Source organism: Pyxidicoccus sp. M6, from assembly GCF_055568925.1.
In genome coordinates, this window is the sequence record NZ_CM145714.1 from 12,857,000 (window position 1) to 12,972,342 (window position 115,343).

91 protein-coding genes (2 of these 91 running past the window's edge) are annotated in these 115,343 nt (G+C 69.5%); 47 read left to right on the forward strand and 44 right to left on the reverse strand.

The features are described 5' to 3' along the window. The 3 genes from ACVTJA_RS50800 to ACVTJA_RS50810 form a co-directional block, all read left to right on the forward strand. Window positions 1-51, forward strand: the 3' end of a protein-coding gene (locus ACVTJA_RS50800; protein ID WP_465831943.1) for a hypothetical protein. 561 nt of this gene lie to the left of the window's left edge; only the last 51 of its 612 coding nucleotides appear in the window; the start codon falls outside the window, past its left edge; its stop codon occupies window positions 49-51. Window positions 52-950: 899 nt separating this feature from the next. Continuing rightward, window positions 951-2,099, forward strand: a complete 1,149-nt coding sequence (locus ACVTJA_RS50805) for a sensor histidine kinase (protein WP_465831945.1) — start codon at window positions 951-953, stop codon at window positions 2,097-2,099. 290 nt (window positions 2,100-2,389) lie between these two features. Then, complete coding sequence (locus tag ACVTJA_RS50810) at window positions 2,390-3,505, forward strand: Fic family protein (RefSeq protein WP_465831947.1); 1,116 nt, start codon at window positions 2,390-2,392, stop codon at window positions 3,503-3,505. A 99-nt stretch (window positions 3,506-3,604) separates the two neighbouring features. On the opposite strand, the gene ACVTJA_RS50815 is transcribed toward ACVTJA_RS50810, so the two are convergent. Together ACVTJA_RS50815 and ACVTJA_RS50820 are read right to left on the reverse strand one after the other, a co-directional pair. Beyond that, window positions 3,605-4,213 carry a tudor domain-containing protein gene (locus ACVTJA_RS50815; protein ID WP_465831949.1) on the reverse strand — a complete coding sequence of 203 codons (609 nt, stop codon included), beginning with the start codon at window positions 4,211-4,213 and terminating at the stop codon, window positions 3,605-3,607. Window positions 4,214-4,331: 118 nt separating this feature from the next. Next, window positions 4,332-5,810, reverse strand: coding sequence for a sensor histidine kinase (locus tag ACVTJA_RS50820; protein WP_465831951.1), 1,479 nt, complete (start codon window positions 5,808-5,810; stop codon window positions 4,332-4,334). A gap of 267 nt (window positions 5,811-6,077) precedes the next feature. On the opposite strand from ACVTJA_RS50820, the gene ACVTJA_RS50825 reads away from it, so the two are divergent. Then, on the forward strand, window positions 6,078-6,461 hold the full coding sequence (locus ACVTJA_RS50825) for a serine/threonine protein kinase (RefSeq protein WP_465831952.1): 384 nt from the start codon (window positions 6,078-6,080) through the stop codon (window positions 6,459-6,461). Here ACVTJA_RS50825 and ACVTJA_RS50830 read toward each other — a convergent pair. The 4 genes from ACVTJA_RS50830 to ACVTJA_RS50845 are packed head-to-tail and all read right to left on the reverse strand — an operon-like array spanning window position 6,458 to window position 9,403. Then, a complete protein-coding gene (locus ACVTJA_RS50830) occupies window positions 6,458-7,459 on the reverse strand; it encodes a hypothetical protein (protein ID WP_465831954.1) in 1,002 nt (333 codons plus the stop codon). The two genes, ACVTJA_RS50825 and ACVTJA_RS50830, sit on opposite strands and share 4 nt — an antisense overlap. Then, window positions 7,459-7,836: a hypothetical protein gene (locus tag ACVTJA_RS50835; protein ID WP_465831956.1), complete on the reverse strand. Its 378-nt coding sequence runs from the start codon at window positions 7,834-7,836 to the stop codon at window positions 7,459-7,461. The genes ACVTJA_RS50830 and ACVTJA_RS50835 overlap by 1 nt, the downstream gene beginning before the upstream one ends. Then, window positions 7,833-8,495: a hypothetical protein gene (locus tag ACVTJA_RS50840; protein ID WP_465831958.1), complete on the reverse strand. Its 663-nt coding sequence runs from the start codon at window positions 8,493-8,495 to the stop codon at window positions 7,833-7,835. Before ACVTJA_RS50840 ends, ACVTJA_RS50835 begins: the two co-directional genes overlap by 4 nt. Then, on the reverse strand, window positions 8,492-9,403 hold the full coding sequence (locus tag ACVTJA_RS50845) for a hypothetical protein (RefSeq protein ID WP_465831959.1): 912 nt from the start codon (window positions 9,401-9,403) through the stop codon (window positions 8,492-8,494). The genes ACVTJA_RS50840 and ACVTJA_RS50845 overlap by 4 nt, the downstream gene beginning before the upstream one ends. A 114-nt stretch (window positions 9,404-9,517) precedes the next feature. Between ACVTJA_RS50845 and ACVTJA_RS50850 the strand changes: the two genes are divergently transcribed. Beyond that, the gene (locus ACVTJA_RS50850; protein ID WP_465831961.1) at window positions 9,518-10,762 is read left to right on the forward strand and encodes a glycosyltransferase family 4 protein; all 1,245 of its coding nucleotides are present in this window, start codon (window positions 9,518-9,520) and stop codon (window positions 10,760-10,762) included. On the opposite strand, the gene ACVTJA_RS50855 is transcribed toward ACVTJA_RS50850, so the two are convergent. Beyond that, window positions 10,693-11,790: a glycosyltransferase gene (locus tag ACVTJA_RS50855; protein WP_465840720.1), complete on the reverse strand. Its 1,098-nt coding sequence runs from the start codon at window positions 11,788-11,790 to the stop codon at window positions 10,693-10,695. The genes ACVTJA_RS50850 and ACVTJA_RS50855 overlap by 70 nt on opposite strands. A 284-nt stretch (window positions 11,791-12,074) precedes the next feature. Here ACVTJA_RS50855 and ACVTJA_RS50860 point away from each other — a divergent pair, with 284 nt between their 5' ends. Continuing rightward, entirely contained in the window at window positions 12,075-14,777 is a 2,703-nt protein-coding gene (locus ACVTJA_RS50860; protein WP_465831962.1) for a CARDB domain-containing protein, read from the forward strand. A gap of 87 nt (window positions 14,778-14,864) precedes the next feature. On the opposite strand, the gene ACVTJA_RS50865 is transcribed toward ACVTJA_RS50860, so the two are convergent. From ACVTJA_RS50865 to ACVTJA_RS50890, 6 genes are all read right to left on the reverse strand, one after another. Beyond that, entirely contained in the window at window positions 14,865-15,530 is a 666-nt protein-coding gene (locus tag ACVTJA_RS50865; protein ID WP_465831964.1) for an alpha/beta hydrolase, read from the reverse strand. A 139-nt stretch (window positions 15,531-15,669) separates the two neighbouring features. Then, the gene (locus ACVTJA_RS50870; RefSeq protein WP_465831965.1) at window positions 15,670-15,933 is read right to left on the reverse strand and encodes a hypothetical protein; all 264 of its coding nucleotides are present in this window, start codon (window positions 15,931-15,933) and stop codon (window positions 15,670-15,672) included. Window positions 15,934-16,220: 287 nt separating this feature from the next. Continuing rightward, entirely contained in the window at window positions 16,221-17,027 is an 807-nt protein-coding gene (locus tag ACVTJA_RS50875; protein ID WP_465831967.1) for a hypothetical protein, read from the reverse strand. Between the two features lie 102 nt (window positions 17,028-17,129). Beyond that, complete coding sequence (locus ACVTJA_RS50880) at window positions 17,130-18,194, reverse strand: cysteine hydrolase family protein (RefSeq protein ID WP_465831969.1); 1,065 nt, start codon at window positions 18,192-18,194, stop codon at window positions 17,130-17,132. 56 nt (window positions 18,195-18,250) lie between these two features. Beyond that, window positions 18,251-20,122 (reverse strand): hypothetical protein, encoded by a 1,872-nt coding sequence (locus ACVTJA_RS50885; RefSeq protein ID WP_465831971.1) that lies wholly within the window; start codon window positions 20,120-20,122, stop codon window positions 18,251-18,253. Between the two features lie 4 nt (window positions 20,123-20,126). Further along, window positions 20,127-20,933 (reverse strand): protein phosphatase 2C domain-containing protein, encoded by an 807-nt coding sequence (locus ACVTJA_RS50890; RefSeq protein WP_465831973.1) that lies wholly within the window; start codon window positions 20,931-20,933, stop codon window positions 20,127-20,129. A 463-nt stretch (window positions 20,934-21,396) separates the two neighbouring features. On the opposite strand from ACVTJA_RS50890, the gene ACVTJA_RS50895 reads away from it, so the two are divergent. Further along, window positions 21,397-22,236, forward strand: a complete 840-nt coding sequence (locus ACVTJA_RS50895; RefSeq protein ID WP_465831975.1) for a hypothetical protein — start codon at window positions 21,397-21,399, stop codon at window positions 22,234-22,236. 12 nt (window positions 22,237-22,248) lie between these two features. Here the strand turns inward: ACVTJA_RS50895 and ACVTJA_RS50900 are convergent, their stop codons facing one another. From ACVTJA_RS50900 to ACVTJA_RS50910, 3 genes are all read right to left on the reverse strand, one after another. Continuing rightward, the gene (locus ACVTJA_RS50900; protein ID WP_465831977.1) at window positions 22,249-22,938 is read right to left on the reverse strand and encodes an NUDIX hydrolase; all 690 of its coding nucleotides are present in this window, start codon (window positions 22,936-22,938) and stop codon (window positions 22,249-22,251) included. A gap of 80 nt (window positions 22,939-23,018) precedes the next feature. Continuing rightward, entirely contained in the window at window positions 23,019-24,026 is a 1,008-nt protein-coding gene (locus ACVTJA_RS50905) for a diacylglycerol/lipid kinase family protein (protein WP_465831979.1), read from the reverse strand. Window positions 24,027-24,111: 85 nt separating this feature from the next. Then, a complete protein-coding gene (locus ACVTJA_RS50910; RefSeq protein ID WP_465831980.1) occupies window positions 24,112-25,116 on the reverse strand; it encodes an SDR family NAD(P)-dependent oxidoreductase in 1,005 nt (334 codons plus the stop codon). A gap of 323 nt (window positions 25,117-25,439) precedes the next feature. Here ACVTJA_RS50910 and ACVTJA_RS50915 point away from each other — a divergent pair, with 323 nt between their 5' ends. The 5 genes from ACVTJA_RS50915 (at window position 25,440) to ACVTJA_RS50935 (ending at window position 37,044) form a co-directional block, all read left to right on the forward strand. Then, entirely contained in the window at window positions 25,440-27,215 is a 1,776-nt protein-coding gene (locus ACVTJA_RS50915) for an Ig-like domain-containing protein (RefSeq protein WP_465831981.1), read from the forward strand. A gap of 96 nt (window positions 27,216-27,311) precedes the next feature. Further along, entirely contained in the window at window positions 27,312-28,835 is a 1,524-nt protein-coding gene (locus tag ACVTJA_RS50920) for a PEGA domain-containing protein (protein WP_465831983.1), read from the forward strand. 105 nt (window positions 28,836-28,940) lie between these two features. Beyond that, window positions 28,941-30,359, forward strand: coding sequence for an IgA Peptidase M64 (locus tag ACVTJA_RS50925; RefSeq protein ID WP_465831984.1), 1,419 nt, complete (start codon window positions 28,941-28,943; stop codon window positions 30,357-30,359). 120 nt (window positions 30,360-30,479) lie between these two features. Continuing rightward, a complete protein-coding gene (locus ACVTJA_RS50930; RefSeq protein ID WP_465831986.1) occupies window positions 30,480-33,308 on the forward strand; it encodes a lamin tail domain-containing protein in 2,829 nt (942 codons plus the stop codon). Window positions 33,309-33,489: 181 nt separating this feature from the next. After that, a complete protein-coding gene (locus ACVTJA_RS50935; protein WP_465831987.1) occupies window positions 33,490-37,044 on the forward strand; it encodes a putative Ig domain-containing protein in 3,555 nt (1,184 codons plus the stop codon). Between the two features lie 11 nt (window positions 37,045-37,055). Here ACVTJA_RS50935 and ACVTJA_RS50940 read toward each other — a convergent pair whose 3' ends face one another. The 3 genes from ACVTJA_RS50940 to ACVTJA_RS50950 all read right to left on the reverse strand — a co-directional run bounded on the left by ACVTJA_RS50940 (window position 37,056) and on the right by ACVTJA_RS50950 (window position 39,587). Beyond that, window positions 37,056-37,631 carry a hypothetical protein gene (locus ACVTJA_RS50940; protein WP_465831989.1) on the reverse strand — a complete coding sequence of 192 codons (576 nt, stop codon included), beginning with the start codon at window positions 37,629-37,631 and terminating at the stop codon, window positions 37,056-37,058. Between the two features lie 187 nt (window positions 37,632-37,818). Next, window positions 37,819-38,580 (reverse strand): SIMPL domain-containing protein, encoded by a 762-nt coding sequence (locus ACVTJA_RS50945; RefSeq protein ID WP_465831990.1) that lies wholly within the window; start codon window positions 38,578-38,580, stop codon window positions 37,819-37,821. 359 nt (window positions 38,581-38,939) lie between these two features. Then, on the reverse strand, window positions 38,940-39,587 hold the full coding sequence (locus tag ACVTJA_RS50950) for a hemerythrin domain-containing protein (RefSeq protein ID WP_465831992.1): 648 nt from the start codon (window positions 39,585-39,587) through the stop codon (window positions 38,940-38,942). Window positions 39,588-40,026: 439 nt separating this feature from the next. Here ACVTJA_RS50950 and ACVTJA_RS50955 point away from each other — a divergent pair, with 439 nt between their 5' ends. Next, window positions 40,027-41,001 (forward strand): PDR/VanB family oxidoreductase, encoded by a 975-nt coding sequence (locus ACVTJA_RS50955; RefSeq protein ID WP_465831994.1) that lies wholly within the window; start codon window positions 40,027-40,029, stop codon window positions 40,999-41,001. A 12-nt stretch (window positions 41,002-41,013) separates the two neighbouring features. Here the strand turns inward: ACVTJA_RS50955 and ACVTJA_RS50960 are convergent, their stop codons facing one another. Together ACVTJA_RS50960 and ACVTJA_RS50965 are read right to left on the reverse strand one after the other, a co-directional pair. Then, on the reverse strand, window positions 41,014-42,342 hold the full coding sequence (locus ACVTJA_RS50960) for a S41 family peptidase (protein ID WP_465831995.1): 1,329 nt from the start codon (window positions 42,340-42,342) through the stop codon (window positions 41,014-41,016). A gap of 78 nt (window positions 42,343-42,420) precedes the next feature. Then, a complete protein-coding gene (locus ACVTJA_RS50965) occupies window positions 42,421-46,674 on the reverse strand; it encodes a two-component regulator propeller domain-containing protein (protein WP_465831996.1) in 4,254 nt (1,417 codons plus the stop codon). Between the two features lie 449 nt (window positions 46,675-47,123). Here ACVTJA_RS50965 and ACVTJA_RS50970 point away from each other — a divergent pair, with 449 nt between their 5' ends. Beyond that, window positions 47,124-47,918: a hypothetical protein gene (locus ACVTJA_RS50970; RefSeq protein WP_465831998.1), complete on the forward strand. Its 795-nt coding sequence runs from the start codon at window positions 47,124-47,126 to the stop codon at window positions 47,916-47,918. A 51-nt stretch (window positions 47,919-47,969) separates the two neighbouring features. Here ACVTJA_RS50970 and ACVTJA_RS50975 read toward each other — a convergent pair whose 3' ends face one another. After that, window positions 47,970-50,453 (reverse strand): serine/threonine protein kinase, encoded by a 2,484-nt coding sequence (locus ACVTJA_RS50975; protein ID WP_465832000.1) that lies wholly within the window; start codon window positions 50,451-50,453, stop codon window positions 47,970-47,972. 470 nt (window positions 50,454-50,923) lie between these two features. On the opposite strand from ACVTJA_RS50975, the gene ACVTJA_RS50980 reads away from it, so the two are divergent. Together ACVTJA_RS50980 and ACVTJA_RS50985 are read left to right on the forward strand one after the other, a co-directional pair. Further along, complete coding sequence (locus ACVTJA_RS50980) at window positions 50,924-52,660, forward strand: S8 family serine peptidase (RefSeq protein ID WP_465832002.1); 1,737 nt, start codon at window positions 50,924-50,926, stop codon at window positions 52,658-52,660. A 152-nt stretch (window positions 52,661-52,812) separates the two neighbouring features. Further along, window positions 52,813-53,478, forward strand: coding sequence for a hypothetical protein (locus ACVTJA_RS50985; RefSeq protein WP_465832003.1), 666 nt, complete (start codon window positions 52,813-52,815; stop codon window positions 53,476-53,478). Between the two features lie 147 nt (window positions 53,479-53,625). Here ACVTJA_RS50985 and ACVTJA_RS50990 read toward each other — a convergent pair whose 3' ends face one another. Continuing rightward, window positions 53,626-54,084: a DUF2267 domain-containing protein gene (locus ACVTJA_RS50990; RefSeq protein ID WP_465832004.1), complete on the reverse strand. Its 459-nt coding sequence runs from the start codon at window positions 54,082-54,084 to the stop codon at window positions 53,626-53,628. A gap of 433 nt (window positions 54,085-54,517) precedes the next feature. Between ACVTJA_RS50990 and ACVTJA_RS50995 the strand changes: the two genes are divergently transcribed. Beyond that, window positions 54,518-54,925: a hypothetical protein gene (locus ACVTJA_RS50995; protein ID WP_465832005.1), complete on the forward strand. Its 408-nt coding sequence runs from the start codon at window positions 54,518-54,520 to the stop codon at window positions 54,923-54,925. Between the two features lie 141 nt (window positions 54,926-55,066). Next, a complete protein-coding gene (locus ACVTJA_RS51000) occupies window positions 55,067-56,224 on the forward strand; it encodes a cytochrome-c peroxidase (protein WP_465840722.1) in 1,158 nt (385 codons plus the stop codon). Between the two features lie 60 nt (window positions 56,225-56,284). On the opposite strand, the gene ACVTJA_RS51005 is transcribed toward ACVTJA_RS51000, so the two are convergent. From ACVTJA_RS51005 to ACVTJA_RS51020, 4 genes are all read right to left on the reverse strand, one after another. Then, a complete protein-coding gene (locus ACVTJA_RS51005) occupies window positions 56,285-57,691 on the reverse strand; it encodes a M24 family metallopeptidase (RefSeq protein WP_465832006.1) in 1,407 nt (468 codons plus the stop codon). A gap of 48 nt (window positions 57,692-57,739) precedes the next feature. After that, window positions 57,740-58,105, reverse strand: a complete 366-nt coding sequence (locus tag ACVTJA_RS51010) for a hypothetical protein (RefSeq protein ID WP_465832007.1) — start codon at window positions 58,103-58,105, stop codon at window positions 57,740-57,742. A 48-nt stretch (window positions 58,106-58,153) separates the two neighbouring features. Next, the gene (locus ACVTJA_RS51015) at window positions 58,154-59,404 is read right to left on the reverse strand and encodes a Kelch repeat-containing protein (RefSeq protein ID WP_465832009.1); all 1,251 of its coding nucleotides are present in this window, start codon (window positions 59,402-59,404) and stop codon (window positions 58,154-58,156) included. Between the two features lie 161 nt (window positions 59,405-59,565). Then, complete coding sequence (locus ACVTJA_RS51020; RefSeq protein WP_465832010.1) at window positions 59,566-59,895, reverse strand: DUF2171 domain-containing protein; 330 nt, start codon at window positions 59,893-59,895, stop codon at window positions 59,566-59,568. 294 nt (window positions 59,896-60,189) lie between these two features. Between ACVTJA_RS51020 and ACVTJA_RS51025 the strand changes: the two genes are divergently transcribed. Together ACVTJA_RS51025 and ACVTJA_RS51030 are read left to right on the forward strand one after the other, a co-directional pair. Continuing rightward, entirely contained in the window at window positions 60,190-60,387 is a 198-nt protein-coding gene (locus tag ACVTJA_RS51025; RefSeq protein ID WP_465832012.1) for a hypothetical protein, read from the forward strand. Between the two features lie 18 nt (window positions 60,388-60,405). After that, window positions 60,406-60,912, forward strand: a complete 507-nt coding sequence (locus tag ACVTJA_RS51030) for an aminoacyl-tRNA deacylase (RefSeq protein WP_465832014.1) — start codon at window positions 60,406-60,408, stop codon at window positions 60,910-60,912. 8 nt (window positions 60,913-60,920) lie between these two features. Here the strand turns inward: ACVTJA_RS51030 and ACVTJA_RS51035 are convergent, their stop codons facing one another. After that, window positions 60,921-61,934 carry an ABC transporter ATP-binding protein gene (locus tag ACVTJA_RS51035; RefSeq protein ID WP_465832016.1) on the reverse strand — a complete coding sequence of 338 codons (1,014 nt, stop codon included), beginning with the start codon at window positions 61,932-61,934 and terminating at the stop codon, window positions 60,921-60,923. A 241-nt stretch (window positions 61,935-62,175) separates the two neighbouring features. Between ACVTJA_RS51035 and ACVTJA_RS51040 the strand changes: the two genes are divergently transcribed. The 3 genes from ACVTJA_RS51040 to ACVTJA_RS51050 all read left to right on the forward strand — a co-directional run bounded on the left by ACVTJA_RS51040 (window position 62,176) and on the right by ACVTJA_RS51050 (window position 64,190). Continuing rightward, the gene (locus ACVTJA_RS51040; RefSeq protein ID WP_465832018.1) at window positions 62,176-62,973 is read left to right on the forward strand and encodes an ABC transporter ATP-binding protein; all 798 of its coding nucleotides are present in this window, start codon (window positions 62,176-62,178) and stop codon (window positions 62,971-62,973) included. Window positions 62,974-63,089: 116 nt separating this feature from the next. Further along, a complete protein-coding gene (locus ACVTJA_RS51045; RefSeq protein WP_465832020.1) occupies window positions 63,090-63,602 on the forward strand; it encodes a carboxymuconolactone decarboxylase family protein in 513 nt (170 codons plus the stop codon). 36 nt (window positions 63,603-63,638) lie between these two features. Beyond that, window positions 63,639-64,190, forward strand: a complete 552-nt coding sequence (locus ACVTJA_RS51050) for an RNA polymerase sigma factor (RefSeq protein ID WP_465832022.1) — start codon at window positions 63,639-63,641, stop codon at window positions 64,188-64,190. A gap of 6 nt (window positions 64,191-64,196) precedes the next feature. Here ACVTJA_RS51050 and ACVTJA_RS51055 read toward each other — a convergent pair whose 3' ends face one another. Then, window positions 64,197-64,748: a carboxymuconolactone decarboxylase family protein gene (locus tag ACVTJA_RS51055; protein WP_465832024.1), complete on the reverse strand. Its 552-nt coding sequence runs from the start codon at window positions 64,746-64,748 to the stop codon at window positions 64,197-64,199. Between the two features lie 86 nt (window positions 64,749-64,834). Here ACVTJA_RS51055 and ACVTJA_RS51060 point away from each other — a divergent pair, with 86 nt between their 5' ends. The 3 genes from ACVTJA_RS51060 (at window position 64,835) to ACVTJA_RS51070 (ending at window position 68,311) form a co-directional block, all read left to right on the forward strand. After that, entirely contained in the window at window positions 64,835-65,164 is a 330-nt protein-coding gene (locus ACVTJA_RS51060) for a winged helix-turn-helix transcriptional regulator (RefSeq protein ID WP_465832025.1), read from the forward strand. Between the two features lie 148 nt (window positions 65,165-65,312). Then, entirely contained in the window at window positions 65,313-66,083 is a 771-nt protein-coding gene (locus ACVTJA_RS51065; RefSeq protein WP_465832027.1) for a hypothetical protein, read from the forward strand. After that, a complete protein-coding gene (locus ACVTJA_RS51070) occupies window positions 66,080-68,311 on the forward strand; it encodes a hypothetical protein (protein ID WP_465832029.1) in 2,232 nt (743 codons plus the stop codon). The genes ACVTJA_RS51065 and ACVTJA_RS51070 overlap by 4 nt, the downstream gene beginning before the upstream one ends. Window positions 68,312-68,371: 60 nt before the next feature. Here ACVTJA_RS51070 and ACVTJA_RS51075 read toward each other — a convergent pair whose 3' ends face one another. From ACVTJA_RS51075 to ACVTJA_RS51100, 6 genes are all read right to left on the reverse strand, one after another. Further along, window positions 68,372-68,842: an NUDIX hydrolase gene (locus ACVTJA_RS51075; RefSeq protein WP_465832031.1), complete on the reverse strand. Its 471-nt coding sequence runs from the start codon at window positions 68,840-68,842 to the stop codon at window positions 68,372-68,374. Then, entirely contained in the window at window positions 68,839-70,377 is a 1,539-nt protein-coding gene (locus tag ACVTJA_RS51080) for a DUF2380 domain-containing protein (protein WP_465832033.1), read from the reverse strand. The genes ACVTJA_RS51075 and ACVTJA_RS51080 overlap by 4 nt, the downstream gene beginning before the upstream one ends. Next, window positions 70,367-71,770 carry a hypothetical protein gene (locus ACVTJA_RS51085; protein ID WP_465832035.1) on the reverse strand — a complete coding sequence of 468 codons (1,404 nt, stop codon included), beginning with the start codon at window positions 71,768-71,770 and terminating at the stop codon, window positions 70,367-70,369. Before ACVTJA_RS51085 ends, ACVTJA_RS51080 begins: the two co-directional genes overlap by 11 nt. A 291-nt stretch (window positions 71,771-72,061) precedes the next feature. Continuing rightward, complete coding sequence (locus tag ACVTJA_RS51090; RefSeq protein ID WP_465832037.1) at window positions 72,062-72,871, reverse strand: HNH endonuclease family protein; 810 nt, start codon at window positions 72,869-72,871, stop codon at window positions 72,062-72,064. Continuing rightward, on the reverse strand, window positions 72,868-74,265 hold the full coding sequence (locus tag ACVTJA_RS51095) for an AAA family ATPase (RefSeq protein ID WP_465832039.1): 1,398 nt from the start codon (window positions 74,263-74,265) through the stop codon (window positions 72,868-72,870). Before ACVTJA_RS51095 ends, ACVTJA_RS51090 begins: the two co-directional genes overlap by 4 nt. A 63-nt stretch (window positions 74,266-74,328) precedes the next feature. Further along, window positions 74,329-74,592, reverse strand: a complete 264-nt coding sequence (locus ACVTJA_RS51100; RefSeq protein WP_465832040.1) for a hypothetical protein — start codon at window positions 74,590-74,592, stop codon at window positions 74,329-74,331. Between the two features lie 135 nt (window positions 74,593-74,727). Here ACVTJA_RS51100 and ACVTJA_RS51105 point away from each other — a divergent pair, with 135 nt between their 5' ends. After that, complete coding sequence (locus tag ACVTJA_RS51105; RefSeq protein ID WP_465832042.1) at window positions 74,728-75,675, forward strand: DUF2381 family protein; 948 nt, start codon at window positions 74,728-74,730, stop codon at window positions 75,673-75,675. A gap of 11 nt (window positions 75,676-75,686) precedes the next feature. Continuing rightward, a complete protein-coding gene (locus tag ACVTJA_RS51110; RefSeq protein ID WP_465832044.1) occupies window positions 75,687-76,178 on the forward strand; it encodes a serine/threonine protein kinase in 492 nt (163 codons plus the stop codon). Between the two features lie 206 nt (window positions 76,179-76,384). Here ACVTJA_RS51110 and ACVTJA_RS51115 read toward each other — a convergent pair whose 3' ends face one another. Next, window positions 76,385-78,352, reverse strand: a complete 1,968-nt coding sequence (locus tag ACVTJA_RS51115; RefSeq protein WP_465832046.1) for a DUF4185 domain-containing protein — start codon at window positions 78,350-78,352, stop codon at window positions 76,385-76,387. 210 nt (window positions 78,353-78,562) lie between these two features. Next, window positions 78,563-79,873 carry a carboxypeptidase-like regulatory domain-containing protein gene (locus ACVTJA_RS51120; RefSeq protein ID WP_465832048.1) on the reverse strand — a complete coding sequence of 437 codons (1,311 nt, stop codon included), beginning with the start codon at window positions 79,871-79,873 and terminating at the stop codon, window positions 78,563-78,565. Between the two features lie 261 nt (window positions 79,874-80,134). On the opposite strand from ACVTJA_RS51120, the gene ACVTJA_RS51125 reads away from it, so the two are divergent. Together ACVTJA_RS51125 and ACVTJA_RS51130 are read left to right on the forward strand one after the other, a co-directional pair. After that, complete coding sequence (locus tag ACVTJA_RS51125; protein WP_465832050.1) at window positions 80,135-80,827, forward strand: alpha/beta fold hydrolase; 693 nt, start codon at window positions 80,135-80,137, stop codon at window positions 80,825-80,827. Between the two features lie 60 nt (window positions 80,828-80,887). Continuing rightward, window positions 80,888-81,238, forward strand: a complete 351-nt coding sequence (locus tag ACVTJA_RS51130) for a DUF3088 domain-containing protein (protein WP_465832052.1) — start codon at window positions 80,888-80,890, stop codon at window positions 81,236-81,238. A gap of 13 nt (window positions 81,239-81,251) precedes the next feature. Here ACVTJA_RS51130 and ACVTJA_RS51135 read toward each other — a convergent pair whose 3' ends face one another. Both ACVTJA_RS51135 and ACVTJA_RS51140 read right to left on the reverse strand, forming a co-directional pair. After that, a complete protein-coding gene (locus ACVTJA_RS51135; protein ID WP_465832054.1) occupies window positions 81,252-81,770 on the reverse strand; it encodes a GNAT family N-acetyltransferase in 519 nt (172 codons plus the stop codon). 47 nt (window positions 81,771-81,817) lie between these two features. Continuing rightward, window positions 81,818-82,672 carry a hypothetical protein gene (locus ACVTJA_RS51140; RefSeq protein WP_465840723.1) on the reverse strand — a complete coding sequence of 285 codons (855 nt, stop codon included), beginning with the start codon at window positions 82,670-82,672 and terminating at the stop codon, window positions 81,818-81,820. A gap of 191 nt (window positions 82,673-82,863) precedes the next feature. Between ACVTJA_RS51140 and ACVTJA_RS51145 the strand changes: the two genes are divergently transcribed. The 4 genes from ACVTJA_RS51145 to ACVTJA_RS51160 are packed head-to-tail and all read left to right on the forward strand — an operon-like array spanning window position 82,864 to window position 90,353. Then, window positions 82,864-83,949: an ATP-binding protein gene (locus ACVTJA_RS51145; RefSeq protein WP_465832056.1), complete on the forward strand. Its 1,086-nt coding sequence runs from the start codon at window positions 82,864-82,866 to the stop codon at window positions 83,947-83,949. Then, the gene (locus tag ACVTJA_RS51150) at window positions 83,949-86,261 is read left to right on the forward strand and encodes a DUF5682 family protein (RefSeq protein ID WP_465832058.1); all 2,313 of its coding nucleotides are present in this window, start codon (window positions 83,949-83,951) and stop codon (window positions 86,259-86,261) included. Before ACVTJA_RS51145 ends, ACVTJA_RS51150 begins: the two co-directional genes overlap by 1 nt. Beyond that, entirely contained in the window at window positions 86,258-87,469 is a 1,212-nt protein-coding gene (locus tag ACVTJA_RS51155; RefSeq protein WP_465832060.1) for a VWA domain-containing protein, read from the forward strand. The genes ACVTJA_RS51150 and ACVTJA_RS51155 overlap by 4 nt, the downstream gene beginning before the upstream one ends. Further along, window positions 87,462-90,353 carry a HEAT repeat domain-containing protein gene (locus ACVTJA_RS51160; protein WP_465832061.1) on the forward strand — a complete coding sequence of 964 codons (2,892 nt, stop codon included), beginning with the start codon at window positions 87,462-87,464 and terminating at the stop codon, window positions 90,351-90,353. Before ACVTJA_RS51155 ends, ACVTJA_RS51160 begins: the two co-directional genes overlap by 8 nt. 4 nt (window positions 90,354-90,357) lie before the next feature. On the opposite strand, the gene ACVTJA_RS51165 is transcribed toward ACVTJA_RS51160, so the two are convergent. From ACVTJA_RS51165 to ACVTJA_RS51175, 3 genes are all read right to left on the reverse strand, one after another. Then, complete coding sequence (locus ACVTJA_RS51165; protein ID WP_465832062.1) at window positions 90,358-90,642, reverse strand: DUF427 domain-containing protein; 285 nt, start codon at window positions 90,640-90,642, stop codon at window positions 90,358-90,360. A 134-nt stretch (window positions 90,643-90,776) separates the two neighbouring features. After that, entirely contained in the window at window positions 90,777-91,604 is an 828-nt protein-coding gene (locus ACVTJA_RS51170; RefSeq protein ID WP_465832063.1) for an alpha/beta fold hydrolase, read from the reverse strand. A gap of 150 nt (window positions 91,605-91,754) precedes the next feature. Beyond that, complete coding sequence (locus ACVTJA_RS51175) at window positions 91,755-92,990, reverse strand: AAA family ATPase (protein WP_465832065.1); 1,236 nt, start codon at window positions 92,988-92,990, stop codon at window positions 91,755-91,757. A 373-nt stretch (window positions 92,991-93,363) separates the two neighbouring features. On the opposite strand from ACVTJA_RS51175, the gene ACVTJA_RS51180 reads away from it, so the two are divergent. The 13 genes from ACVTJA_RS51180 (at window position 93,364) to ACVTJA_RS51240 (ending at window position 114,167) form a co-directional block, all read left to right on the forward strand. Further along, entirely contained in the window at window positions 93,364-95,040 is a 1,677-nt protein-coding gene (locus ACVTJA_RS51180) for a M4 family metallopeptidase (RefSeq protein WP_465832066.1), read from the forward strand. Between the two features lie 326 nt (window positions 95,041-95,366). Beyond that, window positions 95,367-96,704 (forward strand): Kelch repeat-containing protein, encoded by a 1,338-nt coding sequence (locus ACVTJA_RS51185; RefSeq protein ID WP_465832067.1) that lies wholly within the window; start codon window positions 95,367-95,369, stop codon window positions 96,702-96,704. 82 nt (window positions 96,705-96,786) lie between these two features. Next, window positions 96,787-98,121 (forward strand): carboxypeptidase-like regulatory domain-containing protein, encoded by a 1,335-nt coding sequence (locus tag ACVTJA_RS51190; RefSeq protein ID WP_465832069.1) that lies wholly within the window; start codon window positions 96,787-96,789, stop codon window positions 98,119-98,121. A gap of 225 nt (window positions 98,122-98,346) precedes the next feature. After that, window positions 98,347-99,267, forward strand: a complete 921-nt coding sequence (locus tag ACVTJA_RS51195) for a fibrinogen-like YCDxxxxGGGW domain-containing protein (RefSeq protein ID WP_465832071.1) — start codon at window positions 98,347-98,349, stop codon at window positions 99,265-99,267. A 184-nt stretch (window positions 99,268-99,451) separates the two neighbouring features. Beyond that, complete coding sequence (locus tag ACVTJA_RS51200; RefSeq protein WP_465832072.1) at window positions 99,452-101,527, forward strand: HEAT repeat domain-containing protein; 2,076 nt, start codon at window positions 99,452-99,454, stop codon at window positions 101,525-101,527. 304 nt (window positions 101,528-101,831) lie between these two features. After that, window positions 101,832-103,358 (forward strand): TolC family protein, encoded by a 1,527-nt coding sequence (locus ACVTJA_RS51205; protein ID WP_465832074.1) that lies wholly within the window; start codon window positions 101,832-101,834, stop codon window positions 103,356-103,358. After that, window positions 103,346-104,539: an efflux RND transporter periplasmic adaptor subunit gene (locus ACVTJA_RS51210; RefSeq protein ID WP_465832076.1), complete on the forward strand. Its 1,194-nt coding sequence runs from the start codon at window positions 103,346-103,348 to the stop codon at window positions 104,537-104,539. The genes ACVTJA_RS51205 and ACVTJA_RS51210 overlap by 13 nt, the downstream gene beginning before the upstream one ends. A gap of 9 nt (window positions 104,540-104,548) precedes the next feature. Then, a complete protein-coding gene (locus ACVTJA_RS51215; RefSeq protein ID WP_465832078.1) occupies window positions 104,549-107,710 on the forward strand; it encodes an efflux RND transporter permease subunit in 3,162 nt (1,053 codons plus the stop codon). Window positions 107,711-108,026: 316 nt separating this feature from the next. Then, window positions 108,027-109,913: a patatin-like phospholipase family protein gene (locus tag ACVTJA_RS51220; protein ID WP_465832080.1), complete on the forward strand. Its 1,887-nt coding sequence runs from the start codon at window positions 108,027-108,029 to the stop codon at window positions 109,911-109,913. Beyond that, complete coding sequence (locus ACVTJA_RS51225) at window positions 109,910-110,878, forward strand: 3-oxoacyl-ACP synthase III family protein (protein WP_465832082.1); 969 nt, start codon at window positions 109,910-109,912, stop codon at window positions 110,876-110,878. The genes ACVTJA_RS51220 and ACVTJA_RS51225 overlap by 4 nt, the downstream gene beginning before the upstream one ends. Then, window positions 110,875-111,621: a lysophospholipid acyltransferase family protein gene (locus ACVTJA_RS51230; RefSeq protein ID WP_465832084.1), complete on the forward strand. Its 747-nt coding sequence runs from the start codon at window positions 110,875-110,877 to the stop codon at window positions 111,619-111,621. The genes ACVTJA_RS51225 and ACVTJA_RS51230 overlap by 4 nt, the downstream gene beginning before the upstream one ends. Before the next feature lie 32 nt (window positions 111,622-111,653). Next, window positions 111,654-112,490, forward strand: coding sequence for an SDR family NAD(P)-dependent oxidoreductase (locus ACVTJA_RS51235; RefSeq protein WP_465832086.1), 837 nt, complete (start codon window positions 111,654-111,656; stop codon window positions 112,488-112,490). A gap of 147 nt (window positions 112,491-112,637) precedes the next feature. Then, window positions 112,638-114,167, forward strand: coding sequence for a hypothetical protein (locus ACVTJA_RS51240; RefSeq protein WP_465832088.1), 1,530 nt, complete (start codon window positions 112,638-112,640; stop codon window positions 114,165-114,167). 1 nt (window position 114,168) lies between these two features. Here ACVTJA_RS51240 and ACVTJA_RS51245 read toward each other — a convergent pair whose 3' ends face one another. Next, window positions 114,169-115,080: a glutaminase gene (locus tag ACVTJA_RS51245; RefSeq protein ID WP_465832090.1), complete on the reverse strand. Its 912-nt coding sequence runs from the start codon at window positions 115,078-115,080 to the stop codon at window positions 114,169-114,171. Window positions 115,081-115,122: 42 nt separating this feature from the next. Then, window positions 115,123-115,343, reverse strand: partial view of an EH signature domain-containing protein gene (locus tag ACVTJA_RS51250; RefSeq protein WP_465832092.1) — the final stretch only. The gene runs 1,060 nt beyond the window's last position; only the last 221 of its 1,281 coding nucleotides appear in the window; the start codon falls outside the window, past its right edge; it ends in the stop codon at window positions 115,123-115,125.

The window sequence follows — 115,343 nt, forward strand, 5'->3', positions numbered from 1 at the left end:
CTCGTCGTCGCCCGCCTGCGCGCGGGCCAACCGCTGCTGCGCGCGGACTGAGCACCGCGCCGTCGCGCTACCAGTCCGGACGGCAGACCCACGGCTTGTCGGGCTTGAGCTGCTCGCAGCGAAAGCCCTCTGCGCAGGTACCGGGCACCCGCGGGTCGCACGAGGGCTGGCAGCGCCACATGTAACAGACGCTTCCAGAAGGACAGGCGGGGCGGCCCGCTCCGCACTTCCGCACGCAGTCCATCCACACGTCTCGCAGCTCGGCAGGCAGATGGGCTCTGGCGTGACGTCCGCGCAGGAGAAGCCTTCCGGGCATGTGCCCGGCTCGCCTCGGCGGCAGGGACGGCCGCACCAGCCCTGGCGACCTCCGCAGAGCAACCCTTCGGCACAGGCTTCCTCCCGGGTGCTCGGAAGAGGCTCGCAGCGCTCGCCCTCGTGACGCGTGCCCACCGGGATGCAGTAGCGAACCAGGGGCCTTCCTTCCGTCGAGGCCACGCTCCGGCAGACCTGTCCCTCAGGGCATTGCATGTCCGAGAGGCATTGGCTGTCGGTGCAGTAGTCCACCCAGACCCGCTGGTCCGAGACACAGGCCAGTGGTGCCTCGCAGTCGGAAGGCTCCTGCGCGCCTCGTGGTTGAGAACCGGAACGACCGCGCCGGACTCCACGCTCCCATGGCGCGAGCCCATCCATCCCCTGCTTCCCAGGAGCAGCAGCACGAGCGGCACCGGCAGGAGGACCGCCAGGACGGTGCCGAGCACCGCGCGCTTCGAGCTCATCCGCACTTCTCGCGGCACTGGGGGCTTTCCTCATCTTTGCAGAAGCGTTCGAGTGCGAGAGACACGTCGAACCGCGACACCGGCTGAGCTCCGCCCATGAAACAATGAGCCATTGAGCAGGAATTGACTGCTGGCTCACGGACGAAGCGTCTGGATTCGGACGCCCGGAGGCCGTTGCAAGCAACGGACTTGCGGCCGTGCTACGGCCGGTATGTGTTGCGCCCTCCCTTCTCACCGCAGCCCGCCGAAGACGTGGACACCTTCGCGCAGCGGCTGCGCGTGGTGGCGGACGCGGCGCCGGTGATGCTGGCGTACGTCGACGCGACGGAGCGCTACCTCTTCGCCAACACCAGCTACGCCGCCTGGTTCAATCACCCTCGTGAAGCCATGCTCGGCCGCACCGTGCGCGAGGTCGTCGGAGACGCGGCCTACGAATTACTCCGCCCCGCCGTCCGCGTGGCCCTCGCCGGCCAGCGCGTCCACTTCGAGCGGCCCGTCCCCTACAGCGGCGGCACCCGCTGCATCAACGCCACCTACGTCCCCCACCTCCAACCCGACGGCACCGTCGCCGGCTACGTCAGCACCGTGCTCGACGTCACCGAGCGCTACCGCGCCGAGGAGGAACGCGAGCGCACCTCCCGCTTCCGCGAGCACTTCCTCGGCGTGGTGAGCCACGACTTGCGCAACCCGCTGAGCGCCATCCTCGCCGGAGCCAATGCCCTCCTCCACGCGGGCACGCTCGACGAGCGCCAGGGCCGCGTGGTGGCCCGCATCGCCCGCAGCGCCGCCGGCATGGAGCGCATGATTGGCGACCTGCTCGACTTCACCCGCGTGCGGCTGGGTGACGGCTTCCCGCTGGAGCCCGTGCCCATGCACCTGGACGTCCTCTGCCAGGAGGTGCTGGAGGAACTGGAGGTGGCCTGGCCCGCGCGCGAATTGCGTAGCCTGCTCGCGCCGCTGCCCGAGGGACGATGGGACCGCAACCGCCTCACCCAGGTGGTCTCCAACCTCGTCGGCAACGCGCTCCAGCACAGCCCGGAGGGCACGCCCGTCACCGTCACCACGCGCGCCGACGGCACCATCGCCGTGCTCGAGGTGCACAACCACGGCGCCGCCATTCCGCCCGCTTTGCGCGCCCACCTCTTCGAGCCCTTCCGCCGCGGCCCCCACGCACCGGGCCGGCGAGGCCTGGGCCTCGGCCTCTACATCGCGCACGAAATCGTCCGCGCGCACGGCGGCGGGCTCGCCGTCCGCTCCGAGGAGGACGAAGGCACCACCTTCACCGTGCGGCTGCCGCTGCAGCAGCGCACAGGGCATGTCTGAGGGATGAAAGTGGCCTTTCCTCGGGCACATCCTCTGCGCTCCGGGGAGAGGCGGACCCGCCCATTCTGACGAGGCGCGGTGTCTCTCCGGACAGCAAGGAGCGCACCCAGCCCATTGAAATCATTACGAAATCAGCCCTATTAAAGGCTGCTTTCCTTGGGTGGATCTTATTTAAGCAAAGGCTGCTTGATTTAAATAAGCCCCATTCGAATGCTGGGCGCGTGACTGACACCGCATCTGCGCCTTCGAGGCTGGGCCGGTTCGTGGAGACCACTGTCGCTGGGGAGCGAGTGCGGTCGTTCGTCCCGCCGCCCTTGCCGCCAGCCCCGCCCATCGACGTCCTGGGGCTGCTGGACCGGCTCACCCGCGCCGAGCGGGCGCTGGGCCGCCTCGATGGAATCACGATGCTCCTGCCACGCCAGGAGCTGTTCCTCTACATGTACGTGCGCAAGGAGGCGGTGCTCTCCTCGCAGATCGAGGGGACGCAGTCGACGCTCTCCGACCTGCTCCGGTTCGAGACCGAGGCCCAGGAGGGCCAGCCCATCGACGACGTACGAGAGGTCTCCAACTACGTCGACGCGATGATGTACGGGCTCGAGCGGCTCGAGGAGTTGCCACTCTCGCTCCGGCTCATCCGCGAAATGCATGCGCGGCTGCTGCAGAGCGGACGCGGTGGCACGAAGGATCCGGGTGAGTTCCGTCGGTCGCAGAACTGGATAGGAGGGACTCGACCCGGAAACGCCCTGTACGTGCCGCCTCCAGTCGCGGAGCTCGACAGGTGCCTCGGTGCTCTCGAGAGCTTCATGCACGAGGAGCAGTCCCGGCTGCCGGCCCTCATCAAGGCGGGGCTCCTGCACGTGCAGTTCGAGAGCATCCACCCCTTCCTCGATGGCAATGGACGCATCGGCCGCCTCCTCGTGACGCTCTATCTGTGCGTCCAGGGCGAGCTCCGCAAACCGCTGCTCTACTTGAGCCTCTACCTGAAGACGCACCGGGCTGATTACTACCGGCTGCTCCAGGAGGTCCGCGAGCGAGGCGCATGGGAAGCCTGGCTCGAATTCTTCCTCGAAGGCGTCGAGGAGACGGCGAACCAGGCGTTCGAAGCGGCAACAAGAATCGTCGAGCTCTTCAAACGCGACCGGGAGCGCATCACGACTGAGAGCGAGCGCGCCGGTTCTGCGCTCCGCGTACACGAGCTGTTGCAGACGCAACCGTACTTCACGTCGAACCAACTCGTCGCTCGGACCGGACTGACTGCCCCCACGGTGAACGCGGCGCTTGCGGACCTGGAGCGTCTGGGCATCGTGCAGGAGGTCACCGGACGCAAGCGAGGCCGCGTCTTCGCGTACAGCGGCTACCTCGCCATCTTGAACGAGGGGACGACTCCGTTGCAGGAGACGTCGTAGGGGGCGATGTCTTGGCCCCACGGCCAGACCGGATGACCGTATGACATCAGGCGGCACGCCTGAGGTCGGCTCGCCGCGGGAATGGACTGGCGCAGCGCCTCACGAACGCCGCGAGCCGGTGAGCATCGCCGTCACCTGCGGGTCCAGCTTGAAGGACTCGAAGAAGCGGTCCGCGTCGTGGGGCGGCTTGCCGTCCGGGTGCAGCAGGAGCTGCTGGTACAGGCGCGGGCCCACGAGGAAGAAGCGGCCCCGCAGGTGACGCGGGCCGGACACGCCCTCCACCTCCCAGCCGGGGAAGCCATCCATCATCAGCGGACGCGACGCGACTCCGGTGGCCCCCAACGCCTCCAACGCCCCATGGCTGGCGCGGGCCACCACGTCGCGAGGGTCCGCCTGCGCCACGGCCGCGGCCGGGAAGTCCGTGTAGGACACGTAGTAGGCGGTGTCCGCCTCGGGCCTCACGGCGATGAAGGTGTGGAGTGTCACCTCGCCGACCTCGGTGGTCTGCGAGCGGCGCTCCTCGCTCACCGGGCCGGGGATGGCGACGGAGAAGCCGCCCTCCGTGGACTGGACGACAGACGCCGCGTCCTGCTGCGAGGACGCGGGCGGAGTGGAGGCGGCCGGCCCCTGCTTCTGGGAGGCACACGCCCCCAGGCCTCCCAGGGCCAGCAGGGCGGCGAGCGGCGCGACTCGGCGCAGGGTCTTCATATTCCGTGAAACTCCCATGGTGTGGACCGCAAGGTACGTCCGGGTCCGCCAGGGTGCATCCTGCATCCTCGGGCCGACGCGCGGCAGGCAACGCTTCGCGAGCCGCCTGCCCTCCCCTTCAGTGCAGCGTCCCCTGAGGAGGCAGCGGGCGGTCCGGCCCGGACACGGCCTCGGAGAGCCCGGCCGCCAGGGAGGCGGCGAGCGGCAGCCACACGCTGAAGACGGAGCCCATGCCGGGCTGGCTCTCCACCTCGATTCGCCCCCCATGCGCCTCGACGATGCGGCGGGCCACCGACAGGCCCAGTCCCACGCCGGGCGCCCGCTGGCGCGCATTGCCCGCGCGCTGGAAGGGCGCGAAGAGCAGGCGCTTCTCGTCCTCGGAGATGCCGATGCCCTGGTCCCTCACGGACAGCACGGCCTCCTCCTCCACCCGGCGCACCTCCACCTCCACGCGGCTGCCGGCGGGCGAGTACTTCAGCGCGTTGCTCACCAGGTTCTGCACCACCTGCTCCAGCCGGGCCGGGTCCACCCGCACCAGCACGGACATCTCCGGCAGCGACAGCTGGAGCACATGCCCGCTGTCCCCGGAGCGGTAGAGTTCCACCACCTCGCGCGCCAGCTCCCGCGCGTCGCGCACCTCGGGCCGCAACTCGAGCTTGCCCGCCTCGATTCGCGTCGAGTCGAGAAGGTCGCCCACCATCCGGTCCAACCGCTCCACCTGCCGGCCCACCAGGGCCAGCGTGCGCTCCATGCGCTCGGGGGTGAGCGGCGCGCCGCCCCGGCCCGACAGCGCGGTGGACAGCTTGAGGGCCGACAGCGGGTTGCGCAGCTCGTGCGCCACGCCCGCGAGGAAGGCGAGCTGTTGCTGCTGCTGGTGGGAGAGGCTGTTGGCCATCTCGTTGAAGGTGCGCGCCATGTCGCGCAGCTCCGCGGGCCCGTACTCCGGCGCGCGGGTGCGCTTGCGGCCCGAGCCGAAGCGGCGCATGGCCTGGCTGATGTCCCGCAGCGGCTGCAGGGCGATGCGCTGCAACATGAGCGTCACCGCAATCACGCCAGCCGCCAGCAGCGCGGCCAGCACCAGCCCCACCTTGTCGGCGAGGCTGTTCCACTTCGCCGACTCCTCGCGCGCGTCGCGGGCGCGAATCACGTTGAGCTCGATGACCTGCTCCAGCCCGTTCAGCGCCGAGTCGAGTGGGGGCCCGGCCTGCTCCACCCGGGTCTGGAGCTGCTGCTGCCGCTGCTGGGAGAGGTAGAGGTCCACGTCCCGGCGCACGCCCTTGAGCAGCGCCCGCCCCTTGTCGTTGGTGGCGAGGCGCTCGAGCTCGTCGAGCTGCGGGCGCAGCATGGCCTCCAGTTGCTCGCGCGAGGCCCGGCCGGCGTCGACGGGCACCGAGGCCATCCGCTCCCGAACCAGTCGCTCATGGGAGAGCAGGCCCACCTCCAGCTCCTCGGCGAGCCGGATGCCCTCGACGGATTCGCCCAGCGTGCTGGCGGAGCGGTCCAGGATGCTCGTCAGGACGACGAGCGAGGCGGCGGCCGCCAGCGTCAGCAGGGCCAGCACGCCCATCGTCGCCGCGAGCCAGGTGCGCAGGCTCATACCGCCTCCCAGGCGGACATGGAGGTCTCGCGAGACACCTGACCGACGGACGGGAATCCCACGTGTGCCCTCCCCGAAGCCGGGGCTTCGCGAGAGCGCGCCCCCTTCCTGACTGGAGGAACAAGCCCGCTACGGGAGGGATTCACGGACCGGACGGCGAGCAGGCACGGAGTGAGGTTCCCTGCACGGCACAAGAGCCGAGCAGCCCGGGCCGTGCTAGGGAGGACGGACGTGGCAGGCGAGCGCCGGGCCACGTGCGAGGTCTCCATGGACATACTCTCCCAGCCGGTACGCACCCTCAAATTCGATGGCTTCTGGCGCTGGCTCCAGGAACACACGCACTGCATCCTGCGCTGTGGCTCCGTCGACGCGATGCTCTACGACCACGACGACTTCCACTGGGGAGTGCTGGAGGAGGACCGCCAGCACATCGTCCAGGTGCTCAAGGGCAAGGTGCTCGTGGGCGAGCTGGTGATGGCGGGCCGCGAAGTCACCGAGGTGAATTTGGCGCCGGACCCGGACACGGGCGCCCAGGGCCACTTCCTGGTGGAGCTCATGGGCGGGCCGAAGGAGGACCCGCAGGTGCTCTACCACTTCGTCATGGCGCACGGCATCGACCCGGCGCCGGGGCACAAGGACCTCAAGCACTAGAGGAGGCACGTGCGCTCGATGAGCGCCACGGCGTCCCCGGTGCCGCTCGCGTACGGCCCGGGGCCTCGCGCCGGACGCGAGCGCGCGAGCAGGACGGCGCGCTCCACCAGCGCCTCCACGGAGGGAGCGAGCTCCTCCGCCTGGAGCCGGAGCGCCTGCCTGTCATAGAGGCGCGGCCGGGCCAGGGCCACGAAGGGCGTCCCCGTCGCCCGCGCCTCGTGGACGGTGTTGTACCCGCCCGCCCCCACCAGCACGTCCACGCCCTGGAGCACCGCCAGCGCGGGCCACACGGGCACGCTCCCCCGAGGCGCGTCCGTCGGCCCCGGCGGCACCAGCCAGCGCACCCGGGCCGCGTCGCCCAGCCGAGAGCGCAGCCTCGCGGCGAGCGTCCCCGCCTCATCCACCTCCGAGGCCGTGCCACAGCCCATCACCGCCACCACCGGCCGCGTTTCCCCGGCCTCCACGCCCAGCCGCGCCCGCGCCGCCTCGCGTGGCAGGAGCTCCTCCGCGTCCAGCAGCAGCCACGGCGAGGTGCGCACGGCGCGCGAGTGGCGGGCGAAGGGCGCGTCCTCGCCGGGCACGAGCACCAGGTCGAAGGCGTCCACCGCGCGCGCCACGTCGAAGCGCTCCACGTACGCCGGGTTCAGGTCCCTGTGGACGAGCACCTTCCGCGCCCGTACCTCCGGCAGCAGCGACACCAGCTCACCGCCCAGCCCGCGAGGAAAGGTGTCCACCACGAACAGGTCCGGGCGCAAGTCGTGAAGGCAGACCGCCACCACCTCGCGCACGGCGTGCTTGTCCAGCGCCCCGTCCAGCCGCAGCACCGTCACGCCGGGCCCCAGCAACTCCTCCAGCGGCAGGCCCGAGGAGAAGGGGCTGTTGGTGAGGATGGTGACGGCATGGCCGTGACGCGCGCCCGCTCGAGCGAGCGCGCTGGCGCGGGTGAGATGTCCCATCCCACCGCCGAGCGCATAGATGAGCCAACGTGACGCAGCCATCAGCTCCCGCCCAGGTCCTCCTCGAAGGAGGCGTCCTCTTCGTGGCGGAGGCTCTCACCGTCGGCCTCGGTGAAGTCGTTCGGGTCGTTGCCGCCCCGCCCCCAAATCGAGCCGGGCCCGTAGTAGCCGTAGCCCTCGTAGTAGTAGCTCGGGTCGTCCTCGTCGTCGGAGCCGAAGTCCGAATCCGAGTCTCCTTCCGAGTCCTCGTCGTCCTCGTCATCCTCCGCGCACGCGGGGCAGAGCATCTCCGCGGTGAGGTGCATGTCACAGACGCGCTTGCCGCACTTCGTGCACGTGGCCCCGGCGAGCTGGCCGCAGTCGCGCGCGAAGAGGAACCCGGTGCGGTACTGGCACGGGCCCTCGGTGAAGGGACTCATGGGCGACGGGCCTCCTGCGCCGACTGGAGGTGGAAGAGCAGCCCCATGCGCAGCGGCAGGTCCAGCCGCTCGAAGGCGAGGCACGCGGCGGCCTCGGGGCGCACGCCGGACTTCGTGGCCAGCAATGTGCGCCCGCCCGCGTCACGCAGGGACACCTTTCCCTCGCGCGCCTTCACGCGGGACACCTCGGCGCCGGTGGCGTCCTGGATGGTGAAGCCCTCGTCGTCCGGCGACACGGTGTAGAGGAGCGCGCCCTTCACGTCGTTGAGCCGCCAGCCCGGCCCCTGCCGCGCGAGGGTGAAGAGAATCTGCTGCTGGGCCGCATCGCGCACGGTGAGCGCGCCGCCCGCCGAGCCGACGACGTAGCCGAGCACGGCATCATCCGGGCCGGACACCTTGAGCGAGTTGCCCTTCCACTTGTACCGGGCCAGCTCGCGGTCCTCGCCATCCACCAGCTTGGCGCCGTCGTCCTTCGGCTTGAGGGAGTAGCGCTCGCGGTCGTCGGCGTCCTTGAACTTGAGCTTGCCCGGAGCGGCGGCCTCGTCGCTTCCAATGGCGCCCTGCGCCTGGGCCTGCGGGGCCCGCGCATCGGCGCCGTCCTGGCGCGAGCAGCCCGCGAGCACCAGCAGGGAGAGGAGGAGGATGCGGCCCGTCTTCATGGAGCGACCTTCGCTGCGGCCTGCTTGCGCAGGGAGCTGGAGTAGTTGAGCACCTGGTAGAGACTGAGCAGCATCATCAGGAACGCCCTCTGCGCGTCCAGCGAAGGATTCGACACCTTGTCAGCGTCTCTCGCCTCCCAGGCGAGTCCCATGCCGGTGCGCATGTAGAGGCGGTCGCCGGTGATGTCCAGCCGGGTGAGTCGCACGGTCTTCGGGAGCTGCACGGCCTCCCGGGCCTTGGAGGCGAGCCGCGCCAGCTCCGGGTACTTCTCCGGCTTCACGCGGAGCTGGACGGAGAGGAGCGCGGCGCTCTTCTGCTTTCGCTTCGTCTTGTATTTGCCCCGGGGATTGCGCGTCGTGCGGCGGCGTTGCTGAAGCCGCTCCTCCATGCCGAGCCGCAGGTGCGTGCCGTCCGACAGCCGCGCCTGGAGGGTGAGCCACGACAGGGCGAAGGACTCCGCCAGCCACTGGCCCACGCTGCCCCGGTCCTTGCAGTTCTCCGGGTCGGTGGTGGAGCGGAAGTCAATCTCCACCGTCACGGGCTCATCCGGGGCGATGTCCTTGCGCAGCCGCTTGAGGAGGCGGCCCACCAGCTCATAGCGCCGCTCATGGAGCTCCAGCGTGGAGAACCGGGAGGCGATGCGCTTGCAGACGAACATCGCCACGAACAGCACCAGCGCCAGGCCCATCCCCACGACACCGACCACGGGAATGAGCACGAACCCCGCGATGAAGGCCACGAGCGCGAAGATTCCGCACAGGCGCGCGCGCTGGCTCCACATCAACTGCCGGGCTTGCGTCACCGTGTCGAAGCCCTGCAGCCTCATCATATCGGCCATCACCTCGGACACCGGGGCGGTGGTGCGATAGACCCGCTCGGCGCGGAGACGTTCGAAGTCGATGGCCACGGTGGGAGGCTCCCCCTCGGAGCGACGGAAGTGGGGCGAGCGTACGGGCCCGCCGCCGCGAGGGTCAAACGCCCTCATTTGCGGGCCACATGGGGAGCGCGGTAGCAACGCGGCGTGGCCTCCGTCACCCCGTCCGGCACCGGCATCATCTACGCGTCGTTCGACCGCTTCCCCGCGCCCAAGGGAGCAGCCGTGCACATCCGGGCCTTCGTGGAGGCGCTGGGCGCGGCGTTCGGCGGGGTGGACCTGCTGGCGCTCCGGGACGGGAGCACCCCGAGCGCGGGACCGGTCGCACTCGCGGAGGGCGTCACGTATCACCCGCTGGAGGCGCGGGGACGGGATTTGGTGGCACAGGCGCTGTCATTCCGCGCGCACCTGGCCGGGTGGTGGCGGGACAGGCCGAGGGCGGCGGTGGTGCACGTGCGCTCCATCTTCGAGGGCTACCCGGTGGCCCGGAGGAAGGAGGCGCTGACGGACGCGCTGGTGTTCGAGGTGAACGGGCTGCCGTCCATCGAGCTGAAGTACCACCACCCGGACGTGGCTGAGGACGCGGAGCTCCTGCGCAAGCTGGTGGCGCAGGAGGACCTGTGTATCTCACGAGCGGACCTGCTGGTGACGCCGAGCGAGGTGACGGCGGCGTACCTGGTGAAGCGGGGCGCGGACGCGGGCCGGGTGAAGGTGATTCCGAACGGCGTGGACCTGGACGTGTTCCGCTACGCGCCGCCGCGAGCGTGGGACGCGGACCGGCCGGTGCGGCTGCTGTACAGCGGGACGATGACGTCGTGGCAGGGCGTGCACCACGCCATCGAGGCGTGCCGGCTGCTGCGGCGGGACCTGCCCGCGGTGCTGACACTGGTGGGGCCCCTGCGGAGGAACGGGCGGCGGGCGCTGATGGACCGGTGCGGAGACTTGCTGCTGGAGGGTGCGGTCGAAATCCTGGAGCCGCTGCCGCAAGCGGAGCTGGCGCGGCTGCATCATGCGTGTGACGTGGTGCTGGTGCCGCTGCCGGTGAACGACCGCAACTGCGTGCAGGGCTGCTGCCCGCTGAAGCTGCTGGAAGCGATGGCCACGGGAACGCCGGTGGTGGCGAGCAACCTCCCCGTGGTGCGCACGCTGGCCGGGCCTGATGAGGTCATGCTCATCCGCCCGGGCTCCCCGAAAGCGATTGCGGAGGCGGTGAAGGCACTGCGCGAGGATGCGACGCTGGGGCCTGCGTTGAGTGCGAAGGCCCGTGCGCGAGTGGAGCGAGATTTCCCGTGGGGCCGTGCGCAGGCGTCGCTGGTGAGCGCCTATGAAGAGGCCTTCGGAATGGCACGAGCCAGCACGCGCCGCAGTACCGCCGCCTCCGCCTCGGACTGAAAGCCCTGCTCGATGCGCTGGCGCGCGGCAGTGCCCAGTGCGGCCCTGTGCTCGGGAGGCAGTGACAGCACATCGAGACACGCCTGCCCCAGATGGTTGAGCAGCGCCTTGGGCACGATGAACCCATTGCGCCCATGGTCCACGGCTTCCGGAATCCCTCCCGCATCACTGGCAATCACCGGCCGAGCACACGCCATGGCCTCCAGCAACGCATTGGGCATCCCCTCCCAGAGCGACGGCTGCAAGTACAAATCACAGACACGCAGGTGCGCCGCAATCGCCTCGGGCGTGTCGAGCGGCCCGGAGATGAGCAACCGCGCCGCGTCCTCGGGATGCTCCGCGCGGAACGCAACGAGGTGCTCCGCGTCCCGAGGCCGCACCTCGCCGATGATGAGCAGACACGCGGGCCGGGAGCGCCGCACCTCCGTGAGCGCGGACAGCAGGAACGGCAGCCCCTTCTTGTGGCGCAGCTCCCCGGAGAACCCCAGCACCACCTCCTCCGGAGCAATCCCCAGCCGAGTCCGCAGCGCCGGGTCCGCGGGCCCCGGGGAGAACACCTCCAGGTCCACCGCGTTGGGGATGACCTCCACGCCCGGGTCCTTCCCCAGCAGCATGCTCATCTTCCGCCCGAGGTCCGCCGAGGCCGCGGTGAGCACATCCGCGCGCTGCAACGTCCACAAGAGCCGCGCGAAGTCCCCGGGCGGGAACATGAGCTGGTCCACGTCATTGCCCCGAGCACTCACCGTGGAGGCAATCCCCGCGGACTCCGCGAAGACGACGGCGAGGAACCCGGGCGGCGACAGGTAATGTCCCCACACCAGATCGAACCGCCGCTTCGCATGCAGGTAGCCGAGCACATCCAACGTGTGCTGCATGGACAGGTCCGTGCTCCCGAACAGCCCCAGCCGATGCAGCGTGACGCCCTTGGCGAACGGCGTGACGCTGCCCGCATCGTCCACTGTCTGAAGGGAACCCGGCGCCGCGGTACGAGTCCACGCCAGCACGTCCACCTGCGCGCCCAGCTTCACCAGCGAGCCCGCCGTGCGAGCACCACTGCGAGCCAGCCCCCCGATATCCGGAGGGAAGCGTTCAGCGAGGAGGAGGACACGAGGGTGGGTGGCCATGCGCCGCGAAACCTACCCCGGCCCGAGCCATTTCAATTCCGTGAATAAACCGCACCACCGCCCGTCCAGGCACTCGGCGGAGCCATTGATTCATCCCAAGGCCGGACCTCCCCTGGCTCCCCAAGGCAACTGTCATGCACGCAAGGCGCTGGTGGGCGCTCGCCCTGGCGGGAACGCTCGTAGGCTGTGTGATTGAGCCTCCCTCCGACGACTCCTCGGACTGGGATGACGACCCCTCCACCGACGAGCCCGACACCTCGGACCCGGGGACGGGCTCCGGCAGGCCGGACTTCCGCATCACCTCCCTGACAGGCCCCTCGGCCCTGGGGGCGGGCTCCCAGAAGGTGGAGGCGACCGTCTGCAACAACGGCACCGAGTTCGCCATGACGGAGGTGTCCTTCTACCTCTCCGCCAACGGCTCCACCGTGGACCCGACGGACAAGCTGCTCGCGACGAGCCCCAAGGGCGGCCCCCTGGCCGGCGAGTGCGCCACCGTCTGGGCCTGGGTCACCGCGCCGGCCATGCCCGAGGGGCGCTACACGCTCCTCGCCGAGGTGGACCCGTCCTTCAGCGTGCGCGAGAGCAACGAGGACAACAACGAGCGCGCGGGCTTCTTCGTCGTCGTGGACCGCACCGCGCCGGCGACGCCGGTGCCGGCCTGGGCCGCGAGTGGCACCACGGAAGGCCGGACGCTCACCGTCGAGGCGGAGCCCGGCGCCACGGTGCGCGTCTACAGCGGCCCGGGCTGCACGGGCAGTCAGGTGGCGCTCACCGCGGCGAACATGGGCGCGTACTGCGAAGTCGTCATCAATGAGCCGGCGAGCACGTCGAGCGGGACGTATTCGGTGCGCGCGGAAGATGAAGCCGGCAACCCGTCGAGCTGCAGCCCGACGATGGAGTACCCGTACGGCGGCGGCACGGGCAACACGCTGGCGGCGCCGGTGCTGCTGGCCACGCGGCCTGGCTCGCCGGGGCTCAGCCTCCAGCCCATCTTCGACGGGCGCGCCACCCCGCGCGTCACCGTCGAGGTCTTCAAGCGCGCCAACTGCGAGGGCTCGGCGGACGCGGTGCTGACGGCGGACGCCACCGGCGCCTTCTCCTTCCAGGGGGCCGTGGCGAAGAACGCGAAGCTGACGGTGTCCGCTCGGGCGAAGCGCACGGATGGCTACAACGAGCAGACGTCCGCCTGCTCCAACAACCTGGAGTACCAGAACGACAGCACGCCGCCCCCGGCGCCGGTCATCATCGACACGAAGTGGCAGTACACGAGCAACGGGCGCCAGCTCACGGTGACGGGCACGGCCGAGCCGCGCTCCGAGGTGGGCATCTTCATCGACATCGCGTGCACGGGGACGCCAGCCAAGACGGTATTCGCGGACGCGGAGGGGCGCTTCACCGCGACGATGCCGTTCGCCAATGGCAACAGCCACCGCGTCTTCGTGGCGGCGCGGGACGCACTGGGCAACGAGTCCACTTGCACGGAGGGCCCCGCGTACGAGGTGCGCTGCCCCGCGGGCACGGCGGACTGCGACGGCAATCCCAACAACGGCTGCGAGGTGAACCTGACGACGGATGAAGGCAACTGCGGCGCCTGCGGCACCACGTGCCAGGACAATGCGTACGCGCAGGGCGTGTGCGTGGCGGCGACGTGCGGCAACACGTGCGCGCCGGGCTACTACGACTGCGACGGCAACGTGGCCAACGGCTGCGAGTCCACGTACGCATGCCAGTCGACGGCGTGCACCATCGACCGCCCGAGCGAGCTGATGGTGACGGCGCTGTCGGTGGTGGAGGACCCGGTGCGCACGGCGCCCGGCGGCGCGTGGAACTTCGGCACGCTGATGAAGGAGATGTCGGGCGGGCAGGACCCGTCGCCCCTGGTGCGCGCGTGGCTGAAGACGTGGCTGACGAAGCAGATGGTGAACGGGCTGGAGCTGCCTGCGCGGCCGGAGCTGCAGACGAAGGTGCTGGGCCCGTGGGAGCAGCGCAGCGGTGGTGCCTCGAAGCCGCTGGACTTCAGCAAGGCGCCGTTCCGGCTGCTGGCCATCGTCAACCGCATGGACCTGCGTCATCCGGGTCAGCAGGCGGGAGAGGGCCGCTTCGTCTTCGGCGTGCTGGACGCGAATGGAGCGCCGCTCGAGTTCACCATCATCCTGGAGTACGCGCTGCCGGGCGGCACGGCGGCGGACATCCAGGCCTGGGCCAATGACTGGCACGAGCTGGGCAAAATCAAGGTGGGCAGCGCGGGCTACAACGCGAAGCTCCAGGCGCTGACGGACCGGTTCTCGAAGGCGGGGGTGATGACGGGCCGCACGGCGGGCAGCGCGCTGAACCAGATTCGGACCAACGAGATTTCGCTGGCCGAGCCCTGGGAGATGCGCGAGTTCAACCTCACGTCACAGGGGCTGATGCCGGTGACGGTGAAGCTGACGCCCGCGATGCACTTCGAGAACACGGCGATGCTGGCGAGCTACATCCAGCAGAACCAGTCGGACATCATCGCGGAGCGGCACTCGGTGCCGGACCAGATGAGCGGGATTCCGTTCCTGGGCGCCATGGCGCGCACGCCGCTGGACTTCTTCTGGAGGGCGCCGAGTGTGAACACGGAGGCGCGGCACAAGTTCTCCATCAACACGTGCAGCGGGTGTCACTCGGGTGAGACGCAGACGGAGTTCACCCACGTGTCGCCGCGAGTGGCGGGCAAGGCGTCGGTGCTGTCGCCGTACCTGAAGGGGACGACGGTGACGGACCCGGTGACGCACGCGACGCGCGTGTTCGACGACCTGGGCCGCCGCGCGGAGGACCTGAAGGCGCTGGTCTGCCCGTCGGCCACGCAGCTCAAGTCGGGCGGCATCGCGGAGTCCAACCTGCCGCCGGCCCGCGTGCACTGAAGCAGGGTGTCTGGCGGCCCGGGGAGCGCAGGTCGGCTCCCCGGGCCGTTGTTTTTTCGGGTACCTGCCTCCGCCGGAGGGAGATGCTCAGTGGCAGAAGACGAGCTCGGGGTACCACGGCGAGGGCCTGTTCAGCAGTGGCTGCGGGATGCCGCGCAGGTGCTGGTCGAGGAACGCGTTGACGTAGGCCCGGGTGATGTCCTGGGTACGCTCCGCGGTGGTGCTCGCGCCGATGTCGATGCCGAACTGCTCCGCGAGTAAACCGACGTCGGTGAACGACGGGTGCACCGTGCCCGCCACCTCGACCCAGCGCTTCCACCCGGTCATCTGCAGCCAGTCCCGTTCCCAGCTCGTGTTCACGCCGGGCTGGCACAGGGTGGGCGTGAGCTGGTGGCTGATGAACATGAACGGCCGGGACAGCCCGGGGACGAGGAGCGGGATGTCCGTGTCGCCGTCGATGTCGACTCCGGCTCGGATGCGGGAGTCGCTGACCATGGTGGGCATGGTGCTCGAGCCCCCCACGGAGTGGCCGGCCACCGCGATGCGGGACGGGTCGATGAGGTATGCGCCACGCCACTTCGGGGGCGGCCCGGTCAGCTCGTCGAGCACGAACGACACGTCGGCCGCCCGGCCCTGCTCCAGCTTCTGCCAGAACGACAGGTCGTGCGGCACCTCACACGAGGCACACCCGGTGACGCGCCCGTCGGGGAAGTGGGTGGCGACGCTCTCGTAGGTGTGGTCGACCACCGCCACGACGTAGCCGTGGCTCGCCAGGTCTTCCTCGACCTGTCACTGGCCCTTCGTTTTGCGGCAGCCGGAACCGGTTCGAGAGGGAAGCCGTCGCGCGATACGCCGCACAACGCTCCCTAACCATGGCCTTCGCCGTCGACCGTCAAGGGCTGGCGGATTCCGAGCGCCAGCGTGCGAGAAGGCGTTGCCGCTGCGCAGGCGAAATCTCCGAACCATAGGTCCGGTCCAGCAAGCGGAGCTTCCACTCGACCGAGCCGGGCACCAGTCCCTCCTCCCGCAGGGACGCGGCGATGAGCGCACGCGAGGCAGAGAACATGTTTGCCCCCATCTTGAGGCGCTCTTCCCCGGACCGCCGAAGCAGCAGGGTCCGAACGAGTGCTTCGGCACGAGGAAGAGTGTCGTTCATCGCTTCACCTCGCCAGCATCGATTCGGTCGATTGGCCGGCTCGACTCAATCGAACGCGAGACGGCCATCGGCGTTCTCCCGAGGTACCTTACCCGGGGGGACGGCAACCATTCTCCCATCACGACCTTGCAGGCCGAGGTGTCCCGGAGGAACCGCCACCATCCGCCCGTCACTCCCCTGCAGGCCGAGGTGCCCCGGAGGGATTTCAACTTCTACACCGTCATTGCCCTTCATCTTACCCATCTCACTTCTCCATCCGTTAGTTACTCACGCCCTCAAACGCAACTTCACCGCCCGAACCCACCCAGCGCCGTGCGGCTGAAGCTCGCCGCGCCCTGGCTCACCTTCACGGCGCTCTGGCTGAACACCTGGAACGCGGCGCGAATCTCCTGGGCCTTCTGCCCCGGCGTCAGAATCCACTTGTCCTCGATGCCCATGTCCCGGAACACGCGGCGGAAGTCGGTGCTCCCGTCATCGATGCCCATCGCCGCGACGATGTGGTTCTCCGCGCGCTGAAGGTCCTTCACCAGCGCCGCCACGTCCTTCGGCCTCGCCTTCTGCGAGTGCATGTCCGCGCCGTCCGTAATCAACAGCGTCACCGTCCGCACCGGCACGCCGTTGCCGCTGAACTCCTGCGACTTCGCCAGCACCGTGCCCAGCAGCACCACCGCCTGGTCGTACAGCGGAGTCCCCTGGTCCGCGCTGTAGTTCCCCGAGTGCATCCGCACCACGTCCTCCAGCGGGCGGAACGGGTTCAGCACATTCCCGTTCAGGTAGCGCGTGTGGAACAGCACGCCGTCCTTCTGCTTGCTCGCCAGCAGCGCGTCGAGCACCAGGTTGTGCCCGTCGCACACCAGCTTCTCGTGCCCCGCGTTGGAGATGCTCCCCGAGTCATCCGGCATCACAGTCACCAGCACCACCTCGCTGGCCTGCACGTCCTCCACGCACACGCCGAGCCCCGCCTGAATCTGCGCGCCCAGGTCCACCACCGTCAGCGCCTGCAACCCCGCCGGGCTCAGCACGCCCTCCGCGTGCGCAGTGCTGAAGAGCTGCTGGATGCCACTGCCGTTCCCACCGCTCGCCTTGCTGCTCATGTCCCCAACTCCTTCGCCCTCTCCCCGAGGGCATGACTCCGCCGTTCCCGCTCCTCCAAGAGGAGCAGGCACCTCACTCACTCGACTCACGTCACGCGCTGCTCAGCCGATGCGCAGGTCCGGCCAGCTCGCCAGCGGGTCCGTGGACTTCACCAGGTGCATGCCCGCGTCCGCGAAGCGCTTCAGCGCCGCATCCGCCTGCGGAGTGAAGTCCGCCGCGAAGCCACCCTTCCCGTCCGGCACCGTCACCGCCGACATGCAGTCCGTGAGCAGATACACCTTGCGAGCCAGCGCCGCGTCCTGCGCGACAATCTCTCCCAGGAGGTCGTCGATGGAGCTCTTCACGCAATGGCTCGCGGCCTGGCCGGCAATCACCACCGCGTCCGCCGTGAGCAGCGTCTTGAGGAACTGCGTGTTCCGCTGCGCCAGCGGCTGCCCGTCATGCCGAGCCAGCACCTCCGGCCGCATCACCGAGTAGTTCTCCGTCAGCGGGTTGCCGCCCTTCACCTCCGCCCACGACTGCATGCCGCGCACGTACGAGTGGAACAGCCGTGCCTCCTGCACCACGCCCGCCAGCGCGTGCCCATCGCTACCGAGCAGGCAGTGCGGCGGCCACAGGTACAGCGTGTACTTCCCCGCCCGCTCCAATTCCTCGCAGTAGTACTTCACCTGCTTGAGCAGCCACGGGTAGTTGCCGCCGCACAGCCACTTCGCCATCGCGGGGTTCGGCCGAGCCTGCCCGCGCTCAATCTGCTCGCGCGTCACCTCGCGGAACGCGGTGAGCGGCTTGTCATCCTGGTCCACCCAGAAGGACGGGAAGAAAATCTGGTACGCGAAGTGGGTATCCAGCGTCGCCGTCACGTTCGTCAGCGTGCCGAGGTTCCGGTAGATGAACTCGGCGATGCGGCGGCTGTCGTCCACCGCGCCGCGCCCGCTGCGCCCCGCCACGTAGAGCGAGCCCTCCGGGAAGCAGAAGTCCTTCTGCACGTCGATGAGCAGCAGGTGCAGGTTGAACCTGTCCGTCGAGGCGACGGAGATGTCATTCGCCGCCCGCCACGTGGCCGCGGCCTCCTGGAGCTTCCCCGCGTTGGGCCCGTAGCTGAACTCGCCCGCGTTGGTCGCACGGTAGAAAACCGGCAGCGGCAACTCCTTCACTTGCGTCTTCATCGTCCTACCCCCTCTGTGTCGCGCGAGGCCCTGGCCCCACGCGCGTTGAAATCCAATCAAGCCATCCGCAGCGCGGAGATTTCCTGCCGCCCCACCACCGCCAGCCCCTGCTTCACGAGGAAGAGCTGGCTGCCCGAGTCCACGAAGGGCTCGGTGTCCGGAAAGTCGCGCACCGCTTCGAGGCGCCCCTGCCGCAACTCCACGCGGACGAGCCCCGAGTCCGTCGCGCAGAACAGCGCGTCCCCCGCGGCGCACCGGCCTCGCGCTCCGCTGCCCAGCCACGAGCCGTCACCCGCCTCGGCCACCGCCGCCGCTCGCAGCGTCCCGTCCGAGCCCACCACCATGCAGTGGTGCAACGTGCGCCCGCCCGATTCCTCCGTGAGGAACAGCCACGCATTGGGCCCGTCGAAGACGCACTCCGCATCCACCAACTGTCCCGACGGCCACGGCAGCGAGAGCCCGTCCTTCAACCCCGAGCGCCCCGCGTCGAACACGAACGCTCCACGCAGCCCGCCGGCCCGGTGGAAGCCCAGCCCGAAGCGAGGCCCCACGAAGAGGCGCGTCTGTCCTTCGAGCACGTCGCCAATGCGCTCGGCGCTGTACGCCCCGTCCCGCCACAGGCCGCCCCCCGCGGCCCAGTAGCGGTGACGCGCGTTGGCGGCGAAGGCAGGCCGTCCCCCTGGAGCATCCACCCCCATGCGCTCCACGGCCCGCCCCGGCGCCAACACCGCCACCTCTCCTCCCCGCCCCACCAGCGTCACGTCCCCCTGCAACTCCCACCGCAGCGACGGGTCCAGCGGCCCCCTCATCACGACGCGCCCGTCCTCGCGCCGGTATGCCCCTTCCGCGTGGTACAGCCAGCGCAGCACTCCGTCCTCCGCGCTCGCGTGTACGAGCCCCCCGCGCGTGCGGAACAGCCGCGTCGACGTCACCTGTCCGCGCGCCGACGTCACCGGCGTCACCGTGGCCGTGGCGTTCGGCTGGCACGTGGGGCACGCGCCGCGCGCATGCTCCACGCCGCACGAGCCGCACGTGCTGAAGCGCAGTCCCTCCAGCAGCGGCAGCGGGAAGGCGCCGCGCAGGTCCTCCACGAAGACGCGGTGCAGGTGGTGCAGCACGTCGTCCGGCAGCGTGGACAGCGGAAGCGCGGGCTTCGGGTACTGCACCTCCGGATGGAACACGGTGACGCGCTGGAGCACGCGGCTCGCGGGCGTCGTGCGCATCCCCGGCGTCTTCGGCCGGTGCACGCCGCCATGCGGGCCCACGCACAACAGGCCCTGCATCACCGTCACCGCGAAGGCGTACCAGTCGCTCTCCGTCGACGCGGGCTTCGTGGGCAGCAGGCCGCCGCTGTTCCCCACGCGCAGCGGGTCGAGGAAGCGCTCCGTGAAGACGGGGCAGAGGAACGCGCCGAACTGGAAGCTGTCCGCGTCGATGAAGTACGCATCCGTCGCGCCGGCGACGAGCACATTGAGGTCGTTGAAGTCCCCCACCACCACACCCGACGCGTGCACGGCGTCGAGCGTGCGGTGCAGCCCGCGCAGCACCTCCACCACGCGCGCGGACGTGGCACCGGCGCGGCGGAACGACGGCTCGCCGAAGCGACGTAGCGGCTCCACGGCGTCGAGCTTGCGCATCGCATAGCCCAGCACCGTCTGCCCCTTCTTGTCCGTGGCGAGCGCCTGCGGCGTCACCACGCGCCCGGGCAGTCCGGCCGGGAAGGCGCGCAGCTTGCGCTGGTGCTCGTCCAGCCGGGCGCGCGCGGCGGCCTGCTCCGCGGGCAGCCCCGTGTAGTCGGGGTGCTCGGGCGGCTTGAACAGCTTGAGGGCGCGGCCGTCTCCGAGGTCGAACACGTCCGCCTCGCCGCCCTTGCCCAGCGCGCTCGCCGGACTCACCCGTACCTTCTTCCCCTCCAGCCAGACGTCCATGGCGTCACGCCCTCCCCAGGATGCGGCGGCGCAGCACCACCACCGTCGTGTCATCCGCCAGCAGCCCCGGCGTGCGCACCACGCGGCGAGCGTCGAAGTCCGCGCGCACCGACTCGCGGTTGAGCAGCGCGAGCCGGCGCCGCAGCGCATCCGGGTTCGCGAAGTACCGGTCGTCCGTCCAGAGCTGCGACAGCGGGCCCACGGGCTCGTCCTTCTCGGGGACTCGCGCCGAGGCGAGCCGCGCCAGGTCCGCCACACCGTCCGTTCCCAGCAGCAGCGCGTGCACGTCCTCGGTGGGCACCAGCGCCTGCGTGGACAGCGGCACGTCGTCACCGCTCACCAGCGCATAGGCGAGGTACGGCGGCGCGTTCCCCGGAAAGGGCCCGAGCGGATGCACCTCGCCGTTGAGCGCCCACACCCCGTCCCCCGCGGAGAAGATGAGCGTCTTCGAGGGCGTCACCACCGCGCCCACCACGGTGAAGAGGAAGTCCGCGAGCACGTCGCGGCCCAGCTCGCCACGGAGCTCGCCGAGGAGGCACAGCACGTCCTCGCGCAGGCCGGGGAGGAAGGAGGCCGAGTCCACGCGCTCGCCCTCCTCGAGCCGCTGCTGCGCCGCCTGCACCAACCTGCGGACGCCGAGCTGCGCGCCCAGCTCGCTACACGGCTGGCTGCCACACCCGTCCGCGACGACGGCCACCAGCCCGTGCTCGCTGGCGCGGATGCACAGCGCGTCCTGGTTGTTGCGCCCCGCCCGGGCGTGCTCCCGGCCCTGAACCGAGGCGGCGGCGATGTCGAAGGGCAGCGCGGACATGACTCTCCCGTGGCCCTCTTCGGGCACGGACAGCGGGACGACACTCAGGGCGGTCGCACCTCGCCCGTGGCCTCCCCACGGACGGCGGCCTCCTCACGTCCCTGGAAGCGGGCGCCGCCGGGCGCGCCTCTCCTCTCGTGGCGCGGCGGGCGGTGCCCCGTTCCAGGTTCGTGTTTCTACGACACTAACATAGTGTCCACACGACACCATGTCAAATCAATCGGGCCCGCTCGCACCTGGGGACAGGGCCGCCGTTGGCTCCGTGGCACTGCCCAATCGGAATTTCCCGCCGAGGATGACCAGATACTCACGAAAGGCATGGGTTGAACCACGCGTTGTCACCACGGTGGCTCCTGCGCTCGAGACGTGCTCGCGTAGAATGAGGGGAGCTCATCGAGAGGAGCCCGCCATCCGTCCCTTCCGTCTTGCCGAAAACCGCCTCGCCGTGCCGGGAGTCATCGGCGTGCGTTCTCCGAGCAGCCTGTCCTTCGGCGGCACGGTGCACGTGCTCACCGGCCCCGACGCGGGGTTCCCCGAAGCCCAGCCCCTGGTGGAGTGGAAGAACGACGTGGCCCTGGTCGACGCTCGCGAGCTTCCAACCGAGCTGCGGAAGCAGGCCGACCTCCGGCTCCCCGAGGAAGAGCGCTCGGAGTTCGAAGTCTATCTCTGGGAGATGGCGGAGCAGGACGCCGAGTTCTCGCCCGACACGCGCGAGCTCAAGGCCCTGGCGCTCGACCAGCTCGCGAGGTTGACGTCCCTGGATGCACAGACGCGCCACTTCCTGGAGAGCCATGGCCAGGCGTACTGGCTGGCGGGCTACACGCGGCACTCGGACACGCTCTGGGTCCACCGCGTGGGAGGCACCGCGCCGTTCCAGTCCTGGGTCCACCGGCGGGAAGCGGTGCGCGAGGACGAGACTCCGAGCGCGCCGGGCTGGCTGTCACAGGAGACCTGGTCCGAGCTCCAGCGCGCCCGCTGGGCGGACCGCGTGCTCCGAGCCCTGAGCGGCGGTGTGGTGACGGAGGCCTCGCTCCTGCTCGCCCACTCCTACAAGGGCAGGCAGAACCTCCTCGAGGACGACATCACCCAGGCCGGCATCGAGGCCGCCGCGCGCATGGCCGAGGGCGCGGACGAGGTGGAGCTTCCCCTCCACGGGCCCGCGCGGCGCGTGCGGCTGCCCGGCTTCACGGTGAAGGTCTGGGAAAGCGACCCGCTCGACGCAAAGACAGGCACGCCGGCGCCCTCGCACGAGACGTACGTCCCCGCCGAGGACGCGTGGGTGGTCGTGAATGCGCCCGCCTGAAGCGTCAAAGCCTCACAGCTCGAAGTTGAAGCCCGCCTTCTCCAGTTGTTTGTATTTCTTGTGGTCGAACCGGTAGAGGCGCGCGGCGCGGTGGGAGACGTCCTGCTCCACCTCGTCCAGTTCCTCCAGCAGGTCCATGGCGAGAATCTTCTTGCGGAAGTTCCGCTTGTCGAGCGGCCGCTCCAGGATGATTTCGTACAGCCGCTGGAGCTGCGTCAGGGTGAACTTGGGCGGCAGCAACTCGAAGCCGATGGGCTGGTAGCGGACCTTGCCCTTCAGCCGCTGCAGCGCGGTGGCCAGGATGTCCGCATGGTCGAAGGCCAGCTTCGGCGTGTCCCAGACGGAGAACCACGCCGCCTCGCGAGCGTCCGTGGCCGCGTGAGGCCGGTGGTCCGTGAGCTTCACCAGCGCGAAGTACGCCACCGTGACGACGCGCCCGCGTGGGTCCCTGTCCGGAGCGCCGAAGGTGTAGAGCTGCTCCATGTGCGCGGGGCGGACGCCGGACTCCTCCTCCAGCTCGCGGCGCGCGGCATCGTCGAGCGCCTCGTCCATGCGCACGAAGCCGCCGGGCAGCGCCCAGCGTCCCGCGAAGGGCTCCACGCCCCGGCGGATGAGGAGCACCTTCAGGTCCTCCTCGTCCTGGCCGAAGACGACGCAGTCCACCGTCAATGCGGGCCTGGGATACTCGTAGGTGTGGCTCACGGCTCTCCGTTCAGGGGGCGCTGGAGGCACCATCGTGTCCAGCGCACACACCCGAGTCAATTCGGAGGCCGGCGATTCGATTACACCCGTACCATGCGCGACAGCTGGCGCCAGTCGACGAGCTGGACGCTCTCCTCGGCCAGGTCGAACTCCAATGACTTGCGCATGCCGATGACGTCGCCGCCCATCTGGAAGGGCACCTCGCGGTCGAAGTCCATGCGCAGGCGCTGGACGAACCAGTCGTGCATGTGGGGGATGGGGTGCTCGCCGCGCCAGAGGCGGAACATGTTGCGCGTGGCCTCCAGCACCGAGCCGCCGTACACGCGCACGGACAGCCGGTGCGGCACGGCCTGCGCGAAGGGGAAGGCCTTGAAGCCGAAGCCCCACTCGGGCGTGGTGGCCGCGCCCGCGACGCCCGCCGGCCCGCGGTACAGCAGCGCGCCCTTCTCCCCATGCGACACCGGCTGCACCGCGCCGCGCGCGTCCACGGTGAGCGCGGTGTCTCCGAGGTTGTAGACGGACACCTGCGGGTTGCCGTCGCCGAAGACGTGGCGCGGAATGGTCCGGGTGAACATGGCCCCGAGGTACCCGCGCAGGCCCGCCTGCTGGCTCTTCAGCGGCCCGGCCATGGTGAGCTGGTTCTTGAAGTCCTGAATCATCTCCGCGTCCCAGCCGGTGCCGGCGAAGGGGGCGACCTTGCCCTCCACGCGCACCAGGGCGAAGGGGCGCAGGGGCGGCAGGCGCTCGCCCACCGCGGCAATCTGCTTCAGCGCCAGCGCGGGCCGGGGCGCGCCGGTGACGCGGGCCCAGGCGTTGCCCGTGCCCAGGGGCAGCACGCCGATGGCCGGCAGCGCGACGCCCGCCGTGCGGAGCTCATTGAGGAGTCCGGTAATCGTGCCGTCCCCTCCTCCCGCGAGCAGGAGCTTCGGAGGGTTGGGGCGGAGCGTGTCGGAAATCCAGCTCCGCGCCTCCTCCAGGGAGCGGGTGAGCGCCACGCGCGCCCGGGGGAGGAAGCGCTCCACGAGGCCTCCGACTCCTTCGGTGCCCCGGCGGGCGCGCAGGTTGACGAGAACGGCGATGTCGGTCATGGCGGCCGGACTCTCCCCAGGCTGTGTCATGGCCCGGTCACGGCACCGCAACCCGGGGCAGCCCGTGACGCAAAGGTGACCCTTCTCAGCTCGCGAGCGCGTGGGCCACACGCACTCCGAGTCTTCGTCCGGCCCCTCCCCGGCGGAAGGAGACAGCGGCCGCGGCCAGTCCACCCGCCAACAGCAGGCGGCGCAGCCACTGCTTGCCGGCCGAGCGGTACCCACCGGACGTCCCGGTGCCCTCGGACATGGGACGGAAGAGGCTGCCGGAGGTGTGCCCCTGGCGCACCTGCTCGAAGTGGTGGCGGTCGGTGATGCCGCGCATGGTGCGCTCGAAGGTGGCGGGCATGAGGCCGTGCATGGCGGCGAAGCTGCGGGCGGCGGGGCCCACCATGACCTCGGGCCTGGGCGCGCGCAGGACGCCGAGGATGGCGCGGGCGACACGCTCGGGCGTGTAGACGGGCTCCACGGGGCGGATGCGCCAGCCGGTGTAGTTGGCGGTGTGTTGCCACAGCGGCGTGTCGATGGCGGCGGGGAGCACGGTGCACACGTCGATGCCGGTGTTGAGCAACTCCTGGCGGACGGATGAGGAGAAGCCGCGCACGGCGTGCTTGGAGGCGACGTAGGCGCTGACGTACGGCGCGGCGACGGTGCCGAAGGTGGAGGCGACGTTGACGAGGGTGCCGTAGCCCTGGCGGCGGAACTGCGTCACGGCGACGCGGGTGCCGGTGACGGTGCCGAAGAAGTTGGTCTCCAGGAGCTGGCGGAAGGCGTCGTCGGGCGTCTCCTCGAGGCTGCCCATGAGGTAGACGCCGGCGTTGTTGATCCACGCGTCGAAGCGGCCGAAGGCGCTGATGGCCTCGTCGGCGAGGTGGCGCACGGCGGAGGGGTTGGAGACGTCGGTGGGGACGACGAGGGCGCGCACGCCGTGGGACTCGCACTCGCGAGCGAGGTCATCCAGCGGCTCCTCGCGGCGGGCGGCGAGGACGACGTGGGCGCGCTTCTTCGCCAGCGCGAGCGCCGTGGCGCGGCCGATGCCACTGGACGCGCCGGTGATGATGACGACCCGGTTCTTCCAAGCACGCTTCATTGGGTTCCCCTTTCTTGCCGGGCCGAGCCCCTGCCCCAATCCCCTCGCGAAGATGGGGATGGCACGTTGCGGCGCACCCGGCCGTCGCCAGCCCACCCGGGGGGCAGGCGGCGGAGCGGACGGGGGTCCACGGGCGGGACGGGGCACGGTGGGCCCTGGCGGGGTTCCAGTGGGGACGGAAGGCCAGGGAAGTGTGGACAAGGGGTTGGAAGGACTGGGCTTTCTGGGAGGGGCGGCCGGTTTGAAGGAGGGCGGGGAGGCTTGGTATGTGCGCTCGACTGTCGGGTAGCCGACGGAACGCTCCCTGCACCGGGGCTCGCGCCATGAACTCCCCAAGACCCTTCTTCCTGCTGCCCTGGGTGGCTGTCGTCCTGCTGTCTTCACCGGCGTGCATCAGCGTGCCGGACATCGAGCCCGCGAAGGCGGAGGTGCGCATCACCTCGCCGGACGGGACTGCGTACACGAATGGAGTCCTGGAGGTCCGGCTGGAGGTGACGGGCCACACGCCGGAGCGTGTGGAGTTCTTGAGTGACGGCGAGGTGGTGGCGCAGGTGGAGGCGCCGTACGTGTACGCGTGGGACACGACGGGGGTGGCGGAGGGGACGCACGAGTTGGTGGCGCGGGCGGTGTTCGGGGATGTGACGTTCCCGAGCGAGGCACGCGAAGTGGTGGTGGACCGGACGGCGCCGACGGTGGTGTCGAGGACGCCGGAGCCGGGGGCGCAGGATGTCTGGGTGAAGGCACCCATCCAGGCCGTGTTCTCCGAGCCATTGAAGGCGGCGTCGCTGACGAGTGATTCCCTGCGCCTGACCGTGGGTGGGGTGGAGGTGGCGCGGACGGTGACGGTGTCCGCGGATGGGCGGACGGTGACGGTGGTTCCGGGGGCGGGGTATGAGCCGTCGAATCTGGTCAGCCTGATGTTCTTGGCGCAGGTGGTGGACCTCGCGGGCAATCGCGCGGTACCGCCTGGAGAAGCGTGGACGTGGCTGGTGCCCTACTGGGTTCCGTGGGGGAGCGCTGACAACGCCATTGTCGGCACCGCGTCCGAACACATCGAGCAATACACCTTCGACAACTCAGGCAGCCTGACAGCCCTCTGGAAGGTCATGAATGGCAGCGGATTCTCCATATACGCCAGGAGATTCGAATCGGGCGACTGGAAGACACTCGGTCAAAGCCTGGCAACCGCACAGGACGACTGGGACATCCCGTCTAGAGAAATAACATTTGATGGCAATGGCGTTCCCATCGTCGCCTGGAGCAAGCGGACCGCCTCGAATAGCCTCAAGAAATCGATCAGGAAATGGGTCGACAATCAATGGCTAAGCCTTGGAGATGGACCAAACTCTCCTGATGGATTTCCCTTGGAGCCATTCCTCAGTCTACAGACGAGCCCTCAAGGCAACCCCAGTATTACGTGGAGCGCAGTGGACGCAGGTGGAACAACGGCCAAACTGTGCACGAGCGAATGGCATTCTCCCAATTGGATTCCATTTGGCACTTGTTTCGACATCCAGTACAACACTGTCTACTACACAAATCCGATACTGAGATTCTCCCCCTATGGGAACCCTACTATTTCATGGTTCGAAGAGCACAGCGGATACAACACGGTAGTTTCCGGCCAGTACATAAATGGGACATGGACACGGCTGGAGGGTGATTGGGGCGACCACGGCACCGATCTCCAAATCGCCAGTGTTTCGATGACTTTCAACAGCAGCGGATTACCGGTAATCGCTTGGAATACAAATCTTGGGGACGGGAACTACGCTCTTGCCACGGAGCACTGGAGTAGCGAGGAATGGCTCACTCTGGGCACCTTCCTCCCAGTTCGTCCGATAGGTGCCTGGGCCAGCCATTCGCTCCAAGCCGACTCGAGCGGCACTCCATTCCTCGCCTGGGCAGACAACGGACGTCTTCACGTGCAACGCTGGACTGGAGCAACTTGGCAGTTCCTTGATGATGCCTCCAACTCCGAGAGCAGCTACATCTCCCCCAAGGCGTTACAAGTCACTCAATCAGGACTCCTCGTGCTGACATGGTTTCACTCGGACGGGGATGAATCCCGCATACGGATGCGTCGCTTCAACCACTAACACTCAGGCTCACTCGCTCGCCTCAGAAGACCTGGATAGGTTACAGGTCCTCTGCCGCGCGCCAGATCATATTAATCGCATCCCAAGGTTGGTTCGATGCAAGCTCGTGTAATCGCCATTCTCGTCGTTGCATTCCCTCTTCTGACATATGCGGCACCGCGCCGCATGGTGGTGGCCAGCGGCGACTGTACCGACGCGGAGCTGGGCGGCCAGACCAAGGCCTTCCTGGACACACTCGCGTCCCGCCCCGAGCAGAACGTGCTGACCGCCACCGAGTTCGGCGAGCGTCTCTTTCCGCAATCCACCCGGAGCTTCGAAGACCTCCAGCGCCAGCTCGAAGCCGCCCAGGACCACTTCTACGAGGGCCGCAACGGCAAGGCCGACCAGGCTCTCAACGAAGCCCTCCAGCAAATCAACCGCCTCCCCGTGGGCGAGCCGCGCTGGAAGCTCTTCGTGGATGCCCAGCTCCTCCAGGCCCTGAACTACCGAGCCCTGGGCAAGGCCAAGGAGAGTGACAACGCCTTCCGCAACGTCCTCCGCCTCCAGCCCGACTACGAGCTCGACCCGGACATGTTCGCCCCGTCCGTCCGCCAGAGCTTCGACAAGCTCCGCCGTGAGCTGGCCAAGGCGCGCAAGGTGAAGCTGTCCGTGAAGTCCTCGCAGCCCGCCTCGGAGGTGTATCTGGATGGCCTCAAGATGGGTCAGACGCCTCTGACATTGGAGGTGACCGCTGGCACCTATGACATCACCCTCGTGAAGGGCACCACCACCAGCTTCCCGCGCCAGGTCCAGGTGCAGGGCACGGAAATGCCGCTGCTCATCGACGTGGCCTATGAGGGCTCCGTCTCCGCCAGCCCCTTCCCCTGCCTCGCGTCCCGGGATGGCAACGACGAGCGGACACTGAGCCACTCCGTCCGCCTGGGCGGAACGCTCGGCGTGGAGGAGGTCATCGTCGTCCGCCTGGAGCGCCCGAGCAGCGGACCGAAGTGGTTCGCCGCCACCGTGCTCAACGTCGAGGGGGGCCAGAAGCTGCGCGAGGGTGGCTTCAAGACGCAGGGCCTGGACGCTCCCGCCGAGGCCCTCTCCGCCCTGGTGGACTTCGTCACCACCGGCCGCTCCCCGTCCAACCTCGTGGTGATGAACGCCAACGGCAAGGCGCCGTGGGAGCAGCCCGGCAACGTGGACAAGTCGGGCGGCGCGCAGGGAGGCATGGACCTCAGCGCACCCAATCGGCTGGCGGACGGCAGCGAGGGTGCGGCGGCTCCGAGCTCGACCTCGGGGCTGCGCACTGCGTCTTATGTGGCGCTCGGCGTGGGCGCAGTAGCGCTGGGTGGCGCGGGCGCGGTGCGACTCATGGCGCAGAAGGACCTGGATGCGCTGGAGAAGCGGCTCAACAACGGCCGCATCCTCTCCACGGACAAGGAGTCCCTGACGCTGCGGGACTCGCTGGCCCAGAAGGGCAATGTCATCACAGGGCTGCTCGTCGGTGGCGGGGCCGCGGTGGCCACGGGTGCCGTCCTGTTCCTGCTGTCGCCCTCCTCGGCGACGCCGCCTCCAGTGTCCGTGGGCGTCTCCATGGATGGAGAGGGCGCGTCGGCCATGCTGTCCGGCTCGTTCTGAGATTCACGACGCGGCGTGTCCTGGTCCTCCACCAGGACACCGCCGTGAGCCGGGACCGCGCACGGAAAACAGCGTGGGCTCCAACGGGCGCGTAGAGTGCGCCGCATGATGCGTGCCCTCCTTGTCCTGCTGTTGGCCACGAGCGCCTCCGCCGCGGCCCCTCGCACCTTCCGCGTCGACTACTTCCACACCGGCAACGCCGCCGAAGAGCGCTTCAGCTTCGACCGGGCCGTCGTCGAGCCACTGCCCTGGCCCGGCCACGCGGCGCGCGCCATCGACGAGACGAACCTCGGCAAGTACCTCTTCGAGGTGCGGGACAGGGACACCAACCGCCTCCTGTTCTCCCGCGGCTTCGCCTCCATCTACGGCGAGTGGGAAGTCACCACCGAGGCGAAGAACCTGCACCGCACCTTCCACGAGTCCCTGCGCTTCCCCGCGCCGGAGAAGCCCGTGCAGGTGCTCCTCAAGAAGCGCGACACGCAGAACGCCTTCCGCGAGGTGTGGTCGCTCGTGGTGGACCCGAAGGACATGCTCGTGGACGCGTCCTCGCCGCCCGCGCCGGGGCCGCTGCTGAAGCTGGTGGAGAACGGCCCGCCGGAGGACAAGGTGGACCTGCTCATCCTCGGTGACGGCTACACCGAGGCCGAGCGCCCCAAGTTCGAGAAGGACGCCCGTCGCATGGCGGACATCCTCTTCACCTTCTCGCCCTTCAAGGAGCGCAAGGCGGACTTCAACGTCTGGGGGCTCATGCCCGCCGCCACGCAGTCCGGCATCTCCCGGCCGTCCACGGGCATCCACCGGCGCTCGCCCCTGGGCACCACGTATGACGCCTTCCGCAGCGAGCGCTACGTCCTCACCTTCGACAACAAGGCCTTCCGTGAGGCGGCCGCCTTCGCGCCCTACGAGTTCGTGGAAATCCTGGCCAACGGCAACACCTACGGCGGCGGAGGCATCTTCGGCCTCTACGGCACCGTGGCTTCCGACAGCTTGTGGGCGCCGTATGTCTTCGTCCACGAGTTCGGCCACCACTTCGCCGGCCTGGCCGACGAGTACTACACCTCCGAGTCCGTCTACGCGCCCGCCGACGAGCGGCTGGAGCCCTGGGAGAAGAACGTCACCGCGCTCCATGACCCGGAGCAGCTCAAGTGGAAGCACCTGGTGACGCCGGCCACGCCGCTGCCCACGCCGTGGAACAAGGATGGCTATGAGAGCCACTCCAACACCGTGCAGAAGCAGCGGCGGCAGATTCGTGCCCAGCGCAAGCCGGAGTCGGAGATGGATGCCCTCTTCGTGGCCCAGCGGGACTGGGAGGAGAAGTTCCTGTCGACCCAGAAGTACTCGGGCAAGGTGGGCGCCTTCGAGGGCGCCATGTACGAGGCACGTGGGTATTATCGACCCCAGCTCGACTGCGTGATGTTCACCCGCGACAGGGTGCCGTTCTGTGCGGTGTGTCAGAGCGCGATTTCCGAGGTCATCGACCTGTACGCGGGGCCGGCGAAGTCCTCTCGCGGCGGCAGTCCTTGAACACCCGCCAATTCGTGCATTTCTCAAAGTGACATGGTGATGACGGGGGGGCCGCCGGATGGACCCCCCGTGGGTTCGGGTGTAAGGGGGGCCAGAACCTGTTTCCATGGAGGGGAACGCATGCTGAGGCGGAACTGGCTTCCGGCTCTACTGACTGCCGTGTTGGTCACGGTGGGCACGGGCTGTGGCGATGAGTGCGTAGACCAATTCGACTGTCGCAACGACAACGGTCAGCCCGACCAGGGCAACGAGTGGACCTGCAATGATGGCAAGTGCGAGCAGCGCGCCATCAACCAGCCAGGGACGGATGCCGGTACTGACGCGGGCACGGATGCCGGTACGGATGCGGGTACCGACGCGGGCACGGATGCCGGTACGGATGCGGGCACCGACGCGGGCACGGATGCCGGTACGGATGCGGGCACCGACGCGGGCGTGAAGGCGTGCACCGACACCGCCACGGGCTCGGGCCAGGACCAGGGCTGCACCGCCGCGGCCCCGGTCTGCGACACGGCGAATGACAAGTGCGTGGTGTGCCTCGCGGGTACGGGCACGGGCCCGGCAACGGGCTGCGAGGCCACGGCCCCCATCTGCGACACCGCCGCGAGCGGTGGCGCCGGCCAGTGCAAGGCGTGCCTCGACACGGCGCAGGGCTCTGGCCAGGACCAGGGCTGCGCTTCCCCCACCAACATCTGCGACACCGCCGCGAACGGTGGCGCCGGCCAGTGCAAGGCGTGCCTCGATTCGGCACAGGGCTCGGGCCAGGACCAGGGCTGCAGCTCTCCCACGAACATCTGCGACACCGCCGCGAACGGTGGCGCCGGCCAGTGCAAGGTGTGCCTCGATTCGGCCCAGGGCTCGGGCCAGGACCAGGGCTGCAGCTCTCCCACGAACATCTGCGACACCGCCGCAGCCAATGGCGTAGGTGAGTGCAAGGTCTGCACGTCCACTGTCGGCTGCCAGGGCAGCCAGACCTGCAACGCGACGGGCACCGCTTGCGAGGGATGCGCGGACAACACCTCGTGCGCCCCTGAGACCCCGGTCTGCCGCACGGACACCCAGCCGACCGTCTGTGTCGAGTGCACCACCGGCAGCGCGGACCTCTGCGACGCGACCAAGCCGTCCTGCAACAACAACTTCTGCGGCTGCTCTTCAGACACGCAGTGTAAGGACGAGCCGAACAGCGACCGCGACTTCTGCGACACCACGGCCAACAACGGCCGCGGCGTGTGCGAGGTGTGCGTGACGGATGCCAACTGCGCTTCCGTCGATGCGACCAAGCCGATCTGCAACAACCGCACGGCCTGCGTGCAGTGCCTCAGCAACGCGAACTGCTCGCTGACCCAGGTGTGCAACGCCTCGAACACCTGTGAGAACTCGGGCGTTCCCACGACCCCTGCGCAGACCAGCACTCAGATTCAGGCGGTTCTGGATGCCGCTGCGGGCACTGTCAACCTGCCCATCACCGGCGCGTTCGTCACCTTCATCAAGCCCACGGTCGCAGGCAGCACCGAGCCTGCTGGCTACTTCGTCCAGGCCGAGTCCGCTGGCCCCGCGCTCTTCGTGATTGATAACAATGCGGTCGCCGTGGGTGACCGGGTGAGCTTCACCGTCACCAGCAAGGCTGACCCCGCGACGAACAACCAGCAGCGGATTGCAAGCGCCATCACGGGCTTCACCCCTATCAGCAAGGGCCATCCGGTCCAGGCGCTCGATCCGGCGGGCTTGAAGGTCGACATCTCGGGTCTGGATTTCGCCACCAGCCGGTCTGTTGATCTCGAAAACGAGCTTGTCGCCGTCAGCGGCACGGTCAGCGCCATGGGGAGTGGTGGCGCCGGCTTTACGGCCTATCAGCTCAAGACCACGGGCACGCAGACGCCCAGCAACAACCTGCGGCTCCGCGTGCCGACGGCCCTTGCTACGGATCGCGACCTCGTCGATACGTGCACCGTCGCGGTGCAGGTGGGTGCGGTCTGGCGCTTCACGACCCAGACTCAGGTGTCCGTCTTCGACCCGGCTCAGTTCACCGTTCCGAACTGCCCTGCTCCGAAGCTCACGCAGGCCCGTGCGCTGAGCACCACGCAGGTCCGGCTCACCTTCGACCGCAAGATTGCCGCTGCGTCGGTGCAGGCGTCCGACTTCACCATCAATACGCTCACCATCACTGAAGCCACGGTGAGCGGCTATCAGGTGACGCTCACCACCTCCGAGCAGACCGCGAGTACCGAGTACACCGTGACGGTTTCGGGAGAGGTAACGGATCTCGCTGGCAAGCCCATCAGCAGTACGGCCAACAGCGCGAAGTTCTTCGGCGTGACGCCTCCGCCTTCTGGCGCCGCGCTCGTCATCAATGAGGTGGATTACGACACGGTGGGCACGGATACAGCTGAGTTCATCGAGATCTATAACCGGGGCGGTGCAGCGGCCGACCTCTCCGACGTCATTCTGCTGCTCGTGAATGGCGGTGAGACAGCCAATCCGCGTCGTGAGTACCTGCGATTCCCGCTGAGCGCCGCAACGGATGCCACTGGCACGGTCACGACTTCGCTGCCCCCGGGCGGTTATCTCATTGCGGCTCCGGCGAGCTTCTTCACCAGCAACTCCCTGCCTGCGGGGGTCTTGCGCCTCACCATTGCCACGACTGGCAGTACGCCGCAGCAGGACATCATCCAGAACGGCAATGGTGATGGCATTGGCCTGCTGCAAAACACCCCGGGTACGCTTATTGATGCCGTCTTCTACGAGCCGGGTACCCAGAACGCGGTGTTCACCATTGCAACCGGGGATGGGGATAAGCAGCTCACCTTCGTGGAGGGCACCCGCACGTCGACGTCTGACTCGAACTCGGTAGCCGGTTCGCTCCAGCGCATCCCGAACGGTAGCGACACCAACAACAACGACTACGACTTCGCGTTCCTGCCCTCCACGCCGGGCACCGGGTCGCCGTAGTCATCACCAGGCCGCGGAACTTAGTTCCCACGGCTGAGACATCCGGGCCGCGGCTCTTCGAGAGCCGCGGCCCTTTTCTTTTCCACGGGTGAGCGGGGACCCCTGGGCCTGTATTCATGCAACACGTTACAGTGAGGCCCTTTTCTTCAGCGCCCCGGCCGTATCGCGGGCCGGAGTCTCCATGCGGCTGTCCCGCGTCCTGTCGCTGCTGCTCGCATCGCTGCTCACCGCGTGTCCGGGCTCCAAGCCTGTCGAGCCGCTCGTGCCTCTCGCGGACGCCGGTTCCGACGCTCGTGACGGTGGCGGTTCGTCCCTCACGCTCACCACCGACGCGCTCCCAGCGGCCACTGTCTCCAAGCCCTACCGTGCGTCCCTCACCGCTTCCGGCGGTTCGCCCGCGTACTCGTGGCAGCTCGTCCAGGGCACCTTGCCTTCCGGGCTGACGCTCTCCGGCTCGGGAGAAATCACGGGCACTCCCTCCGCTCCGGGCACCGCTTCATTCACCATCGAGGTCCGTGACTCCACCGGTCAGACCGCTCGGAGAGGGCTTGGCATCGAGGTCGTCAGCGCTGGCTTTGACATCACCACGACGTCCCTTCCGGATGCGTATCTCGGCAGTGAGTACACAGCTGCGCTCACCGCCTCCGGCGGCACGTCACCGTATGTCTGGGTCATCGCGGGAGGCTCGTTGCCTTCAGGTGTTCGGCTGGGCTCGAATGGCCACTTCGCGGGCACTCCTGTAGGGGCCGGTACCTTCACCGTCACCCTCAGCGTCCAGGACGCCTCCGGCCTCTCCGCACAGCGCGACTTCACGCTGTCTGTCTTCGCGCCACCCTCCATCTCCAGTGCTTCGCTCGACCTCGGCGTCGTCGGCGCTCCCTACTCCGCATCCCTGAACGCCAGCGGCGGCCGGGCTCCGCTATCCTTCCGCATCGCCTCGGGCTCGCTCCCAGAAGGGCTCCGGCTGGAGGGGAGTTCCATCTCCGGCACGCCCACCGCTCCGGGCACCGCGTTCTTCACCGTCGAGGTTCAGGACGCCAACGACCGCACGGCCTCCGCCTCCTTCCAGCTCACCGTTCGCGGCGTCCTCACCGTCACCCCCACCACCCTGCCCGGCGCGTACACCGATGCGCCCTATACGAAGGGCCTCACCGCCGCAGGTGGAGAGCCTCCGTACAACTGGGTACTCACGCAGGGCTCGCTGCCCTCGGGGCTGCGACTCCTTTCTTCTGGCGCCATCGAGGGTACGGCGTCCACCACCGGCACCACCTCGTTCACCGTCCGCGTCACCGACTCGCTCGACGCAACGGATACGCGCGAGGTATCGCTCACCGTCTACGCGCCTCCCACCGTGGCCACCAGCTCGCTCGCGGACGGGTACGTGGGCAGCGTGTACACCGCTGGCCTCCAGCCCTCCGGCGGAGCTCCGCCCTACTCCTGGTCCATCGACTCAGGCGCCCTTCCCCAGGGGCTCGCACTCACGTCGAGCACTGGCGCCATCACCGGGACTCCCGCCACGAACACCGGCACCTTCTCCGTCACCTTCCGCGTCACCGATGGCGGCGGCCGAACCTCCCTGCGCCTGCTGTCCCTCACCGTGTACCGGCCTCCGTCCCTCTCGGGCCCGCCGCTCCAGCTCGAGGGCTATGCCTCCGAGCCCTTCAGCGCCACGTATGTCGTCTCCGATGGGAAGCCTCCATACACCTACTCCACGGCGAGCCCCCTGCCCGCGTGGCTGACGCTCGCCAGCAACGGCAAGCTCCAAGGCACTCCCGGCTCCGCGGGCACCACCTCGGGCCAGGTCCGCGTCTCCGACGTCAATGGACGCACGGGCTCGCGTGACTTCTCGCTCACCACGTACCTGCTTCCATCCGTCACCACGAGCTCGCTCCAGGATGGCCACACGGGCACGTCCTACTTCGCAACGCTCTCCGCCTCCGGCGGCAAGGGGACGCGCACCTGGAGCATCTCCTCCGGCTCGCTTCCGGTCGGGCTCGGTCTGTCCTCGTCGGGAGACCTCAGCGGCGTCCCCAGCAGTGGCAGCTCGACGTTCACCGCTCGCGTCACCGACACCAACGGCCGCTTCGCGGAGCGCACCTTCACGCTGACCGTCTACCTTTCTCCGTCGGTCACGACGACCTCACTGCCGGATGCCGTCCGAGGCCAGCCCTACAGCACCACGCTCACCGCCTCCAATGGCCGCGCACCGCTGAGCTGGAGCTACGACGGCTCGCTGCCCGCAGGACTGTCGCTGTCCTCCCTGGGCGTCCTCTCCGGCACGCCCACGTCGAGCGGCACCTCGAGCTTCACCGTCACCGTGAAGGATGTCGACGGGTTCACGGGCTCGCGCTCGCTGTCGCTCACCGTTCGCGGCACGAGCTCCATGCTCACCGTGGGCCACTGGAACCTCGAGTGGTTCGGCGCTCCCAACCAGGGGCCTCCGAACTCCACCTCCGACGGCGGCGTCAGCGACGACCTGCAGGTGGCCTACGCGCGCGATGTCCTCGGCGACGCGGGCGTCAACCTGTGGGGACTCGTGGAGATGGTGGACTCCGCGGACTTCGCCACGCTCAAGGCGCAGCTTCCCGGGTACAGCGGCTTCCTCGCCAATGACGTGTCCTATGTCCCCGGCGGCTCCTCCTGGTACAGCGCCGGTGAGCAGAAGCCCGGCATCCTCTACAACAGCTCCCTCACGTACCACTCCGGCCAGCTCATCCTCACCTCGCAGGCCGCCGACTTCGGGGGTCGGCCTCCCATGCGCGTGGACTTCACCACCCGCGTCAACGGCACCGACGTGCCCCTCACCGTCATCGTCCTCCATATGAAGGCGTTCGATGACGAGGTCTCCTACGGGCAGCGTCAGCGCGCCGGAGTCGCGCTCAAGAGCTACCTCGACACCCTCCTGCCCACGGACCGCGTGCTCGTCATCGGCGACTGGAACGATGACATCGACCGCTCCATCACCCGCGTCGATGGCAGCTACCTCACCAGCCCCTTCGAGCCCTTCGTGCTCGACTCGTCCCACTACACCTTCATCACCCAGCCGCTGTCGCTCGCAGGCGAGCGCACCACCGTCGAGTACCGCGACGCCATCGACCACACGCTCGCCACCAACGAGATGGCCGCGGACTACCTGTCCGGCACCGTCCGCGTGCTGCGCCCCGATGTCTGGATTCCCGACTACGTCAACGTCGTCAGCGACCACTACCCCGTCATCAGCCGGTATGACCTTGGTGGCGGCGGCTCGACTCCGTCCGAGCCCGTGCTGTTCATCAACGAAGTCCTCGCCAACGAGCCCTCCATCGACGGCGGCGTGGGCGACCCGCATTACGAGTTCATCGAGGTGCTCAACGCCGGCGCCTCCAACGCGGACCTGTCCGGCTGGAGCCTGTGGGACTCGGCCGTGGTGCGGCACGTGTTCCCCTCGGGGACGTCTCTGGCTCCGGGCCGCGCCTTCGTCGTGTATGGCGGTCCACGAGCCTTCCCCGCGGGCGCCCCCAACACGCAGGCCGCTTCCACGGGACAGCTTGGCCTCAACAATGACGGTGACACCGCCAGCCTCCGCGCTCCCGACGGCGGCGTCGTGGACCTGGCGGGCTACACCGACACCCTCGATAACGTGTCCATCAATCGGGCACCGGACGGCGTGCCGGACGCGGGCTTCGTGCGCCATACCGCGCTCAATCCGAGCCTCGGCTCCTCCGCGGGCCGGCGCGTGGATGGCGGCGCGTACTGACGCAGCGAGCTTCAGCGCGGGGGCGGCGTCTCTCCCGTGCTCGCCCCTCCGCCGTCCTCTTGCTGTGCCGTGTCCTGCTCGGGCGTGGCGGGTGACTCGGGAGCGGGCAGCGTCTCCACCTGGTGCGCCACGAGACCTCCCGGGCCGGCGCTGTAGCTCACGCGGACGTAATTGCCCGGGTGCATCGCAATCAGCGACACGGCGTCATTGCCTCTCAACAGGCGCGTGTCGTGGTTCACCTCGAAGTCGTGCTCCGTGCCCTGCGCGTCGCGGACGAGGAGCTCGTTGTCTCCCACCCACGACACCTGCCCCGAGACGCTCATCTCCACCTCGGGACGGCCCGAGCCTCCCTGTCCGGACTGGGGCTGGGGGCCGGACGGCACTGGCTGCGGCACCAGCTCCGAGGGCCCCTTCAGGCCCTCTGGGGCCCGCTCCTTCGAGGACAGCAGCCCCTGCAGTACCTCGGAGCGTCCCTCGCGCTCGCTCGCCGAGGGCTCGGTCGTCTCGCCGACCCGGTCCCGGCAGCTGCCCAGCCACAGGCCGCACACCGCGAGCGCCACGAACGTCCAGCCGCGTCTGCCGCCCATCGTCTCGTGCCCTCCCGCTCGTGAGAGAACTCCGAGGGTCCGGGTCGTGACACCCGGGCGTCCCTCTCCCCCATCAACATGCGAACGGTTCAGGCAGCCGAGAACCCAGGTGCTCCTGCCTCCCGGACTCCAGGGAGGGCAGGCGAGCGGCGGGGCTCCGCTTCGCCCGGGTGTTCCCCGCCCGTGACTACTTCAGGGGCTCGATGGCGAAGATGAGCGTCACCTTCGCCTGCACCGTCTGCTCCTCCGGCTGGATGGGCGTCGTGGCCGCGCGGCTGTCCGCAGCCATCTCCGCCATCGCCATGCGCGCCGGGTACAGCACCGGGGGCTCCGTCACCGTGTTCGCATCCAGCACCGCGCCCAGCTTCACGTTCAGCGCTGCCGCCAGCACCTCGGCCGACTTGCGAGCGCGCGACACGGCCTGCCGCAGCGCCTCGCCCTGCACCGCGTCCTGGCGGCTCAGCCCGAAGCGCACCTGGTCCACCCGGTTCGCTCCCGCGGCGAGCGCCTGGTCCAGCAGGCTGCCCACGCGCGACAACTCCGTCACGTGCACGCTGACCACGTTGCTCACGCGGTAGCCTCGCAGCTTCGGCTCCTGCTCGTTGGGCGCGGGCGGCGCGTACTCCGGATACACCGCGTAGTTGCGCGTCTGGATGTCACGCTTCGCGATTCCCGCGGACGTCAGCGCCGCAATCACCTTCTCCATCCGCTTCGCGTTCTGCTCGCCCGCCGCCTTCGCGTTCGGCGCCACCGTGTCCACCGCGAGGTCGATGAAGGCCTCATCCGGTTGGGCCTTCACTTCGCCCGTGCCCTCCACGCGAATCGTCCGCACCGAGGGGTCCACGGGCGGGCGCGGCTGGGGCACGGCGTCGGGCTGCGCGGAGGCCGAGAGACCGGTGAGCAGCAGCGCGGTGAGAAAAAGGGAGCGGACAGGTCGGGTGTACAGCATGGCGCCTCCTCGGGCGGTCCAGTGGTGGGGAGTCGTGTTGCGGCGTCCTCACCCCACAGGACGGCACGGCGCCGCGCGGCATTCACGGTGCCCGCGCATTTCCATGCGCACGACCCGGTGGAACCGCCGGCCCATGGCGCGTGTCCCACACATCCACTTGCGCATGCTCGCCATGGAGTGGAACTCCCGGCACGTGGTGCGTGTCTCACGCGCGCGCCACGAGCCGGTATTCCCAGGTCATGGCGCGTGCCTCGTCCTCCACATGTGCATGCCCGCGACACGAGGCGGCCCCTTCCACCCGTACGCGGGCGCGCCACGAGCTGGAACCGCCACCCCGTGGCGCGCGGCTCAGGCGTGGCTCACGGGCTCGCCGCGTCGCCGGCCGACTCGTACGTCGGGCGGGATTCCTGCTTCGGGCTCGGGCGGAAGCCCGCCACCTCGCGCACCTTCGTCGTGGCCTTGCGGCGTGCGGCGCGCAGCGCGTCCCGGCCGATGTCCATCACCGCCGACACCGCGCCCGCCACCAGGTTGGCCGGCGGCGTGTCCGGCGCCAGCGGGTGCGGCCGCGTGGGCGCCGCCTTCTTCGCCATCTCCAGCACGTCCGCCATCGTCCGCAATTCCTGCGGGCGGAAGGCCTTCTTCACCACCGGGAAGAGCTCGCTCTCCTCCACCAACACGTGCGCGCGCACGGTGTCCATCAACACGTGCACCTTCGCGTCGAAGCGCTCCGCCTCCGGCGGCATCGTGTCCAACTCCGCGAGCACCAGCTTCACCACGTGGTGCTCCTCCAGCGAGTTGAGCACGGTGCCTCCCAGCTCCTCCGCGCGCGCACGCACCGCCGGATAGAAGACCTGCTCCTCGATGGAGGCGTGCACGGACAGCTCGTGCACCATCTGGTCCACCAGCTTCCGCTTCAGCTTGTGGGCATTGGAGCCCGCCTTCTCGTACTTCCGGAAGAGCTGCTCCACCGTCTTGTGGTCCGCCTTCAGCAACGCGATGGCATCCATGGACACCTCCTTGAAGTCATGAGGCCACGCCTCCCCCTTCCCCGAGACAGGGCTCCTGGCGCAGCGCGGCACGTTCTCCATGGTGGGGATGACCGCTCCCGCATGCCGGGGTGGCGTGGGAATGGCCCGGTAATCCGCATGCACGGCAGGCAGCCGGGCGTCCGCGTGAGAGCGCCCACCGTCCCCCGGTGTCAGTCGCGTGCCCCTCCGGGCGGCGGCGGTGTCACGGCGGCACGTCGTGCTCCGCTCCGGCTTGCAGGGGCTGCGGGGTTTCCGGCCCGTTTCACGCCTCTTCAATGCGTTGCATCGCCCGGAAGCGAACGAACACCCTGTACCCCGGTGCAATCACCGCTCGCACGTTCGCTGCCCAATGTCCGGGCCACCCAGTGTCCGGGTGACGGCGTCCTGCCGGTGGCGAGCAAGGGGAAGGGGAAACACCGTGGTGAATGACACCCTGCGGGTGAGGGTCGCGGGCATTGCTCGCGAGGCCGAGGACATCCTGTCGTACGAGCTGGTCGCCGAGGACGGCGGCGCGCTGCCCTCCTTCGAGGCCGGTGCCCACGTGCAGGTGCGCGTGCCGGGCCCGGGCGACTTCGTGCGCTCGTACTCCCTCTGCAACGACCCGGACGAAACGCACCGCTACGTCATCGGCGTGCAGCGGGACGCCAGGGGCCGCGGTGGCTCGCGCGCCATGCACGAGCGCGTCCACGTGGGCGACGTGCTGGAGATTGGCGCGCCCACCAACAACTTCCCCCTGCTCTTCGCTCGCAGCTACGTGCTGGTGGCGGGCGGCATCGGTATCACCCCGATGCTCTCCATGGTGCGGATGCTCGAGCGCACCGGGGCGAACTATGTGCTGCACTACTGCGCGCGCACGCCCGAGCGCACCGCCTTCCGCGAGCTGCTCTCCGCCGCGCCCTTCGCCGAGCGCGTGCGCCTCTACTTCGACGGCGGAGACCCGTCGAAGGGCCTGGACGTGAAGACGCTGCTGGCCACGCGCGCGCCGGGGGCTCGGCTCTACTGCTGCGGCCCCTCGGGTTTGATGAAGGCCGTGCGCGACGCGGCCACGCACCACCGCTGGCCCTGGGAGAAGGTGCACTTCGAGTCGTTCACCGCCGAGGGCTCCGGTGCGGCCTCGGGCCAGGAGGACTCCGACTTCGAGGTGTCCATCCGCAGCACCGGCCAGGTGCTCAATGTGCCCGCCGGCCAGTCCGTGCTCAACGTGCTGCGCCGCAACGGCGTGCGCGTGCAGAGCGACTGCGAGGCCGGCTCGTGCGGCACCTGCCTCACCCGCGTCTGCGAGGGCCAGCCCGAGCACCGCGACACGTTCTTCCAGCAGGAGCCCGCGGGCGACAAGCGCATGCTCGTCTGCGTGTCTCGCGCGCGCTCCAAGCGGCTGGTGCTGGACCTGTAACCGCGTCCGCGCTCAGCCACCACTCGCGAGCCGACGTGCCTCCTGGAGGATGTGGTCCGTGCCCTCGGCGAGCGCCGGCGCGTCGAGGGACAGCTCCACGTCCGGCGGCAGGCCAACCTTCTCGTACACGTGGCCGTCCGGCGCGGTGTACAGCTCGTTCGACAGGCCGAAGGACCAGCCATTCGGAAGCTGCCGGCTGAGCACGTCCGAGTGCGCTCCGTCCGTGCGCTCTCCCACCACGGTGACGTGCGGGAGCGCGCTCATGGCCATGACGAAGATTTCCGCCGCGCTGGCCGTGAGGTTGCTCGTAAGCAGGTACACGGGCTTCGTGAAGCGACGGGCTCCCGCCGGGGCGAAGCGGAACTCGCGGGACGGCATGTAACGGTCTCCCACCCGGGCCTTCTTGGTGAAGGCCAACTGCTCCCGGTCCGTGAAGCGGCTCGCGATGGCCAGTGAGGCTGCGTCGTAGCCTCCGCCGTTGAAGCGCAGGTCGATGATGAGGGCTTCCTTGTCCCCCAGTGCCGCGAGCGCCTCGTCGATGGCGCGGCCCGCGACCTCCACGTCCGCGGCTTCGTCCGTCCCGTCGCCCGTGAAGCCGGCCATGCCCGCGAGGAAGATGTACCCGACGCGCGCGTCGAGCGACTGGTACGCCACGCGCTCCTTCGCCGTCAGCGTGACACCCGAGCCACTGAGGTAGTGGGCTCGCACGTACGCCTTCACCGCTTCGAGGTGCGTCGCGAGCCACGCGGGCCCTGGCTTGGGGATGAAGAAGCGCTCACCGGCTTCGAGGCTGACGTGGCCGTCCTTCAGTGGCTCCAGCAGCTCGGACAAGAGGGTGAAGAGCTCATCGTCCGTCGTGGTGGCGGTGACGCGCGGGCGGAAAATCTCGTAGCGGGACTGCCAGTCGACTCCGTAGAGGTCGAAGAGGGCGTACTGCTCCGCGAAGGTGTGCCAGAAGACCTCGAAGTTCACCTCGGGGTCCTTCTTCGGCGGCTTCGCCCGGGTGCAGACCTCGGGGAAGCCGGCGTGCAGCGCGGTGATGTGCAGCGTCTGCCCGTTCTCGATGACGAGGCGCTCTCCGTCCCGCGAGAAGCGCAGCCCGAGCCCGGGCGAAGTGCCGTCCTCCTCCACGTCATCGTCGGACAGGGGCAGGCAGCTCACGGTGGTGAGCTCGTAGAGCTCCACCTCGTCTCCGTCGAAGCGCAGGGTGTAGCCGTAGCCTTCCGTCACCCAGCTTCCCTCCAGCGCTCCTCCCAGCGGCGGACGGCTCTCGTCGTCATCTCCACATGCGGCTACCGCCAGGAACAACGCCAGTGACAGCCCCCTCGACAGTCGGCTCATCCGGTCCTCTTCAGGCGCAGGTTGCCGCCTGAACACCGGTGGCGCTCACAAGTGTTACTTCGTTGCGTAACGACTGCGTTACGCAGCCCGCCCGGAGGCCTCGCGGCGGACGCGGGCTACCTCGGCGCGGATGAGCTTGCGCAGGGCCTCGGGGTCGAAGGGCTTCTCCACGCGCGGGTTCTCCACCCGTTCCAGGAAGGTGCGCGCGGCCGACGTGAAGGCGCCTCCAGTGATGAAAATCACCCGCTCGGCGACGTGCGGGGCCTGACGCAGCAGCGCGTCGAACAGGTCCATGCCCGTCATCTCCGGCATCATCAGGTCGCAGAGCACCACGTCGTAGCGCAGCTCCGGCCCGGTCAACTGCGCCAGCGCCTGCTTCGCGCTCACCAGCACCTCGACGTCGTTCTCTCGCGAGAGCGTGCGGCGGATGGCTCCGCTCACCAGCGAGTCGTCGTCCACCACGAGCACGCGGCCTCGCTCGGGCACGGGGTTCTCTCCGAGAGCCGGAGTGCCGAGGCTGGAGATGGAATCCGGTGGCGCGTCCTTGCGCGGCTCTTGAGTGGGAGCCAACGCGTCTGGCTGCAGCGTGCTTGCCGCTCCATGGAGAGCTCTCGCGGCGGGAGACACGCCGTCCGTGGACCGTGCCGCCGTGGCTGCGGCATCCGTGCCCGGGTCCTGCACCGCGGGCATCGACCGCGATTCACGCGTGGAGGTCCAGCCCTGCGAGGCAGGCACCGACTGCGACTCGTGTGTCAAGCCTGGCTCCTGACGCCCCGGCGTCTGTGAGAACTCACGCGCGGCGCCCTGCGTGGCAGGCGTGGACTTCGACTCCATCGCGGTGCCTTGCTGCTGCGCAGTTGGCACCGACCTCGACTCCACCGCAGCGCCATGCACCTGCGCGGGCTGCATCGCCCCTGCCTCACGCGCGTCGCGAGACACCTGCACTGCTGACGGTGCTCCCGGTTCACGCGCTTCGCGCGACACCTGCACCGCCGGCATCGTCCCGGACTCCCTTGCGGCTCGCGGCGACTGCACCGCCGGCATCGTCCCGGACTCCCTTGCGGCTCGCGGCAACTGCACGGCCGGCATCGACCCGGACTCGCGCGCCGCTCTGGGCGCCTGCGCAACCACGGACTCGGGAGGCGCTCGCCGCAGCATCACGCGGAACACCGCGCCCTTGCCGGGCTCGCTCTCCACGGAGATGGTGCCGCCCATCGCCGACACGTACGCGTGGCACAGCGACAGCCCCAGCCCCGTGCCCACTCCCGGCGGCTTCGTCGTGTAGAACGGGTCGAAGATGCGCCCCAGCGCCTCCGGCGCGATGCCGATGCCCGTGTCGCGCACCTCCGCAATCACCATCCCGTTCGGCGCCAGCTTCGTGACGAGCCGGACCTCGTTCTCCTCCGCCTTCCCCTCCGGCAGCGCCTGCGCCGCGTTGATGAGCAGGTTCAGGAACACCTGCGCCAGCCGCGCCTCGTTGGCCTCCACCCTCGGCACGTCGCCGTAGTCCTTCACCAACCTCGCGCGCGGGCGCAGCTCGGCCATCGCAATCTTCACCGCCGAGTCCAGCACCGCGTGCAGCTCCACCGGGCCCTGCTTCTCGTCGTCCGGCCGCGAGAAGGTCTTCAAGTCCCGCACGATTCGCCGCACCCGGTCCGCGCCGTGCAACGCCTCGCGCAGCGACTGGCTCACCTCGCGCAACCTCGGGCCCGCGCCCCGCACCTCGCCCAGCTCGCGCGCGAGCGCATCCGCCTCTTCACTCGCGTGCTCCAGGTTCGACACGATGTACGCCAGCGGGTTGTTGATTTCGTGCCCCACCCCCGCCGCGAGCTGCCCCACCGCCGCCATCCTCCCCGCCTGCACGAGCTGCGCCTGCGTCTGCCGCAGCGTCCGCATGTGCGCTTCCAACTCCTCATTCGCCCGCGCCAGCGCCCGCGTCCGGTCCTGCACCCGCTCCGCCAGCCACCGCTCGCGCGCCTTCAACTGCCCCACGCGCAAGAGGTACACGCTCACGCCCACCAGCACCGTGCCCAGCACGCACAACAGCCAGAAGCCCGTGCGTTGCCACAGCCTCGGCTCCAGCACCACGTCCAGCACCACCGGCTCGGACCAGGCGCCGTCACGTCCCGCCGCCTGCACCTCGAAGCGGTAGCGCCCCGGACGCAGCCCCGTGTACGTGGCCATCCGCACTTCCGCGCTCACCCAGCCGTCGTCGTGCCCGCGCAGCCGGTAGCGGAAGGGCAGCCGCGCCGCGTCCACCGACGAGAAGGCCGTGAAGCGAATCTCCAGCCGAGAGCCTCCCGGCGGCAGCTCCACCCGCCCCTCCACCGGCACCGGCCTGCCCTGCACCCGCACCTCTTCAATCCGCACCTCGGGCGGGTGGCGGCTCGCGTGCACCCGCACCGGGTCCACCACAATCGCGCCGCTCAGGTTGGCGAACCACAGCCGCCCGTCCTTCGTCCTCCAGCCCGACGGCTGCGTGTTGCCGTTGCACTCCGCGCTGCGCATGCCGTCGCGCTGGTCGAAGTCCAGCGACGTCACCTTCGGGCGCTTCCCGTCCGCGACCTCCTCCAATTCGCGCCGCGACACGCGGGACACGCCCTTGTTGCTGCTCATCCACAGGTGCCCGTCCGCGTCCGGCACCAGGCTGAACACCGCGTCGTCGTACAGCCCCTGCTGCACGGTGAAGCGCGCCCACTCCTCGTCGCGCCAGCGCCCCAGCCCCGTCTCCGTCCCCACCCACAGCGTGCCGTCCTCGTCCGCCAGCAGCGAGAGGACCAGATCCCCGGGCAGCCCGTCCTTCTGCGTGTAGTGGCGGAAGCCCTTCTTCTCGCCCTCCCAGCGCAGCAGCCCCGTCTCCGTGCCGAACCACACCCGCCCCTGCGAGTCCTCGGTGATGACGATGGCCGGGTGCGTGAAGCCCTGCTTGGGGCCGTACGACGTCACGTCGCCCTCGTGGATGCGCAGCACCACCGACTGCGTCCCCACCCAGAGGTCGCCCCGCGAGTCCTGCAGGATGGCCGTCACCACCTCCTGCGGTCCGCCCTGCTCGCGCGGCAGCTTCGTGAAGCGCTTGCCGTCATACCGGTACAGCCCGCTCATGGTGCCCACCCAGAGCGTGCCGTCCGCGGCCTCGTGCACGGCGGGGATGACCTTCTCCGTCAGCCCCTCCTCCGCGCTCACGTGGTGGTAGAGGCCGTTCTCCAGGCGGTACAGGCCGGCGCCCACGGTGCCAATCCACAGGGTGCCGTGCCTGTCCTCCAGGACGGCGCTGACCACGCCCTCCATGTCCAGCCCTTCCGCCATGCCGTACGTGGAGAAGGGCCCGTCGCGCAGGCGGAACAGTCCCGAATACGTGCCCACCCACAGGTGCCCGTCCCGGTCCTCCAGGAGGGACAGCACCTCCGCCTCCACCAGGCCGGTGCCGGGCACGGGCGAGCTGAAGCCCTCCGCCGTGTGCCGCACCAGGCCGCCGCGCCGAGTGCCCACCCAGAGCGTGCCGTGCGTGTCCGTGTACAGCGACGTGATGAAGGTGGCCGGCAGCCCGTCGTCGGAGGTGTAGCGCTGGGCCACCGTCCCGTTCCACGAGACGAGCCCCGCCGTCGTCCCCACCCACAGCACGCCCGCCGAGTCACGGCCCAGCGCCGTCACCTCCGGCCGCGGCCGGGGCGCCGGAATGGCGAAGGTGCTGGCCTCCACCTCGCCGCCCACCATGCGCGCCAGCCCCTGCTTGGTGCCCACCCACAGCGTGCCGCCCTCGCCCTGCGTCAGCGCGGTGACATACGAGGCCGGCAGTCCCTGCTCCACCGTGTACTGGCGCGCCGCTCCGTCTCCCAGCGGCACCTGCCACAGGCCGACGGACGTGCCCACCCATAGCACGCCCTCGCCCACGAGGAGCTCCTCCACCTTCACGCCGTCCAGCGGCGCGGCGGCACCCGGAGCGCGCTCGAAGCGGCCGTCGTGGTACACGACGAGGCCCTGCTCGGTGCCCACCCACAGCGTGCCCGTCGGGTCCTCCGCGAGCGCCTTGATGGTGTGGTTGCGCAGCTCCGGCGTGTTGCGCTTGTCGAAGACGACGAAGCGCGCGCCGTCGAAGCGCACCAGGCCTTCCCACGTGCCGAGCCACACGTAGCCGTCGCGCGTCTGCGCCAGCGACAGCAGGCTGTTCTGCGGCAGCCCGTCGTCGCTGCGCCACGAGTCCTGGCTGAGCTGCGAGACGCGTCGCTCGGGGTCCAGGGCCATGCCCGGCGTCGCGAGGACCAGCCCCGCGAGGAAGAAGAAGCCGATGAGCCCACGCCACATGGCGTGGTGCCTGTACCCCGGAATGCCCATGAGGGCCCCAGTGTCCGGCAGAACCGGCCGGGAGACCAAACCGGGAGCTTCTCACCCAGGGTGTAACGTTGAGTGGTGCAGCCTTGGCGGCAGCGGCGGGGGACCCCACCTCCATCCCCGGTACAGCCTCCCACCGCCCCCGCCGCTGCCGCCTCGCCCGCCACCGCCCTCGGTGCCGGGACCTCCCCGGCACCTCCTGCCGCGCCAGGGGCCTCCCCGGCGCCCTTCTGGCCATGGCAATCGCGCGTCCTGGCACGAGACCCCGGTGGTGGTGGAGGTCTCGCCGCATCGCGCAGGGCTGAAGATGAGAGCCGTCCCCCTCTGACGCCACTGCGAGAAGGCGACACGAGGCATGTCCCCCGGTCGAACCACCCAGGCCACCCGGCGCCCGCCGACTCGCCTGGCTTCACGCGTAGGCAAAGAGGGACTCCACCGGGGAGGGCGGGAAGGTGAACACGCTCGCGCGCGCCGTCATCCGCCAGGAGGAGGTGTTCCCCGCCCATCACGTGGGCATGTCCGCGCCACCCGGCGGCGAGAGCCGGTCTATGCTGCCCGCCCCGAAAAGAGGGTGGATGGGCAACGGGACGTTGTTCTCGATGGACTCGGTGACACCCGAGTCCCGGTACCAGTGGCATCTCTGGGTGGCGGACCTGCTGGACGTGGCGACGGCCGCGCTGGTGGGCTGGGCCGCGCTGCGCTTCCTCGAGGTGGAGCGCACGCCGGGGGCCCTGCTGCTCGCGGTGGCGCTGGCGTGGCTCGTCGCATCCGCGGTGGGTGGGCTCACCGGGAGGACGCTGTGGCGTCAGGTGGCCGGCGTGCGGCTGGTGCGCGGCGAGGTGGCGCCGGGCCTCCCCCTGGGACTGGCGCGGGCCGTCACCACGCCGCCGGAGCTGCTGCTGCTGGTGGTGCTCTCCCGTCGCCCGCTGGACGCGAGGCTGGGCGTGCACGCCGAGCCGGTGGCTCCGGGCGCGGGCCCGAGGCTGAAGGGCGTGGCGATGCAGCTCCCATGGCTGGGAGTGCTGGCCGGCGCCGTGTGGCTGCTCATCACGCCGACGAAGGCGGAGACGCTGAAGTACCTGGGGAAGACGTTGACGGGCTGGCACTGCTGCCACGGCTCGCGCGAGTCGACGTGGGAGTGCCGGCGCTCGTTGGACCGGGTGGTGCGCGGCGCGCGCGGCGGAGACGCGGAGCTGAAGACACTCGCGGCCGACTGCCCCGTGGCCCTGGACCGGCTGAACGAGTGAGCGGCGCGGCCCGGAAGCCCCGGGCCGGCCGTTGCATCGCGAAGAGCCCGGCTACTTCAGCGGCAGGATGACTTCGCCTTCGTTGCAATAGATGCCCACGTTGGCGGAGCCCACGTCGTAGGCCGTGTTCAGCTTGAACCGGCTCTCGTTGACGTACTTCTCCTCGTTGGCCTCCACCCTGCCGAGCCACGCGGCATAGCGCCCGTTCTTCACCACCGTGCACTCGGTCCAGGGCGTGACGCCCAGGTTGCGGACGTTGATGCCGGGCTTCGCGATGCGCGCCACGCCCGTCTGCGGCGACACATCGGCGGACAGGGTCTCCTTCCTGGGCTTCGTGGGCGCCTCGGGGACAGACTCCTCGGTGGCGCCCTCCGTGTCTCGCTCCCCGGGCGCGCTGGCCTTTGCGTCGGGCACGGCCACGAAGAGGGTGCTGGTGGACGCGAGGGCGTCGTCGTCCAGCTCGAGGAACGTCTTCTTGAGCTTGCGCATGCCCCGGCCGCCTGATTGCACGCGCGCCATGCCCACCACCGGCCGCTGGCCGTTCTTCGCCGGCCCCACGACCATCACTTCCGCGCCATCGAAGAGCCCCACGGCCCAGCCCCGCTCCACGAAGTAGCGCCCGCTCTCCTCACGCAACTCGAGCACCGTCGAGGGAGACACGTAGCGGACCTTCGGCGCGGGGGCCGGAGTCTGCGCCGGGGCGGTGGCGGTGGTGGAGCCCTTCTTCTTCCCGGGCGCCTTCGCCGTCGCCGTGGACGTCGAGGGCTTGTCCGGCGTCGCGGGCTCCACGGGCTCCGTCCTGCCAGGTGTCTCGCTGCCGGCGGCGCTCGCCGAGGACGGCACGGCTTCCGCCTCCGGAGTCCCCTGCCCCACGGCCGCCACCGTTCCCGTGGACGGAGTCCCTGTCGCGGACGCAGGGTCCTGCGTTCCCGTCGCGGACGCGGTCCCCGTGGCTGGAGCCTTCGTGCCCGTAGAGGTCCCCGTCGCGGGCGCCGTGCCCGTGCTTCCGGCCGCCTCGGGCCCCTTCTCGGGCGTGCCCGACTCCTTCGCCGGAGGCTGCGCCACGGCCACCGGCGCCGGAGCCACCGGCTGGCGGACGAACAGCGCGGTGATGGCGGCGGTGGCAATCACCAGCAGCACGGCGATGGCGGCGTAGAGCCCCATCGGCCGCTTGCGGGCCGCGTGCTCCTCCAGCGACGCCTGCGCGGCGCCGTCATCATCCACCACCACCGAGGGCACCGGGCGCGACGGCTTGCGCACGGCCTGGGGCGGGCTCCCGCTGTCCACGCGCACGAGCGCCATGCCGGTGCCGGGCGACTGGCGCAGCGAGGTGGCGCCGTTGTCCACGTCATCGCCATCCGCGTAGACGGCGTCCGGCCGGGCCACGCCTCCCGGGTGGCGCGTGGGCGGCTGGCTGTCGCCCGTGGCGCGCAACATCGTGGGCTCGGAGCCGGAGACGCCCGGCTCCAACGCCTGCGGACCGGTGCCGTACATGCCCGTCCCCGTGCCCGGCGCGGGCGTCGGAGTGGGCGTCGGCGTCCGGTGGTGTCCGGAGGACGAGCTCACCTTGGAGACGAGCTTTCGCTGCGCGGCGAAGGCCTCCGGGCACAGCGCGCGGACGAAGTGGCCCACCTCCTCCGCGCCCACCGCCGCGCCCGTGCGGACCAATTCGCCGTTGAGCGCGCGGGCCCACTCATCCGAGCGCGAGTAGCGCGCGTCCGGCTTCGCCTCCAGCGCGCGCCGCACCACGGCCTCCAGCGCGGCGTCCACCTCCGGCCGCACCTCGTGCAGCGAGGGCACCACCGGCTGGGACATGGCCGCCATCATCTCCCCCACCGTCCCATGGGGAATCAGCGAGCGGCCGGCGAGCATCTCCCACACCACGACGCCGGACGAATAGATGTCGCTGCGGTGGTCCAGTGGCTCCGCGCGCACCTGCTCCGGGGACATGTACCCCAGCTTCCCCATCACCGTGGACGGCAGCGTGTACTTGCTGCGCGCCGCGGACTTGGCGAGGCCGAAGTCGATGACCTTCACCTCGCCCTCGTACGACACCATGACGTTGTGCGGGGACACGTCGCGGTGGACGATGCCCAGCGGCGTGCCGTCAGTCCCCACCTTGCGGTGTGCGTAGCCCAGGCCCTCCGCCATGCGCTGGCCGATGAAGAGCGCCACCGGCACCGGCACCGCCACGCCCTGCGCCCGCGCCTGCTCCAGCAGGTACGCCAGATCCACGCCGGCCACGTACTCCAGCGCCATGAAGTAGGTGCCGTCCGCCTCGCCCATGTCGTACACCTGGGCAATCGACGAGTGGACGAGGTGCACCAGCACCTTGGCCTCGTGGTGGAAGCGGTCCAGGAACTGCCGGTCCTTCAGCAGCGCTGGAAGAATCGTCTTGACGATGCACGGCTTCTCGAAGCCGGCCGCGCCGCTGATTTTCGCCAGGAAGACCTCGCCCATGCCGCCCTGGCCCAGGGGGTGGACGAGCTCATAGCGCCCGAGGAAACGGGGGGACTCTGTAGGTGCGGTGCTCATGGCCTCTCCCGGCAGCGAAGCACCCGGCCCCGGACGAATCAAGCAGGCGTGGGACTTCCACTGGATGGACACCTCCAACGTGTTGAACGGAAACCCCGTTCCCCGGGGAGGGTGTCAGACCCATTCGGCATGACTGTCCGTGAAAACGCCAGTACGCCCCCGGCTCCGGTGCGTTGAGAGGTTCCACGAGTCAGTCCGAGGCCACCCGTCGGTCAGGGTGGGCGGACGGCACACGGGACCGTAGAGCCCGGTCCGGGGGGCGTCAGGGTCCGGAGCAGCGGTTCCGACCCCCAACACACGGGATGTGAACCTCCACACCTCCCGTTGCCCCCGCCTCCCGCAACCATTGCGGAGGCGAGAGGGGATGCACTCCCTGGAGGCATGCGCGCTCGATGGGCGGGAGTCATTCCGCTCCAGGGAGGCGTGTGGGTGTCTCACCCTCGGATGGCGGTGATGGAAGGAGCGGTTCAATGAAGCGCTGGGGACTCATCGGGCTCGTGGCATTCACGGCATGCGCTCCGGAGAACGCGTCGTACAGGGACGCCCAGGGCGGGGTATGCCCCAATGTCTCGGTGGGCGCGCTGGAAGAAGCCCCTCCGAGCAGGACTGCCCTTCCGGGCGGCCCCGACAGCGAGGGCCGCTCGCCCTACATCGTCCGCTTCCGGGAGGGCGGTGTGTCCGCCGCCGCCACGGTGCACCAGTTCGGCGGCCGGGTGACGGCCACCTACCGCAGCGTGCCCGCCGTGGCCGCGCGCCTGACGGAGAAGGAGCGGGACTCGCTGGCGCGGGACTCGCGCGTGGAGAGCATCGAGGAGGATCAGGTCTGGCACTCGCTGGGACTGGCGACGGCGCCGGCGCTGGCCTTCGCGTCCGCGGCGGTGACGGGCAACGTGCAGGGCGAGTACACCGCGAGCCTGAAGCAGGTGCAGGCGGACCAGGTGTGGGACGCGAACGGAGACGGCCAGCCGGACGCGGACCGCCCCACGGGCCGGGGCGTGCGGGTGTGCGTCATCGACAGCGGACTGGACCTGGCGCACCCGGAGCTGCGGGACGCGGTGGTGGCGAAGGGCGACTTCGTGGATGGGGATGACGAGCCCTGGGACGGCACCACCAACGACTGGGGCACCGGCCATGGCACGCACGTGGCGGGCATCATCGCCGCGCGGGCGGGCCGGGGCGCCGTGGGCAAGCCGGAGCTGAAGTCGGGCGGCCTCATCGGCGTGGCGCCGGAGGCGGAGCTCATCATCGCCCGCGTGCTGGACCTCAACGGCAGCACGCAGATGAGCGTCGTGCTGTACGCGCTGGAGTACTGCTCGCGCCAAGGCGCGAAGGTGGCCTCGCTGTCGCTGGGCGGCGGCTACGCCTCGCTCACCACGATGCAGGCCTTCAAGGCCGCGCACGACAGCGGGATGCTGGTGGTGGCGGCGTCCGGCAACGACGGCGGCAGGGTGGTGTCCTATCCGGCGTCGGACCCGTCCGTACTGGCGGTGGGCGCGGTGGACGACAACGGCCGGCGGGCCCGGTTCTCCGCCGGTGGAGATGAACTGGCGCTGGTGGCGCCGGGCGTGGAGGTCCTCTCCACCTTCCCCACCGGACACGGCGCCCTGGCCACGGTGGAGCCCGAGGGACGCACCACGACGGTGCTGGCGCGCGCGCTGCTGTACGCGCCCTGGGGGCAGGAGAACCTGGCGCTGGTGGACTGCGGCGGGGCCGAGACGATGGACTCGTGCGCGGCCCGGGACTGCAACGGCTTCATCGCCTTCGTGCGCCCCGGCTACGTCCCCGTGGAGCGGGCCATGGTCAACGTGATGATGCAGGGCGCGAAGGCCGTCGTCTTCGTCAACGAGGACGTGGAGCGCGGCGCGGACATCCTCGCGCTGCCCCGGCACCGCCGGTGGGTGCCGGCGGTCTCCGTCACCCAGGCGGGCGGCACCGTGCTGGACTGGAGATTCGGCACCCCGGTGCGCATCAACGTGGAGCAGGCGGACTACGCGTACATGTCCGGCACGTCCATGGCCGTGCCGCACGTGAGCGGCATCGCCGCGCTGCTCTTCAGCGCGCGCCCGTCCGCCACGCCGGACCAGGTGAGGAAGGCCCTGGAGGACAGCGCGCAGAAGCCCCCCGCCTCGGACTACGACAAGGCCTACTACGGCAAGGGACTGGTGCAGGCGAAGATGGCGCTGGACGAAATCTCCAAGCTCCCGTGAAGCAGCTCGCCTGAGGGCGCCTTCACCCGGCGGGGGCGCCCCGCCCGCCTTCCCGTCCCGTCCCGCGGGGTGGGAAGGACAGGCACCGCGAAATTGCCGCGGCTTCCCGCGCGAACCACGTTGCCTTTCGGACGAAGAAAGGAGTCCGAGCGATGAAGGCATTCGTGCTGAGCGGGTTGTGCGCGGCGGCGCTATGGGGAGGCGCGGCGCGAGCCCAGGAAGATTACCGCCCCAGCCCTCCCCCGAACATGGAGACGGTGGAGGTGGACACCCGGACGAACCGGGCTGACACCGGCCTCTACGCCCTCGTAGGCGGAGGCGCGGAGGGCTACGCGGGGCAGCTGGCACCGAACATCAACCCGGGCCTCACCTACGGCGCCACGGTGGGCTACCGGCCCCTGGGCTTCCTCGGCTTCGAGGTGGGCTACAGCGGCGGCATCAATGACGTGGACTTCAACCGGCCCGGGGGCGGCGGCATCTCCGACGGCCCGGACATCGTCCGCAACGGCGGCCAGGCCCTCGTCGTGGGCAACATGACGGACACGCGGCTGCAGCCGTACGTGGCGAGCGGCATCGGCATCGACGACTACAACGTCCGCGACGACGTGCGGGGCCGGGCGCTCGGCTTCGAGGACGACACCAGCGGCTACGTTCCGGCCGCGCTCGGCCTGCGCTACCAGGTGGGCAAGCTCATCACCGCCGACGCGCGGGTGAGCTACAACTTCCTCTTCGACCAGGACTTCGCCCCCAGCACGTTGGACCCGGGCGCCGGGGACGGCCGCTACATGGGCATGCTGTCACTGGGAGGCACCTACTGAGCGCCCGCGCACCGGGCACCCGGACGCGACGAGCCTCCGGATGCCCGCGCCTGCTTCTGCTTCGCGGGGGCGGTACACCGGGGAGGGCCGGGCGGGAGGACACCGGCCCTCCCGCTTCGCCTGGGTGCTTCGGAATGGAACGGCTGCTCAGGCCGGGCGGTCAATCTGCAGCCGCGCCGCGGCCCACGTGCCCTGGAGCCACTTGGGGAGCTGGCCCTCAATCTTCCGAGCCTCCGCCTCGAGAATCTGCGTGTGCAGCGCGGCGAAGACGCCGTGGAGGACGCGCCGCACGTTCTCCGGCTCGGCGTTCAGGTGGTTGGCCACCATGAGGTAGAAGTCGTCGCGGTCCAGGCGGGCCGGCTCGTCGCCCCGGTGCCGGTGGCAGGCGACCATGAGCTCCCGCACGTCCGGCGAGAGCTGCTCGCGGAACTGCTGCACCAGGCCGCCGGACAGCCGCTCGGACAACGCACAGAACACGGCCTCCACGGCGCGCTCCGCCTCGTACTCCGGAATCTGCGCGGACACCTTGTCCAGGAAGGACTTCCGGTCCGTCCCCACGCCCAGCCCCGACCAGGACTGGGTTTGATCCTGCTTCTGCATCGACATGCGCGTCTCCTCTCCTGTCCTGGTCTTCACCGTGGGGGCGCCTCCAGCGGCTGGCAGCAGGCAGCGGGGCATCGTCCCGGCCGCATGCTCCGCGCGAGCGGCCCCGCACTCCAAGTGCTGCGGGCAGGCACACGGGCCTTGTCGGAAATGGGACGCGTGTGTCCATTCCCGGGACATCTCGCGGCGTGTCATGTCTGTCTTTGATTGCAGCGATGAAAGCGGCTGATTCACCGATACAGCGCGTGCTCGCCGGGGGGACACAGTGTCCGGAAGCGGTCGGAATTCCTTGAGAATTCAAAAAATCCCGCGCCACGAAGGTGGCACAAAATCAGTGGAATGAATTCCCTACGCAATTGTATGGGGGCCGCGCCGTAGGTCGCCTGTACCGCGGCCGAGCCGCCTTCTCGTTCCCCCACGAAGTGAGGATTCATTCATGTATCGGATTGCCGTTGCCGCCCTCGTCCTTGCCGCTACCGGTTGTGCCACCACGGGAGGCGGCGGCAGCTCGGGTAACGCCACCGTCGCGGGCGTGGTGCGCCTGCCGCAGAGCGGCATGAACGCGGATGGCGCCTGCGACCAGCTGCACGTGGTGGTGTCGCCGTCGGCCACGCCGGCGAACTCGCTGGGCCGGGCCATGCTGAAGCCCAGCCGTGGCGGCCGCTGCTCGTACACGGTGTCTGGCGTGCCCAGCGACACGGACCTGCAGGTGGGCCTGGCCGCCGACGCGGGCCTGAAGTGCGAGAACGGCGCCACGCCGACGATTACGCCGGAGCCGTCCACGGTGAAGGTGAAGGATTACGGCACCGCGAACCGCGACTTCACGCTGAGCTGCGGCGCCTGATGACCGCTCGCGTCCCCTTTGGGGGGAGGGGGACGCGGGGATTGATTCGCGAGGAAGGGGACGCGAAGCTGCCGGGCTCGTGAGTCCAGCGGTGGCGAGTGGTACCGGGCCGCCATGGACGTGAAGAAGGACGACCCGGTGATGACCCCGTATCGCTTGCGCGCCGCCGCGCTCGCCCTGGCCCTGGGCGGGCTGGGGCTGGCCTGTGATTCCGAGGAGGCGTTTCCCAACCTCGACGAGCTGGACCAACTCCGCAGCCTGCACACGCAGGCGCACACTCCGCCGAAGGACGGCACCAACCGCGTGGACGGCGTGGAGCGGGCGGAGACGCTGGGGAACCTCCTCTTCCACGACGAGAAACTGTCACGCTGCGGGACGGTGTCGTGCCAGAGCTGCCACGGCGGCGAGGGCCGCACGGTGGACACGCCGACGGCCGAGGGCTGCGGTGGCCAGCGCACGCTGCGCAACCCGCCCACGGTGCTGAACGCGGCCTACAACCGCTGGTTCATGTGGGACGGGCGCGCGGACCGGCTGTGGAACCAGGCCGTGCTGCCGCTGACGAACCCGGTGGAGATGGACTCGGACGCGACGGTGGTGGCCGCGCGGCTCTCCGCGCCCGAGTACCGGAACGAATACCGGGCCCTCTTCGGGAAGTTCCCGGAGGAAGAAGCGGGCGCGACGCTGATGGCCAACGTGGGCAAGGTGCTGGCGGCCTACGAGCGGACGCTGGTGCGCATCGACGCGCCCTTCGACGAGGACGTGAAGCGCTTCATCGCGGCGGCGGAGGCAGGGAAGGCGGAGGACGACCCGGCGTACCTCGGGCTGAAGACCTTCGTGCGCAAGGGCCAGTGCGCGGTGTGCCACAAGGGCCCGGCGCTGACGGATGACCTGTTCCACAACATCGGCCTGAAGGACTCGGGCTCGGGCGCGGGTGGACAGTGGGCGGCGCTGGAGAACCTGCTGGACTGGGAGTTCAACGCCGCGAGCCCCTACAGCGACGCGCCCACGGGCACGGACGCGGGGCGGTTGAAGACGCTGCGGACGCAGGCGGACAAGGTGGAGATGGAGGGAGCGTTCCGCACGCCGTCGCTTCGCAACGTGGCGCTGACGGCGCCGTACATGCACACCGGCGAGCAGGCCACCCTGGAGAAGGTCATCGACTTCTACAACGAGGGCGGAGACCCGGCCGGCTCCTTCACGGGCCGCAGGACGGACACCATCGTGAAGCTGGACCTGTCGGACGAGGAGAAGCAGGCGCTGCTGGCGCTGCTGAGGTCCATGACGGGCGTGGCGCGCTGACGAAGGCGCCGGGGCTCCCGTCCCGCTTCGTGGGAGGGAGCCCCGCGGTGCCATGCCTCGCTAGCGCACGAGGTGGAAGGCCGTCTGGCGCTGCCAGGCCCAGTGCACCTTCCCTTGCGCGTCGATGGTGATGTCCTCCTCCTGCGCGGAGCGGACGCGCTGGCCGTTCCACTCGGGCACGGGGCTGGTGGCCTGGAGCTCGATGGAGAACCACTGGTTGGCGATGACCTTGTGGTCGCCGTTGCCGGGCACGCCCTCCTGCCTGTCCCACAGTCCGACGAAGGGCCCCGCGCCGTGGCCGTGCAGGCCGATGGGGTGCGAGTAGACGGTGCCGTCGAGGCCCTCGGCCTTCATGCGCTCGCGCGCGGCGCGGAGGATTTCGTTGCCCGCGCGGCCGGGGCGCAGCTCCTCGAAGACGATGTCCTGGAGGCGGTTGGACGCCTTGAGCGCGGCCTTGAGGCCTTCCGGGACGTCCTTCTCGCCCTCGCGCAGCACGTAGCCCATGTGCTGCGTGTCCGTGTTCAGCCGGAGCGCGGTGACGCCGAAGTCGCAGTGGAGCACGTCGCCGCGCTGGATGACGGGGTCATCGCCGAGCTGCTCCTCGGTGACGCCCTGGCGCTGCACGTCCACGGACGGGTGGAACCACGTGTCCAGGCCGAGGTCCGCGAGCCGCTGGCGCATCCACCACTCCACGTCGCCCGTGCGGGTGACGCCGGGGGTGATGACGTCGTTGGAGAAGGCGCGCTCGATGATGTTCCAGGCGAGCTTCGTCTGGTCCTCGTAGAAGCGGACCTCGTCGGGCGAGCGCCAGGCGATGAGGTCCACGGCGAGGCCTTCGGCGGGCTTGAGGCGCTTCACCCAATCCGGGCCGAGGGCCTCGGCCATGCCTTCGTATTCGCCGTGGGTGAGGCCGTCGGCGAAAGCGAAGGTGCGGGAGACGTTGATGCCGATGACCTTCGGGTTGCGCTCCTGGAGGACCTGCTTGAGGACCTGCCACTGCTCGGGGCCCCAGAGCTCGGCCTCACGGCTGACGCCGCCGCCGTCCACCTGGCGCTGCGCGCGGCGCGGAGTGAAGACACCACCCTGCGAGCCGCCGCCGAGGGCGAGCCGCTCCACGCCCTTCTCCGGACCGCGGTCGAGGAAGACGAAGATGGTGCGGCGGCGGGCGGCGAAGGTGGTGGGCGCGGACAGCGCGGTGAAGACGGGGTCCTCGTTGTACTCGCGCATGGGGACGACCCACATCTCGATGCCGTACTGACGCATGAGCTGCGGGAGGGCCTTCTCCATGCGCTCGTTGAGCCAGGCCTGCTGGCGCTGGGCCTGCTCGCGCAGGGTGCCAAAGGGGCGCTCGGGCACGGGAGCGCGGGTGGCGGTGACGGCCAGCGGCTCACCCGGAGTGACGGCGGGCGCGGTGGCACAGGCGGAGGAGACGAGCAGCGGTGCGACGAGCAGGTTCCGGAGGCGCATGGGCGCGCAGTCTGTCACGTGCAGGCGCGGTGTGCCGCGCTTCGTGCGTCACGGCGCGCCCGCACACGCGGAGTCATCCGCGCCGCACACCGCGCTCACCCGGGCTTCGTCGGGCGCCTGCAGACAGTCGCTCGCCAACGCCGCTTCCAGCTCGTCGGTGCGGACGCGCATGCACTGCACGCAGCCCGTCTTCGCACCCGAGACACCGCCGTTCAGCTCCGGTTCAACCCCCGCGTACGCCGCACGGATTTCCTCCACGCATTGCGCGTGCGGTACCGAGCTCCCGTCACAACGCTCCGCGTACGTGCACATCGCCGCGGCCGTGCGCTCTGCCCATTCGGTGTAACTGATTTGCGGTTCATCTGAACCACCACAGCCCACGAGCAGCGCCCCCATCACCCAGAGTGCCTTCATGCCCCCGCATCTCACCCGGGCGGGGCGGCGCCGTCACCTGCTCACTGCTCACGGCACGCCCGGCCCCTCCGCCCGACACTCGCCTGCCCCACACACCTCCGCGCCACACGGCCCGCAGTCGAGCGCCCCACCGCACCCGTCCGCCATCGCTCCGCACATGCCCTCGCGCGCCGAGCACGCCGTCGGCACGCACCCACCCGGCACGTAACGCTCGCTCACGGACAACATCCCCTCGACTTCGTTCTCGCCTCCCATCACCAGCAGCGCGCCGTCCGGCAGCACCGTCGCGGCCAGCTTCCCGCGCGGCTCCCCCAGCACGGGCGCGGTCGACCACGCCCCCGTCGCGGGCTCGAAGCGCTCCACCGAGGCGAGCGCCCCCGTCGTGGAGTGCTCGCCGCCCATCACCCACACCGCGCCGTCCGGCGTCACCACCGTCGCGTGGTGCTCGCGAGGCACCGCCGGCGACGCCACCAGCTTCCACTCGCCCGTGTCCGGCGCATACACCTCCGCCGTGCCCGCCGCGCGCGCCGTCGTGCCGCCCACCACCAGCACGCGCCCGTCCGGCAGCAGCGTCACCGTGTGCGCCAGCCGGTGCGTCCCCGCCGCGCCGCCCGCCAGCCCCGCCTTCTCCCAGTGTCCCGTCGCCGCGTCGTACAGCTCCGCCTGGAGGCCGCTCGCGAAGAGCACCTTTCCATTGCCCAGCAACACCGCCGTGCGCGCACCGCCGCGCGCGAAGCCGGACGGCTCCGCCGCGCTCCACGTCCCCGTCGTCGCGTCGTACAGCTCCGCCGAGCGCAGCGGCCTGCGGTCCACGTCCGTGCCGCCCGCCACCAGCACGCGCCCGTCCGGCAGCAGCACCATCGCCGGGTCATTGCGCGCCTCGGCCATCGGCGCCGTCTCCGTCCACGCACCGGTGGCCGGGTCATACACCTCGGCGCTCGCGAGCGCGCCCATCGCCTGTCCGTGCGTGCCACCCGCCACCAGCACGCGCCCGTCCGCGAGCCGCACCGCCGCGTGGTTCCGCCGCGCCACGTGCATGGAACCCGTCACGTGCCACGTGCCCGTCGAAGGCTCGAGGACCTCGCAGCTCGCGAGCGTGCGGTTGCCGTCATGGCCTCCCACGGCCAGCACACGCCCGTCCGCCAGCGTGACGAAGGGCAGCAGCTTGCGCGGCGTGGACAGCATCAACGGCTGCGCGGACGCGTCCCTGTGCCCCTCTTCCGCGCGCGGGCCGGAGCTGCACGAGAACACCAGCGCGAAGAGCGCCACGGTGATGAAGGATGTGGAAAACCGTCGCATGAGCCCACCCGGATGGCTGGTCGAGAAGGGCTCGTGTAGCCTGACGGTCTGACATTTCCGGGCTATCCCACCTGAATGATTCCCGACGCTTACACCGCCCCGCGGGTCGGAACCCGGGCAAAGCGGGAGTACGCGTCAGGGCCTCTGGCGCGGCGCATCAGTCAGTGGCGGACGGGTTCCTCACCCCAATCGACAGGTGCGTTCACCGGCTCGGCATCCATGCCCCGGCTGTGGCGCGGCGGAAGGGCGCCTCCGTCATCGTCCACCTCCAGCGTGAGCAGCGGATGGTCCGCGTTCGCGAGGTACACGTCGTCGTCGCGGATGAAGTCCACGTCGCTGTACTCCACCAGGTAGTCGCGCCGCGGAAGCTGGATGACTCCCGGTGGCTCCAGCTCGAAGTGGACGTCTCCCACGCCCGTCACACGCCCCACCACGCGCCCGTCCGCGGTCCGCACCACCATCCCCTCGCGCACCTCCCCGAACTGAACCATCTGGGCCTCCTCGTGCTCGTGGCACCCGGACCATCCGGGCCCGCCTGAGAAGAACAGTGAGGGCTCGCGCGGCGGACGGCACCATGGCGGGAGGCGGCCGGAGGAGCGCTCGTCCTCGCGGCTCGGCGTAAGCGCCCCCGGGTGCGCGCCACGGCAGGGGGAGGAGCCCTCCACCACCGGGACGCGGAGACGGAGAGAAGCGCGGCGGCCGGGAGACGGGCCCTGGGCGGCCCGAGCGGGCGCGCGGGGCCAGCACCGGCGTCGGTGCCTAACGTTCGCCGCAGGAGGTGCTTCATGCTGTTGGAACTGTCCGCGGTGGAAGCTCGCGAGCTGAAGCAGGCGTTGGACTCGGCGCTGCGCGTGCTCCTGGACGAGATTGCCCATGCCGACCAGCGCGCGTATCGCGACATGCTGCGCGAGCGGTACGACCGGATGGAACAGCTCACCCGGCGGCTCGAGATGTCGCTCGAAGGAAACCAGGTCTACGCCTGAGTCGGCGAGGGAGCTCGCATGATTCCGGACTCCATCATCGCGTATCTCCAGCGCTACCACGTCCCCTTCGAGCGGAGGCCGCACCTGCGAGCCATCAGCGCACAGGCGCTCGCGGCGTCGCTGCACGTCACGGGCTTCCAGGTGGCGAAGACCGTCATCGTCCACGCGTCGGAGCGACTGTGGCTCTGCGTGACGAGCGCGCCGGACACCCTGGACCTGGGCCGCGTCGCGGAGATGCTCGGCGTGCGCAGGCTGCGGCTCGCGGACGAGTCAGAGTTCGTCGACCTCTTCCCCGGCTGCGAGCCGGGCGCCGAGCCCCCCTTCGGCCAGCTCTACGGCCTGCCCGTGGTGGTGGACAGGCACCTGCGCCACGCGGAGCGCCTGTGGTTCCGAGCGGGCTCGCACACGGAGGCCATCGAGCTGCGCTTCGAGGACTTCCTGCTGCTGGAGGAGCCGCTGCTCGGCCCCATCGCCAGGGAGCGTCCGGGGGAGCTCTCGTACGCGCCGACGGAGCTCCACGCATAGCGCAGCGCTCACACCGCCCGGCCAGACTCCGCGTCGAACCGCCGCAGCTTCGCCACGTCGTAGCGCAGCCACACGGGAGCACCGGTGCTCGCGCGGAAGTCTCCGGGCGCGCGCGCCACCATGCGCTCTCCGGCCACCTCCACCGTCACCCAGCTCTCCGCGCCCATCGGCTCCACCAGGTACACGCGGCCCTCCAGCGCTCCCTCGGGCGCCGGGCCCTGCCCCACCTCCAGGTGCTCGGGTCTCAACCCCAGCACCACATTCACATCCGGCCTCCCCAGCGTGCGCGGCTTCACCAGGTTGATGCGCGGCGAGCCGAAGAACCCCGCCACGAAGAGGTTCGCCGGCGCGTCGTACAGCTCCCTTGGCGGCGCCACCTGCTGCACCTCGCCCTGGCTCATCACCACCACCCGGTCCGACAGCGTCATCGCCTCGGCCTGGTCGTGCGTGACGTAGATGAACGTCGCCTTGAGTTGCTCGTGCAGCTTCTTGATTTCCCCCCGCATCTGCGTGCGCAGCGCCGCGTCCAGATTGGACAGGGGCTCGTCGAACAGGAACACCTTCGGCCTGCGCACCAGCGCCCGTCCCAATGCCACGCGCTGCCGCTGCCCTCCGGACAGCTCCTTCGGCCGCCGAGACAGCAGCGCTTCCAGGCCCAGCACCGACGCCACCTCGCGCACCCTCGCGTCGATGTCCGCCCGCGACATCCCCGCCACCTCCAGCGGGAAGGCCAGATTCCTGGCCACGTCCATGTGCGGATAGAGCGCGTAGCTCTGGAACACCATCGCGATGTCCCGCTCGCGCGGCGACATCCCATTCACCACCGCGCCGTCGATGCGCAGCGTCCCGCCCGACAACTCCTCCAGCCCGGCAATCAGGTTCAGCGTCGTGGACTTCCCGCAGCCGGACGGGCCCACCAGCGAGATGAACTCACCGTCCGCGATGTCCAACGTCACGCCCTTCACCGCGGCCACTCCGCCCCGGTAGACCTTGCGCACGTCCTCCAGCGACACCGTGGCCACGCGACTATGCCTCCCCGGCGCCGGCACCCACGGCCCGGGCCTGGCGCGCGTCACTCCGTCTGAACGCGTTCCACATGGGCCGGAGCATCGCCCCCTGTACCGCGGGCCCGGCAAGCACTCCGTCACGCCGCCGTGCACCCGCGGACATCCCGCGCACCCGGAGTACGGGACTCCCCCGCGGAACAGGCAGGCGGGATTGAGGCAGCGGAAGCAGGCCGGTGCGCACTATGTTGCCAGGGCGATGAGCGACACGAGCAGCGAGCCGGCGCGCAAGCTGGCCATCGAGGTCCGGAACATCTACAAGTCCTTCGGCAGCACGGAGGCGCTGCGAGGCGTGAGCCTCGTCGTCCCCGAGGGCACCACCTGTGTGCTGATGGGCGTGTCCGGCTCGGGCAAGACGGTGCTGATGAAGCACATCATGGGCCTGCTCATGCCGGACCGGGGCGCGGTGCTGGTGGAGGGCCAGGACCTGGCGAAGATGGACGAGAAGGCGCTCGACAACATGCGCCGCCAGCAGGGCATCCTCTTCCAGGCCAACGCCCTCTTCGACTCGCTCAACGTCTACGACAACGTGGCCTTTCCGCTGCGCGAGCGCACGAAGATGTCCGAGGCGGAAATCAAGGAGACGGTGGACCGCACGCTGGCCAAGGTGGGCCTGTCCCACGCCGTCACGCGCTTCCCCGGCGAGCTCTCCGGCGGCATGCAGAAGCGCGTCGGCTTCGCGCGCGCCACCATCCTCCAGCCGAAAATCCTCCTCTACGACGACCCCACCGCCGGTCTCGACCCGCTCACCACCGCCGCGGTGAATGAAATCATCTTCACCGGCAAGCAGCAGCTCGGAGCCACGTCGCTGGTGATTACGCCGGACGTGGCCTCCGCCTTCGGCATGGCGGACGCGCTGGCCCTCATGCACGAGGGGCAAATCGTCGAGTACGGCCCGCCGGACGAGTTCCGCAAGTCGCAGCACCCCGAGGTGAAGGCCTTCATCAAGAACTGGCTGAAGCGCCGCGAGGGCAAGGGCGCGGCGACCGGACGGTAGTCAGCGCAGGGCGACGTCGCCGGGCCTGAAGAATTCGAACACGCGGGTGTAACGCGAAAAGGGGCTGGAGACCTTGAGAGGGAGAAGCCGCGATGACCGCGGCTCCCGGAGCCTCCATGTCCCGCTTGCACCTCGTCGATTCGTCCACCGCGTCCCCCGAGCAGCGCGCCGCCCTCCAGGGCGTGCAGAACCGCCTCGGCGCCGTGCCGCCGCCGGTGCGGGCGCTGGCCAATGCCCCCGTGGCGATGAAGGCCTTCTTCGGCCTCCATGCGACACTCGAAGGCGGGCAGCTCCCGGCGCGAGTCCGCGAGCAGCTCGCCCTCGCGGTGAGCAGGGCCCAGGACTGCGGGTACTGCGTGGAGCACCACCTCGGGCTCGGCCGGGCGGCGGGGCTGTCGGAGGCGGAGCTCGAAGCGGCCCTGGCCGGACGGGCGCCGGACGCGCGCACCGAGGCGCTGCTCCAGTTCGCGCTCCAGGTCGCCGCGCGCCGGGGAGACGTGACGGATGACGAGCTGACCGCGGTGCGCGCGCATGGGTGGAGCGACGGCGAGTTGGTCGAGGCACTCGCCGCCGTGGTGGCCACCAGCTTCGGCAACTACCTCAACCGGCTCGCGAAGGCAGGACACTGAGCGCGGACCGGGCGGACCGTGTTACGGAAGGAGCCCATGAACGCGATTCACTCCACCCGGGAAGGGTTCCTCGCGTGGGTGACCACGCTCGTCCATGCGCACCGCGCGCACCTGCTCTCCACGGCGCGGCGTCGCGGGCTGGAGGCGGAGGACGCGCTGGACTGCGTGCAGGATGCCTTCTTCACCTTCCTGAAGCTGCCGGACGCGGACGTGCTGTCGGCGCGCACGGAGGAGGCCGGGCGCCTGCTCACGACGCTCGTGGCGCACACGGCCCTCAACCAGCGGCGCAAGGTGGCCCGGCGCGCGGCCGAGCCCGAAGAGCGGCTCGAGGCGCTGGCCGCGGACCTGCCCTCCGCGGACGAGCTGGTGGCCCGCGCCGAGGAACGCGCGGAGCTGGTGCGCTGCGTGGAGCGGCTGTCGCGCATGCAGCAGGCCGTGGTGCGCCTGCGGCTGCTCGACGAGTGCCCGGGAGAAGAGGTGTCCGAGCTGCTCGGCCTGTCGCCGGAGAACGTGCGCATCCACCTCTTCCGCGCGCGGCAGCGCCTGCGCGAGTGCCTGGAGCTGTCCGCCGTCGTGATGGGCGCCTGAGCCTCCTCAGGGCCTGGGGAAGCGCGCACCGAAGGACTCCAGCGGCAGGCGCAGCGCGTTCGTGACGAACGAGATGGCGTGGTAGTAGCCCGCGAGCACGAGCAGCTCCAGGAGCTGCGCCTCGTTCCACTCGCGCGCCAGCTCCGCCCAGAGCGCGTCAGACACGGTGGAGGTCGCGTGCAGCTCGTCGCAGAGCCGTAGGAGGAGCCGCTCGCGAGGGCTGAACGGTGTGGCCTCCGGGTCGTCGGTGCACAGGCCTTTGACCTCCTCGGGCGTCAGGCGCACGCGCTCGCCGAAGAAGGCGACGTGGACGCCCCACTCGTACTCGGAGCCGCAGCGCCAGGTGGTGCGGTCGATGACCAGCTCCCGCTCGCGCAGGCTCACGCTGCCCTTGTCCAGCAATCCGCCCGCCATCAGCCGGCTGAAGACACGCTCGTTCTTCGCCAGCGTGCGGAAGAGCCCGAGGGGTGGAACTCCCTCCGGCATGATGCGCGCGAGCGCGGCGGTGACGGCTTCGGAGTACGGCGGCTCCATGGGCGCGATGCGGGGCCCGGTCATGTCTCGCCTCCTCGGTTTCGGGGTGCTACTTTTTCCGTAGCACGTTACTTCTATCGCTACGTTTTTCGTAGCGCAAGCGAGACACCATGGCACGTACACCCAGACCCGGCGCTCCCGTCCGAGGCTCGCGCACCGGCCGGCCCATCATGGTCCTGCTGGACCTGCTCGGCCGGCGGTGGGTGATGCGCATCATCTGGGAGCTGCGCGGGGAGGCCCTGACGTTCCGCGCCCTGCGCGAGGCCTGTGGCGACGTGAGCCCCTCGGTGCTCAACACGCGCCTCAAGGAGCTGCGGGACAGTGGTCTGGTGACGCTCGATGAGGGGGAGGGCTATGCGCTCACGCCGCTCGGGAGGGAGCTGATGGAGCGGTTCCTTCCGCTGGTCGAATGGGCGGAACGGTGGGCGAAGCGGGGGTGACGCACGCTCCGTGGCGACGAAGGCGGGACGCATCGTGTCGTCTTCCACGGACACGGAGGGTCCATGGCGGGGTGAATCCCAAGCACCGTCATTGCACAATGGCGCTGCACGACCCGGGCTCGCGTCACGCCGTGGCCCGCTGACCTCCATGTTCCCAGCGCGTCCCTCACAGCCGGAGATAGCAGACGCCACCGGGCGTGGCCGTTGGGCCGCGCTGCTGCTGTGCACCCTCCTCTCCTGCACTCCCGCCGCCGAGCCTCCGCGCCTCGTGCTCTGGGCCTGGGAGCGGCCGGAGGACCTCCGCTTCCTCGCGGGCCAACCCGTGGACGTGGCCTTCCTACTCGCGACACTCGAGCTCACCGGAGCGGACGTCTTCGAACATCCGCGCCGCCAGCCGCTGCGCCTTCCCGCCGGAGTGACACTCAAGGCCACCGTGCGCATGGAGATGCACCGAGGCGCCTCGCTCGCGGACTTCACACCAGAGCGCCTTCGCGCCCTGGCCGAGCGCCTCGCCACCCTCGCGCGCCGCCCCGACGTGACGGCGCTCCAGCTCGACTTCGATGCGCGCGAGTCGGAGCAGGCCGCCTACGTCGCGCTGCTCCAGGAGACGCGCCGGCTGCTGCCTCCCTCGGTACCTCTGTCCATCACCGGCCTCGCCTCGTGGTGCGCGCCGGGAAGCTGGCTGGAGCGAGCCCCCGTGAGCGAGGTGGTGCCGCAGCTCTTCCGCATGGGCTCCGAGGCCTCCACCTTCCGCGCCCGCTTCGCGCGCGGGCTGCCGCCGCCATGCAAGGGAAGCGTGGGCCTCGCGCTCGACGAGTGGCAACCCGTGCCACCCGGCGTCTCCACCCTCTACCTCTTCAGCCCCCGCCCGTGGACGCCGGATGCGTTCGCGCGAGCGGTGGCGGGAACGAAGCCATGAAGACCCTGCTCCCGGCCGTCGTCGGCATCGCGCTCCTCGTCCCCCCGTCCTCCGCGGAGGCCTGCGGCATCTTCTACGACTCGCCCATCCAGATACACACCACCCATCCCGACCGGCCCTTCGAGAACTTCGCCGCGGGCCGCCTGGGCGTGCTGAGCGAGTGGTACCGGCCCATGTACCTCGCCTACGCGTACCGCACGATGATGGGTGTGCCCACGACGGCGGACGAGCAGCGTCACCTCGTGGCGATGTGGGCGGTGCGCCAGGGCGACGCGCCCGTCACCGCCGAGTCGGACGAACTGAAGCGCTGGCTCGACGCCCGTACCCAGGTGGCTCCCGCGCTGCCCGCCGCCATGCCTCACGACGTGGAGGAGCAGGACTTCTCCGCCTATGCGCGCATCCAGAGCGATGCCTTCCTGAAGGCCGCGGACACCGCGCGCGCACTGGCTCGCGAGTGGAAGGAGCACCCGGCGCTGGTGGAGGAGTGGGTGCGCAACCAGGACTCCGTCTTCGGTCCATGTGGCGGAGTTGCTCCGCTGGACGCGAAGCTCGACGAAGGCCTGAAGCCCGCGCAGAAGGTCCGCCGTCAGGCCGAGCACGACTACCAGGAGGCGGCCGCGTCCTTCTACTGCGGCGACTACGACGGGGCGGCCTCGGCATTCCATGGCATCTCCCAGTCGAAGGACTCGCCGTACCAGGCGCTCGGTGCGTACCTCGTGGCGCGCAGCCGTGTGCGGCAGGCGCTCTTCGGCAGGAAGGAGACTTCCTACCTGTTCGAGCCCTCCACGGACCCGGAGTTCCTCGCGCGGCTCGCCGAGGCGGACAAGGTGCTCGACGGAGTGCTGGCCGCGCCGAAGTGGGCGCAGATGCATGGGCCCGCGCGGCGGCTGCAGAGCCTGGTGCGCTCGCGCCTCCGACCGGACACGTGGGGTTGCGAGCTGCTGTCTCGCGTGCTCCAGCCGGGCACGGGCTCGTCGCTCGGCGCGGAGCTGGCGGACCTGGACCTGCTCGGCTGGCAGGCGGAGCGCTGCACGGGACTGTCAGCTCCCGCGGCGGAGCTGGCCGAGTGGCTCGTCACGACGCGAGAGCAGTCGAGTCCGGGGTTCATCGACGAGGCCGCGAGCCGCAAGGCGTACGACGTGGCCGTGGCCCGCTGGAAGAAGACGGCGCACCTGCCGTGGCTCGTCACCGCGCTGTTGAAGGCGCGGGTGGACTCGCCCGGGCTGGATGCGCTGCTGGCGGATGCGGCGAAGGTGGCGCCCGCGTCACCGGCCGGCGTGACGGTGGCGTACCGGTCCGCGCACCTGCTGCGAGAGCGGGGAGACCTGAAGGCGGCCCAGGCGCGGCTCGCGGCGGTGCCGCTGGAGCTGACGAAGGACCAGGTCTCCACGGACAACCTGCTGCGCCAGGAGCGCTTCGCCGCGGCCCGGAGCTGGGAGGAATTGTTCCGCAACTCGACGCGCCGACAGGCGGGCGTGGCGTCTCCCGAGAGCTTCAGCGATGCGATGGACACGCCGCCCGACGCGCGGCCGGTGTCCTTCGGTGAGGAGGTGCTCCCCGTGCTGGAGCCGCGACTGACGGCGCGGCGGATGGCCGAGCTCGCCGTGAGCGACGCGCTGTCCCCGGCCATGCGCCGGTGGGTGGGCTGGGCGGCGTTCGCCAAGGCCACGGTGGTGGGCGACGACGAGACACTGCGGGCCACGGCGAAGTCTCTCGCCGCGACGGAGCCGGCGGCGAAGGAGGAACTGCTCGCCATCGACGCGAAGCCGACGCCCGAGGAGCGCCGGTTCGAGGCGCAGGTGTTGCTGATGGGATTGCCCACGGTGTCACCGCGACTGGAGACCGGTGCGCGGATTACGACCGCGGACCCGAAGCTCGACCTGACGGTGGACGTGGCCCGCGCGAAGAACTGGTGGTGTGCGCCCAAGGCGAGCGAGCCGGTGAAGCCATTCGCCTTCGCGAGCGAGGTGGAGCAGGAGGCGGCTGCTGCCGAGTGGAAGGCGCTCATCGACGCGGGGGACTCGGTGCCGTACTTCGCGCGCGTGGCGCTCGACTGGGCGAAGGCGCATCCGGATGACGCGCGCTCGCCCAAGGCGCTCTTCCGCGTCGTGCGCGCCAGCCGGCGCGGTTGCAGACAGGGTACGGCGGAGGCGAAGGAGGCCTTCCGCTACCTGAAGGAGCACTACAAGACGAGCCCGTGGGCGAAGAAGGCCACCCGCGTGTACTGAGAGAGCATTCAAAAACCCATGGAGCCCCTGCTCGTCGGCTGGCGGGGATGCCGTTGCCGGTCAGGCTTCCTCATCGGGAAGGAGCGTCAGGAGCAGCTCGTCGTCGGGACCGAGCGGACACCAGCCAGCGGGGGGCGGGTTGTCGCGGAGCGCATCTCCTGCCTGCCGTGCCCGCTCCTCATGCGTTGTGGGAGTGAAACCGATCCACAAGGCAATTGCCTTGGCGACAGTGAACCGAGCTTCACGGTCCATCACTGCCGGCCAGCCGTTGGGAAGGCACTCGGAAAATTCCCTCACGAACTGGCTGCGTACCAGACGCGTGACCTGATGGCTTCGCTCTGCCTCTTCAACCAGCCCGCTGAATAACTGTGCCCCGCTGTAGCCATCCTCGCCAAGGCTCTCGGCTAGCGCCACAAGTGAGGCAGTGGGGCGTGCTTCGACGTAGGCCGTGAGAGTGTCATAGCCATGCTCGCGAACTCGCGCATACAAGCGAGCCACCCAGTTGCCTTGCCAGGGGTTTCCCGCGTTCATCGCCCTCTCCAAGGGATGAAATTCATCGGGAGGTTATAGCGCCTCATCTCTGCCGCGACGATGTTCAGGACTTCATTCCGAGTCAGCATCTCGCCAGTCCCAGCCTCGGCGTCACTCAGCGCCTTCATGATCATCTGGTTCCATTCCTTCGGCCATGTGCGTCCCAGCTTCCAGTTCCCACCACCGTGAATGGCCTCGTGCTGTGCCTGCTCCAGCCGGACGCAGAAGTTGTCGATGTCCATGTCACCCTTGAAGCCGCGCTCCTCGAACCATGCGCGGCGCTCTCGCGGCATGGCGTGGTGCAGAGGGTTCTCGGACATGCCCGCCCCCGCTTTGCCAGTCACCTGCATGCCGCGCACTTCGGGACTGTCACCCAGCGCTTCGCGTAGTCCCTCCGGCAGCTCGTCGCTCGCCATCATCACCTGCCCGCCATGAATGCGGACAGCCGCGCTGACGACCGGAAGAGAGATGACGCCCGCCTGCACGAGGCGCCGAATCATCTCCACCCACTCGGCGGAGACGACGAACTGCGAGCCGGCCATGACTCCGCCCGAAGTCACGACGAGGCTCACGCCGAGCGTTGCCGGAGCTGCGGGCGGCAGACGTGGCAATGACGCCTTCAGCGCCGAGGCCATGGTGAGCATGTCCACGAACTGCATCACCGCCAGGGTCTTCCCGAGGTTCTCCATGGACTTGCGTGCGCCGTCACGGATGGAGCCAAACTCGCGGGTCAGCCGTCCCATCAACTCAGGCATGACTAGGGCTGCGGCCTCGACCTGCGCGGGGTCTCCTGAAGCGAGCGAGGCCAGGGTGGGCTCAATCAGCTCCTGTACCCGGTGCATGTCCACGAGCAACCTCTCGACGCTGTAGGACGGACACTCGCGGAGCACGACGTCAGCGAGGGTGAGGAAGTCGAGCCATGCGGCCAGCAGCATGGAGCCGAACATGGCCGACTGAAGTCGAGAGCCCGTCATCCGGAGGATGGCCAGCTCCATGTCCGCATCGCCGATTTCTCCGGCCACCACCACCAACTCCCTCGTGCTGTCGCGCGCACCGCGAAGCCAGGGCAGTTGGTTGGAGCCGAAATCGAGGTTACGGGTGAAGACGCCGTTGACTCCGGTCAGGCCCCGGTTGCCCGGGAATGTGGGTGGACGGCTTGCCAGCTTCGAGAGCGCGCTGGCGATGGTGTCCGTGGAGTCCTTCACACCCTCCACCGCTTCGAGCACCGCATCCCGCACCTGGGCGGCACTCGCGGCAGCTCCTCTCGCCATGCCGCCCGAGGCCGCCCTCGTCGTTTCATCCCGTGGCTTCGTGCGGCGCACCAGCCTGCGGTGGAGCGCATTCCCCGCGATGGATGGTGACAAAGCTGTCCAGGCGCGCGGGCCCTCCTCCTGAGGCGGTTGCACCAGCGCGGGTCCCGAAGCACTGCGCGGCATGCTGTAGCGAAGGCTTCCGCTTCGGTTCGGTGCGAGCGGCACCGAGGCGCAGCCGGTGGAGAACAAGGCGATGCACAGCAACAAGGCGTTAGCGCGCATCGTCCACCCCCAGGCCCACCGAGGCGAAGGCTCCCGGCCGCAGCGCCCCTTCCGCTTCGGGGAACAGCAGCGTGCCGGCCGTGCTCATGGCGTAGAGCTTCCCGCCGAGGACGCGCCACCGTGCCTCCGCCGCGCCAAGGTAGCGCGCTCCAGGCTGCCCCATGCCCATGCCCAGCCCCTTCACAGCCAGCTCCAAGCTGCGCCGGAAGAGCTGCACCGCGATGCGCCCGTCCACGTCGAAGCGTCCCCAGGTGAAGGCCTCCACGCCCAGCGACAGCCGCAGGTGCTGCTGGAGCCCGCCGTAGCTGACGGCATCCCACCCGACGTCCGCCTCGGCGTAGAGGGAATGGCCGTCCGGGAATGGGGCATCCGCCAACGGCGTGCCCTCGGTACCCGCCGCATTGAGGCGCGCCAGCTCGTAGTCCGGGCCGAAAACGCCCTGCCGGAAACCGCCGTGCTGCCGCCGTCCCTCCAGCCGCAGTCTCATGTCCAACGTGGACGTCAGCACGTCGAGTCCCGCGCCCACCACCGCGCCCCACGCGCCGACTCCTCCCGGCCTTCCGCCCCAACCCGCCGACACGAATGCCTCGTACTTCGGACGCACCAGGAGAACGGCCATCGCGTCCAGGTGCGCCAGCGTCAGCGAGGGCGCGCGTCCCCCGGCACGCCCCCAGTCATGCACCGCCGACAGTGCCAATGTGTAACAGCCCGGCTCGCGCGGCTGGCCGAAGAGGACATGCTCCACGTCCAGGGAGAGTTCCGCGCCCATGAGGCGCGCGCCCAGCACGTCCGAGGCGAAGGCGTGCATGTAGAGCGGCCCCAACGTGCCGGTGAGGAAGCCGCCTGCCGGGTGGTAGTCCGGGTTCGTCCGGTTGGAGTAGCGCCGCACGAGGTGGCCGGACAGGAGGGTGTAGTCCTCCAGCGCGCCGAACCACACGGCCAGTGGTGCGAAGTCCGAGCCCAGCTTGAGGCCGCGTACGAGCTGTCCCCAGTCGGAGAGGCTGTCCCAGTCCTCCCGCCGCACGACGCCCGAGCCCTCTCCCCACAGCCGCAGCCGCACCGGGGCTCCCACGCTGACGCCAAACTCCGGTCCGCCGTCGATGATGACCAAGGGCTCGATTTGAACGAACCCTTCTTCCGCACCCGCGCCCGCGCGAGGCAGCAGCGTCCACGTCGTCGCCTCCAGGCGCGTCAGGTAGTGCCACTGACTCGCCGGAGTCACCGCGACGGGCACGGCCGTGTCCGGCTCTGGCGTGGGCGGCGATTCCTCCGGTGGCGCACTGGCCGGGACTTCCTCCTGCTCTGGTGGGATTGAAGACTCGTCACTCTCCTGCGTCCACGCGACGCACGGCACAAGCAGCAGCACCGCGGCCCAACTTCGTTTCACGCGCATACACGTCTCCTGTGAAGGTCCCCCGGAGTGGAACGAGAAGGCACACGTCTGACGTCCCGCTCGACGGGGCCGGGCCGGTCGCGACTCAGCAGCGGTGAGATGGAAGAGTTGCGCTGGGGGTACTCGTGGACTGAGCGCGTGAGGCGCGGCAGGAGTCCACAGGCTGCCCACGGGGCACGTGGTGGCTCACTGGCAGGCTGCAGGTTCGTCAGGACGTCATGGAGGCACACGCCGAGCGCGTAGACGTCATCCGTGGCCTCAAACTCATAGCGTGCGTGTACTGATGCTGCTTCACCAACTCAGGGCCTCTGGTGCTTGCGCGAAGAGGAGCGTCAGCTCCGGCAGCACCGCGTGCTGACGCTTCATTTCGAGCCAAACCGTGGGGTGCTGCCGCGCCCGAATCTCCTGAGCGAGCCTGTCGAGATGAACTCGCGGCATGCCTTTGGCCTTGTCCTGGACGTACCCCTTCAGATGGGCGAGGTAGTCCAGGTAGGCAGAGCGGCGGGCCTGCGGCAGCCAGTCGCGGATGTTCAGTTGGAGCTCGCGAATCGTGTAGTCGGCGCGGGCGTGCTCCACCGTTCCGGGCTTCGCTCGTGGCGTGAACCAGAAGGTATCCGCCAGGTCCAGTGACAGGTACTCGGTCGGGTCCTCGACGCGAGGGTCAATGAACACGGGCTTGCCGGAGATGGGAGGCACGACCGGTGCGTTCTTCTTCCGGGCCACGCTCGTCAGGACGCCCGTCCCCTCGGCGAAGACAGCGAAGTGGTTGTTCTTGGGTCCGTTACAGGGACCGCATGCGTAGAGGTAGTTCGTCCAGGCGAAGACCAGCTCGGGGTAGAGCGTCTTGGGACGGATGTGCTCCACCTCGTCGGCGGCGGAGTCCTCGCAGTAGGCACAGCGCCGTGCGCCGGAGTTCATCTTCGCCAGCGTCTCCTTGACGCTATCGAACGTGCCATTGCCCTTCTTGTTCAGCGCCGAGAACCGCTCCTTCGAACGGGCGACACGTGCCGCGTAGTCCGGGAGGGCATCCACGTCCCGCTGGTACTCCGCGAGACTCGCGAGGGCATCCGCGTGCAGTGGGACGTCCGAAAGACGAATCACTTCCCCATGACCTCCACGCTGGACGACGGGAGCGCGCTGGTCGCGGTCGGAAGCCGTGCACGAAGTTGCTGCTGCTCCACGCGTTCTGCTTCGGTCAGCCCTTCCGCAATCTCCTTCTGATTGAGAATGGCGAGTCGTTCGAGCTGGGCCAGGGCCTCGGGCGAGCGGGTGAGCACCTCTCCGAACGCACCCGTGCTGTAGGCGTCCAGCACATTGCCGTAGAGCAGCCGGTCGCGTGCGACGCCAGTGACCATTTCGCCGCGCTCTTCACTTCCAGGACGCGGTAGTCGGAAGATGCTGCCCACCGTCGCCGCTTGACAGATGAGCGGGCTGTGCGTCGTCACGATGAACTGAAGCTTCGGGAAGTGCTTGCGGAACCAGTGGCCGACACGGCGCTGCCACGTGGGGTGCAGGTGAACGTCGATTTCGTCGATGAGGACAACGCCGGGAACCTGGATCGTTGTTGGATCGCCAGGACTGAAGACGTTTTCGGCACCGTACGCCGTCACGAGCTGACGAATCAGCTCGAAGGTCATGCTCAGAATGGAGCGATAGCCGTCGCTCAAGTTCTCGACCGGAACCTCGCAGCCGTTGCCATCGACGAAGCGCACACCGTTCGAGGAGATGGATTCCAGCCGGGTCTCATGAGGAAGAAAGTCGGGCTGGTTGATGAACCGCTGGAGAGAATCGAGTAGCGCTTCCTCGCTCTTTCCCCCTTCAAGCTTCTTGAACCGGAGCAGCTTGAGCCACTCCAAGCATTCCGTCAGCGCGACGGACTCGCCGAAGACTGAGAGGTGCCGCGCCAGCTTGGGATTTGAGGAGAAAAGCGTTTCCTGAGCCTTGTCCCCTCCCGTGAACCGACGGAATGGCCCATATGACGCAGCGAACCAGCCGGAACTCTCTCCCCTGTTACCAGCGTCACCCCGCCCCCAGATATTGTCTCTGGAGATATCTTCTCTGGAGTCATCGCGGAGTAGCTCGTAATCGAAATAGGTCTTTTCCTGATTTTCGCGCGGACGCACAAACGGCAACCGGATCGGCAGCTCGGCTGCAGCTCGATTCGGACTTCTTTCGTCCGTGAAGCGGTCCCAAAGCTCATCCCACTCCACCGCGAGTTCGATCGAGCCAGACTTGGCCTTCCAGCGCAGCCACTCGTTCCAGTTCTGGCGCAGGGCAATAGCCTCCTGAGACCCCACCAGCGCCAGAGCAATGGCCCGAAGCACCGAACTCTTCCCCGCCCCGTTGTCCCCGATGATGACGTGCCACCCCGCCAGCGTGGGGGCCGATGGCGGCTCCCACTCGAGCGCATCAATCGAACGGATGTTCGTGAGTACAGCTTTCTTCAGGTACATGCCGCACAGCACGCCCGAAACACGGTGGAGGGTCAACCGCATCGTCGAGAAACCGTGTGGTAGCCGCGCCGCCCCACGCCGGGCGTGAAGCCCGGGCTGCCGCCCTCAGTCCCGCGTCAGGCTCACGTCATCCACCTGAATCCACGTATCCGTGCCGTGTCCCCACATTCCGGCGAACAGCTCCACGCTGTGGTTCGCTCCGGAGTTGAACGTCACGCTCCGCTGCGTATAGCTGCCCAGCGGCTGCGTGAAGTGGACCTCGTTGAGGATGTGACCACCGCCGAGCACGCGAGCACCGAAGTACCCATCACTGTGCGCCCCCGCCGTCTTCACCCAACCCGTGAGCGTGTAGCTCGTATTCGGCGTCACGCCCACCTTCTGCTCGTGGGCTTGCCCCAGCTCTCTTTCTGAACTGCCGGAATAGCAAAGATGACCGGCTGCCCGCAGGAGAGAGGATGTAGAAGGTTGGATGCATCCCACCTCCCCTGTTAAGTTACCTGCGCTATGAGAGCTGATCTACCCATCCGGTCTTTTCTACTGATTGTCCTGGCGGCCTCGTCGGGCGCGCAGGGCAGAGACAAGTACGACGAGCCGTTGGTGCGCCCCATCATGCTGTCCGAGCACCCGACAGATGGCACCCACTCCGTCTACGTGAAGGGGCAGATCGTCACAACGCTGCGATTCGAGCAGCCCGTAGACCCGAGCAAGACGAAGATGCTCGGTTGGGAGGGTCGGCTTGAACCGCTGGCGGTGGTCCGCAACAAGGTCATCCTTGAACCGATTCGTGACCTCAACAAGGACGAGGGCATTCCCCTGGTCGTGACGCTGGTCGATGGAACCGAGATTCCGTTTCTCGTGAGGCCCCCATGGAGAGCGAAGGACAGCAGCGGGTGGCCGCCGATTCTCGACCAGCAGGTTGACGTGTTCAAAGACCGAGAGAGCTATGCGTCCATGTACGCGGCACTGACGGACGCCCTCAAGAAGAACAACGCCCTCACCGAAGAGAATGAGCGCTACCGCAAGGCAGAGAACTCCATTGACCACGCCTACGCGACCCTTCTTGCGAACGGGCAGGCGAAGAAGACGCCGTTTCGATTCGTAGCATCCGCGCGCCCGAAGGACCCGGACATGGAAATGCTCGTTGAGGTCTACTCAGGCCCAGGCAAGGCGGCAGCCGTCATTACCCTGGCGAACACCGGCTACGGCGACACATGGGAGTTCGCGGACGCCTACCTGACGCGCGACATGACGAGCTTCACGAAGCGACCCTTCGCGCTACGGATGACCCGTGCCTCGATTGTTCCCGGGCAATCAGGGACCATCGCGGTCGTGGCGGACAAGAGTGCCTTCGAGCATGAGGGGCAGCTCGTGGATCTCGCCCTCCAGATTCTCCGGTCAGACGGGAACCTTCAGGTCATGGTCCGAATGGATCGCACCCTGATTCGGCAGTAGAAGTGCCGGTCATGCCCAACAGCTACGCTCTACTGCTTTCCTCTGTCATCCTACTTGCTACGTCTACAGCCTGCACCACGACCGGTGGAGTATCCCTGCGCGCGGATGGCTCTCCTGGGCCGCAGGAGTGTCCGGAGAAGGCGCTCGAGGTCATGCGATATCTGAAGCTGCATGTAGGTGACGCCACGCTCATAGAGCTGGACGCGAACCAGATGAGGTCACGCCGCGTCACCCTCTACGATGGCCCGATTGAGAGCGTCATCATGCGCGATTTGGGCACGCTGGAGACGACAGCTCGTTTGTACGGGCAGGTCTGGACGAGCGGGCCGCAGGTCGTCATCCGGTACTACAAGGCCCATCCACCGGACGGTGACGAGGTACCCATCTGCGCGGTGGCTCGGCTGAGCGAGGACCAGATGCGGAAGCTGCCCGAATCGAAGCCGGGCACGGCCATTCTCGATGGCTCCCTCGCGTCTGCCGTCGTGGTCAATGCGTTCCGGTGACACGTCAGCTCGAAGCGAGCTTCGATGCTGGCGGGGCCGTGCCTCATCGGCCAACCCTTCCGCATTCTCCCTCTGATTGAGGATGGCAAGCCGCTCAAGTTGCACCAGCACCTCGAGCGAGCGAGTGAGTGAGCACCTCTCCGAACACGCCCGTGCGGCAGCTCCTCCACCGTGCCATGCCCCGGGTGAAACCCGGACCGCGGCCCTCAATCCCGCGTCAGGCTCAGGTCATCCACCTGAATCCACGTATCCGTGCCGTGTCCCCACATTCCGGCGAACAGCTCCACGCTGTGGTTCGCTCCGGAGTTGAACGTCACCGTCAGCCGCGTGTAGCTGCCCAGCGGCTGCGTGAAGTGGACCTCATTGAGGATGGGACCACCGCCCAGAACGCGCGCACCGAAGTACCCATCACTGTGCGCCCCCGCCGTCTTCACCCAGCCCGTGAGCGTATAGCTCGTGTTCGGCGTCACGCCGACCTCCTGCTTGATGGCGTTCCACCCCTGCGTGTTCCTCGCCCACGCGTTGTTCGCGCCCGTCCTCGCGAACCCCAGGCCCCGGTCGATGCCCGCGTTGCCTTCCGCGTACCACGGTGATGTCGCACTCGAAGACGGCTGCTGCTCGAAGCCCGCCTGCGCCACGAGGTTCGCTCCCCGCGTCAGGCTCACGTCATCGAGCTGGAGCCACGTATCCCCGTTCGCCCAGAGCCCGCCGTACACCTCCACCACGGAGTTGGCTCCGGAGTTGAAGCCCACCACCTGATCCGTGTAGCCCGGCAGCGAGCCGAACGACTTCTCGCCCAGGATGGGCCCGTTCCCCGGCCCCCTCGCTCCGAAGTACCCCGCTGAGTTGTTCGCCGACGTCCGCACCCAGCCCCGCAGCGTGTAGTCCGTGTACGGCTGCACCACCACGCTCTGCTTCAGCGCGTTCCATCCGCTGCTCGCACGCACGTAGCCGTTGTCCTGTCCCGTCCGCGCCTGCCCCAGCGCACGGTCCACGCCGCCGCTGCCCTCCAGCCACCACGGCGCCATCACCGGCGTCGCCGCCTGCGTCTCGAAGCCCGGCTCGGAGAGCAGGTTGCTCCCCTCCGAGTCCCCCACCAGCGTCGCTCGCATCAGGAACGTGTTGTACGGCGTCCACTGCGACATCACGAAGTACAGCGTCGTGCCCGTGTTCCCCCACGGGTGGATGAACGCGTTGTAGAGACCGGGGAACGCACTGCCACTCGCGAGCACCTTCTCACCGCTCCACGGCCCCGTGGGCGTGCCCGCGTCTCGGAGCACCACGGCCTGCCGGTGCTCGTTCAGGTACGTCATCAGGAACCGGCCGAGCGCCGCGTTGTAGACGACGGACAACTCCCCCGCGATGCCGATGACCACGGGCCGTGCCGCCGCCTGCGACGCGGACCAGCCATTGCCGTCCCAGTACCGATACGCATTGATGTCCAGCAACGAGCCCTCTGGCACGCGCGCCAGGTGCACGTTGCCGAAGCGGCCATTCGGCGTCGCGTACAGGTAGACGAACCCGCCGTTCTTCACGAAGGCGCCCATCTGGAAGTTGTTCGTCCACGACGCGTTGTTCTGCCACCGCGCGCTCGGGTGCTTCACCCAGCTCTGCCCGTTGTCGTCCGAGTACGCGATGCCCGAGGAGTTCGTGAACCACATGCCCGCGTCACCCCAGTGGTTCACGGACATGTAGTGGATGAAGTGCCGCGAGCCCACGGTGACACCCGCCGTGGGGATGACCGTCATCTCGTCGTTGTTCACCTTCTTCGACGGCAGGATTTCCTTCGCGTGCCGGGCGTAGTCCTGAACCATCGTGGAGAAGGTGAGCCCGTCCGCCAGCGCCGTGTCCGAGGAGCGCGCGAGCACGTTGCTGCGCCAGCCACCGCCACAGCCTCCGTTGCCGCACCACCCCACGCCAAACGTGTCGCCGAACAGCAGGAAGACCTCGCCGCCGCCCTTGTCCCAGACGATGCCGAGGTCCGTCCCGTACACCTCGTAGTTCGTATGCGTCTGGTTGGGATTCGGCAGGAGCTCACCCGAGGGCGTTGCGCCTGTGATGCGGGACACCTTCGTCACGCCCGTCGGTGTCACCGCGCCGGCGCTCCCCGAGAGCGCGCACAGCAACACGGCCTGAAGCAGCAGCCCCCGCTCCCACGTCTTCACGCGACTCATCGCTCGTCTCCGCCTCTCTGGCGCGTCGGCCCAACCGGAAACCTCAGAACAGGAATCCAGGCCTAATTTGACATACCAGAAGCAAAGCACTGGGAGCCCTGCTCACTCCCGGCGCGCGTGGCGGAGCTGCTCAGTGTGAGACGGCCGCGTACGAACCGCGCGAAGCGCACCGGAAGCCTGACTCTTTCCCGGCGCGCGTGGCGGAGCTGCTCAGTTGGTGATGATGACGTACGAGCCGCACGGGTGATCACCCGCGACGACGTCGTCGAAGTCGATGGGATTGCCTCCCGAGTCCTTCGGGTACCCCGGCGGCCCGGCCGCGGGTCCCGAGCTGAACCGCGTGGTGACGCCCGTGGACGAGAACACCGGATACGGAGCCACCGCTGCCGGCGTGGAGCTGATGCCCAGTCTCGCGGCACAGGCCGCGGGCACTCCGGTGGGGAAGTTGAAGGCGAGCTCCAGCTCGTAATCGGGGCGCAGGTTGTAGAGCACGACGAAGGGCTTGTCCGGGCCCACCTGCAGCTCGCTCTTGCGCGTCAGGCCAGTCGTGGTGACCTGGGTGAAGGACGTCTTGATGCCCGTCGCGCCGTAGCACTCGGTCAGGATGTTCGAGTACTCGATGATGGTGCACGCCGCGGGCCCCGTCTTCTCCACGTCCGCGTTCCACGTGCCCAGCCCGTCCATGGGGTTGAGGGTCTCGTTCGCGCCGGCCGTGAACTTGAACGTCGTTGAGTTGGCGGTGAACGTCATCTGCGTGGTCCGCTCAACCCACCGGCCCGTGGCCTTGTCGAACCGCCACATCACGCCCTTGCACCCGCCCCCGACGGCGCACGGCGGGACGCGGCCTCCCTGCGCCGCGGGCACCGGCAGATATACGGTGAACGAGGCGCCCGGCCTCAACCCCACCGTCCTGTTGACGCCGTCCACCACGGCTATCGTCACCGCGCCGAACGACTCCAGATAGACGGTCTGCCCGGCCGCGTTCCGCGCCGTGAGGTCACCCGGCATGTTCGTCGAATCGTGCGGTGTGATGGAGACCCAGAGTGGCGACACCGGAGTACCGCCACCAGCGACGCGAAGGTCGGTGGAGACGAAGGGAAGCGCCACGGCGATGCCGGAGACCGGATCCGTCGCGGCGGGCGGCGAGCCCCCCGCGTCCGAGAAGGGGACCCGCACCGTGTACGTCCTCCCCAGCCGGTGCACCAGGCCGAGCTGCGGCGTCGGATGGTACGTGTTCGACATCCCCTGGCCGTCCTTGCGCACGTCCACCACGTAACCCGACGGCGAATCCGCCACCGAGATGGAATAGGTCCCGGTGCTGCTGGTGAGTTGGCTGGCACCGTTGATGGTGACGCGCGCCCCGGACACCGGGCTTCCGGAGGAGTTCAGCACCGTCCCCGAGAAGGCCGCCGTCAGGGGCGCGGCCTGCACTCCCATTCGGGTGCGCTCCTCAGGTGCGCCCTCGCCACCACAGGCCAGGCCCAGCAGGACCGGCAACAGCAGGCATCGGGTCCATCTCATGGCGTCGTCCTCCACAACCACGGGGTTTCGGGCCCCACGCGCGCGGATGGCGGGCACGCACGCGTCGTGAAGCCCGTGCCACCTGACACCGAAACAGGACTTGAAGGCAAATCGAGATGAAACAGAGTGGTCAACTGCAACCGGGAGGCGGCTGCGATGCGGCCTCGGCGTCATCATCCCGCGTGACGTGAATCCACACCTCGAGCGGAACCGGCCACCTCGCGTCACAAACACGCGTGGGCGAACCAGTACACTCGCGCCATGCGCCGACTCCTCCTCGCCCTGCTCCTGCTGCCCGCCTGCTCCACGGTCCGCCCCGCTCCCGCCGCCGACGTGGGACACCTCGACTGTCGCAACGCGGGAGAGCTCGCGGTGGTCTTCATCCCGGGAGCGTCCCGGGGCGCGGCGGACTGGGACACGGTGCGCGCATCCCTGGACCCGAACGTGAAGACGTGCGCGTGGGAGCCTCCGGGCTCGTGGCCTCGCACCGCCGGGAGCGACACGCGGTTGCTGCTCGATGCGATGAAGGGACAGGCGAAGCGCTGGGTGCTCGTGGGGCACTCGTATGGCGGGCTCGTGGTGCGCATGGGCTCGGCCTCCGCGCCCGAGTCACTGGCCGGCGCCATCTTCGTCGACTCCGTGTACCACGAGGGATTCGACCCGGCGCAGGCGTACCCCGTGACGGAGCAGCAGCACATCGACTGGGTGGCCAGCTTCGACGAAGCGTCGAAAGTGCCCCTGCCGCATGGCGTGCCTGTCCTGTCGCTCGTCGCGGACCATCGGGGCGAGGAGGGCTGGGAGCAGAACCTCGCTTCGCTGAGCAAGCTCGTCACAGGTGGCGCGCCCGGTGAGGTCGAAGTCGTCGAGCGGACCGGGCACCACATTCCGCGAGACCGTCCGGATGCCATCGCCGCGGCGGTGAAGCGACTGCTCGCGATGCCCGGTGTTCAGTGAGGCGCGGCCGGTGGTGCTTTGCGCTGGCCACCCGACGCAACGAAGGTTAGGTCCGTGAGCATGCCATCCGACATCTTGTTCCTGTTGTCACCCGGCTTCGAGGACCCGGCATATCCCGGCGTGCGCTTCTACTGCGAGCACTGCGCGCAGCTCGAAGGCGTGCTGGGCTACTACCCCCAGGTCGCGAGCGTTCTCGACATCCGGCGCATCCCCTGGCAGCGGCCTCGCGCCGCGGTGGTGGAGTTGGTGGGCGAGCACCACCAATGGCTGCCGCTGCTGGTGCTCGGCGAGGGCTCGGACAACCACGGCTGCACGACGGGCACGCACGAGGGGCGGCGGTTCATCTCGGGCAAGGAGAACATCACCCGCTGGCTCGCCGCGCGCTTCGGCATCGCCTCGCCGCACCCGTGACGGGCGGCTGCGCTCAGCGGTCCAGGTACACGCGGCTCGGGACGCCGTCGTAGTCGATGACGCGGTCCAACCGCATCCCGAGCCGCTCCGCCACGCGGATGGACGGCATGTTCACGACGTTGATGATGGCCACCACGGGGACGTCCGGAATGTGCTTCCGCGCCAGCTCCAGCGCGACGCGGGACACCTCCGTCGCGAACCCCGAGCCCCACGCCTCGGGGCTGAAGCGGTAGGCCAGGTTCAGCACGTGTTGGCCCTGCAGCTCCTTGTGGCGCACGCCGCCGACACCGACGATGACGCCCGGGGCCTCGCGCCGCGCGACGGCCCAGTACCCCACGCCCTTCTCAGAGTAGTCGCTCAGCCACAGCGCCAGCCGCTCGCGTGCGTCGTCCAGCGTGCGCATGGGGCCGTTGGGGTTGTACCGGTTCGTCTCCGGGTCTCCATGGAGCGAGAGAATCACGTCGAGGTCGCTCTCGCGGAAGGGGCGCAGCACGAGTCGTTCTGTGGTGACGAGTTCGAAGGCGGGAATCATGGTCGGTAATCTGCTCGCGAGGGCGCTCGTGCGCCACGGTGGAGTGCTCAGGAGTCGATGGAGCCGGAGCGGACCGCCCAGCCGTCCTTCTGCTTTTCGAGCTGGAGGGAGGCGGCGCCCTTCGACACGGACCTGCGCGCTCCCGCGTATACACGGTACGTGAAGTTCCAGATGTCCTCGAAGCCTCGGACGGGCTCCTCGAGGGTGAGCTTGATGCCCTCGAGAACCGCATGGCCTCGCCCGTGCAGAGTCCATCCGGGGACGTGGAGGACGTCCTCGACGCGCGCACCGAGCGAGAAGGGCAGGGTCCGGATGGCACACGTGCGGTGCGGCGTCTTGTCCACCAGGCGCTCCAGCACCCAGCTCACCGCGGCCTGGAGGCGGGGTGCATCTTCCTCGCGCTCGCGGATGGCGTCCTCCCACCACTCACCGACCGGGGAGATGCTCTGCCCACCGTATGACCGGGCCTGCACCGTGGGGCTGAGCTTCTCCGGGCCGCGCACCTTGCGCAGCGTGGGGACGGGCGTATGGCCGATGGTGGACTCGACGGTGTTGAGTCCCTCGGCGCTCTCCAGGGTCCACCAGCGGTCGAAGACGTCCACCGTCAGTGGCGGTGGCCCGAGCAGCTCCGTGAGAACCCGCCGCCGCACTTCTTCGTGGTCGGCCATGACGTGAATGGGGGAGTGGGTGGCGCGCTCCAGCTCATCCTGGAAGCTCGCGAGGACTGCGAGCTTGAGGAACGTCCGCGCGTTCTCCTCCTGGCCCACGTAGTCATGTTCGCCGACTCCCATCTGGCTCCAGACATGGGGCCGGTCCAGCCTCATCCAGTCGGGGACAGCTCGTACTTCCAACCATTGACGGAGCGCCTGCGTGGGACGGAGCACGTAGAACATCGCCATCACGAGGGCCAAGAAGACCTCCTTCGACGGGGTTCACATCCTGCGGCGGGGCAGCCGTTGACGGCACGAATGCCGGAGCCCTGACAGCGCTGGAGACAGACGCGTGACGTCACCTCCAGGGTTGTCTTTCATCCCACCCGCGAGAGCACCTCACGGATTGCCGCGTGTCAGACCGTGCGGATAGCGTTCCCTGCATGCCGGACATCCGCCTGCCAGCCGAAGCGAAGTACAAGACCGAGCTCGAAGCCCTCGTGGCCCACGACGACAAGCCCCGCCCTCCGGGTTGGGCGCTCTCGCCGCGCGCGGTGGAGACGTACATCCTCGGGAGCCCCAAGCCCGTGGGAGGCGTGCCGATTACGCCCAAGTACGTTGGTGACAAGGGACTCATCCAGGTGTGCATCGCGACGCTGGCCTCGGACCGCGCGCTGATGCTCGTGGGCGAGCCCGGCACCGCGAAGAGCTGGCTGTCCGAGCACCTGTCCGCCGCCATCAGCGGCACCTCGGCGCTCATCGTGCAGGGCACGGCGGGCACCAGTGAGGACCACCTCAAGTACTCGTGGAACTACGCGCTGCTCCTGGCGCAGGGCCCGTCACCGGCGGCGCTCGTCCCCTCTCCCGTGCTGCGCGCGATGCAAACGGGCAAGTTCGCCCGCTTCGAGGAGGTGACGCGCACGTCGCCGGAGATTCAGGACGCGCTCATCTCCATCCTCTCGGAGAAGCAGGTCTCCATTCCGGAGCTGGGCGAAGTCGTCAGCGCGCAGCGGGGCTTCAACCTCATCGCCACCGCGAACACGCGGGACCGCGGCGTGAACGAGATGAGCGCCGCGCTCAAGCGCCGCTTCAACTTCGTCACCGTGCCGGTGGTGGAGGACCTGGAGCAGGAAATCCAAATCGTGACGAAGCGCGAGGCGGAGCTGCGCAATGACTACCAGGTGGGCGTGCCGCCGACGGAGGAGCTGTCGCGCGTGCTGCTGACGCTCTTCCAGGAGCTGCGCAAGGGCGTGACGAAGGACGGGAAGACGAAGGTGCGCACGCCGGGCGCGGTGCTATCCACGGCGGAGGCCATCAGCGTGCTCTTCAACAGCGCCATCCTCGCGGACCAGTTCGGGAACGGGAAGGTGACGCCGAACGAGCTGGCGGCGTCGCTGGTGGGCGCGGTGGTGAAGGAGCAGGAGGACGACGTGAAGGCCCTGCGCGAGTACATGGAGACCGTGGCCAAGGGCCGCACGGGGCCGTGGAAGGAGCTGTACACCGCGAGCAAGAAGCTGCTGAGGGGCTGATGGACCTCGCCCTGCTCTCCCGGGTGCACCTGTTCCCGGTGCGCCACCACTCGCCACGCACCACCTCGGTGCTGGGCAAGTGGCTCGAACGTGTCCGGCCGGAAGTCATCCTCGTGGAAGGCCCGTGTGACGCGACGGGCCTCGTGGACGTGCTGTGTGACGAGGCCACGAAGCCGCCGGTGGCGATTCTGGGCTACCGGACGGATGGCACACCGCGCTCGGCGCTGTGGCCCTTCGCGGAGTACTCGCCCGAGTACGCGGCGCTGCGCTGGGCGAAGGCGAACAAGGCCCGCGCGGAGTTCATCGACATCCCCGTGGGCGTCAGCCTGGAGGTGGACCGGGGCGAGGACGGCGAGGAGCCCGGCGTCGAGAGCGACGACACGGAGTCCGCCGCCGTTGCATTGCCCGAGGAGCCCATCTCCGAGCGCTTCGCGAAGGAGCGCGGCTACCGTTCCTTCGAGGAGCTGTGGGAGGCGATGTTCGAGGCGCCGGACTGGACGCCCGAGGGCTTCCGGCCGGTGCTGCTCGCCTGGGCGGACGTGCTGAACGCGGGCCCTCGTCACGGCTATCACCGCTGGCGAGACGCCTTCATGGCGCGCAAGGTGCTGGAGGTGGTGGCCAGCGGCGTGCCACCGGAGAAGGTGGCGGTGGTGGCGGGCGCGGCGCACGTGGCGGCCTTCGTCGCGGGCGACGTGGAGCCGGCGCTGGAGGCGAAGCTGCCCAAGGGCGTGCCCTGCGCGGTGACGCTGATTCCGTACAGCTTCCCCCGGCTCGCGGAGCAGCTCGGGTATGGCGCGGGCAACCGGGCGCCGCACTTCTACCAGAAGGCCCACGAGGCCCAGTGCGACTTCCGGCGCGCGACGCTGGAGGTGCTCATCGACTTCGCGGGACACCTGCGCACGCGAGGCTTCACCGCGTCGCTGTCCGACGTGCTGGAGGCGTACCGGCTGGCGCTGACGCTGGCGGACCTGCGCGAGAAGAGCGCGCCGGGCCTGGATGAGTTGCGCGAGGCCACGGTGGCCACGCTGTGCCGCGGCGACGCGACGCACGTGGACAGCTTCCTGTGGAAGAGCGTCATCGGCCACCAGGTGGGCCGGGTGGCGAGCCGGATTGGACAGAACTCGCTCCAGGCGGAGTTCTGGCGCGAGGTGGACGCGCGCCGCCTGCCGCGCACGGACAGCCCGGAGACGTTCTCCCTGCGGCTGAACAACGACGTGGAGGTGGGCTCGTCGGTGTTCCTGCACCGGCTGCGCGTGGCGGAGATTCCGTACGCGTCGCTCCAGGGCGCGGGGCAGCAGCGGAACGCGCCGCCGCAGGAGGCCGGGGGCTATGCCGCGCTCACCCGCGTGCGCGAGTCCTGGCAGGCCCAGTGGACGCCGTCCACGGACGTGGCGCTGGTGGAGAAGATTGTCCTCGGCGACACGCTGGAGGCGGTGACGACGCGCGTCCTCCAGGAGCGGCTGAACGCGGCGAAGGCGACGGCCGACGCGGCGGAGGTGTTGCTCGAGTCTGTGATTACCGGCTGCTCGCAGACGGTGGCCTCGGCCCTTCGCGCCTGTGACGCGCATGCGTCGACGGACTCCGATTTGCCTTCGCTCGCTTCCGCCGCGCGGGCCCTCTCGGGTCTGGTGGCGTACGGCACGTCCCGCGCTCACGCCGACGTGGGCGACGAGGCGGTGGCGGTGCTGTGCGAGAAGACCTTCGGCCGCGCGCTGCTGCGCGTGCGTGAGGCCAGCGCCTGCGCGCCGGACGCGGTGAGCCCGGTGCTGGAGGCGCTGCGAACGCTGCACGAGGTGGCGCTGGCGCAGCCTCGCGCGGACAAGGCGGGCTGGCTCGCGGAGGCGCGCGGGCTGATGGAGAGCCACGCGGTGCACCCCGCGACGTCGGGGCTCGCCACGGGCCTGCTGTACCTCGCGCAGGAGCTCTCCGAGGCGGACGTGGCGCTCGAAGTGGGGCGGCGGCTGTCGCTGGCGGTGGAGCCGGAGGCGGGCGCGGCATACCTGGAGGGCTTCCTCCAGGTGAACGCGCTGGTGCTGGTGAAGAGCCGCGAGGTGGTGAAGGCGCTGGACGACTTCCTCTCCAGCGTGGAGGCCGAGCGCTTCCGTCAGACCCTCCCGGTATTGAGGAGAGCACTGGGCGCGCTGGGTCCCACGGAGCGCCGCTACCTGATGGAGAACATCGTGGCGGTGCGGCAGCTCGGGACGAAGGGGCGGGCGGTGAAGAGCGTCCTGGAAGAGAAGGACAAGGAGAAGCTCAAGGACATGAGCGCGGAGCTGGGCAAGGCGCTCGATGACCTGGACGACCTGCTATGAGCGTGGACCCCAAGGACCTGTCGGAGAAGGACCGCGATGCGCTGCTGCGCTGGCGGCTGGCGCTGGGCCCGGCGGCGGAGAAGACGGGCTCGTGCCCCTCGCTGCGAGGGCTCGCGGGTGGCGCGGGCGCGGTCGGCGTGGGCGAGGGAGACCTGGAGGAGTTGGATGACGCGCTCTCCTTCGTCTACGGCGAGAAGAGCGCGAGCGCCTCGGGCTCCCGGCCGTACATCCCCAAGTGGCTGGGCGCGCTGCGAGGCTTCTTCCGCGACGACGTGATTGCACTCGTGCAGAAGGATGCGATTGAAAAGAAGGGGCTGACGCAGCTCCTCTTCGAGCCGGAGACGCTTCCCTTCCTCGACAAGAACGTGGAGCTGGTCACCACGCTGGTCAGCGCGCGCGGGCTGATTCCGGACCAGGCGAAGGACATCGCCCGGCAAATCGTGCGCGAGGTGGTGGATGACCTCCGCAAGAAGCTGGAGTCGTCCGTCCGCACGGCCGTGTTCGGCGCGCTGAAGAGGGACAGGACGAGCCCGCTGCCGATTGCTCGCAACCTCGACTGGAAGCGCACGATTCGCCAGAACCTGAAGGGCTGGGACGCGGAGCGGAAGCGGCTGATTCCGGAGCGCTTCTACTTCTGGCCCAACCAGCGCCGTCACCACGAGTGGGACGTGACGCTGGTGGTGGACCAGTCCGGCTCCATGGCGGAGAGCGTGGTGTACAGCTCGGTCATGGCGGCCATCTTCGCGTCGCTGGACGTGCTGCGCACGAGCCTCGTCCTGTTCGACACGGAAGTGGTGGACATGACGCCCATGCTCGCGGACCCGGTGGAGGTGCTCTTCACCGCGCAGCTCGGTGGCGGCACGGACATCAACCGCGCGGTGGCGTATGCGCAGGCCAACCACGTGCAGAGGCCGGAGAAGACGCTCTTCATCCTGATTACCGACCTGTACGAGGGCGGCGACGCCGAGGAGCTGGTGGCGCGGCTGCGGCAGCTCGTGGACTCGCGCGCGAAGGTGCTGTGCCTGCTGGCGCTGTCGGACGGGGGCAAGCCCTCGTACGACCATGCGATGGCGGAGAAGCTCACCGCGCTGGGGATTCCGTGCTTCGGCTGCACGCCGCGCAGGCTGGTGGACGTGGTGGAGCGGGTGATGCGCAACCAGGACCTGGGGCCGCTCGTGTCGGCCGATAACGAGGCACGCCATGGCTGAGGTGCGGAAGATTACGGGGGGACTCGGGGCGCTGACTGAAATCATCAGCGACAAGGCGGAGCTGGCGAAGGGCGCGCAGCTCTTCGACGGCAAGCAACTGTCCAACCTGTCGCGGTACGAGAATCGACTGTTCGCGGACGCGCTGGGCTCGGGGGCGTCGCCGTACAAGGTGTCGCTGGTGTTCGGCGATGGGCGCGAGGTGAAGGGGCGCTGCTCGTGCATGGCGGCGCGCTCTCGGCCCTTCTGCAAGCACGCGGCGGCGCTGCTGGTGGCGTGGGCCCGGGCTCCGGAGGCCTTCGTCACCACGGACTCGGCGCCCGCGGGCGGCACCGACGGCTCGAAGAAGAAGAGCGTCAAGAAGGGCAAGGCGGAGACGGCAGACTTGATGAAGGCCGGCGTGACGCAGGTGTCCACGCTGGTGCGTGAGTTGGGACTGTCGGGCGTGGTGACGCTGGGCGAGGACCGGCCGGAGCAGGTGCGGCAGCTCGGCGAGGTGCTGCGGGCCAACGGCCTACGCCGGCTCGCTGCGCGCACGGTGGAGGTCGCTGGGCTCTTGGACCTCGCGGTGGCGCGCACGGGTACCTTCGAAGCGCCGGTGTACACGGACCTCATCGCGGACATGCTGCTCACCGTGCGCAAGGTGGAGAAGCACCTGGGCGGCGAGGCGCTGGAGGACCGCTACGTCGAGGAGCTGATTGGCAAGACGTGGACGAAGAAGGACCGCGCGCCGGTGGAGGGACTGACGCTGGTGGAGTACGCCTTCACCACGCGCACCACGCCGGACAACTTCCTCGTGCGCGAGAGCCGCTTCGTGGACCTGGTGTCCGGGAAGCACTACGCGGAGAAGCAGATTCTCCCCGCGTTCCTCAAGAGCGTGGAGCCGAAGAAGAGCCACGCGGGACAGGTGCTGGAGGGAGCGAAGGGCGGCCAGTACCCGGGCTTCGCGCCGCACCGGCTGGACCTGGATGCGGAGACGCGGAAGCTTCCGCTGGACGGCGCGGCGCTGCGGCGAATGGTGGAGGTGGCACTGCCCGACGTGGGCGCGGCGCTGACGGCCTTCCAGGAACACCGCAAGGACGTCTTCGCGCCGGACCTGCTGCCGGTGACGCTGAAGGTGGAGACGCTGTTGGCCAGTGGAAAGCGCTCGCAGTTGGTGGACTCCGGGGACAGGGGCCTGTTCCTCCCGGCGGATGCATCGCTGGAGGAGCCGCTGGCCGCGGCGCTGGAAGGCGCGAAGCTGAAGGTGGTGCTGGGTGACGTGGGCCTGGAGGCCGCGCTGCCCACGCTGTTCCCCCTCGCGGTGGTGGTGGAGACGTCCGAGGGATTGGAGCTGCGCGGCCTGGGCCGGCTGGAGGGCGAGGCCCTCGTATCGCGCCGGCGCGGAGGTGCGAAGCCGGTAGCGCCGGTGGCAGTGCCTCGGAGTGGCTGGTCCGACGCGGCGCGGGCGGCGGGTGCGTCGCGCGCGGCGATTGCGCTGGCGGAGGTACGGGACGAGCTGGCGGAGAAGTTCGCCAATGGCCTGCCCGCGCTGTCCCCGCGCGCGGTGGAGCCGCTCGTGGCCCGGCTGAAGGAGTTGGGGCTGGAGAAGCCGGCGGCGCTGCTGGAGGCGCTGGCTGGCAGGGCCGACGCGGCGGAGAAGCTGGACGACTTCATCAAGGTGTACCAGGTGCTCGGCATTGCCCTGGTGCGACTGGCGGGCGCGGTGCAGGTGGACGGCGGCGCGCTGCAGCCGGTGCCCACGCACCCGAGCATCCACGTGCACCGGCCCGAGGTGCCGCTGGCCCCCGGTGACGCGCTGCTGAAGCGGGCGCGCGGCGAGCTGACGCGCTACGAGGCGGCGGCCCATGCGGCGCACTACTACGCGAGCATGAGCCCGGACGTGCTGCTGGGCGAGCTGTACCCCGCCTGGAGCGACGGCGCGGCGAGCACCTTCGTGGCGCGCGCGGTGGCAGAGGGCGGGCGCGACAAGGCGCTGGCGGTGGCGAAGACGGCGCTCGCCGAGCACCACAGCCGCATGGTGCGCCGCACCGCCATTCGCGTGCTGGGCATGCTGGGTGGCACGGAGGCGCGGCAGCTCCTGGACGCGCTCACGCGCAAGGGACACGACGCGGGCCTGCGGCTGTACGCGCGCGAAGTGCTGGAGGACGTGCGGGCGCGCGAGTCCGGCCCGGACGCCGTGGCGGTGCTGCTGAAGACGAGGAAGGAGAAAATCCACGCGTACGCGCAGCGGGCGCTGACGGACTCCACGAAGGAGGCCCGGCGCAGCGCGGTGGACCAACTGGAGAGCGCGGGCCTGACGGTGGCGCTGCCGGTGCTGCGGCAGGTGCTCTACGGAGACCCGTCGCGCGAGGTGCGCAACCGCGCGGCCATGGCCCTGGCGTGGCTGGGAGACGCGGAGGTGCTGGAGCGCTTCGTCGCCAGCGTGGAGGCGCGCGGCGGGGACGACGAGGAGGCGAAGACGGCGACGTATGCCCTCGGCGTGCTGGGCGACGTGCGCGGCGCGGAGACGCTGCTGGCCGCCTTCGTGGATGGCTGGAAGCCGGGTGTGGTGTCCGAGTCGCTGAAGACCTTCGGCCTCGCCATGCTGGGCCCGACGGTGCGGCTGGCGGAAGTCCGGCCCGAGGCGGTGGAGCGTCAGGCGCTTCGCAACCTGTTCGAGAAGTTCCCCGCGCACGCGCTGACGCAGGCGCTACTCCAGCGCGTGGAGGCCTCGCGCGAGCTGCCGGAGCTCCTGGACCGCTGCGCGGTGTACCTGAAGCTCGCGGGAGAGAATGCGCATGGCGCCGGGAAGCTGGTGGCCGCGGCGCTGCTGGACATCCCCGCCGTCGCCGGGGACAAGACGCTGTCCCGCACGGCGAAGAAGCTGCTGGGAGTGAAGGCGTAGCCGCTCACGCCTCCACGGTCACTCCGTGCCAGAAGGCCACGTGTCCGGTGATGTTGGACGCGGCGGCCTTCGGCTCCGGGTAGTACCAGGCGGCGTCCTTGTTCACCTGCCCGCCGACGACGACGTCGTAGTAGCTCGCCGTGCCCTTCCACGGGCAGACGGTGTGCGTGTCGCTGGGGCGGAAGTATTCGCGGCGGATGGCGTCCGGAGGGAAGTACCAGTTGCCCTCCGCCTTCTCGCAGCGCGGGCTCTCCGCAATCACCACACCGTTCCACTTCGCGACGGGCATGACCGTCCTCCTTCCGTGACTCTCGAACGGCCATAACGGCGGGCGCGCGACCCTGCACCCACGCAAGCGCGCCCGCCGCACGGCCTGTCGGGTGCTTCACGGCCCGCATGGCCGCGAGCACCGGGGCTCTCCGCTCAACCCACCCGGGCCGCGCTCTGCTCGGACTGGCCGTCGAGGAAGGTGCCCAGGGTGGCGTTGACGAGCGCGGGCTCCTCGACGGTGACGGAGTGGCCTCCGCGCGGCAGGCGCACCAGGCGCGAGCCGGGGATGAGCTGGTGGAGCTTCTCGGCCTTCGCGGGGACGGTGGCCACGTCCTCCTCGCCCACGACGATGAGCGTGGGCACGCGGATGCTGGGCAGCTCCTCGGTGACGGCCCGGCGCTTGATGACGCCATTCACCGCGCGCCAGATGTCCTTGCGGTTCTCCATCAGCCGCGTGCGCCAGAGATTCCGCTCCTCGGCGCGGTTCGGGTCGTTGAGGAAGCTCTTGCCGAACATGATGCGCATCACCGGGTCCGCCACCGGCCGCATGCCCGCGAGCCGGGCGATGAGGTTGAGCAGCGTGTAGCGCGGCACGTTGGCCAGGGGCTCGGGGTCACCGGACGTCTCCAGCAGCACCAGCGAGCGCAGCAGGTCCGGCCGCCGCGACGCGAGCCGCATGCCCATGAAGCCGCCCATGGACAGGCCCACGAAGTGGACCGGCTTCACCGCGAGCTTCTCGATGAGGCCAATCGCATCCAGGTACAGCGTCTCCATGTCGATGACGCTCTCCGGCGGCACCGCGCTGCGGCCCTGCCCCCGGTGGTCATACGCGATGCAGCGGTACCGGCTGCGCAGCGCATCCACCTGCGGGTCATACAGACGCGTGCTCCACAGCAGGCCATGGCTGAAGACGATGGTGGGACCAGGGCCCCCCGTGTCCTCGTAGTACAGCTCGGTTCCGTTCACGGACAGCATCGGCATCGGCGGTTCCCTCCCCGTCCCGAAGGATAGGCCATCCCATGACGCGACGTTCCAGCCCGAAGTGGTACGGGACGTCATCCGTCGGACGGACGCGCTCCGAGGCACGTCCGGGCGTCGCAGCGCCCTCGCACTCCGGGAGAGGCCCGGGCGTTACCAGAGCCCGCGCGCCTGGAGCAGCTCGCCCACGCGCTGGGGCGCGGCGCGGTACGCGGTGAAGAAGTCCTCGGCGGCCTCGGGCGACAGGTCCTCCCAGACGAGGACGCCGGAGCCATCCTCGCGGCGGCAACGCACGAAGGTGGCGCGCACGTGCTCGGGCGACTCGAAGCGGAGGCTGTCGAGGAGCAGCGGGCTCTGGCTGGTGAGGAACGACTGGCGCTGCCCGAGCTGCTCCAGCCCCGCGCGGAGCTGCCGCGGGTGGAGCGCGTGCGCCAGTTCATCCGCCACCACCACCGCGCGCGCATGCGCGAGGTAGTGCTGGAACGCGACGAGCCGCTTCTGCCCGTAGCCCAGCGCGCGCGCGGAGACGCGCTGCCCGCCCGGCCCGGTGAAGACGAGGTCCAGGTGGCCCAGCGACAGCGTCTCGTACTTGCCCTGCGGCTGCGACTCGAGCGGCGCCAGCAGCGCCTCGGCGGAGGCGAAGCCGAGCAGCCGCGCGGAGTCGCGCAGGAAGGGGATGCTGTCGCCCGGAAGCACGTACCGCGCGGAGCCCCACTGCGCCGCGGCCACCTTGCGCAGCCCATCCAGCAGGTCCTCCGACGCGAGGCCCGTACCGGTGGCGAGCACGCCCTCCGCGCGCCGCGACAGGCGCAGCTCCACCTGGAGGAGCTGCTCGAAGTACGCGAGCCCCTCGTCGAAGCGGCCCAGGCCCGCCTGCGCGGACACCTCGCGGGCCATGGCGAGCAACGGCTCCACGGCGGCGGTGCCCTCGCCCGTCTTCTCCACCCAGGCAATGCCGCCGGACATCAGCACCAGCCACAGCCGTCCGCCCACCTCGGGGGCGATGCGCTCGTGCACGACGTCCGAGGTGTCGTCCTGCCGGGACACCGTCACCTGCTGCCCCTCGCGGTGGATGACGAGCGGCCACGCCATGTCCCCCGGCGCGACGACCAGGTCCATGATGAGCCCACTGCCCGAGTCACCCGCCTCGTTGCGCACGCGCACGGTGATGCGGCCGGTGTCGGAGGCCAGCTCGTATTCCAGGTCGAACGCCTCCGACCGGAGCGCGCTGAAGTCCGAGCTCGCCACGGCGGCCACCAACTCCAGCAGCGTCGTCTTCCCGGTGCCGTTCTCGCCGAGGAGCACGTTGAACGACGGGCTGAACGTCAGCCGCGTCCCGGGCTGCACCACGCGGAACCGGTGAACCTGAAGCCACTGGAGCTTGAGCATCGGCCGCGAGGCTCCTCTCGCACGCCCCCAGCGTCAACTCACGGCCCCCTCCGCCGCCCCCGCGGCATTCCCCAAACGGATGTAGGTGCCTTCCCGCACCCACACACAGAAAACACGAATTCACTGCTGGTCAAGATAGATGAGCGCAAATAACCGGATTCACTACGGTTTCCTTACTGCAATAAAATTGCACTTATACAATTTGACTAAACTTTTCATTTTATGCGACTCCTAGCGCCCGGCCGCTTGGCCGATCAGGAGGAAGCCCCCCATGCGTATGAGTCGCTTCGTTTCAATCCTCCCGCTGCTTGTCGGGAGTGCTTGCGGTGTAGAGACCCTCGATGCCGACAGTCAGTCACCGCAGGACACGCTGGTGACGACCCAGGCGGGCCAGGGCCTGCGTGCGGTGCAGTCTCAGAAGCCGGAGTTCCTGAAGGGCGCGGGTGAGGTGGCGGCGAAGCGTTCGGTGGCCGAGCTGGGGGGCGAGGTCCACGAGCGTCTGACGCAGAGCGTCGCTGGCGTGCCGGTGTTCGGCTCGCAGTCCATCGTCCACCTGAAGTCTGACGGCAGCATCTCCTCCATCACCGACAAGTTCGCGCGTGACCTGAAGGTGGACACGCGGCCGGGCATCGGTTCGGAGAAGGCCATCCAGGCCGCCGTGGCGCAGATGACCGCGGGCAGCGTGCTGACGAGCGCGCCGAAGGTGGACCTGCAGATTCTGCCGGACGCCATCGGCAAGGGCGGGCGGCTGACGTGGCGGGTGCAGCTCGAGGCCGTCTCGGCCGAGGGCGAGCCGCAGCAGCCGAACATCTTCGTCGACGCGCAGTCCGGCGAGACGGCGCTGAAGTTCGACAACATCAAGACGAGCCGCAACCGCAAGACGTACACGGCCAGCAACCGCACCACGCTGCCCGGCACGCTGGTGCGCAGCGAGACCACGGGGACCTCGACCGACGCGGTGCTGAACCAGGCGCACGACAACGCGGGCTTCACCTACGACTTCTACTTCACGAAGTTCGGGCGTGACAGCTACGACGGACTGGGGACGAACCTCATCTCGTCGGTGCACTACAGCAAGAACTACGTGAACGCGTTCTGGAACGGGACGCAGATGGTGTACGGCGACGGCGACGGCTCGCAGTCCGGCCCGCTGACCGTGCTGGACGTGGTGGGCCACGAGCTGACCCACGCGGTGACGGACACCTCCTCCGAGCTCATCTACTCGGGTGAGTCCGGCGCCCTCAACGAGGCGATGTCCGACGTCTTCGGCGCCACCATCGAGGCGTTCCGCGACGGCGCGGTCAGCGCGAACACCTGGAAGGTGGGCGAGGAGTGCTGGACTCCGGCCACCGCGGGCGACGCGCTCCGCTACATGAACGACCCGGCCACCGCGGGTGACTATGACTACTACCCGACCCGGTACACCGGCACTTCGGACAACGGCGGCGTGCACTGGAACTCGGGCATCGCGAACCTGGCGTTCAAGCTGATGGTGACGGGCGGCACGCACCCGCGCGGCAAGACCACCACCGTGGTGCCGGCGCTGGATGCGGACCCGTACACGAGCATCATGAAGGGCGCGGCCATCTTCTACCGTGCCAACACGGTGTACCTGACGCCGGGCAGCACCTTCTCCGAGGCGCGCGGCGCCACGGCGCAGGCGGCGCAGGACCTGTACGGCGCCACCGCGGCGGCCTCGGTGAACGCGGGCTGGACGGCGGTGGGCGTGCCGAATCCGCCGACCTGGACGGTCATCTCCACGGTGAACAACCTGTCCGGCGCTCGCAACAGCAACACGAACTTCAGCTACGTCACGCCGGCCGGCGCGACGGCGATGAAGTTCCAGCTCGCCGGCGGCACGGGTGACGCGGACCTGTACGTGCGGTTCGGCAGCGCGCCGACCACCACCACGTACGACTGCCGCTCGGCTGGCGCCACCGCCGACGAGTCCTGCGTCATCAACGGCGCGAAGCAGGGCACGTACTACGTCCTCATCAAGGGCTACACGGCCTTCTCCGGCACCACCTGGACGGTGAGCTCCGGCCAGTAGTCCCCGGTAGCAGGTGATTCACACACCGGCGCGGCTGCCCTCGAGGCGGCCGCGCCGGTTGTCTTTTGGGCGGCTCACGCAATGCGTTGCACCGCCGTGTCATCCCTTACGGCATCCAGCTAAAGCAGAACATGCGGGAATCCCTTATTAAATTTCAAATTCCTTAATCACTGGACAAATGGTAAATATCGCACTCTCCGTGAAGCGAGGTGCGCATGCCAGTGAAGTCATACGTTTCCAGCCGCGTTGCTTCTATCGTTTCCCTCCTCCTGGTGTGCGTGGCGTGGAGTGGGGCCCGGGCAGCGGGCTGGTCGCCCGCGCCGCCCATGGCGAATGCCCGTTCCCTGCACAGCACGACCCGGCTGGCGAACGGCAATGTCTTGGTGGCGGGGGGCTACAACATCACGACGGCGTGGAACTACCCGACCGCCGTCGAGCAGTACAGCCCGACGACCAACACGTGGACGGCGGCGGGCACCCTGCTCCGTGGACGCCGGGCCCATGCGGCCACGCTGTTGCAGGACGGCAGGGTGCTCGTCACGGGAGGGGAGAGCGCCAGCGGCACCCTGTCCCAGGCTGAGCTGTACAACCCGGTGACCAACACGTGGACGGCCGCTGCCTCCATGATTGTCGCGCGCGCATTCCATGCGGCCGTCCGGCTCCAGAACGGGAAGGTGCTGGTGACGGGAGGCGCTCCCGTCAATTCCGCGACGAACACGGCCGAGCTGTACGACCCGGCGACCAACACCTGGACCATCGTTTCGGCCATGAGCGCCGCCCGCACGCAGCACAGCGCGGCCCTGCTGGCGGATGGAAGGGTGCTGGTGGCGGGTGGCTACACCGGTGGCCCCCTCTACTGGGCCACTGCCGAGGTGTACAACCCGGCGACCAACTCCTGGTCGCCCGCGGGCTCCATGAGCTCGCCCCGGCTGCTGTTCCCCACGGTGCTCCTCTCCAGCGGCAAGGTGCTGGCGGTGGGGGGCAACTCCGGAGGGGGCGTGCTGGCCAGCGTGGATGCGTACGACCCGGCGACCAATACCTGGGCCGCCGTGGCGTCCATGGGGACGCCTCGCTACATGCACACCGCGACCGTGCTCGCGAATGGCCAGGTCCTGGCGGCGGGAGCCTATGGACGGGACAACTCCGAGGTCTACGCTCCGGCGACCAACACCTGGACGGGCGCAGGAGTGATGAGCAGCACCCGCGGTGAGCACACCGCGACGCTCCTCGCCAACGGGAAGGTCCTGGTGACGGGCGGCAACAGCGGCAACATCCAGCTCGCGACCGCGGACCTGTACTCGCCCGAGACGGGTGGAGACCTGGGCTCGGTGCTGGGCACGGGACTGGCGGCGGGGGACACGTGCACCGCCACCAACGAGTCCACGCCCGCGTGCAGCGCCGGCAGCACCGCGCCGGACCGGAGCTTCACGTGGACGGCGCCCTCGTCCGGCACCTTCACCGTGTCGACGACGGGCTCCAACTTCGACACCGTGCTGTCCCTCTTCGACGCGAACACGGGCGCGGCGCTCGGGTGCAACGACGACGTGAGTAGCACCAACTTCCAGTCGTCCATCGCCGTGCCACTCACGGTGGGCCAGCGGATTCGCATCGTCGTGGATGGCTACCGGGCGCGGTGCGGCACCCTCTCGCTCAACATCCAGTAGTCGCAGTCAGGGCGGGGCGCTCCCGGGGACGCCGGGGGCGCGGGGGATTCCTGTCTGTTCAAACCCGGCATGGAGGCTTGCCATGAATCTGAGACGGCTGTGCAGCATCTTCGTCGTGCCCGCGCTGCTGGCGACCGGCTGTGGAGCACTGGAGGACTCGAAGGCCGTTGACGTCGAGGCACGGGAGGCGGCGAGCGCGGACCTCGCCACGTCGGCCGTCTTCTCGGGCACGGTGCTCAACGAGGCAGGCGCCGTGCAGGCGGGCGTCACGGTGGTCATCAACGGAGTCTCCCGGACCACGGACACCAACGGCCGGTACGTCATGTCCGTCGTGGCGTCGACCAGCGGCTACAACCTCACCCTCCGGAAGAACGGGCTGGCCTCGACGACCGAGTTCTACTCAGCGGGCAAGACGAACAACAGCCACACCCTGCAGACAGGCTTCGTGCAGGCCATCTCCCCGACGGTGGACAACACGGTGACCGCGCCCGGAGGCGTGAAGGTGACGCTGAAGGCGAACACGCTCGTCAACGCCAGCGGCGTGCCGGCCACGGGCCCGGTCAGCATCACCGTCGCGAGCTATGACCCGATGCGCATGCCGGGCGACTTCACGGCGGTGAACTCCGGCGGGCAGCAGGTCGCGCTCGAATCCGTGGGCGCTGTCTTCATTGGTGCCACGGATTCCAGCGGCCAGGCGCTCAAGCTGGCGGCGGGTGCCACCGCGACGGGCTTCATCCCCGTGCCCTCGCAGGTGGGCAGCATGCCGCCGTGCGTCTTCGACGGCACCTGCCGGCTCGCGATGTGGAAGTTCAACGAGACCACGGGCAAGTGGGAGGAGAAGTCCGCCAACATGCAGGTCACCGCGGCGGGCACCACCTTCACCATGCAGGGTCAGAGCAGCGTCTCCGGCCTGTCGCCCACCGCCGTCCCCATCATCTCGGGCGAGCTGGGCATCTGGAACGCGGACATCGAGAAGAGCCAGCCCGCCTGCACCATCATCGAGCTCGTGGGCTTCCCGCTGGAGTGCTTCGGCACGGCGGGCTCCGTCCGGTTCAACCTCAAGCTGCCCAACGCGGCGGGCACGCTCATTGCGCGCACCGACACGCTGTCCACGGCGTCTCCCTTCATCGTGCTCTACAACATCCGCGCGAACGCCGTGCAGGAGGTGGGCCTCCAGTTCCCGTCCGGCGTCCCCACGGCCTGCGCGAAGAACCTGGACATCTCCTCCACGCCCGCCGCCGAGACCGGCTACCCGCTGTACACGCCCGCGGGCGGAGTCACCCGGTTCAACTCGGGCGCTCCTTGGGGGAAGACCGGCTTCCCGACGGACGCGGGCGGCAGCTTGATCAACCTCGACGACGTGGTCGGACAAACGCACCCCTGCAAGTCGCACGTGCAGTTCATGACGCAGCTGTAGTCCCTCCCCCGCGCGGCCTGTCCCCTGAAGCCCTGGGGGGACAGGCCGCTCCTCCATCACGACGCACGCGGCACCCGGTTGAGGAGACACCCGATGAACAAGGATTGTTGCTGGAGCAGCCTTCTTCTTGGTGCTTGCGCTGTCCTGAGCCTGGCCTGCGGTGAAGGCCCTCTGCCCGAGGAGGAACAGGCGGGTGCTGGCAGCCCAGCGGACGAGGTCGGCTCCGTGGCGGAAGCGAGCCAGGCGCTGACCGACGAGCTCGGCTCGGTGCTGGGCTCACCCGTCACCGCGAACAATACGTGCGGAGCGGTCAATGAACACACGCCCATCTGCGCCACCCTCACCAATGCCCCCGACCGTTCCTATTACTGGACCGCGCCCTTCACCGGCACGTTCACCTTCACCACGGCGGGCTCAGCCCTCGATACGGTGCTCTGGGTTCTCGATGCGTCCACCAATGCGTCGCTGGGCTGCAGCGATGATGTGAACGGCACGTACCAGTCCTCCGTGACGGTGAACCTCACCGTCCGCACGCGGGTCAAAATCGTGGTCGATGGCTACAACACCCGCTGCGGCAACTTCGTGCTCAACATCACCTCGCCGACCTTCGCGAGCTGCGCGGCGGTGAAGGCCGCGAATCCAAACGCTCCGGATGGGGAGTACGTCATCAACCCGCCCGGCGCCGGGCCCATCTCCGCCTACTGCGACATGCGGCTGGGGGTCGAGCTCTGCACGGAAGTCGCGGGCGTTCACAGTGGGAGGACGCGTGAGGGCTCGGGCCTCGCCTACGTCATGACGAGCGTGCTCGACCGCGCCTCCGGGCTCTGCTCCATGTGGGCCCTCCGCGTCGCTAGCGATAACAATCCAATCACCTCACTCAGCGCCGCTGGGAACCCGAGCATGGGGACCTGTCAGGCCCTGGGCTTCGTGGGGGATGGGACGTTCAGCTACTGCAAGTTCGGTAGCTATGAGGGGACCTGCGGCTACGACGTGAGCAACGGCTATTATCGATATGGCAATTCCTGCACGGGCTGTACCTTGAACGAGGGCTACTACCCCTCGTACCGGCGCCAGGGCCCGATGATGGTTGCCTCGGTCCTCTCGAACATGGATGGCAGCATCCGTTCGAGCTGTCGCACGCGCTGACGGGTTCCAGAGGGCCTCGGAAAGAAGGTGGGGCTCCTCGGAATGGGGCCCTACCTTCCCGGTCAGGCGGGCTGCGTTCTCGCTCGGCGGCTTCCCGGGTCCGGTGCCACCTGCTTCTCGGGAGTCACCGGGAGCCCTGCTTGTGTCGCGTCGCCCCCCGGGGCAGCATCCGGTTACCACTCCGATGCGCCCCCCTCGCCCCGCTCTGCTCGCCCTCGTGGTCCTCGCCCTGATTGCGGCGGCCGCGGGAATCACCTTCTCGCTGCGCTCCCCTCCTCCGGAGCCCGCGCCTGCCGCCGCCGCTCCCGCGCCCGCCGCGCCCACCGTGACGGCGAGCGCCCCCGCGACTCCGGCGCCCGCGCCCGCACCCGCACCCGCGCAGGCCGCCGCACACCCCGCGAACACCTACGTCGGCTCCAAGGCCTGCAGCGAGTGCCACGAGGACGAGCACGCCGCGTGGAGCAAGGACTGGCACTCGCGCGCGCTGTCTCCGGCCACGCAGAAGTTCGTCGTCGGCAACTTCCGCAATGCGCACTTCAAGGGTGACTCCAGCGAGGCGTGGATGCGCCGCGACGCGGACAAGCACCTCATGCGCACCCGTGGCGCCGACGGCGAGCTCGCCGAGTTCCCCGTGAACTGGGTCGTCGGCGGCAAGCGCATGCAGGACCCCGTCACCATCCTCCCCGACGGCCGCTGGCAGGTGCTCCCCGTCTACTTCCACGTCACCGGCAAGGGCGAGTGGGTGGACTACTCCGAGACGAAGCAGGGCGCCCTCACCCCGGACCACCCCTTCTTCTGGGCCAACTTCCGCCGCAGCGCGCAGCACGCGTGCCTCGACTGCCACGTCACCGGGCTCGAGGCGAGCTACGACCGCGACGCGAAGACCTGGGCCACGAAGTTCACCGACCACGGCGTCGCCTGCGAGAGCTGCCACGGCCCCGGCGCGCGCCACGCCGACTCGCAGGACCCGAAGGACATCATCCAGCCGTCGAAGCTCTCCAACGCGGAGGCCCTCGCCGTCTGCGCCCAGTGCCACGGCCCGCGCCGCCCGCTGTTCCCCATCCTCGACGGTGCCCACCGCTTCCGGCCCGGCCAGCGCTACGACGACTACTACCAGCCAATCGTCCTCATGGTCGGCAACGAGCGCTCCGGCGACTACTTCACAGACGGCCGCCCGAGCACCTCCAGCTTCGAGTACCAGGCCCTCATCCAGTCCAAGTGCCACCTCCAGGGCGGAGCCACCTGCCTCACCTGCCACACCGCGCCCCACGAGAAGCACGCCGCCAACGAGCTCGAGCAGCCCAAGCCGGGCAAGACGCCGGCCCACGTCTCCGTCAGCGCCTCCACCTGCCATCAGTGCCACGAGGACGTCTTCGCCCAGGGCAAGGCGCACACGCACCACACCGCCCGCGCGGCCAATGACTGTCTGTCCTGCCACATGCCGCCCGTCGTCTCCGGCGTGCTCGACAAGTTCGCCGACCACGCCATCGACGTACCCGCGCCGGACAACACGAGCCGCCACGAAATCCCCAACGCCTGCAACACCTGCCACACGAAGGAGAAGCCCGAGGCCATGTCCCAGGCGCTCCTGAAGTGGTGGCCGCGGGCCGGCACGCGCCAGCAGCGCCGCCTGAGGCTGGCCGATGCCTTCGACGACAAGACGGCCGCCACCAGCCGCCCCGCGCTGGAGGCCGTGCTCGCGGACACCACCGAGGCTCCGTCGCTGCGCGGCGTGGCCGCGAAGCTGCTGGCCCGCCGCTTCAAGCATGACGCCGTGCCCGCCCTGCGCGCGGCGCTGAAGGGCACCACGGACAGCCTGCTGCGCTCGGACATCATCGACGGCCTGGGCGCGGCGGGCGCGCGCGAGGCCGCGAATGACCTGGTGCCGCTCCTCACGGACAGCTCGCTCTGGGTGCGGCAGGCCGCCGCGCTGACGATGGCGGGCCTCGGAGACCTGCGCGCGGTGCCCACGCTGGAGGCCCTGGCCAGCCGGCCGGAGACGTCCGGGCTGGTGCAGCCGCACATCATGCTCGGCCAACTCGCCATCCGCCGGAAGGACCTGACCACCGCCACCCGCGAGTTCGAGCGCGCGCTGGACCTCCAGCCCTACAACGCCGAGGCCCTCGTGAGGCTCGCGGACCTGTACGTCGTGCAGGGCCAGCCGCAGCGCGGCCAGGAGCGGCTGGAGGAGGCCCTGCGCTTCGACCCGCAGAGCCGCGCCGCGAAGCAGCGCCTCAACATGCTCCGCCAGGGGCAGTGAGCCGACGCACACGGCAGGCCGCGGAGCGCCGCCAGTAGAGGGCTCCGCGACTCCCGCGCCCGGGCCGCGTCAGCGCAACAGGGCCCGGACCGCGCCAGCGCCCGGGCAGTGATGAGCTCGACGCTTCGGGCCGGGCCGCAGCATTCGCAACACAGTCGCGCATGCCGCGGCGCTCCTGTCGCCTGACAGCGATTGCAGCATCCACTGCTGAGCAACCGGCGCGCATCATTTGTCCACCGGACGCAAGGTTGCCCACGGGAACGTGGTCGAGGGAGTGCGCGGCGCATACCTCTGGGCGCGCCCCATGAATGCCCTGCTGCTCGCAGCCCTGCTTTCCCGCACCGGCGTGTTGCCCGGACTGCTGCTCGCACAGGCAGACCCCGGTACCGTGCGGCAGTCGACACCCGCCGCGCCGTCCACGCCCGCGCCCCTGGGTCCCCAGGCTCCAGCTCCGGAGAAGAGCCCCACTGGCGACACCGGCCCCCTGCCGCCACCCATGCAGTTCCAGGTGTCGGACCCGCTGCTGGAGCCCGTGCCTCCCGCGCCCGTGCAGGTGTCCTCGTGGCGCGAGGCGCTGGACCTGCTCCGCCAGCGCTCCACGAATTTGCGCAGCGCGCTCGCCCAGGTGCAGTCCGCGGTGGGGCTGCACCGCATCGCCCTCGCGGGCCTGCTGCCCACCGTCACCGGCGCCGTGTCCCTCACCTACAACGTGGCCTACCCCTCGGCGACGGGCCTCACGGGCGGCGGAGGTGGCATTGGCGGCGGCGTTGGAGGCGGGGGCGGCGGCGGGACGACGGGCGGCTCATCCAGCCTGCGTACCACCGTGCCGCTCGTCGCGGGCACGCTGACCGCGTCGGTGCCGCTCCTGGATTTGCAGGCCCTGGCCGCAGTGCACACCGCGAAGGAGTCCGAGCGCACCGCGATGCTGACCCTCGCGGAGACTCGACGCGCGCTCACCGGGGCGCTCGCGCAGGCGCTCGTGCTGGTGTCCGCGCGAGAGCGACTGGCCGAGGTCAACCGCGTCAACCTCCGCACCGCGCTGGAGCGACTGGCCCAGGCCCAGCGGCGTCTGGAATTGGGCGCGGGCACCCGGCTGGACGTGGTGCGCGTGCAACAGGACGCGGAGTCGGCGCGCACGCTGGTGGTGACGGGCGACGAGCAACTGCGGCAGGCGCGCGAGGCGCTCGGTCTGACGCTGGGCATGCCGGAGGCGGTGGGCCTGGCTCGTGGCGTCCGGCTGGAGGCACTGCTCCTGACGGCGCGCGATGACTGCCAGCGCCTGACGGATTTGGAGCAGCGTCCGGACGTCGCGACGGCGCGCAGCCGCCTCGCCGCGGCCGAGTCACAGATTACGGAGGTGAAGCGCAGCTACCTGCCCACGCTGGAGCTGAACAGCACCGCGGTGGCCCTCACCGTGAAGGATGGCTTCGCGGAGGTGCCGGTGTGGAATGTCGGCGCCAGCCTCGTGCTGCCCTTCTGGGAGGGCGGCGCGCGCGAGGGCCGGCTGCGGCAGACGCGCGCCGAGGCGGAGGTGGCGCGGCAGGACGTGGTGGAATTGCAGCGCAACGTCTCGGTGGAGGTGGCCCAGGCGAGGCGCGCGGTGGAGGTGGCCGCGGCGGCCCGCGACATCGCGGACCGCGAGCGCAAGCTCGCCGAGGAGAATGACAGGCTCACCCGCCGCAGCTTCGAGGTGGGCACCGGCACCAGCCTGGAGCTCATCCAGGCCGCGGCCGCGCTGCGGCAGGCGGAGCTGGCCCTGGTGGTGCGCGAGTTCGAGCTGGAGCAGGCGCGGGTCCAGGCATTCCTGGCGGAGGCGGCATGCAACTGGTGAGGAGTTGGAGCGTGGGGCTCGTGGCCCTCGCGCTGATGTCGTCGGCGTGCAAGGGCTCGAAGGAGGACGGTCCCCAGGGCGGACAGGGCGGCGCGGCGAAGGCCATGCCCGTCCAGGTGCAGCCCCTGGCCCCGGGCGAGGTGCGAGACACCAGCGAGTACCTGGGCACGCTCATCTCCCGCCGCAGCATCACCGTCTTCCCGCAGGTCGCCGGCTACGTGCAGGAGATTCCCCTCAAGCCCGGTGCCCGGGTGAAGGAGGGCGACGTGCTGCTGGTGGTGGACCCGCGCCAGCAGCGCGCGGGCCTGCGCGCCACCCAGGCCCAGCAGGCCTCCGCGCGAGCCCAGCGCGAGTTCGCGGAGAGCACCCGCAAGCGCAGCGAGCAGCTCCTGAAGGAAGGCCTCCTCAGCCGCCAGGACTATGACCAGACCGTGGCCCAGGCCCAGCAGGCCGAGGCCAGCGCGCGCGCCCTCGAGGCGCAAATCACGGCGCAGGAGGTGCAGCTCGGCTTCTACAAGGTGAGCGCGCCCTTCGCCGGCGTGGTGGGCAACTACCCCGTGAAGGTGGGGGACTTCGTCACGCCGCAGACGCCCCTCACGCAGCTCGACCAGAGCCGCGCGCTGGAGGTGTCCGTGCAAGTCCCCGTCGAGCGGGCCCGGGACATCGAGATGGGCAGCACGCCGGTGGAGATATTGGACCCGGACGGCAAGGTGCTGGTGTCCGCGCCCGTCTTCTTCATCGCCCCGACGCCCAGCCCGGCCACGCAGCTCGTCGAGGTGAAGGGCGCGTTCGACAACACCGTGGGCCTGCGGGCCGGGCAGCTCGTGCGAGCGCGCGTGGTGTACGAGACGCGCGACGCGCTCCAGGTGCCCACCTTCGCGGTGACGCGCATCAGCAGCCAGTCCTTCGTCTACGTGGTGGGCCAGGGCGACGGCGGCACGGTGGCCCAGCGCGCGCCCGTGACGTTGGGCCAGGTCTCCGGCAATGCCTACGAAGTCCTCGGCGGGCTCGACGCCGGCACGCAGGTGGTGGTCAGCGGCCTCCAGCTCCTGCGCGACGGCCAGCCCATCCAGCCCACGCCCGCGAAGCAGGAAGCGCAGGACGGCCAGCACGGAGTCGGCGGCAGCGGCGGTCATCCGCGGGGTTCTCAACCGGACGGCGGCTCGACTCCGGCGCAGTGAGGAGAAGGCATGTTCACCGACTTCTTCATCCGCCGCCCCGTCTTCTCCAGCGTGGTGTCCATCATCATCACGCTGGTGGGCGTCATCTCCATTCCGGCGCTGCCCGTCGAGCAGTACCCGGACCTGTCGCTGCCCGTGGTGCAGGTGTCGGCGAACTACATCGGCGCGTCCGCGGAGACGGTGGAGAGCGCCGTCACCACGGTGCTGGAGCGCCAGCTCAACGGCGTGCAGGGGATGCGCTACATCTCCTCCACCAGCAGCAACACCGGGCAGAGCAGCATCAACGTCACCTTCGAGCAGGGACGCAGCCTGGACATCGCCGCGGTGGATGTCCAGAACCGCGTGGCCACCGCGTCCGCGCAGCTCCCCGCCGCGGTGAATGCGCTGGGCATCACCGTCAACAAGGCGCAGACGCAGCTCCTCATGGCCTTCGGCCTGTTCGACCGGGAGAACCGCTACGACACGGGCTTCCTCAGCAACTACGCGGACGTCTACATCCGCGACGCGCTCCTGCGCGTGAAGGGCGTGGGCGACGTGCGCATCTTCGGCGAGCGCCGCTTCGCCATGCGCCTGTGGTTGGACCCCACGGAGCTGGCGCGACGGGGACTGGCCGCGACGGACGTCGTGAATGCGCTGCGCGCGCAGAACGTGCAGGTGGGCGCGGGCCAGGTGGGGCAGGCGCCCGCGCCGCCGGGACAGGCGTACCAGTTCACCCTGCGCGTGCAGGGCCAGCTCACCACGGCGGAGCAGTTCGGCGAAATCGTCGTGCAGCGCGGGCAGGACGGCTCGCTGGTGCGGCTGAAGGACGTGGGCCGCGCGGAGCTGGGCGCGGAGAACTACGGGCAGCTCCTGCGCTTCAACGGCCGTGATGCGGTGGGCCTCGGCATCTTCCAGCTCCCGGGCTCCAACGCGCTGGAGGTGCGCGACGGCGTCATCAAGGAACTGGAGCGCCTCGAGGCCAACTTCCCGCCGGGAATGGCGTACCAGCGCGCCTTCGACACCACCGCCGCGGTGCAGGCGTCCATCGAAGAGGTGCTCACCACGCTGGGCGAGGCCATCCTCCTGGTGGTGCTGGTGGTGTTCATCTTCCTGCACGGCTGGCGCAGCGTGCTGGTGGTGGCCACCACGCTGCCGGTGTCGCTGGTGGGTACGTTCCTCTTCGTCAACGCGTTCGGCTTCTCCATCAACACGCTGACGCTCTTCGGCCTCACCCTGGCCACGGGCCTCGTGGTGGATGACGCCATCATCGTCATCGAGAACGTCGAGCGCACCATGGAGCACGACAACGTGGACGCTCGCGAGGCCACGCACCGGGGCATGAGACAGGTGGCCGGCGCGCTGGTGGCGATTGCGCTCGTGCTCTCCGCGGTGTTCGTCCCCGTGTCCTTCTTCCCCGGCACCACAGGCATCATCTACCGGCAGTTCGCCCTCACCCTCGCCTTCTCCATCAGCCTCTCCGCGCTGGTGGCCCTCACGCTGTCACCCGCGCTGTGCGCGCTGCTCCTCAAGCCGAACGAGGGCCAGAAGTGGCGCGTGTTCCGCGCGTTCGACCGGGGGCTGGAGAGGTTCCGCGACGCGTACGGGCGGCTGCTGGTGAAGCTCACCGGGCCGCTGAAGTGGCCGGTGGCCATCGCCTTCGTGGTGTGCCTCGCGGGCACGCTGCTCGTGTACCGCCTCACGCCCAGCGGCTTCATCCCCGGCGAGGACCAGGGCTACCTCATCGTCGCGGTGCAGGGCCCGGAGGGCACGTCGCTGGACTACACGCGCCAGGTGCTCCTCCAGGCGGAAGGCGTGCTGCGCAAGCAGGCCGAGGTGCAGGACATCTTCACCGTGGGCGGCTTCTCGCTGCTGGGCACCGGCGCCAACTACGGCACCCTCTTCGTCAACCTGCACCCGTGGGACGAGCGCACGAAGCGCGAGCAGAGCGTGGCGGGCATCGTGGAGCGGCTGCGCGGCCCGCTGCTGGGCATCGGCGGCGCGCGCGTGCTGCCCTTCGAGCCGCCCGCCATCCGCGGCGTGGGCAGCGTGGGCGGCTTCGAGTTCGTCCTCGAGGACCAGCAGGGCGGCCGCTCGCTGGCGGAATTGGCGCAGACGACGGAGAACCTCGTGGCGCGCGCCAGCCAGGACCCGGGCCTGCGCGGAGTCTTCTCCTCGTACACCGCCAGCACGCCGCTCCTGGACGTGCAGGTGGACCGCGAGAAGGCGCTGGCGCTGGGCGTGCCGCTGGACTCGGTCTTCTCCACCCTGCAGGTGTACCTGGGCAGCCAGTACGTGAATGACTTCACCTTCGCCAGCCGCGTGTACCGCGTCTACGTGCAGGCGGCGATGCCGTTCCGCAACGAGCCCAGGGACATCAACGCGCTCTACGTGCGCGCGTCCTCGGGGCAGATGGTGCCGCTGGAGTCGCTCGTGCGCGTGAAGCCGATAACGAGCGCGCAGAACATCCAGCACTACAACCTCTTCCGCTCGGCGGGAATCAACGGTCAGGCGGCGCCGGGCCGCAGCACCGGACAGGCACTGGACGACATGGAGCGCGTGGCGCGCCAGTCCCTGCCCGCCGGCTACACCTTCGAGTGGACGGGCCTGTCGCAGGAGCAGAAGCAGGCCGGCAGCAGCGTGCTGCTCATCTTCGGCCTGGGCGTCATCTTCGTCTTCCTGGTGCTGTCCGCGCAGTACGAGAGCTTCGCGCTGCCCGCCGTCATCCTCCTCGGCGTGCCGGTGGCCATGCTGGGAGCGCTCGGGCTGCAGAACCTGCGAGGTCTCCAGAACGACGTGTTCTGTCAGGTGGGGCTCGTCATGCTGGTGGGCCTGGCCAGCAAGAACGCCATCCTCATCGTCGAGTTCGCCGAGCAGCTCCGGAGCCAGGGCCAGGGCGTGGTGGACTCCGCCATCTTCGCCGCGCAGACGCGCCTGCGCCCCATCCTGATGACGTCCTTCGCCTTCCTCATGGGCGTGGTGCCGCTGATGCTCGCCAGCGGCGCGGGCGCCTCGGCGCGCAAGTCATTGGGGACCACTGTCTTCGGGGGCATGTTGCTGTCCACCTTCGTCAACCTCATCTTCATCCCCGTGCTGTACGTGCTGGTGGAGTCGGCCCGCTCACACTTGCGCAGACATCACCCGCCCCGCCCGCCTCCTCCCGAGGAAGTCCCCGCCCAGCCAAAACCCGCCTGAGCCTCCTTCCGGGCTCCTCGCCCGGAGTCTCTACCCTCGCGGAGGTATTCGAGGGCACCGGAGCACCCGCTATATCCAACGGCGTAAGGACCGCTCCTTGCGCCGTTTCAATGGATGGGGGCGGAGCGCGAAGGCACGGCGCTCCGGAGGCCTGGGCATGCAGGCGATTCGCAACAGGACTTCAGGACCGCGAGGCATTCCCGGTCAGGGCCCCCGTGAAACAAGAAAAACAAGCAATACCAAGATTAATCAGACACAGGGTTGTCATCGACCCGTGTCCGACACCAGAGAGGCCTTGTTATTCTTTGAGGCCTCAATGGCAAACTCCACTCGCCTCGATGACCAACGCCAGCGACTCTACGCACTGAAGCGGGCGCCGGCCTTACGCCACACCAGCAACACGGTGCTGTTGCAGTTGCTGGAGAAGGCTCGGGAGGTCCGCTGGGCGAAGGACGCGGTGGTGTGCGAGGAGGAGCGGGACGCGGAGGGCTTCTTCCTGCTGCTGGACGGCGAGCTGGACGTGCGCCGGGGCGGGGAGAGTCTCCTGACGCTGAGGTCCGTCACGCCGCTGGGCGTGGAGGCGCTGGTGGCCGGGAGGTACGCCGTCACCGCGAGGGCGGCCGCCGAGTCGCGCGGTCTCTTCTTCCCACGCGACACCGTCTGGGAGCTGGTGCGCTCGCGCGCGGGGCTGAGGCAGAACCTGGGCGCCCACGCGGCGGAGCGGCCCCGGCCCGAGGCGCTGCACGAGTGCGCGGAGGTGGTGGCCTTCGAGAGCGACGTGCCGGACGCGCCGCTGTCCACGCTCATCGCGCTGGTGGCGAAGGTGCTCGTCCAGGACTTCGGGGACCGGGTGCTGGTGCTGCGCAGGGGAGACGGGGACGTCGAAGTCTCACAGGGCGCGGACGGCGTGCTCCATGCATCGGCGCCGGAGCTGTCGGCGGGCCTGCTCCAGCGGCTGTCGCGCGAGCACGGCGCGCACTACGTCTTCCTGGATGGCTGCCGCCACACCGGCGCCACGCCGGGCAAGACGGTGCGGCTCGTCCCCGGTCCCCAGCACGCGCGGCCTCCGCTCCCCCAGGGGCACCGGGTGCTGCCGACGGTGGTCATCGACCCGGAGCGTCCCTCGCGCGGCGCCGAGCTGGGCGGACCGCCTCGGCAGGACGGCGCGGACACACGGGTGCTGCCGGCGTGCTGGCTGCGGCTGGGCCTGGAGCGGCTCGCGTCGCTGCCGGTGGACGCGCGCCCGCTGGAGGACGTGGAGCTGACCGACGCGGAGCTGGATGCGCTGTCGCGCTGGGCCCGGGCCATCAGCCACCGGCGCGTGGGGCTGGCGCTCAGCGGCGGCGGCGTGTGGGGCTTCTATCACGTGTTCATCCTGCGCTGGCTGGTGGGCAATGGCATCCCCATCGACTTCATCAGCGGGGCCAGCATGGGCTCGCTGGTGGGCGCGTACTTCTGCGGCAGCGCGTTGGATGGGAAGAGCGGACTGCCGGGGCTGCTGCGCCTGGAGGAGCGCGCGGTGAATCGCCAGCTCTCGCTGGCAGCCACCGGCGCGGTGGTGACGTCGTACGCGCTGGAGCGCTTCGTGCGTCAGGACCTCGGAGACCTCTCACTGGAGGAGCTGTCCATCCGCTTCCTGCCGGTGGCCACGGACCTGACGAACGGCCACTGCGTGGCGCTGGAGCGTGGGTCGGTGGCCATGGGCGTGCGCGCCAGCGGCTCGGCGCCCGGCGTCTTCGCGCCCACGCTGGTGCCGCCCGCGCGCTATGTGGACGGCGCCTTCACCAGCATGGTGCCGGCCAACGTGCTGGTGAGCGCGGGGGCGGACCTCATCTTCACCAGCAACATCTTCCCCTTCGGCGTGCGTGAGTCGTCCTTCATGCCGCGCTCGGGAGTGGGCCGCTTCCTCGCGGGCCTCAACCCGGTGTCGCGCGCGTTGGACCTGGTGGCCAGCGGCGTGCTGCTGCTGCACCGGAGCGGAGGCGCGGAGGCGCTGCTCGCGGACGTCAGCTACGACATCCCCTCGGCGGAACTGCCGCTGCTCACCGCCATGGACTTCACGCGAGCAAGGGACATCCTGGACCGGGCAGCCTCGGACGGCGCGCTGGCGCAGAAGCTGGAGGAACTGAAGGCGCACTGGCAGCAGGTGAAGACGCGTGCCAGTCCGCACCAGCCGCATCCCGGCGGAAGGTGGGCGGCATGATTCCCGTCCGCATCCTCGGCACCGCGAGCGTCCTGCCCGGCCCCGCCGTGACGACGGCGGAGTTGTGCGCGCGGGTGGGCCGTGACGCCTCGGAGGTGGAGCGGAAGACGGGCATCCACACCCGGCACTTCGCACCACCGGGCACGAAGGCCGCGGACGTGGCGGCCACCGCGCTGCGCGGCGCGCTGGAGTCCGCGGGGCTGGAGGCGAAGGCGCTGCGCCGCATCCTCTGTGTCACCTCCATGGGCGGAGACGTCACCACGCCCGCCACGGCCAACCGCGTGGCGGCGGCGCTGGGCCTCTCCGGAAGCTGTGACGCCATGGACGTGAGCAACGCGTGCATGGGCTTCCTCAGTGCCTTCGACCTCGCCGCGCGCTCGGTGGCGACGGGCTGGGGGCCGGTGGGCATCGTCTCGGTGGAGCTGCTGTCGCGCACCACCACGCCGGAGGACCCGCGCCCCTACCTGGTGCTGGGCGACGCTGCCGCGGCGGCGGTGCTCGGCGCGGCGCGACCCGGCGAGGGCGTGCTGGGCGTGGCGCTGGGCAACGACGGCACGCTGCCCACGGACGTGGTGCTGGAGAACCCGCACGTCACCGGCAGGCCGGAGCGGATGCGCTTCCTCACGGCCAGCAAGGACATGACACGCGTGGCGCTGGACGCGCTGCTGACAGCCGCGCGCTCGGTGCTGGACGAGGCGGGCGTGGCCCTGCGCGACGTGGAGTGGGTGCTCACGCACCAGCCCAACGGCAGCATGCTGGAGGCCATCCTCCGCGCCATGGAGGTGGGGCCGGAGCGAAGCGTGCGCGTGGTGGACACGGTGGGCAGCGTGGGCTCCGCGTCGCTGGGCGTGGGACTGGACCGGCTCCTGCGCACGCGGCCGGTGAAGGCAGGAGACAGGATTCTGCTGGTGGGCGTGGGCGCGGGCGTCGCGCACGGCGCGGTGCTGTACCGGGTGGGTGGATGAGACGCGCGGGAGGTCTGCCGCTGGCCGCGTGGCTGGCCACCTTCCGGCTGCTCCGCCGCTACCATCGCTATGACGTCGTCAACCTGGAGCCGCTGCTACGTCCCGGCGCGAAGCTCATCGTCGGCTACCACGGGCGGCCCCTGGCCGTTGATTTGTGCATGCTGACGGTGACGCTCTACGAGCACCTGGGCTACCTGCCGCACGGCGTGGCCCACGGCGCCTTCGAGCGGATTCCAGGCATGCGCGCGGTGGCGGACGGGCTGGGCTTCGTCACGGGAGACGACCCGCGACTGGCGGAGGCGGTGGCGCGCGGCGAGCACGTGCTGCTGCAACCCGGTGGCACGCGAGAGGGCTGCCGGAGCTTCCGCCACCGCTACCGCGTGGACTGGGGCGAGCGGCTGGGCTACCTGCGACTCGCGGTGCGCTACCGGCTGCCGATTGTCCCCGTGGGTGGCAGCGGCATGGACGATGCGTACGTGGGCCTCAACGACGGGTATGGGTTGGGACGGCGGGTGGGGATGCCGGCGCGTCTGCCATTGTGGCTGGGCGTCGGAGCGACGGGGCTGTGGCCCATTTCACTGCCCTTCCCCGTGAAGATGACACAGTGGGTGGGTGAGCCGATGACGCGCCACCTGGAGCCCGGCTTCGACGCGAATGACCGGGGTGCGATGCTGACGGCCCATTACGAGGTTGCAGGTTCTGTGCAGACGTTGCTGGACAGGGCGCGCTCGCGAAGTCGCTGAGCGCGGCAGGGGCCAGGGGAAGGCAGAAGTCCATGAGTCGCAGTGTGGAGGATGAGGCGGCGAGCGCCTCGCGGTGGGCGCTCGTCCTTGGCGCCTCGTCAGGCACGGGCGCGGCCATCGCGGAGGCGGTGGCGCAGCGGCCCGGGCTGGATGTCTTCGGCATCCATCGCGGCCGTTACGTGGACGCCGCGGCGCGGATGGAGCGCACCGTGCGGGAGGCCGGACGCCGCGCGGTGCTGTGGCAGGCGGACGCGTCCACGCCCGAGGCCGCCGAGGCCGGCGTGGAGGCGCTGCGACAGGCGGCGGGCCCTCGCAGCGTGAAGCTCTTCGTCCATTCGATTGCGGGTGCCTCGGTGGGGCAATTCCTGTCGGAGGGCGAGGACCGGCTGCACGCGCGCCGCATCCGCCGCACCTTCGACACCATGGCGCACTCGTTCGTGTACTGGGCGCAGGCGCTGGTGGCGGCGGACATGCTGGCCCCGGAGGCGCGGCTGCTCGGCCTGCAGAACCCGCTGGACCTCACGCATCTGTCCAATACGGGCCTCATCAGCGCCTCCAAGGCGGCGCTGGAGATGTACGTGCAGCACCTGGCGATGGAGCTGGGCCCGCTCGGCCACCGCGTCAACCTGCTCAAGTTCGGCACGGTGATGACGCCCGCGCTGAAGCACGTGTACTCGCCGGAGGCACTGGCCCGGCTGGAGGCCGCGCACGCGCGGATGAACCCGGCCGGGCGCATGTGCACGGTGGAGGAGGTGGCCCGCTTCGTCAGCGTGCTCGCGGGCGATGACGCCGCATGGTTCAACGGCGCCACCATCGACTTCACCGGCGGCATGGCGCTGAAGCTCATCGACCTCGTCCTCAATCCCTGACGGCTTCCGCCTCCAGCCGTCACCCGCTACGCCCTCCCGGGCGGGAGCCCATGTGCGCACGCGAGCACTCCGAGTGCCCCGCGAGCCAGTGGGCCGGCCGTGGTCCACGTCCCACCTTCGCGCGAGCGAGGATGCACGGAGGTGGACATGGCAAGACAGGGACAGGGTGGGAAGAGCAGGCAGCGCTCCGCGCCGGCGGGGCGCACCGCGACGAAGGCGAACAAGCTCCGCGAGGGAAATATCGCCGCCCGGCCGGTACCCACCGGACGCGCTCGGGCCGGGACGGGCGAGAGTACAGCGGGAGAGCCGCCGGACATCCGGAACCTGCCTGCCTGCATCCAGGACATCGTGGTGGCCGCGCAGGACACGGACCCGGGTCCACCGGAGCCGCTCGACTTCCACCAACTCCGCGGCCGGCTCGAGGCGGCTCGCGTCACGCTTCCGCCGATCTACCGCGAGTCGGTCCTCGTGCCGTACCTGCGCGTGCTGGACCAACTGGGCCCGCAGGGCTACTCGGAGGTCTTGAGGCGGGACCCGCATCGCGAGCGCGAGGCGGGGCTGCTGCTCGACGCGGCGAACACGATTCTGCAGAACGGGGAGAACTACCTGCTCGTCGCGACGGACGCCTTCGAGGAGGTCGTGAGTGATTTGTATGACGGCTTCCTCAGCGCGGAGGACCGCCGCGGTGTCGAGCCGCCCGACCTGGGCGTCATCCCTCCGCTGGTGAAGTGGGGCAACCCGCAGTTCGGGCCGTACACGTGGCCGGTGGACGTGACGTCCCAGGTGCTCGACATGGGGGCCGGCATCGTCAACCTGCCTCCGGCCCACGCGAGGACGGGCCTGCTGGCCTGGGCCGCGCTGGGGCACGAGGTGGGCGGGCACGACATCCTGCACGCCGACGTGGGCCTGCCCGAGGAGCTCTCCGAGGCGGTGACCAACCGGCTCGCGTCGGAAGGGCTCGCCACGCTGGGGAACTACTGGGGCGAGCGCATCGATGAAACGGCGTCCGATGTGCTCGGCATCCTCAACATGGGGCCCGCGGCGGGTATCGGCCTCATCGGCTACTTCCGGGGGCTGGACCTCGCGTTCGGTGGACCGGGGAAGCTGCGCAACCGGGGCCCGTCGGCGGACCCGCATCCCGCCGACATCCTGCGGGGCTACCTCGCGGGCTACGTCGTCGCGCGCCTGCGCTTCGACCGGGCGGAGGACTGGGCCAATGTCCTCATCGCGGAGACGGACAAGGACCTGGTCCCCGCGGAGCTGGTGCTGGCGGGGCGGACGGTGACGCCCGCGAACGCGCGCAAGTCCGCCGAGCTCGTCGCGGACACGATTGTGACCTACAAGGCGGCGGCGCTGGAGAACCACTCCCTGGGGTCCATCCAGAACTGGCGCAACCGGGACGAGCAGAAGGTGGAGGTCATGCGGCGCCTGCTCATCTCCGGCATCGGCACGCTCCCCGAGCGCGTCACCGAGGGCATCTACGCCGCGCACATGGTGGCGGCGGGCGTCACGGCAGCGCTGTCCGCGGAGGCGGACGTGCGGAGAATCTTCGACCGGATGCTCCGGCTGCTGAAGCAGATGCACGACCAGAACCCGACCTGGGGCCCGCTCTTCATCCGTCACCGGGGCGACGTCACGCCGCACTACTTCTATCCGTACCCGGCGCGGATGGTGTGAGTCAGAACACGGAGAGGCCGGTGAGGGTGGTGAAGCGGTCCAGCGCCTCCACACCGGCCACCGAGTTCCCCCGCGCATCGAGCCCGGGGCTCCAGACGCAGAGGCCGCAGCGGTTGGGGATGACGGCGATGATGCCGCCGCCCACGCCGCTCTTGCCGGGCAGGCCGACGCGGTAGGCGAACTCACCCGCGGCATCGTAGGTGCCGCAGGTGAGCATCACCGCGTTGACCTGCTTGGCCTGGCTCCGCGTGAGCAACCGCTCTCCACCGGCGCGCTGGCCATGACGGGCCAGGAAGCCGCAGGCGCGAGCGAGGTCCGCGCAGCTCGCGGCGAGGGAGCACTGCCAGAAGTAGTGCTCGAGCACCTGGGCGACGGGGTTCTCGATGTTGCCGTAGCTCGCCATGAAGTGGGCCAGGGCGGCATTGCGGTGGCCGTGCTCGGCCTCGGAGGCGGCGACGACGGGGTCGAAGTCCAGCGCCGGGTTGCCGCTCTCCGCGCGGAGGAACTCGCGCAGGACGCCGCGGGCGTCACCGGTGAGACGGTGCAGCCGGTCGGTAATGACGAGTGCCCCCGCGTTGATGAACGGGTTGCGAGGGATGCCCTGCTCGTATTCGAGCTGGACGAGGGAGTTGAACGGATTGCCCGAGGGCTCCTTGCCGACGCGGCGCCAGACGGCGTCACCGTCTCGGGCCAGGGTGAGGGCGAGGGTGAAGACCTTGGAGATGCTCTGGATGGAGAAGGGCACGCGCCAGTCGCCGACGCCGTGGAGCTGGCCGTCCACGGTGGCCAGCGCCATGCCGAAGCGGCTCGGGTCCACCGCCGCGAGCGCGGGGATGTAGTTGGCCACACGCCCCTGTCCGATGAGCGGCCGGACCGCGGTCATCACCTCGTCGAGAATCGCCTGGTAGTCCATCGCGCGCCCGTCCACCTCGGCGGCGCATGATAGCCGCGCCGCTCAGCGCCAGGGCTTTCGTCCACTTCTGTCCCACTCGATGCCAAGCGCCAGCAACTGCTGGGCGACGCGGTACTCCCAGCCCGGCAGGTGCAGCAACCGCTGGACATGGAACCGGCCGGACGGGCCATCGATGAAGTCTCTGGCCGTCTCGGGGCGTCGACCCCTCAGCTTCTGGTCGAGCGTCCCTTTCTTATACACGTAGGAGGCATGGCCATTCCGCG

What these genes read in the sequence shown, in the direction of transcription:
- ACVTJA_RS51055 (WP_465832024.1), bottom strand. Translation starts at nt 64,748, where the DNA reads ATGACCGGGCCCCGCATCGCGCCCATGGAGCCGCCGTACTCCGAAGCC.
- ACVTJA_RS51120 (WP_465832048.1), bottom strand. Translation starts at nt 79,873, where the DNA reads ATGAGATGGACCCGATGCCTGCTGTTGCCGGTCCTGCTGGGCCTGGCC.
- ACVTJA_RS51095 (WP_465832039.1), bottom strand. Translation starts at nt 74,265, where the DNA reads ATGCGGTTGACCCTCCACCGTGTTTCGGGCGTGCTGTGCGGCATGTAC.
- ACVTJA_RS51175 (WP_465832065.1), bottom strand. Translation starts at nt 92,990, where the DNA reads ATGCTCAAGCTCCAGTGGCTTCAGGTTCACCGGTTCCGCGTGGTGCAG.
- ACVTJA_RS51040 (WP_465832018.1), top strand. Translation starts at nt 62,176, where the DNA reads ATGAGCGACACGAGCAGCGAGCCGGCGCGCAAGCTGGCCATCGAGGTC.
- ACVTJA_RS51000 (WP_465840722.1), top strand. Translation starts at nt 55,067, where the DNA reads ATGACCCCGTATCGCTTGCGCGCCGCCGCGCTCGCCCTGGCCCTGGGC.
- ACVTJA_RS51205 (WP_465832074.1), top strand. Translation starts at nt 101,832, where the DNA reads ATGAATGCCCTGCTGCTCGCAGCCCTGCTTTCCCGCACCGGCGTGTTG.
- ACVTJA_RS51125 (WP_465832050.1), top strand. Translation starts at nt 80,135, where the DNA reads ATGCGCCGACTCCTCCTCGCCCTGCTCCTGCTGCCCGCCTGCTCCACG.
- ACVTJA_RS51235 (WP_465832086.1), top strand. Translation starts at nt 111,654, where the DNA reads ATGAGTCGCAGTGTGGAGGATGAGGCGGCGAGCGCCTCGCGGTGGGCG.
- ACVTJA_RS51080 (WP_465832033.1), bottom strand. Translation starts at nt 70,377, where the DNA reads ATGCGCGCTAACGCCTTGTTGCTGTGCATCGCCTTGTTCTCCACCGGC.
- ACVTJA_RS51210 (WP_465832076.1), top strand. Translation starts at nt 103,346, where the DNA reads ATGCAACTGGTGAGGAGTTGGAGCGTGGGGCTCGTGGCCCTCGCGCTG.
- ACVTJA_RS51015 (WP_465832009.1), bottom strand. Translation starts at nt 59,404, where the DNA reads ATGCGACGGTTTTCCACATCCTTCATCACCGTGGCGCTCTTCGCGCTG.
- ACVTJA_RS50905 (WP_465831979.1), bottom strand. Translation starts at nt 24,026, where the DNA reads ATGACCGACATCGCCGTTCTCGTCAACCTGCGCGCCCGCCGGGGCACC.
- ACVTJA_RS50975 (WP_465832000.1), bottom strand. Translation starts at nt 50,453, where the DNA reads ATGAGCACCGCACCTACAGAGTCCCCCCGTTTCCTCGGGCGCTATGAG.
- ACVTJA_RS50890 (WP_465831973.1), bottom strand. Translation starts at nt 20,933, where the DNA reads ATGTCCGCGCTGCCCTTCGACATCGCCGCCGCCTCGGTTCAGGGCCGG.
- ACVTJA_RS50985 (WP_465832003.1), top strand. Translation starts at nt 52,813, where the DNA reads ATGAAGGCATTCGTGCTGAGCGGGTTGTGCGCGGCGGCGCTATGGGGA.
- ACVTJA_RS51135 (WP_465832054.1), bottom strand. Translation starts at nt 81,770, where the DNA reads ATGATTCCCGCCTTCGAACTCGTCACCACAGAACGACTCGTGCTGCGC.
- ACVTJA_RS50840 (WP_465831958.1), bottom strand. Translation starts at nt 8,495, where the DNA reads ATGAAGACGGGCCGCATCCTCCTCCTCTCCCTGCTGGTGCTCGCGGGC.
- ACVTJA_RS50920 (WP_465831983.1), top strand. Translation starts at nt 27,312, where the DNA reads ATGCAAGCTCGTGTAATCGCCATTCTCGTCGTTGCATTCCCTCTTCTG.
- ACVTJA_RS50930 (WP_465831986.1), top strand. Translation starts at nt 30,480, where the DNA reads ATGCTGAGGCGGAACTGGCTTCCGGCTCTACTGACTGCCGTGTTGGTC.
- ACVTJA_RS51185 (WP_465832067.1), top strand. Translation starts at nt 95,367, where the DNA reads ATGGCGAATGCCCGTTCCCTGCACAGCACGACCCGGCTGGCGAACGGC.
- ACVTJA_RS51170 (WP_465832063.1), bottom strand. Translation starts at nt 91,604, where the DNA reads ATGCCGATGCTGTCCGTGAACGGAACCGAGCTGTACTACGAGGACACG.
- ACVTJA_RS51220 (WP_465832080.1), top strand. Translation starts at nt 108,027, where the DNA reads ATGGCAAACTCCACTCGCCTCGATGACCAACGCCAGCGACTCTACGCA.
- ACVTJA_RS51240 (WP_465832088.1), top strand. Translation starts at nt 112,638, where the DNA reads ATGGCAAGACAGGGACAGGGTGGGAAGAGCAGGCAGCGCTCCGCGCCG.
- ACVTJA_RS50820 (WP_465831951.1), bottom strand. Translation starts at nt 5,810, where the DNA reads ATGAGCCTGCGCACCTGGCTCGCGGCGACGATGGGCGTGCTGGCCCTG.
- ACVTJA_RS51215 (WP_465832078.1), top strand. Translation starts at nt 104,549, where the DNA reads ATGTTCACCGACTTCTTCATCCGCCGCCCCGTCTTCTCCAGCGTGGTG.
- ACVTJA_RS50960 (WP_465831995.1), bottom strand. Translation starts at nt 42,342, where the DNA reads ATGAGCCGACTGTCGAGGGGGCTGTCACTGGCGTTGTTCCTGGCGGTA.
- ACVTJA_RS51245 (WP_465832090.1), bottom strand. Translation starts at nt 115,080, where the DNA reads ATGGACTACCAGGCGATTCTCGACGAGGTGATGACCGCGGTCCGGCCG.
- ACVTJA_RS50885 (WP_465831971.1), bottom strand. Translation starts at nt 20,122, where the DNA reads ATGGACGTCTGGCTGGAGGGGAAGAAGGTACGGGTGAGTCCGGCGAGC.
- ACVTJA_RS50945 (WP_465831990.1), bottom strand. Translation starts at nt 38,580, where the DNA reads ATGCTGTACACCCGACCTGTCCGCTCCCTTTTTCTCACCGCGCTGCTG.
- ACVTJA_RS51075 (WP_465832031.1), bottom strand. Translation starts at nt 68,842, where the DNA reads ATGAACGCGGGAAACCCCTGGCAAGGCAACTGGGTGGCTCGCTTGTAT.
- ACVTJA_RS51145 (WP_465832056.1), top strand. Translation starts at nt 82,864, where the DNA reads ATGCCGGACATCCGCCTGCCAGCCGAAGCGAAGTACAAGACCGAGCTC.
- ACVTJA_RS51155 (WP_465832060.1), top strand. Translation starts at nt 86,258, where the DNA reads ATGAGCGTGGACCCCAAGGACCTGTCGGAGAAGGACCGCGATGCGCTG.
- ACVTJA_RS51190 (WP_465832069.1), top strand. Translation starts at nt 96,787, where the DNA reads ATGAATCTGAGACGGCTGTGCAGCATCTTCGTCGTGCCCGCGCTGCTG.
- ACVTJA_RS51160 (WP_465832061.1), top strand. Translation starts at nt 87,462, where the DNA reads ATGGCTGAGGTGCGGAAGATTACGGGGGGACTCGGGGCGCTGACTGAA.
- ACVTJA_RS50815 (WP_465831949.1), bottom strand. Translation starts at nt 4,213, where the DNA reads ATGAAGACCCTGCGCCGAGTCGCGCCGCTCGCCGCCCTGCTGGCCCTG.
- ACVTJA_RS51070 (WP_465832029.1), top strand. Translation starts at nt 66,080, where the DNA reads ATGAAGACCCTGCTCCCGGCCGTCGTCGGCATCGCGCTCCTCGTCCCC.
- ACVTJA_RS51150 (WP_465832058.1), top strand. Translation starts at nt 83,949, where the DNA reads ATGGACCTCGCCCTGCTCTCCCGGGTGCACCTGTTCCCGGTGCGCCAC.
- ACVTJA_RS50825 (WP_465831952.1), top strand. Translation starts at nt 6,078, where the DNA reads ATGGACATACTCTCCCAGCCGGTACGCACCCTCAAATTCGATGGCTTC.
- ACVTJA_RS51010 (WP_465832007.1), bottom strand. Translation starts at nt 58,105, where the DNA reads ATGAAGGCACTCTGGGTGATGGGGGCGCTGCTCGTGGGCTGTGGTGGT.
- ACVTJA_RS50915 (WP_465831981.1), top strand. Translation starts at nt 25,440, where the DNA reads ATGAACTCCCCAAGACCCTTCTTCCTGCTGCCCTGGGTGGCTGTCGTC.
- ACVTJA_RS51105 (WP_465832042.1), top strand. Translation starts at nt 74,728, where the DNA reads ATGAGAGCTGATCTACCCATCCGGTCTTTTCTACTGATTGTCCTGGCG.
- ACVTJA_RS50980 (WP_465832002.1), top strand. Translation starts at nt 50,924, where the DNA reads ATGAAGCGCTGGGGACTCATCGGGCTCGTGGCATTCACGGCATGCGCT.
- ACVTJA_RS50990 (WP_465832004.1), bottom strand. Translation starts at nt 54,084, where the DNA reads ATGTCGATGCAGAAGCAGGATCAAACCCAGTCCTGGTCGGGGCTGGGC.
- ACVTJA_RS51085 (WP_465832035.1), bottom strand. Translation starts at nt 71,770, where the DNA reads ATGCGCGTGAAACGAAGTTGGGCCGCGGTGCTGCTGCTTGTGCCGTGC.
- ACVTJA_RS50875 (WP_465831967.1), bottom strand. Translation starts at nt 17,027, where the DNA reads ATGAGCAGCAAGGCGAGCGGTGGGAACGGCAGTGGCATCCAGCAGCTC.
- ACVTJA_RS51050 (WP_465832022.1), top strand. Translation starts at nt 63,639, where the DNA reads ATGAACGCGATTCACTCCACCCGGGAAGGGTTCCTCGCGTGGGTGACC.
- ACVTJA_RS51065 (WP_465832027.1), top strand. Translation starts at nt 65,313, where the DNA reads ATGTTCCCAGCGCGTCCCTCACAGCCGGAGATAGCAGACGCCACCGGG.
- ACVTJA_RS50910 (WP_465831980.1), bottom strand. Translation starts at nt 25,116, where the DNA reads ATGAAGCGTGCTTGGAAGAACCGGGTCGTCATCATCACCGGCGCGTCC.
- ACVTJA_RS51020 (WP_465832010.1), bottom strand. Translation starts at nt 59,895, where the DNA reads ATGGTTCAGTTCGGGGAGGTGCGCGAGGGGATGGTGGTGCGGACCGCG.
- ACVTJA_RS50965 (WP_465831996.1), bottom strand. Translation starts at nt 46,674, where the DNA reads ATGGGCATTCCGGGGTACAGGCACCACGCCATGTGGCGTGGGCTCATC.
- ACVTJA_RS50935 (WP_465831987.1), top strand. Translation starts at nt 33,490, where the DNA reads ATGCGGCTGTCCCGCGTCCTGTCGCTGCTGCTCGCATCGCTGCTCACC.
- ACVTJA_RS51230 (WP_465832084.1), top strand. Translation starts at nt 110,875, where the DNA reads ATGAGACGCGCGGGAGGTCTGCCGCTGGCCGCGTGGCTGGCCACCTTC.
- ACVTJA_RS50880 (WP_465831969.1), bottom strand. Translation starts at nt 18,194, where the DNA reads ATGAAGACGCAAGTGAAGGAGTTGCCGCTGCCGGTTTTCTACCGTGCG.
- ACVTJA_RS51200 (WP_465832072.1), top strand. Translation starts at nt 99,452, where the DNA reads ATGCGCCCCCCTCGCCCCGCTCTGCTCGCCCTCGTGGTCCTCGCCCTG.
- ACVTJA_RS50925 (WP_465831984.1), top strand. Translation starts at nt 28,941, where the DNA reads ATGATGCGTGCCCTCCTTGTCCTGCTGTTGGCCACGAGCGCCTCCGCC.
- ACVTJA_RS50995 (WP_465832005.1), top strand. Translation starts at nt 54,518, where the DNA reads ATGTATCGGATTGCCGTTGCCGCCCTCGTCCTTGCCGCTACCGGTTGT.
- ACVTJA_RS51030 (WP_465832014.1), top strand. Translation starts at nt 60,406, where the DNA reads ATGATTCCGGACTCCATCATCGCGTATCTCCAGCGCTACCACGTCCCC.
- ACVTJA_RS51005 (WP_465832006.1), bottom strand. Translation starts at nt 57,691, where the DNA reads ATGCGCCTCCGGAACCTGCTCGTCGCACCGCTGCTCGTCTCCTCCGCC.
- ACVTJA_RS50870 (WP_465831965.1), bottom strand. Translation starts at nt 15,933, where the DNA reads ATGAACGACACTCTTCCTCGTGCCGAAGCACTCGTTCGGACCCTGCTG.
- ACVTJA_RS50835 (WP_465831956.1), bottom strand. Translation starts at nt 7,836, where the DNA reads ATGAGTCCCTTCACCGAGGGCCCGTGCCAGTACCGCACCGGGTTCCTC.
- ACVTJA_RS50830 (WP_465831954.1), bottom strand. Translation starts at nt 7,459, where the DNA reads ATGGCTGCGTCACGTTGGCTCATCTATGCGCTCGGCGGTGGGATGGGA.
- ACVTJA_RS51115 (WP_465832046.1), bottom strand. Translation starts at nt 78,352, where the DNA reads ATGAGTCGCGTGAAGACGTGGGAGCGGGGGCTGCTGCTTCAGGCCGTG.
- ACVTJA_RS51225 (WP_465832082.1), top strand. Translation starts at nt 109,910, where the DNA reads ATGATTCCCGTCCGCATCCTCGGCACCGCGAGCGTCCTGCCCGGCCCC.
- ACVTJA_RS51130 (WP_465832052.1), top strand. Translation starts at nt 80,888, where the DNA reads ATGCCATCCGACATCTTGTTCCTGTTGTCACCCGGCTTCGAGGACCCG.
- ACVTJA_RS51060 (WP_465832025.1), top strand. Translation starts at nt 64,835, where the DNA reads ATGGCACGTACACCCAGACCCGGCGCTCCCGTCCGAGGCTCGCGCACC.
- ACVTJA_RS50950 (WP_465831992.1), bottom strand. Translation starts at nt 39,587, where the DNA reads ATGGATGCCATCGCGTTGCTGAAGGCGGACCACAAGACGGTGGAGCAG.
- ACVTJA_RS51025 (WP_465832012.1), top strand. Translation starts at nt 60,190, where the DNA reads ATGCTGTTGGAACTGTCCGCGGTGGAAGCTCGCGAGCTGAAGCAGGCG.
- ACVTJA_RS50940 (WP_465831989.1), bottom strand. Translation starts at nt 37,631, where the DNA reads ATGGGCGGCAGACGCGGCTGGACGTTCGTGGCGCTCGCGGTGTGCGGC.
- ACVTJA_RS51045 (WP_465832020.1), top strand. Translation starts at nt 63,090, where the DNA reads ATGTCCCGCTTGCACCTCGTCGATTCGTCCACCGCGTCCCCCGAGCAG.
- ACVTJA_RS51110 (WP_465832044.1), top strand. Translation starts at nt 75,687, where the DNA reads ATGCCCAACAGCTACGCTCTACTGCTTTCCTCTGTCATCCTACTTGCT.
- ACVTJA_RS51165 (WP_465832062.1), bottom strand. Translation starts at nt 90,642, where the DNA reads ATGCCCGTCGCGAAGTGGAACGGTGTGGTGATTGCGGAGAGCCCGCGC.